The following is a 115,343-nucleotide window of genomic DNA, read 5'->3' as shown; positions in this document are numbered from 1 at the left end:
AGGGCTTTTTCGAATAATAGAATAGCCTCGTTAAAAGTGCCGCGGTAATAGGCTTGAACGCCCCGTCTGAATTCTTCTGAAGCAACCCTCTTATCCGACGAGGACGGCTTATCGGTAAAATTCTTATCCTGCGGAAAAATAGGAAGGACAAACAAAGCTAAAATTGCAAAAACAATTATACGAAATCTTATACCGACCTTCATCTTAAGCCTCCCTTGCACCAGAAGTTATCATGTCAAAGTGTTTGAGTATAATCTTATTATCGGGTAATTTTTCCTTTGCCCTAGTAATATAGGTTTTTGCTTCCGAGGCGAGATCCATCTTATGGTAGATTAGAGCCATAGAATCCAAATAAGCCGGATTTTCGGGCTGCTTTTCTACGGCTTTTTTGCAAAGAAGCAAGGAGCGGGTCAGATCCATATCCGTTTCGGCCAAAATATAGGCAAGGCCGTTCAGGGCTGTGCTGTTTTCGGGAGCGGCCTTTAAGGCTTTTTCGTAATAGCCGATAGCCTTTTCGGTTTCTTGGTGTTCATAATAAACATAGGCTAATGAAGAGTAAACCTGCACCGACTCATAGCCGGCTTCAATAAGTTTTGAAAGCTCAAATTCTGCCAGTCTGGTTCGGCCTGTATTTGCATAGATAAAGGCTAAAATCAATCTGCATTGATAAACCTTTGCAATATCCTTGCTTGCTGTAACAACCTGTTCAAGATATTCAAGAGCTTGTTCATACTCCGACAAGCGGGAATATATAAGGCCAATATAATAATTTATTTCGATTTTGATAAGAGCATCTTCCGTACTGACACTTAAAAAGAAAACTAAGGCTTCCTGATAGTCTTTTTTGTTATATAGATTTACACCCTCTTTTAATTCGGAATACATGAACCCCTCCCCTTTTTTCAAATTATACAGAAAAAAAACTTTTTACACAATAGCAGAGCAGCACACTTAAAAATTCCACTTTCTTAAATCCTTATCAAAAGGTTCTTGCGCAGCCTGTAGGCTTAGCCTTGTATATCAAAGGCTTAAATCCGAAAATTCTTTCATAGTCTCCAACTTTTTCTATATAAGCTTGTGCATCTTCATCTTTAAGAATTGTATAGGTACAGCCGCCGAAGCCCTTTCCTGTCATTCTTGAACAAACAAGGTTGGTTACCGAAGGCTCCATAAACTCAAGGGAGCGCTTTACCAGCCAATCCAATTCGGGACAAGAAATCTCAAAGCGGTCTCTGAGTCCGTCATGGGAACGGTTTAAGATTCGCGAAAGCATGATATTGTCTTTACGCCTGAGAGCATCCACAGCTTCATCTACACTTAAAGACTCTCTGATAATATAGGTAACCCTTCTACGCACCGATTCGGGTATATCGATCTCTTCAAGCATTTTTTCGGTTAGATGCATCATGTTTTTGGGCATATCCGGCTGTTTTTTTACCAGCTCATAGGCCTCCACACATTCATCCAATCGGGCTGTCAGTTCTTCGCGGGCAATTATACGCGGTACTCGGGAATCGGTCAATATGATTGAATGACCTTCGATAGGGAAGGGATAAATATCCGCAGTTTTTTTTCGGTGATCGGTCCGCACACAGTGATTGGATTTTGCAAAGAGAGCACATAAAATATCCGCTCTATGCGCATAGGTGTTTAGGTGCTGAACATTTGCATGTTCAAGAATATCGACCAAATCGCTTTTTGTTAGTTTGGGAGCAAACATCTTCCGTAAGATAAGAGCCGTAGCCGTTTTAAGAGCATTGGGGGTTCCCAAGCCCGCATCGGCAGGTATTTCTGACAAAATGGTAAAATTCAAACCTGATATTTGATATCCGAAATCATTAAATGCAGAAATAACGGCCTTAACTGCATTAGCCCATCGGTCTTCCCTCTTATACCTGAGACCGGAATAGGATATTTTTTTCCGCTCATTAAGCGAAATTGAAAACAGCCTAAAGTTATTATCGCTGCGTCTCGATGCACAAGCATACAAATAGTGGTTGATGCTCATAGAAAGAGTATTTCCTTGAGCAAACCATGTATGCTCACCTAGAAGATGAAAACGCCCCGGGGCGGCAGCACATACTTCAGGCTCATCTCCATATTCGTCAATATGAAATGTAACTATTTTTTGCATAATTATATAATACTCGTTATATTGAAATTTTTCAAGAAAAATGATTAAATAGATATATAAATATGCACTTTTTTTTATCTTTTTTAAGTATTTTTATATCTGCAGCCCTATTTTCTCTCGGAATTCCTAACGAAATCTTAAATTTCGGCTCTGCTCTTGCAGGTTTTTCAGGATTAGTATTGGTATATTACACCCTGCTAAATTGCGGTTCACATAAAAAAGCGGCCATCCTTTACGGTTTTTTTGCAGCCTTTTTACATTTAATGTCAGGCTTTTGGCTTGCATTTTTTGAAGATTTTGCGGTCTTTACCCTTGGAGCCAGCACTCTTACATATTTTTTTATGCCCATACCATTCGGTTTTTTGATGTATCACGCTCTTCAAAAAAACAAAAATTTAAGACCTTTTTACTTTGCAGGAATGTGGCTCCTCTGGGAATTTTCCAAATCTACAGGCTTTTTAGCCTATCCTTGGGGAACAACGCCTATGATATGCTTTAATCTAAAGCCCTTCATTCAGTTTGTAGACATAACGGGAGTTTGGGGCCTTTCGTTTCTTGTTCCGCTTATCGCAGGATGCTTGGGCGAGCTCTTACAACACTATGCAGTTTCGGCAAATTCAGCCGGATTTTTTAACGGCTTAAAAGAAATCAAAAAGCCCATGATTTTTACGGCTCTTTTAGTTTTAATTATCAATATTTACGGGATAAAAATTTTATCTACCGAAATGCAGCCTAAAACCTTTTTAAACACCGTAATAGTCCAGCAAAATGCAGACCCTTGGGATAACTCGCAGTTTGAAGAAAACATACAAACCTCTCAAACATTAAGCCGCAAGGCCGTCTTCAATGCAAACAAAAAACCGGATCTAATCGTCTGGAGCGAATCATCTTTGGTCGTGCCGTATAAGGATAACGAGGATTTTTACAGGTTTATTCCGTACAGCGGCCCCTTTACAAGGTTTTTAGCCGAGATCGGTACTCCAATAGTAGTAGGATCCCCATACATAGACGGAAAAAAACATTTTAACGCAGCCTATCTTTTATCTCCCAAGGGAGAAATTTTAGACATTTATTCTAAAATCAAACTAGTCCCCTTTGCAGAGTATATTCCCTTTGTCGACAATCCCCTTGTTGCCAGTTTTTTTGACAAGCTGGTAGGATTTTCTTCAGGCTGGAATCCGGGAACTGAGTATAAGATGTTTAGTATCAAAAATTCCGAAGGACATACGGTTAATTTTACCGTTCCTATATGTTTTGAAGATGCTTTTCCTTCAGTATGCCTTAATTTACACAATACCGGAAGCGAGGTTCTTATAAACATAACAAACGATTCTTGGTCTAAAACAAAGAGTGCAGAATACCAGCACTTCGTAATTGCCCATTTTAGAGCCATAGAGCTTAGAACAACTTTGGTGCGCTCAACCAACTCAGGCTACTCTGCGGTAGTAGGTCCTAAGGGACAAATCCTTGCAGATATGCCGCTTTTTGAAGCCGATTCCCTTTACACTGAAGTCCCCATTTATGAACACAAAAAAACATTTTATGCTTCTTATAAGGATTGGTTTCCTGTCAGTATCTTTTTAATATTGATTTTTAACATAATATTGGAATTTAAGGCATTAAAAAAGGAGGGCTAAAACAGCACTGTTTTAAATGCCGCCTTAGCCCAAAAAGGAGGTAAAATTATTTAAGAATGTCGTTATCTTTTAATCTTTGGGGTAACCAGATTGTGACCTTCTCTTATAAAGTCAAACCAAATTTCACCCTTTGTGCTTGAAAGCTCATCATAAAAGCTCAAAACATCTTTAACATCTTTTCCGTTGACCGTTACTATAATATCCCCGGGCTGCAAGCTCATAACGGCAGCAGGACTCTTAGGTTGTAAATTCGTTACCAAAACTCCGTTTTGACCTTTTTTAAGCTCTAATTGTTTTATAACCTCGTCCGTTAAAGGTGAAGGAACAAAGCCCGGCCACAGTTTGGAAGAATCGGCCACATTTTTTTCATCCCTTTCTTCGATTTTCACCGTAGCAGAAATTTCTTTTCCTTTTCTTAAAATCTTAAAAGAAGAAGATTCACCCGGTTTTAAGTCGGCAATAATACGCAAAATATCGTCAACATTTTTAACCTTTGTTGAATTGACCTCTGTAATATAATCTCCGGGTTTTATGCCGCCCTTATCGGCAGGCGAACCTAAAAATACCTGTCCTGCAAAGGCACCTTCGATATCCTTTAAGTTTAAGCTCTCCCTAAACTTATCGTTTATCTCAAGAAGCTGAACACCGAGCCAGCCGTATTTTATTTCACCGGAATTAATAAAATCGTCAATAGCTTTTTTAAGGTTATTTATGGGAATCGAAAAGGCAAGGCCTTGGGATCCGCCGCTTGATGAAACAATCCAGTTATTTATGCCTATAACCTCGCCGTAAATATTGACGAGGGGGCCGCCTGAGTTACCTTGATTTATTGCGGCATCCGTTTGGATAAAGTCGTTTATATTATTTCTGTTCGGTCCGCCTGAACGGCCTACGGCACTTACAATACCGCTTGTAACCGTCGATACATAGCCCATGGGAGCTCCGATTGCATATGTAAGATCTCCGACCTGTACGGTATTTGAATCTCCCAAAACGGCAACTCTTAAATCTTTATCATAATCAAAAGAAACAAGGGCAACATCCTTCCGTTGGTCTGAACCGACCAATTTACCCTGCACCTTATCTCCGTTATAGAGGATGACGGAAATTGTTTTAGCATTTCCCGTAACATGCTGATTTGTCAAAGCATAATAGGTTTTTCCGGTCTTTCTTACGATAACACCTGAACCCATTCCCTCTGCTTCATATTCTCTTTCTCCCTGCCCTTCTTTTTGATCTTGCGGGCGGTTAAAGAAAAACCAAGGAAAACCGTCTATATTGTTTTGTACCTTTCTTGTTTCGATAACATCAAGGGTGATTACGGAAGGTAAAATCATCGAAGAAAGCTCACGGTTAGCTCTTTGAAGGGCTTCAAGGGCGGAAACCGACTCTTTGCTCAACTCCGTTCTTAGACCGGAATCGGCATATACAGTTGCCGCATTTTCTGGATTGCTTGAACAGCGGGCGGAAAGAAGAAAAACCGAAAAAAGCATAATCAATAAAATTCCGGCCGTTGCTGAAAATGAATTTTTTAATTTACGCATACATCTAGCCTCACTTATAATTATGATAATAAAACAAGAGCTTTTAAGTCAAGTTACATAAAAAAAGTCTTGAAATTTTGCTTATTATCTTGATTTTTTTTATATTTGTGATAGAATGGATCTATGACAAAAAGTGACAACAAAAAAGTTGATTGTGCAGTAGCCCTCAGCTACGCTTTACAAACAAAGGCACCGATAATAACTGCATCGGGAAGAGGAGCTGCGGCAAAAAAAAATAAAAGAGGCGGCAGAAAAACACGGAATTAAAATTATAGAAAATGAAACCTTGACAAACATTCTTATTCATCAAGAGATCGGTTCATGTATTCCGGAATACACATATAAGGCTGTAGCCGCTATCTTTGCCTTTTTGCTGAAAAAGGATTAGCTTAAAAGGGGATTTAAATATGGTAAAAAAAATTAAAACTGCTGAATTAAAGATTGGAGCACGCTTTTCGGCACCGGTATTTTTTGATGACGGCCGAAATATGTTTCTTTTGAGAGGAATGCCGTTAAGTGAAAGTGAGTTAAATACTTTAAAACGATGGAAAATACAATATGTAGTTACAGCAGGAGATCCTGTACCTGAGGGAGAAACCTTAGACGACGAAGTAGAAGAACTTAATGAAGTAGAAGAACTTGAAGATTTGGATGATGAAGCCGAAGATGTTCAGGAAGAATACCCCATCAGCGGTACTAAACTCAAACGGACAGAAATTGGAGAAATTTCTGCGGACTGTATTTTAAAACTTACACAAGACCCTCGCTCCATGCAGCTTCATACAGAATACTTGGATATTATAAAGAGCCTTGAAAAAATATTTGAAAATTTCAAAGCCAGAAAGCCGGTAGATAATATGCCTGTAAACTATCACGCTACACAGTTGATAGAACTTGTCAGAAAAAACCCGCCTCTTTGCGTAGGCTTTATATTGGGAACCGAGCTTGAGGAAGATAATATTGCCCGCTCCTCCGTAAATACGGCTATATTAGCCATAATTTTAAGTGAGGCCCTTGAGCTTCCTAAAAACAGGATTAACGAAATAACGATTGCAGCCCTCCTGCATGATGTCGGAATGATGAAAATCCCTCAAAAAATTCTCAATAAAACCGAAACTCTTACGGATATTGAAAAACAAGCGGTTGCAGCCCACACTGCATACGGCTATAAAACAGCCATGAGCGAACTCATGTACACAAGAGAAATTGCCTTAAGTATCATGCAGCACCACGAAAGGTGGGACGGCAAAGGTCATCCCAACGGTCTATCCGGAACAGATATCGACATTGGTGCAAGGATCATAACCGTAGCCGATGCCTTTGTTGCGATGATAACACCTAAATCATACAGGGATCTAATGCTGGGTTACCAAGCCATGAAAAACCTTTTGGCCGATAATGCACGCATTTTCGATCCGGAAATAATAAAAGTCATGATCAGAAGCATAGGTATCTATCCTATAGGCTCCATAGTTTTAATGAACGATGCTTCTCTTGCAAGAGTAGTTAAAAGCTCGCCTGAAACGCCTATGAGACCCTTCGTCCGTATACTAATTGATTCAACCGGAGAGGTTTTGGATGAGAATTCGGAGCCTGTAGACTTAAAGAAAAATAAAAACCTTTTTATAGTTCGGGCAATTGATCCAAGGGCTTACAGAAATAAATAATGGATTCTCTTGGCTCAAAGGGAGAGCACAGTATAGCAAAATGGCTTACCGATAAGGGCTATCTTATCTTAGCAACAAACTGGAGAACCCGCACAGGAGAGATAGATATAATTGCTATCGATAAAACAGAGCAAAGCTCATCCGGCGGGGTCTTGGTTTTTGTCGAAGTAAAAACCTTATTAAATACGGAACTCTCAGACTTGGATCTTATTATCAACAAAAAAAAACAAGAACGGATTATAAAAACAGCTAAACATTTTCTTATAAACAATCGAAAATATAATAAGATGTATACAAGATTTGATGTGGTTGTGTTAAAGTCTAACCCTTTTTTGGAACAACCGCTTGAAATATTACATTTAAAAGATGCCTTTGGAGATTGCTATGACTAGTGTGAATTTATTTCCGCATAAAAAAAATACATCAACCCACAACACCGTATTAACGGATGCGGAAATTCATGCAATGGAATTAAAACTTGAAGATCCCGAATATATTAATGCCGCTATTTACCGATTGGCTTCAATCATAACGGAAAGAATCTTAAATGGGGGATGGGATTACGGAGATACTAATTTTAAAAAGAGGAGCAGAGTATGAGCAAAAGAAGATTTAAACCCGGCAGAAGCCAAAGAACCGAAAAAAGCGTAAGCGATCCAAGCTCCAAAAGGCCATTTGACGGCCAAATCAAAAAAAATAAAACATTTCAACCGCAAAACAGGGAACCGGCTTTAAAAAAAATAGAATACCCCGAATACAAGTGCACAAAATGCGGTGAAGTCATACAGGATTTAAGCTCTGCAATTGCCGATAAGGAAAGCGGTCTTCCCGTACACTTTGACTGCGTTATCGATTTTTTAAGAAAGGCAGAAAACCTCAAAGATGGGGAAGAAGTAATTTACATAGGAAACGGAAATTTTGCAGTTACATATTTCGAAAATCCTAAAGTACGCAAAAATTTTAAAATAATAAAACTTATAGAATGGGAAGACAAAAATAAGCTCTACCAATGGAAAAAGGATATTTCGGATCTTACATCAAGCACATAAAAAAAAGCCGGGACTTAAGTTCCGGCTTTTTTATTTCTATTAAAAAATTTTAGTTTAGCCTATCTTATCAAATCCGCAATAGGGCACAAGCACTGCAGGTATTTTAATAGAGCCGTCAGCCTGCTGATAGTTTTCTAAGATGGCTATCATCGCCCTGGACATGGCAATGGCTGTTCCGTTTAGGGTATGTAAGAATTTATTTTTGCCGTCATCATCCTTGTAGCGTATATTTAAACGGCGGGCCTGATAATCGGTACAGTTTGAAGTAGAAGTAACCTCGCCCCATTCGCCCCCGTTTCTTCCCGGCATCCATGCTTCCAAGTCCCACTTTCGATAGGCAGGAGCTCCAAGGTCGCCTGTACAGGTATCGACAACCCTAAAAGGAATTCCAAGTCCATTGAATATTTCTTCTTCGATTATTCGGAGCTCCTCATGGATGGCATCAGACTCTTCAGGTGTACAATAAACAAACATTTCCAATTTTGAAAACTGATGAACCCTATAAAGGCCCTTTGAAAATTGCCCCGCAGCTCCTGCTTCCCGTCTAAAACAATGAGAAATACCGCAATATTTTAAGGGCAGATCTTCTTTTTTGATTATCTCATCAGAGTGATAACCGCCCAGAGTAATCTCAGCTGTTGCAACCAAACAGGTTCCCTCACCTTCAAGAGAATAGACGTTTGATTCTTCTCCTCTCGGATTGAAACCTATGCCGTATAAAATTTCTTCTTTGGCGATGTCCGGAGTGATAAAGGGCTTAAAGCCGTGTTTTCTCAATACATTTAGTCCATACATGGTAAGGGCTTGTTCCAAAAATACGGCTTCATTTTTTAGAAAATAGAATTTAACGCCCGAAACCTTTGTGCCGGCTTCAAAGTCGATAAGATCCAAATCTTGACCTAATTGAACATGGTCTTTAGGTTCAAAATCAAACTTGGGCACTGTGCCGCAACGTTTAACTTCCAAATTTTCGGAGTCCTCTTTGCCGACAGGGGCTTCAGGATGGGCCATATTCGGAATCTTACTTACTTCTTCATGTAAGGCTTTTTCAGCTTCAGCCAAATCGGCTTCAACTTGGGCAATTTTTTCTTTTATAGACTTCCCTTGATCAACCAATTTTTGCCTTTCTTCAGGACTAAGTTTTTGTTTCATCGAGTGGGAATTATCGTTTCTCTCTTTTTGAAGGTTCTGCAAAGATGTTACAAGAGCAGTACGCTTATCATATAGTTCTACAGCCTTATCGGCATCCGCATTCATGTGCCGGTTTTTAATATTTTGTTTTACGGCTTCAACATTTTCTTTAATAAATTTGTAGTCTAACATGGCAAAATTGTACTTTTTATTTTGAATTCTGTCAAGACTCATTTAAAAAGCTTCAGAGTTTAAGTATAAAACTTGACACACATAGTTTTTTTTATGATATTATTAGGATATGATAGTCAACTATGACTAGTTACGGAGGAAATTTATGAACAAAAAAATATTTTTTGTTTTTGTTGGTTTAGTGATGATTTCAACGGCATCTCTATCAGCACGAGATTTAGGAATTGACCTTGATGTCGGAGGAGCTTACACAAGGCATTCACAGCACTATATAGGCTCATGCTGTGACGGAGCAGGTTTTTCAACAAATTCCAAAGCCAGTAAAAATTTAGGGGGAATCCATTTAGGAGTCAATTTTGGATTACCAAAAAACTGGTCGGTATTTGCAGACACGATGTTTACTTTTAATAAAACACTTGTAAACGATACCCAATTAGGTATAGGTTATAATTTTTTATTGGGTAAGGGTTTTAAACTATTTGTAGGAGGTGCTTTTTCTTTTGGAGGCTCAATATCAAAATATAACGACAAATATACAACAAGATATTTCGGTATTGGAGGCGGCCTGAATGTAACCGCATCATATATGTTCACAAGAAAATTTGGAATATATTTTGGTGTAGCCGATAACTATTACAAACCGGTATCAGGCGAAAAAAAAGAAGGAAATATTACAACAGAATTCAAAGATAATGATTTTAAAAACAAAATACACCAATCTATAAATGCAAAAGTAGGAATTAGAGTTAAACTGTAAATTATAAAAAACCTTGGCTCCTAGGTATTGACATTGATGCCCTTTTTGCGTATTATGATTACTCGCATCGGGATGTAGCCTAGGGGCTAAGGCGTCTGGTTTGGGACCAGAAGATCGGGGGTTCAAATCCCTCCATCCCGATCCTTACAGTCTTGGGATCGTAGCTCATCAGGATAGAGCAACTGCCTTCTAAGCAGTAGGTAGGGGGTTCGAGTCCCTCCGGTCCCGTTCAAGGCCGATTAAGAAGTTTTGTGTAGAAACAAAATTACTTAATCGGCTTTTTTTATTTAATGAAGGATTTAAAGTAAGGATATTTTAGTATTTCGCAGACAAAGTTTATATTTAAAATATAAAATTCATAGATTGTTACCTCGCTAAACTATATTAAAATTAAGTTATAGAAAAATTATAAAAATTTTGATATAGTATAAATTATGAGAGGTATCAATTGAACTGTATAGAGATTTGTGCAGGTGCTGGGGGGCAAGCATTAGGCTTGGAACAAGCAGGGTTTGAACACATTGCTTTAGTTGAATATGAGCATACCTATTGTGAGATATTACGGCAAAACCGTCCGAATTGGAACGTAATCTGCTCTGATGTGAAAGATTTTTCAGGATTTCAATATCGAGGAACAATTGATTTGTTTTCAGGGGGTGTACCCTGTCCCCCATTTTCAGTTGCAGGAAAACAATTAGGACATTCCGATACTCGTGATTTATTTCCTGAAGCATTGCGGCTTATTGAAGAGATACAACCCAAGACTGTGATGTTGGAAAATGTAAAAGGATTTTTAGATTCAAAATTCGATGAATATAGGTTATCAATTTTGAATAGAATAAAACTGCTGGGATATAATGTTCATATTAAATTATTAAATGCTTCTGATTATGGAGTCCCGCAGCTCAGACCGAGGGTTGTTATTATTGGTATCCGAACAGATATAAATGCTGCTTTTCAATATCCCTTACCTATAAATAAAAGAGCTCCAACTGTAGGTGAAACTCTTGCAGACTTAATGAAAGCAAATGGTTGGAAAAATGCAGATGATTGGATAAAAAATGCAAACACCATTGCCCCTACAATTGTAGGAGGTTCAAAAAAACATGGGGGACCGGATTTAGGTCCTGTACGGGCAAGAAAAGCATGGGCTGAGTTAGGCGTTGACGGATTAGGTGTTGCAAATGAAGCACCATGTGCAGATTTTATTGGAATGCCTAAACTTACGCCCCGCATGATTGCACGGCTTCAAGGATTCCCTGATGAGTGGACCTTTGGGACAAAAAAAACCGCCGCCTGTAGAATGATTGGAAATGCTTTTCCGCCGCCTGTAGCGAAAATTATTGGAGAACAAATAAGGGAGGTTTTAGAAAATGCAATCATTATTAGCAATCGAAAGAAAAAAGTATCATAAAGCTTTGCTTGAAAATGGCGTTCTTATAATTGATAGTCATGGAATTCCAAGTAATGCAGATAAGTCATCAAAATTATCAATTGCTATTGCTACAGGAATTACAAACACCCTTATGGCTGCAACTGCCGAAAAAGCCGTTGGACAAACGTCAGGAGCAAAATTTGAACTCATCAATATGGAATTTCTTGTAAATACCTTTCCTAAATTACAAGAGCTTAGACCGGGTGTATGGCATATTGTAAAATTAGGAAACCGTAATACGATAAAAACCAGTAGTTTTGCACAGTATGAGCATTTAGAATATTTAAGTCACTTAACAGAAAATGATGCAAAATTAGCTGCTAGTATGGGTAATGATTATATGGTTGCTCCTGATGTTGTCATATATCGGGAAACTGTTGAAGACTCTGAAATCAATAAATCCCAACTAATTGTAGATGATGACATTGCAAAGATGGCGTATATACGAAAAAAGAATGGAGGACTGCCGATCCTTCATGCTTCAATTTCAGCAAAATGGACAATGCGCAGTGATCGTGCACAAAATAGCCGTACAGAAGCACTAGGGCTAATCCGAAATAGAAAGGGCAACCTTCCTCATATAGCGGTTGTAACAGGAGAGCCTCTGCCAGGACGCTTAGCCTCACTGGCTTTAGGAACAGGAGATATTGATTGTATGTATCATTTTGCATTATATGAATTAATAGATGCAGTACAAGCAAGCGGTGCAGAAGATTCTATCGAACTATTAAATGTGTTGATACAAGGGAAAAGATTAAAAGATATCAGTGACTTACCATTGGATTTAGCCGTTTAAAATTTAAATTAATTATAATCGACCTTTTTTTATTTGATCAGGGATTTTTAAATCGATTTTTCTTAATACTTTATTCCGAGCTTTTTCATCTTGCTTTGGAGAGTTCCAGGTTTGAGATTTAAAAGAGCTGCGGCTCCGTCTTTGCCGTAAATTTTGCCGTTGGAGGCTGAAAGAGCTCTTTCGATAATTTCGATTTGGGCCTCATCAAAGGTTTTGATGTCTTCGGGCAAAACCTTATCTTCGGTTTTTGTATTGGCGGAGGTTGTTACCGGCTTTTTGTGCAGTCCGCTTAAAACATAGGACTCCCTTGTTCCCGGCACCAAGTGCTCTGCAGGAATTTCTCCGCCTTGGGAAAGAATGGCAGCACGCTCCACAACATTTTTAAGCTCGCGGACATTTCCGTGCCAAGGCATGGCCATAAGCTTTTCTATGGCATCCCTTGAAAGACTCGTATTTTCAAAACCTTTCCGCTTGCGTATGTCTGAAATAAAGTATTCGGCTAAAAGGGCGGTATCGTCGCCTCTCTCCCTTAATGGCGGAAGCCTCAAGGGGAAAACATCAAGCCTGTAAAGCAGGTCTTCACGGAAGCGGCCCATCGCAACAGCCTCGGCTAAGTCGACATTGGTTGCAGCTATTATCCGTACATCCACTGAAACGGGCTTTTCCCCGCCGACACGCTCGAATTTTCCGTCTTGCAGAACACGCAAAAGCTTAGGCTGTAAATCGAAGGGCAAGTCCCCTACCTCGTCCAAAAAGAGGGTTCCGCCGTCGGCAAGCTCGAACCTGCCCTTCCGCAAGGCCGCCGCCCCAGAAAAGGCCCCCTTCTCATGCCCGAAGATTTCGCTTTCGGCAAGACTCTGCACAAGGGCCGAACAGTTTACGGGAACAAAGGGCTTTTCCGCCCTGTTGGAAAGCCTGTGAATGGTGCGGGCAGCCTGCTCCTTTCCCGTTCCGGTTTCTCCCGAAATTAAAACCGGCACATCCGAGGCCGCAACCAGCTTTATCGAGTCCAAAACCGTAGTCCAAGCCCGGGAAGTTCCGACCATTTCCTTAAAAACATTTGTCGACGACCGGAGCAAAACATTTCTTTCAAGCAAGAGGCTTTCGGTTTTTTGAATGAGGGATTGGGAGGCATCGGTTTGCACAAGGGCAACCGAAATCAGCTTTGAAATTGTAGAAACAAAGCGGACAATTTCTGGCGTAAACTGGGAACACATTCTGTGATCCAAGGTCATCATCCCTATAGCCTTTTCCCCAATATAAAGGGGAGCGACCAAACAGGAATGGTTTTCGGGCAGCTCCATTATTTCGTCATATGTATCGACATGGGGACTAGTTTCATCAAAAAGATAAGCCTTTTTTTCAGATAGAATTTTGGCTATATCCTTTCTGGAATTTAAATTTATGGTAAAGTCCTCAAGGAGTTTAGACGAAAGAGGACCCAGAGCCTTCCTGACCTTTAAAATATTATTATCTTCAAAACGCATCACAACTGCGAGCTCGTAATTGACAAGTTCCCTAAGAGCTTCAAGAATGAGCTCCAATACTTGTTCGGCAGAGATGGGATTGGTTTTATTTAAAACGGGTATAGCCTTATTCATACCCTGCGATTATACCCCCATTATCAATCTTTGTCAAAAGGCTTTATCGGCATGATTGAATAAGAAGGAGAATTTGGGTAGAATATGGTTATGAAAGACGATATTAAAATAAATTTGGAAGAAGTACATAGAAGAATGGAAGCCGCTTGTAAGGCTTGCGGACGGGACCCGAAAGAGGTAAGGCTTCTTATGGCCACAAAGACTGTTACGCCTGAGCGTATTTTAAAGGCCTTTGAATACGGAGAACTTTTAATCGGAGAAAACAAGGTTCAGGAATTGTGCGAAAAATACGATGCCCTGTCATCGGTAAAGCATGAAACCCACTTTATAGGCCACCTCCAAACCAATAAGATAAAAGATGTTATAAAATATGCCGACTGCATCGAGTCCGTTGACAGACTCGACTTGGCCGAAAAGTTGAGCAAGAGACTTGAGGCTGAAGGAAAAAGCATAGATATTCTTATTCAGGTAAACACCTCCGAAGAAGAAAGTAAATTCGGGTGTAAGCCTGAAGAAGCGCTCGATCTTACCGAAAAAATTGCAAAACTTCCATGCTTAAATATAAAGGGTCTTATGACAATAGGACTTTTTTCCGATGATATGGATAAGGTAAGGCTTTGTTTTAAACTCCTGCAAAAAAATCCGCAAGGAGATTACCGAAAAGAAGATTCCGAATGTTTCTATGGATGTTGTTTCTATGGGCATGACCGGAGATCTCGAAGTTGCCATCGAAGAAGGCTCGACCCTGATTAGGGTTGGTACGGCAATTTTCGGTAAACGAAACTATCCCGATTCCTATTATTGGAACGAAAATGCAAAGGTTGAAGTGTAGACTTTTTTTTGTTTTATGTTTTTTTTCTCTTTTTTACGGCCCAGCCCTTTTTTCTCAAGATATTGAGAATTTAACGAGGGTTCAAAAGAGGGTTGTAAATATAGAAGCGGCCGTTTCTGAAGTAGATGTTTTTATAAGCAGCTACGACGGAGACACAATAGCCTATAAAACGGAGCTCAAAGCGGGCACAAAGCTTTCGATAGTTGAGCATAAAAAAAAGTTGAGGTTTACCGAGATAAGGCCGGCAACCGGAAAGCTCTTTATCTATGTTCCGAAAGATTTTTTACTTGAATCGTGCAGAGTTCTGGCATCTCATTCTTCCATAAAGATTGAAGGCATAAAGGCCGTTCATTTTTCGGTCTCAGGAAATTTTAATAAAGCTGAAATTACCGGCTCCCGTTTAAAAAACAGCCTGATTGCACTTTCAAACGGCAGCCTCATTTTTAATAACGGCATTGTAACTGCCGCCGATTTTTGCTTAAACTTTTCAAAGGCAAAAATTGAGATAGCCGAAGAAAAAGAACACTGCAACCTCTTTGTAACACAGCAAAAGTGCGAAAAGTTCATCTATGCAGGGGAGGCATATACCGATAGGATCTTGGCCATCTCACCTCCAAAACCTAAAAAATTTATCTCTATGAGCGCTTCTTTTTCGGACATAGACTTAGGCTTTTCGGCTCCCTTAAAAGAGCCGCGAGAAAAAATTCGATAAATACGGCGTCAGCGAGTTCGGCCCCAAACTTTCTCCCAATTTAGTAGACAATGAGGCAAATTTTTTACCGAAAACAAGCACAAGTTTACCCTGATAAATTTTGATTTACCGATTGACAAGTTTTAAACTTTTTGATATACTCAAAACTCTTTTAAGGGCCCATAGCTCAGTTGGTTAGAGCAGCGGACTCATAATCCGCGGGTCGCCGGTTCAAGTCCAGCTGGGCCCACTTTTTTAATCCTTATATTTTCATTGTATTTTCCTAGATTGACAAGCAGTCAAGCCTTATGCTAGACTATTAGCTATGATGGATTTTAGTAGAAAACTGCCTATAGGCGTACAGAGTTTTAAAGACTTGCGTGAAAAAGAATTCCTCTATGTAGATAAGACCGAATATATTTTTCGTCTTACCAATGCAAGTAAGGTCTACTTTTTAAGCCGTCCGCGCCGATTCGGTAAAAGTCTTTTTCTTTCAACATTGAAAGCCTATTTTTTAGGTCAAAAAGAATTGTTTAAGGGCTTGGCGATCGAAAAGTTTGAAGAAGCCGAAAAAGAAAAAAGAGAAATTTGGCAAGAATATCCCGTATTCTATTTTGATTTTAATGTAGGCAAGTATGCCGAGACGGAAGCTCTCAATGAAAGGTTAGATTTTTTACTTAAAGATATAGAAAAACAATATGAAATTATCCCCGGCAGTAGAGACAGTTTCGGTTCAAGATTTGAAAGAGCTATAAAAACAGCCTACGAAAAAACAGGCAAGCAGGTTGTCATCTTGGTAGACGAGTATGATAAACCTCTTCTTCAAACGATGGGAGTAAATGAAGAGTTAAACGCAGAGTACAAGGCTGTTTTAAGGGCTTTTTACTCCGTATTAAAAAGTACCGATCAATATCTCCGGTTTGCTTTTTTAACCGGAGTTACAAAATTCAGCAAGGTAAGCATTTTCAGCGATTTAAATAGCTTAAACGACATAAGTATAAATCCAGAGTTTTCGGCTATTTGCGGACTAACTCAAAAAGAATTAGAGGAAACCTTCCGCCCCGAAATAGAAACATTAGCCGGCCGAAACGAGTTAAGCTATGAAGATTGCCTTTCAGCCTTAAAGAAAAGATATGACGGTTATTGTTTTGCTTACGGAACCGAAACAATGTACAATCCCTTTAGCTTACTCAATGTATTTTTTTCAAAACAATTTGCAGATTATTGGTTTGCAACGGGAACACCTACTTTTTTGGTAAACGAATTAAAAAGAGAGGACTATAACATTCCCGAATTGGACGGAAATGTGGAAATGATTGAATCCTTTTTGTCGGATTATAGAGTAGGTGCGGACTCGGTTATACCGGTACTCTTTCAGTCCGGCTACTTAACGATTAAGGATTACGATAAAGAATACAGGATGTACAGGCTGGGCTTTCCGAACGAGGAAGTGCGTTACGGCTTTTTGTATAACCTCTTACCCGAATATTCAAATATAAGTTTTATAAAAACCTCTTTTAACGTGGTTCAGTTTACAAAAGATTTAAAGGCAGGGAAAGTAGACGGGTTTATGCAAAGGCTAAAATCGATAATGGCGAGTCTTCCCTACGATACCGTAAAAAAAGAAAGCGGTGAAAGCATCGCCTTGAGGGAGCATAATTTTCAAGTTTGTGTTTACTTGATTTTTGCCCTAATGGGACAGTTTGTAGAAGTTGAAACGCCCTCATCAATGGGTAGAACGGACTGCGTTGTAAAAACCGAAAAGACAATTTATATCTTTGAGTTTAAACTAAAAGAAAGTGCGGAAGCCGCCTTAAAACAAATCAAAGAAAAAAACTATGCCGAAAGGTACAAGGCCGAAAACAAAACGATAGTGCTTATCGGCGTCAGCTTTGATCCTGAAGAAGGTACCGTTGACGAGTGGTTAAGCGAAAAACTATAGACAATCTGTAAATAACTAAAAAATTTAAAGACTGTAATAAAGCGAAAAAAAGTGCATTATGCTCCCGGCCATCACAAAAAGATGCCAGATGCCGTGTGCCCATTTTACCTTCTTCATTGCGTAAAAAATACAGCCGGCAGTGTAAAGAACGCCTCCTATAAGTAAAAATTTAAAGCTTAAAAGAGGCAGCTGTTCTTTTAAGGGCCTTGCCGCAAAGATGATGAGCCAGCCCATTGGAATATAGGTAATAACCGATAGAACCCTCACCCGGCTTCCGAATATCGAGTATAAAACTATGCCTAGAACGGCCATTCCCCAGATAATACCGAAGATTGTCCAGCCAACAGCCCCGTGAAGGGCCGAAAGGCAATAGGCCGTGTAAGTTCCGGCTATCAAAATATAGATTGAACAGTGGTCGAAAATTCCGAATACTTTTTTTGCCTTTAAAGGGAGGGCGTGATAAAGTGTCGAAAAAAGGTAGAGGATTATCAGGGATGCCCCGAAAATCGTGAAGCCCACAATATAACCGGCCTTTAAATCCTGCGGAGCATAACGGGCTGCCCTTATAATTAAAAGCACGAGGGCAGCAACCGAAAGACCAGCCCCTATGCCGTGGGTTACGGCATTTGCAATTTCTTCACCTATGGAATATCTGCGTTTGATTTTTTCTTCTTTCATAATTGTTTAGACAACTTAAAAGTATTAAGGTTGCAGAGATAAAGAAAAGGTATAAGATAAAAAAAATTTAAAAAAAACAAAAAAGTACTTGACTTTTTTTTGTGTTTGTTATATACTACATAAAGCAGGCCGAAATGTTATGTTTTAATCTTGCTTTATACTCTGTTGTGCTCGTATTAGTGAAGCAAGCTGGCGGTGTATTATTTTATAACTTTTCTTATTAGAAAATCTTTTTAAATGGACTATTTTTTTCTCTTAAATAGCAACCTATGTAAGTGTAAATTTACTTAGGTGTTTTTTTGTATGCATTCAAACTATATATAATAATTTCTATAAGGCAATTTAATGTCTCCGCCATTTTTGTAAATACAAAATAGGTGCGGATAAAAAATATAAATTGAAAGGAGGTGAAAATAAAAGCATTATTACAATGCGGTTAGGGGCAAACAAAATTTAAATGTATTTGCCGTTCAATAAAAGCCTTATGAGTTTGTGCTTGAAAACAAACCAAAAATAAAAAATTGCATAAGGAGTAAAAATGAAAAAAATAATCATTGCAGTATTTTTATTTCCTCTTGTTTTCATTTCTTGCATAAAAAATAAAGGAGTGGAATCACCATGCTATGGACAAACTTTTTCGAAAGAAGTGGTAGTAAAAGAAAGAGGAAAAACTTATGGGACAAAATCCAAAAAAGAGATTGTCGAAAAAAAATTGGATGAACTTTGTTTATTGGATTATTGGGGCGAAAGTCATGTTACAGTAACAATCAAAGACAAAGAACATGATATGTGGTGTTACAATGTTGTACAAAATGCGGGTTATACCGATGCAGAAATTCAATATTTACCTGCTGAAAACGTATCGAATTTTTATGGAGCATATTACAACATTATTCGAGACTGGGCAGATTCTATGGGCTATAAATTAGACAACACGAAAAATACCGACATTCCCTCTAAGGATCTGCCTGAAGCCGTTTATGAGCATTTAAAACAGACCAAAAGTTTAATAGGGTGTATATATTTTCCCGAAGAAAATTGTGTTTGGATAACTACATATTATCCGTTTTTAATGAGTGCAGCATTCGATACTTATTCTGAGATGAGAATAAGACGTGTACCGTTTTTTAAAAAATAAAATAGGAGTTTTTTATTATGAAAAAAATAATTATTACAATGTTATGTATAAGTTTTATGGTAAATGCCTTTGCATTGAAACTGCCTAACGGCGACAATGTAAGAACTGAAGATGTGGTTATGGATGGTGACACCATAGTTGAAGTAAAACTAAAAGAAAATGCAAAGATAACCACGCCTCTTAAGGGACAGCAGCTAATTGCTAATAGCGAAGAAACGGTGAAATTCTATAAAAGCGGTGCGCTAAAATCTTTTAAAGTAATGGGAAGAGACTATGAATATCAGTCCATAAAAATAGAAGATCAAGAAGTACAGATATACGGGATCATCGAGTTTTATGAATCCGGAGCTTTAAAAAACATCAAAATATTATATGAAAAACCTCTTCAAATAAATATTGAAAACACTCCAACACCTATTTTTCATAATATCACATTTTATGACAGCGGGAGTTCCGATAAGTTTAAAGTATATATATGTTTTTTGAAAAACGATATAGCAATTAACCGTAATGATACTACATTTAATATAACCAGTCTTGAATGGGATAATTCAAAAGGAGGAGACATCAGCTCTTATCATGAACTTTATCTTTTTGATAATGGAAAAATACTCAGCGGAATACTAAAAAAAGATACAACAATTAAAACAGACATGGGAGAATTCTTTGCTGCAAAGGGCAGAATTAACTTTTGGGAAGACGGATCGGTAAAATTATTTATGAATGGTGATACTATCATCGATACAATTGCAGGTATGAAGGTAAGTATTCCAGCCGAAACCAAAATGTCGATTTACAAAAACGGTAAGATCAGGAGTTTCCGTGTAAACACCGAAATACGATTTAAAGTAGGTGCAAATACCTATACCACAATAAAAGACAATACTAATTTTCCATTTGTAATAAGCGAGGATGAAAAAATAATATCTACACCTTGGGTAAGCTGGGACAATAACAATGATAGAAATTTTTCACGAGGAATAGTAGTTGACTCATTTGATTCTAAGTTAGAACCTCGCATTATATATAACGGTCATACCGGCTATAAATATGCAATTTATAATCGGGAAACAAAGGCCGGTATTAGCCCTGAAAAATTATATATGGCTGATGATTCTTATCTGTATTATCAACCGGGCGATACGGGAGAAGATATATGGATGGTATATTTTGACGGTAAGGGTATTCCTTCTACATATTGCGTTTACGATAAAATCACCGGCGAAAGAAATACCGAAAAAAAGCAATTTATAAAAAGAAAGTAAGAGATAATATTTTACACTGCCGATTAAGTCTTAAAAAGCTTAATCGGCAAAAGGGTTTAAATCACAGAGCCCTTCTTGAATTCTATTTGAATATAGATTATTATTAAGTCAATATATAAAAATAAGGAGTATCTTCTATGGAAAAAATCGAGCATATTTCCAAAATGTTTAACAAAAGGACAATAAACAAGGACTATGAAAATTTTGTGGTTAATGCAATTTATGCAAGAATTAATAACCCTGAACTCTTGCCTGTAACACAGCAATATGTAAGGAATATAACCTCTAAAGAGTATTATCTTTTGGATCTGTATTTTCCCCAGCTTAATTACGGCATTGAAGTTGACGAATCGCACCATCTTCAAAAAGAACAAAAAGAAGCGGATAAAAAAGAGCAGAAGATATTAAAACAACCATAGAATGTGATGAAGGAAGAATATCTATTTTCAAAGATTCTGGTGAACTCCGTACATATGAAGATGTTAATAAGCAAATCGATAGGGAAGTCGAAAAAATAAAAAAGATGATCGCAGAAAAAGAAGCAAGAGGCGAAAAACTAATATGGAAAGACAATGATGAACTAAAAGCTGAAGTTATTGCAAGAGGGTCCTTTAGAATTGATGATCAGGTCGATTATAAAAATATTACCGAAATTTATAATATTACCGGCCACCCTGCTAAACGCTTATCGACATGCTTTATACGGCTCAACACAAAATATAAGCTATGGGTTCCGCATCTTACCATAACCATGGATGACGGAAGTATGAATACCGTCGATAACTGGGTAAATACCTTGAATGCCGACCGAACGGAAATAACAGAGGTTGATCGAAACGGAAACAGATATGATGTACCTGAAGGGCCTTCAAACGAAGGTTTTCGAAGAATTGTCTTTATGCATCTAAAAGACAAATTCGGGCTGCCATGTATCCGTTTTATCGGCGTATTTGAAGCATTTGATACTAGGTATGTTAATGACGGCTGCCTTAGACGCTATAGAAGAATTGCAACGGAAATCGACATTGCCGATTTAAAAAAAATACTAAGGAGAAAAATATGGAATCAAAAATGAAGTATTTAGCACATACTCTTAATGTAAGAACTGTAAGAAAAAGATATGAAAATTTTGTTGTAAATGCAATTTACAGCAAAATTGATAATCCGGAGCTGGTACCTGTAACACAAAAATGTGTCCGCATCCCCAATTCAAACAATCATTATCTTTTGGATCTATACTTTCCTCAATTAAACTATGCAATTGAAGTCGATGAATCCCATCACTTTACACCTGAACAAATGGAGGCAGACAGACTCCGTACAGAATTTGTTAAAAAAACTCTTGGATGTAATGTAAGCCGAATATTGATTTATAAAATTATTAATGAAAATGAAATAGTCCGTAGAACTTATGAAGATGTTAATAAGCAAATCGATAGGGAAGTCGAAAAAATAAAGAAGATGATAGCAGAAAAAGAAGCAAATGGAGCCCCTCTTTTGTGGTCGGATTCATACACGGTAAAAAATGAGTTGCCATCTAAGAAAAATGGAGTTAAAAGTACAAAAGAAAAAACTAATACCGATATTCCAAAATCTTCAAATAAAAACTCGATTGCAAAAATGCTCAACAGGCCTGTAGATCCGATGCATCAACCGGGTGATATTTCATTTGAAAATATAGCGGTTTCTAACTGGGAAGTTAAGGACTGGCTTAATTTTATAAAAAAACTTGAAACAAGGGTTAGATATACAGTTTCTGGCAGGCGCAACACTCATTTCTGGTTTATAATGTCGGTAATAAAGGGCTTTGGAGGAAACCCTCATACAGACATTGGTTTGGAAATAAATACAAAACAACTTGTTGTAAAGCTTTATGTTAATGATGATATTCAAGATCCGGACAAACAAAAAGACTTTCGAAAACAGCAAAGAGATTCGATAGAAAGATATTTAATCGGAATAATGAATGAATTTCAGGAGTATGACATAAAGTATAATAAAAGAACAGGAAAATCCGTTATAATTTTTGAGATTCTTGACTTTCCCATTACAAGAGACGGGCAAAAAATTGACATGGAAAAAACAATTGAGCTTATCGAAACAGTCCAAAGCAAATTTGAGACTGTTGTGCCAAAATGGTCAAATAAACTGATAGCAGATAGGAATAAAGGTTAATCAGTAAAAATTTAGATAAGGTTTACTAATTGTATGGGAAAGAATTATTTTAAAATAAAAGAAAATAGCAAAAAAAAAGAGGCAAAACAACGTTTACAAGATATCTCCCGAAAATAACCTCTGCACAGCGGTTTTACAAATCAATGTTCAGCCGCTGTGCCGTTCCTTTAAAAAATTTTTTGTGAACAATTTTTATTAGTAAATATATTTTGTGCTCAAATTCTATTTAAGCATAGAATTTATTATAAAAAATCCGGAGGTACTTATGAAAATACCCTTTGGTGCTTTATTTTGCTACTTAGCATTAACAAAAAAAAGAGTTTCCTTAGTCGAAGGAAAGGCCCTGTTTAAGCTGGGAGAAATCAGCGAATACGGAAGAGGCGAAACTCCAAAAGACGAAAAAAAAGCCTTGCAGTTTTACATAGCCTCGGCACAAAAAGGTTATACCGATGCCGAAACTGCCATAGGAAGATTCTATGAAGAAGGTAAAGGCGGTTTGCAAAAAAATGAAAAAGAAGCCCTAAAATGGTATAAAAAAGCTGCCCGAAAGGGAAATAAATCGGCACAGGAAAAACTAAATGGAAAAAACTAAGATGTATCCTTTTTGTCAAATTCTTTATAAGACAGACGATAGTCCGGGCTGGCTTTACGGCATAATTGCAGGAGACAAAAATACGGCCGAACAAAAATGCAAAAAAAATTTTACTTCATATCAAATTGTAGGCGAAAATAAGAGCACTAAAGAAGTAAAAGACCATTACCCTTACAAACTTAACTCGGCCGATGCTCATCTTACAACCGACTGGATTTACAATATAGAAACGGATAGATGGTTTTTGCCTGAAGAAACCATCCCCTGCCCCGCTTCTCCTTGTACGGATGCAAAAAAAATAAAAATCGGCTTCGATCTTTCAGACGGCAAACGGTCTGACGACAACTCTCTCAGAGAATTATTGGAATACTACACAGAAGAAAAAGACATATACTGTAACGACACCGTTTATATTACGGCCTGTATTGCCATCAAGGTTGATAAGAAAAAAAATTGGCTCTGTATTAACTACTCAGGCTATGTCTATGAAAATTTTATAAACTTCATTGAAGGCGTTAAAGCCGATAAATATTCGTATTTGATCATAGATGAGTTTAATTTTATAAAAATCATCTCATGGCCGCAAGGGGAAAAATGCAGGATAAAAATTCAATCCTATGAGGTTTTTATCGATCTAATCCATGACATTGCAGACTTTTCAATCGGCAAGGAAGTTTTTATATGTTCAATAAGCAAACTTATTGAATACCTCAATAATACATATAAGAGGTTGGACAAGGAAGTCCGAGCCGCCTACAAACTACAAAAAAAGAAGTTAAAATAAGGAGTGTACAAATGAATAAAAAAACGGAAATCAAATTATTGAAAGAAAAAGCTCAAAAGGGCAATGCGAAATCTATGTGTGAATTAGCTCTTTTATATGCGAATGGAGATAAGGGGCTTTCTAAAGATGAAAAGGCGGCATTAGAATTATTAAAAAAAGCAGCCGATAAAGGTTATACAAAGGGTATGACCGGTATAGGAGGCTTTTATTCCTTGGGGCTGGCAGGGCTTGAAAAAAATGTAGATAAGGCTTTAGAATGGTTTTTAAAAGCTGCCGATAAAGGCGATGCCTCAGCTATGTATCTTATAGCCAAGGCCTATGAAGACGGTCTTGAAGAATCGAAACAAGACAAAATGACGGCTTTTGAATGGTATAAAAAAGCTGCAAAAAAAGCTTCTCCCGTTAAAGGTGCCGCCATATACGAAATAGCCCGCTATTACGAAATAGGCCGTGGAGACATAAAGCAGAATCCCAAAAAAGCAATAGACTTATATAAAAAATCCTTTGAGGAAGGATATTCGGAAGCAGCATATATGCTTGCTAACCTATACTACATTTTAGATTTTCAAAAACCTCAATCTAAAGAATACAAAAAAGAAGCCGTTAACTGGTACTTAAAAGCCGCTAAAAAAAATCATAGAGATGCAATGTTTGAAACGGCCGAGTTTTATATGGAAGGAGCCGGAGATTTTTTTAAAAAAGATGTAAAAAAAGCCGTAAAATGGTATCTTAAAGCCGCAAATGCAGGACAAAAAAAAGCTATCTTTGTTATTGGAAGTTTTTATGACCAAGGTATAAACTCTCTAGCCCAAGACAAAAAAAAGGCTCTCGAATGGTTTAAAAAAACGGGAGAAGATGATCTTTTCTGCAAAATCGGAGACTTTTATAAAGACAGTGGGTACAGAACATACGGCTTCAATAATTCAAAAAAAATAGCCCTAAGCTATTATAAAAAGGCTGCAAAAAAAGGAAGCATAGATGCCATGTATAAAATAGGCGGGTTATACAGATCCGAACTTGACGATAAAGACAAAAATATAAAAACAGCCTCAGAATGGTACAAAAAAGCGGCTGATACAGGCGACAAAAAGTCAATGCACACATTGGGAGAATGCTACATAGAGGAAAAAGACGTTCAAAAAGCTTTAGAATGGTTTGAAAAAGCTTCCAAGGCAGGCAACATAGATTCTACACTTAAATTAGGGCTTTACTATGAATACGGCTATGAAGGCTTTGTAAAGGATGAAAAAAAGTCTCTTGAATACTATAAAAAAGCCTTAAAAGAAGATCCGTCACATGCAGAGGCCTTGTACGGTATGGGAAGATTCTGCGAGCACGGAAAAGGCGGCCTTCCTCAAGATGAAAATAAGGCCTTAGACTACTATGAAAAAGCCATAGACAATGAAAAAAACTCCTTAAAATATGCCTATCTAAAATTGTTATTCAGCGGACAAAATCAAAGCTCCTCTCGTGAGGAAGCAACAGACGCTCAAACAAATGATCAAGCTTCAGACAAAAAGAAAGATATAATGTACCAAATAGGCCGTAATTACCTCAATAAAGGAAGAACAAATTCCTTTCAGCGTGATGAAAAAAACGCATTAAAATGGTTTCAAAAAGCCTTTGAGGCAGGTGATGATGATGCAGCATATACTATAGGTTCTACCTATGAAGAACAAAAAGATGATCTTATGGCTTTAGAATGGTATAAAAAAGCTGCCGATAATGGGGACAACGATGCAATATACAAGATCGGCTGCTTATACATTTATACAAAAAACAATTCAATCAAAAATAATAGGGAAGGCATAAACTGGCTTCAAAAAGCGGCAGCCCTAGGCTATGACTCTGCTATCAGTGAATTAAAGTATCTATATAGCGACGGCAGCGATCCGTTCTGTAACGAAATTCTATCTGATGAAGAAATAACCGAAAGCGACATAGATTGGTACAAAAAAAATGCACTCAGTGAGGGAAATGAGCGAGATATGTACCTCATAGGAAGATTTTATGAAAAAGGGAGCCGTGGATATAAAAAAGATGAAGCCCAAGCCTTGGAATGGTACATAAAAGCTGCAGAAAAAGGATACACTCAAGCTATGGCGCTAGTTGCATATTTTTATGCTTACGGTCCAGGCGGCTTAAAAAAAGACGAAAAAGAAGCCCTAAAATGGTATAAAAAAATAGGTAAAAAGGATAATGGATGCAGTCTCTATAATGAAGCCCACTTCTATGAATCCGAATATACCAATCTGGTAGTGGATAAAAAAAGAGCTTTAAAACTATATAAACTCTCAGCCGAATTCGGATACACAGATGCACTTTATAACATAGGATGCCTCTATGAGGAAGGACCGGACGGCATAAAAAAAGACGAAAAAGAAGCCTTAAAATACTATCAAAAAGCCGTCGAAAACGGAAGCTGCATAGGTATGATAAAAATGGCCTATATTTATGACTATGGACTATGCGGATTAAAAAAAGATAAAAAAGAAGCCCTAAAATGGTATAAAAAAATAGGTAAAGAAGATAAGGGATACACTCTTTATATGCACGCCCGGTACTATGAATCCGGCTGTGACGATCAAGGACCGGATAAAAAAAGAGCTTTAAAACTATATAAACTCTCAGCCGAATTCGGATACACAGATGCACTTTGTAAAATAGGATACTTATATGAGGAGGGACCGGACGGATTAAAAAAAGACGAAAAAAAAGCCTTAGGATGGTTTAAAAGGGCAGCAGCTAAAGGAAGCGTCGAAGCAAAAAAAAGCCATGGAGGATTTATACTGTAAAATAAAAGAGGGAGAGGATAAATAAAAAAAGCTCTTATACCTCACCTTGCAATTTTTCATATTTTTTATTATACTTTTAATCGTAAAGAGTGAATAAACTTAGCTCTTATGCCGATAATCAGATCGAAAAAGTTTTGCAGGTTTAAATGAAAAAAAATCACTATTTGTTTGCAGGTATAATAGTTTTTCTCCTAGTACTCGGTACAGCCTATTTCGCGCTAAACGGGTTTAATGTTATTAGTTCACCTGAAACCGCATTGGATGACGGAATGGGAGGAGGAGACACAAGGCTGCCGACTTTTAGACCCGACAAGGAAATTTCGGATATAACACTTCCTCCGCTTGACTACATAGTGTATTCGGTAAAAAAAGGCGACATGGTAGGCGAAATAGCTTCCCGCTACGGGGTAAGTCAGGATGCAATTATAAGCGTAAACAAGCTTCGAAACACACGAACCCTTCAAATAGGACAACTCTTAAAGATTCCTTCAATGGACGGAATTGTTTATACGCCAAAAAAAGGCGACACACCTGAAAAATTAGCCGATACCTATAAAATTTCGCTGGAAAAACTTGCACTGGTAAATAATATTTCGGACAACAATGTTCTAAAAGCAGGTTCCGTTATCTTTTTGCCTGATGCAAAGCTGGATTGGGTTACCCTACAAGAAATTAACGGAGATCTTTTTAAGTCTCCTATACACGGAAGATACAGGGTAACCTCCCGCTACGGCTGGAGACGGGACCCTTTTACGGGGAAACGAAGCTTTCATAACGGAATAGACCTTGCAACATACTACGGAGCTCCAATTTACGCTGCCCTTCCCGGAACCGTGGCCGCAACCGGATACAGCAATGTGTACGGTAACTATGTGATAATCAGACATCACTCCGGCTATCAAACCCTTTACGGGCACATGCATACTATTTTAACTTCAAGAGGAAGATATGTTACACCTCAAAGTAAGATAGGAACAGTAGGAACTACAGGAAGAAGCACCGGCCCCCATGTCCACTTTACGGTCTATAAAAACGGAGCAACAATAAACCCTGTAGCCGTATGGAACTAGGCCATCTCTTTTTTTAAATCAAACTTTTTTACAAAAAAATCAAGATTCCGGTAAACAAAAAGAGCCGAATAAACGCTCACAAAGACTGAAAATACAAGGGCAAAGGGAATTACAAAACTAAGTTTAAAATTTTCGGCAGCCCATTTACCTATTTCTGTAAAAGGTATGTAGGCAAGACCGACAATCATCAATACGCCTACAACAGCCCAAGGCAGGATACTTACATTCGGCAGCCGGTATTTTTCGGCCTGCAAGCTAAAAAAATCCGGGACAGCGGCCTGAATTTTCAGCATCGTTTTTTCCGTCAGAACCTCGTCTGCCTTGGCGTGAAAAGAAGATGTATATAGATTTGATGCTTGAGTAAGAGCACGGACAAGGCTGCGGCACTTTTTACACCGCAAAAGGTGAAAGGTAACCGTAAAAGGAACCGCCTCATGCTTATCAAGCATCATATAGCGGTTAATAGCTTCATTACATGTCATAGGCCAAATTCAATTTAAATAAAACCGGATATTCAGGAATTTCCTCTTGTCCGTAAATTCCCTGATTTTCAAGCTCTGTCTTTAATATTTTTTTTGAACGGAAAATATGGGACTTAATCGTATTTACAGGGATTCCGGTAACGGACTCTATATCCGCATAGGGCATATCATAAAAAAAGTATAGGTCTATACAGATTTTATATTTTTCGGGAAGTTCATTGACAGCCTGCCTGATTGCGTTTTTTACACAATTTTGAATCTGCCTTTCTTCGGGTGTAAGGTCATTGGTTTTTATCTCAAAATCGTCAAAGGCGGAAACGAATTCTCTCTTACGCTTAACAGAGTTTATTGCCGCATTATAAGCAATTCTCATCATCCATGTAGAAAAAGAAGACTCTCCTCGGAATTTCGGCAGAGCCGAAAAAGTTTTAAGCATTATATCCTGCACAAAATCTTCCGAGTCATCATGATTTTTAAAAAAACTCATCCCCAAAGAGTAGACTCGCTTTTGATATTTTGAAGCGATTATGCTGAAAGCCTCGGTATTTCCTGCAAGGACGGCCTTACATAGGAGGCGGTCTTGCACGGCTTCGGGAGATTCTTTTCTGAGGAAGCCGGAAAATTTAATCATCTTTAACCTTTCCCTTTCCGGATTTTGACGAAATTATGTAATATACCAAAAGGCCTGTACCGCAGCTTAGAGGCACAAGGCCGCCCAAAAGAACATAGCTTACTCCGTCTATTACGGAAAAAAGGGCTGTCAAAACACTGCCGATCATAAATAAAAGAATGCCAGAAATAAGACAAAAACCCGACAAATTGAATTTTATCGGAACATAGGTTTTGGTTTGAATTTGACAGATTATCTGCTTGTTGCGCCAAAACAAATAGAAAAAAATTAAAACTCCGGCCATGACAATGCCGACTATAGGAACAACAGCTATAATAATTTGTGCAGCAGCAACAGGTTGTCCGCTCATTTTAATCCTCCAAAATTTTACCCTTAACAATTTTATTCCAAAATAACAAAGTCCTTAAAATATATCCGCTTTATACGCGATAAATTTAAGATAGAATTTATCTCGGCCAATACTTCTTTTTTGACCTCATTTTCAGGCATGGTATAAAGCTCATATACGGTTTTTTGCGAAAACCAATCGATAAGGCTTTTTCGGATAGCTTCCTTTTTTTGAACAAGCTCTTCTTCAAAGGCCTTATCTTCCGAATTATACTCCAAAACGGGAAAAACGACAAGGGTTCCGGGAGTCTTATCGGCCGTAGGAATTCTAAGCCTGCCTAAATCGGAATAAAGAGCTTTTTTTCCGCGTATCTCCGAAGGGCTTTCAGGTCTTACAACCTCATCAGTCTTTTTTCCCTTAAAAAGAGAAAAAACGGAACCTGCAATTATAATTACGATTAACGCAAAAAGGAGATATTTAAGAAAGATATACAATGTTAAGCCCTTCCGTTTATTTTTAACCATAAAAGCCCTCTATAACAGTAAGTTTTTAATTTTTTGCCAAAAAACCGCCTACAGGATATTGGAAGATTCTAAGGTCAAATTCGTGGACGGCCGCAAAAAGGTGGTCAAAAATATCGGCCTGAATTTTTTCATATTCGCTCCAGAGCGTAGTTGCCGTAAAAACATAAATCTCCAAGGGAATTCCGGTAGCTCCCGGTTCAAGCTGGCGTACTAAAAAGGTCAAATCCTTCCTCAAAGAATCAAGGCTTTGAAGATAGCGCGTAACATACATTCTAAAGGTTCCGATATTGGTAAGCCTTCTATCGTTTAAAGGATGCTCGGTATCGCTTCCGTATTGGGCACTTATGTCGGCACTCTCGACTTCGGCAAAATAGGACTTTAAAAGATCTATCTTCCCTACCCTGCGCCTAAGCTCTTCATCCATAAATTTGACCGAAGAAACATCCAAAAAGATTGAACGCTTGATACGCCTTCCGCCAGTTTCCTGCATGCCGCGCCAGTTTTTAAAACCGCTTTGCATAAGATCGCTTGTAGGTAAAACCGAAATCGTCTTATCCCAGTTTTGAATTTTTATTGTATGCAGGGCGACCTCGGTAACATCTCCGTCGGCATCGTACTTAGGAACGGAAATCCAATCTCCTCTTCTAACCAAATCGTATGAAGAAATTTGCAAGCTAGCCACAAAAGAAAGAATAGTTTCGCGGAAGACCAAAAGAAGAACAGCCGTCATCGCTCCTATTCCGCTTAAGAGGGTTAAGGGCGACTTGCCGCTGATTGTTCCAGCCGCAATTATAAAACCGGTAATGTAAACAATCAGGATAAAAACCTGAATATAGCTGCGGTACGGCTTTCCTTTAAACTGAGGGGCATTTTCGGTATAGGCAGTAAGCCCGTCCAAAAGGCCGTGCAGGAGCCTTATGATTATCCAGATTAAAATAATACTTGAAAGCTTTTGCATGACAGCGGCACCGAAGCTAAGCTTTAGAGACAAAAAATTAAAGGCAAATATGTAGATGATTAAAGAAATGCGTTCAACATGAAGCTTATCAAAAATATAATCATCCAACTTGCTCTTTGTCTTAGCCGTAAGGCGTGAAATAATCTTTCTTATTGCTCCCGTGGCTGTCCTTTTTAATATTTTATGAAGAATAAAAGAAACAGCCAAAACGTTAATCAGCCAAAAAATATCGCTTCGCACAGAATATTCCGAAAGCCACATTTGAAAATTATTCATAATATTTTGCATAAAATACACCGTCCATCTCTTTTAATTCTAATTAAAATGATGAAGTCTGTAAAGAGCTTTTGAAAATCTAAGTTCTTGATTCAGGCATACAAACTGTGTTATAGTAGCCATATGAGAATAGCGATTGTAGACGATGAAAAGCTCATATGCGAGGGATTAAAAATTATTTTTTCTACCTATCCTGATATTGAGGTTGTTGCAACAGGAAATAACGGAAATGAAGCTTTCAAAATATGTGAAGAGAAAAGGCCTGAACTCCTCCTCATGGATATAAGAATGCCCGAATGTAACGGCGTGGAAGCCGCAAAAAAAATAAAAAAAGATTTTCCCGATATAAAAATATTGATTCTTACCACCTTTAACGATACCGAATATATTCAAAAAGCCCTTCAATACGGAGCGTCCGGCTATCTTTTAAAAGACAGCTCTCCTGATGTAATCTATGACGGAATCAAGGCTGCAATTTCGGGGAACATCGTCATAAACCCCGAGGTCGCAAAAACCATGCTTTTTGAAAATCATGAAGAAACGGAAGAAAGAGTTTTAAAAACCTTGCAGGAAATTCAAGATGAGTACGGATTGAGCCAAAAAGAAGTAGAAATTATAAGGCTCGTTTCGGAAGGGCTTTCAAATAAACAGATTGCCTATAAGCAAGGCCTTTCTGAAGGCACAATCAAAAACAATATTTCGGTAATCTTTGATAAGACCTTTGTTTCGGATAGAACACAGCTCGCCGCCTTTGCCTTTAAAAACGGGATTGTGTAGGGTTTCGGCACAGGATAGAGAACAAAAAAAATCTCATCATACTCCTTCGTATAAAATCCATTTTTCTTCTTTTGAAGAATCATTGCAGTCATACAGATTCCAGCCTTTTGCATTTGCGTTTTTTACCTGCTCCCTTGTACATGAGTTTTCATTTTCGGACGAAGGCTTAGCACTGTTTTTGATTATAAGTGAACCTTTTTTATTGCTTAAAGAAAGATCGGGTAAACTAGAAATAAGAGCATCCATTTTGCCGCCCCTTATGCCGTTGGCATAGCAAAAAATACGATTTAAAAATTTATTATTTTTTATATTAAGATTATCAAGTCCCGTACCGCTGTAAGATAATTTCGTTAAAGACGGATTTTTACTTATATCCAGAGCTTTTAAAGGATTAAAACTACAAATGAGACTGGTCAAAAAAATATTTTTACTTATATCAATAAATTCAATCTTATTTTTGTTGCATTCTAAGATTTCTAATTTTTGGTTTTCATTCAAATTAAGTTCAGAAAGGCGATTTTCACCACAATACAATTCAGTTAATTCTTTATTTTTACTTATATCAATTTTAGATAACTGATTTTGACCAAAACTCAATTTTGTCAAACCTATATTTTTACTTACATCAAGTTTACTAAGTTGGTTACCCCAACAGACTAATTCAGTCAAAGCAATATTTTTATTTATAGCAAGTTCTATCAATTGATTTTGACTGCAATATAATTTTGTTAGAGCAGTATTGTTACTTACATCAAGTTCTGTCAAATAATTATCCCAACAAGCAATAATCAGCAAATCTATATTATTTGTTAGATCCAGTGATTTAAGTTGATTATCCCAACATCCCAAATGAATTAAATCCGTATTATTACAAATGATAAGCTCTTCTATTTTGTTGTCGCTACATAGTAATTCTTTTAACTTTTTATTTTCAGCCAAATCAAGGGATTTCAATAAATTATTCTCACACCAAAATTCAGTCAAAGAAACTAAATTTGTAGTATCTAAATTTTTTATTTTATTTTCACCACAACGTAAAATTTGTAAATCGATATTTTTGCTTACATCAAGTTCCGGCAGCTGATTATCCCAACAGGCTAATTCAGTCAATGCAGTATTTTTGCTTACATCAAGTGTAGTAAATTGATTTTGGCTACAATTCAATTTAAGCAAAGCAATATTCTTGCTTAGATCAAGTGAAATAAAACTATTTTCAGTACAAATCAATTCAGTCAAAGCAGTATTTTTGCTTACATCTAGTTCTGTAAGCCGGTTTTCGCTACAATCTAATTCAATCAAAAATGTATTTTTACTTACATCAAGCTTTTTAAGCGGATTACCCCAAGAGTATAACTCAGTTAAAGCTACATTCTTAGTTACATCAAGACTTTTCAGCTGATTTTGGCTGCAATATAATTTTGTTAGACTAGGATTGTTACTTACATCCAGTTCTGTAAGCTTATTTTCATCACAACCTAATTCGGTTAGTGCAGTGTTTTTGCTCAAATCAAGCTTTTTAAGCTTATTTGTTCTAAAACTTAACCGACACAGTTCTTTATTTTTACTTAAATCGATTGTTTCAAATTCGTTAAATTCCAAAAAAAGCGTAGTTAAAAGTAAATTCTTACTTAAATCAAGCTCTTTAAGTTTATTTTTATTACACTCCAAGATGCTTAAAGAAGCACAGCCTTGGGTATTTAGGGCTTGGATTTCATTATTTTCACAATAAAATTCGGTTATTTCGCCTGTAAATATGACTATATTTTTTTCGGGATGTAAAATGACTTCTTCATCGTTTGGTATTTCTTTTTCGGCACAGCCTTTTACCTGTATTTTACTTTTATCGGCTGTTATTGCCTTGATTTTTATTTCTTCCTTACCGAGCGGTAAGATAATAGAAATCCCGTTTTTAACTAAGGGAGCAGATAAGTTTTTCCCTTTACTTATAGTTTTGCTCATAGATACCTTCCCTTTAAAATAAACCTTCCGATAAATTCATCAAACGCAGATTGTATCAACAATCGAGGATTGATGAATTGCTGCCGTTTCGCAGTGAAACGAGAAACGGCATACAATAAAGCGACGTTTCGTCAAGCAGATAGTAAGGCCGAAACTCGCAGTATTTTTAAGCGGTGCTATTTGTACCGCTTAAAATAAATTTACTCTGCTATTGCAAGGCATGTTTACCGGTTGGAGAAGTCTTACATCTTTCTCCATAGCTTGTAATAAGTTTTCCTGCAATAGTTCTAGTTTTTTCTCCGCAATAAACACAGATAGAACCGTCCGGTAAGGCAACATGTTTTCCCGTTTGGTTTGCCTTACAAACGGCACCATAGGAACTAATTAATTTTTCTCCCGAAGATCGGATATCCTGTCCGCAAAATCTACATTTCATAAGTATAGTCTCCTTTAAGTTTTTTTTACAACAAATCTATCAATTCTTTTTTCTTTGCTTTGTACTCATCCTCATCTATTATACCGCTTTCAAAGAGTTCTTTTAGTTTTTTTAAGCGGGAGGGTACATCTCCGGAATCATTTGATTCATTTAAATCATTTTGATATTCTATTTGTAAATTATCTTCTTCACAGCCATCTTGGAATGCTTCTTCAGAAGTAAATTTATTGACTACAATAGAATTTATAGAATTGATAAAATCAAATGTTTCTATTATGCGATTCATGGAGGCTGTAAATTTAGCTTCAATTTCATCATACTCTGTATCATTACCAAAAAGACCTAAAACGCCTTCAGCTATACCATCAATCCAACCTGTTGAAGAATTTGAGGTTATCTTTTTTACCCCTGCAGATATACCCTTTACACTCCCTCTCAAAAATAACTCTATATCCGAACCAACACAGTCTTTAATAAAATTTTTTGCTGGTTCCTTTAATGCCTCTAAAGCAACTAAAACTTCATTTATATCATTTTGCAGAGCATCTTCAAGCCAATTTGCTTCTCTGTTAGTAAGCCACTTATCAAGACTTGAATCTTTTAATTCTAGTATTAATGCGTCTCTATATTTTTGCTCATACCATTCTTCAATAACTTTAAGTTTCTTAGAAATTTTTTTTATAAAACTTCCATCGGTAAAAATTTCTAAGGCAGCATAAGCTTTTACTGTATCCTTAGCAAACAAACTATCATTAAAAGTATTATAAGCATTAGACAATATATCAAAAATTTCATTCAGATGTGCATCTAATTCATTTTTCCATAGATCGCAGAATTCATCAAACTCACTATTCTTTTCAGCATTACCATTTTGCACTATTACGCATTTATTAGATAAGATATCTTTTACTCTATCAGCTATTGCAGGAATTGCATATCTCATGCTTGCAGCAGTATTACCGGTCTTCACTATTTGCATAAAATTATTAAATTCATCATACGATGGATTCACTTCATATAAACCGCCAATAGCAGGAATTTTCATTTTATAGGCTAGTTTTGAAATTTTTCCACAGGCTAGTCCATAGGACATACTATTAAAAGAAGGTCCGGCTATAAAAATATCAGGGTTTATATTAGTAAAAATATTTTCAACAAATTCCAAACACTCATTTTCATTTTTAGTAAAATAGTTATCTCCACAAATAATTGTTTTTATAATTTTGCCGGTATTACCGATAGCTGTTTGAATTCCGATGCCCGGACCTATAGCTCCATCAATAACCTCAATTTTATAATCAGTCATATCTTCCCCACCCTTACCGGCAAAAAATTGATTTACATAATGCACAATAATCTTACTCATCTTATGCTCCTCATATATAATTTTTATATATTTTATTCCGTACCGGAAGTTTTTTTATAGCCTTGAGATTTTAAAAGCTCTAAATAACTATGGTTCGGATAAAATTCGGTGAGCTCATCAAAAGCTTTTTGAAAATATATTTTACTTTCAGTATTTTCACCCAGTTTTGCTAAATCTATTGGAATCATAAATCTTCTCCATAAGATATTTTAGTAAATGAGATAAGTTTTTTACAGCAAATCTATCAATTCTTTTTTCTTTGCCTTATACTCCCCCTCGTCTATTATACCGCTTTCAAAAAGTTCTTTTAGTTTTTTTAAGCGAGAAGATATGTCATCATTCTTTTGCTCAGTATCGGTATCATCATTGTCATCTTCATGCTCATCATCGCTTTCAAAGTCATCGGCATCAATTTCATATTCTTTTTGAATATTTTCAAAATCACAATCATCATATTCACCACTTTCTTTTGCCTCTTTATACTGCTCTTTTGACTCTTCATATATTTTTTTTATATCGATATCTTTGGCAGCTTCTTTTGCCATACTCTTTAAGGTTTCAATGTCGACCTTTGTAGGGTCTTTATTCGCTTTAAAAATATTTGTAAGAATCTTAATATATACAATAGCGGAGGCTACCGTTAACGCATACCCTACTGTTCCTGAAATTGTCGCAGCAGCAATATTACCCGCTATCGGTATAAATGTTAGAACGGTATTAATTGCAAGAGTTGCAGCCAAATATCCTGCAAGGTTTGTTACAATACCTGTTGCAAGTGTTTTTAAAATATTTTTTGAAAAAGGACATCCTACAAGATTTCCTATGCGGATATACATTGACCATATAAATCCTGCTGAGGCTGTAGTCGCTATTACAGAACCGGCTCCCGGCAGCCAACCTGAAGCTACACTTGCCGTTGCAGCCCCTATAGCATGAAACTTTACTATATCTCTAATATCCTTATCGGTAAAAGCTCGATCAGTAGAATTAACAACAGCCATAAGCATTTTAATAGCACTATTTAGATCCATATTTATTCTCCTTTTATTAAAAGATATTTATTTTTTTAAATCATCTATAGTATCTTCTATTTTTTGTACACCGTCTTCTATTTTCTCCATTGCTTTATCAAGAAGTCTTTTTCCATTGTACCTTACTTGAGGGTTTCTAGCCAGAAAATCACCTACAGTTTTAGCTCCATTAACAACCGAGCTAAAAATTCTTTCAATATCAGCCATATTCATCTCCTTTCGGCAAGGTTCCTTACCTTGCACATTGTTTTATTTTTCTACTGCTTTGCACAAGCAACAATTTTATACTTTTTTGTACTTGTCGGAATATGGGTTGCTAAAAATTTTTGTTTAGCTTCCATTACGGAATTTGCACTTACAGTTGTATTTGCAGTTCCGACAATCTTTCCGTTTTGAATAGTTTGTACTACTAATCTGTATGAATTCATTGTTCAGCTCCTTTATAGCGTTCCATCTTTTGACGGTATCTATTTTCAAATTTTTTTGAGACAAGAGAGAATATATATTGTAGATATTAAAGGGGTTTATTGATTGATTGATTGATTGATTGATTGATTGATTGATTGATTGAGCAAAAAGCGTGCCAAGTAGATGAGCAAGGCGGCACAGGCATTTATAGAATTGTACAACGAGAAGCTATTACCATAAGACGCAGTCTGCACTTTCATAGAAAATATAATATCATAGTAATACAAAACAAACAAGTGCAGATTTGAATTTTTTGCATTTTTTTAACATTTTATCCTTAAAAAGATTTGTATAAATTCACATTTCCTCCCCCGCTTGAAAAAAAAGCCTTTGTTGGAATATAATCCGCCAATAAGATGTACTTTTATATAATGTACAGTTACTTTGGAGAGCTTAAGGTATGGAATCTAAATACTCTTTAAAAAAAAGAAATAGGGCTTGAAAACTTTATCTTTCTAGGATGTTTTTTTGCCTTCTTTTTCGGTGTCGGCTCGGTTATGGGCGGCGTAAATATGATTAAGACAATGATGGAAACAGGCTTTGATCTTCTTATCAATATCTGTTTGTATCTGATGGCAGTAGCCGTATTGGCCGGAGCCGTCTCAGGTCTTTTTTCGGAATTCGGAACGGTTGCCTTGATCAACAAAATCTTGTACAAATTGATGAAGCCCTTGTACGATTTACCCGGAGCCTCCTCCCTCGGCATCTTAAACTGTTTTTTATCGGACAACCCTGCAATTTTAACCCTTGCCGATGACGATAATTTTAGGCGCTATTTTAAGCAATACCAGCTTCCTGCCCTTACAAACCTGGGCACTGCCTTCGGAATGGGTTTGATTACCACAACAGCAATGATGGGCTTAAACGTAAAATCGGCAGTCCCGGCCGCCTTAATAGGAAACGCCGGAGCTATAGCGGGAAGTATAGTTTCTGTCCGCTTGATGATTTACTTTTCAAAAAAACGCTACGGAACAGAGGCCATGGTTTCTACAAAAAGAGTTGACCCCATCCCCGAAAAAATGCGTCCCGTAAGACCGGGCGGAGCCGGAGCAAGGTTTATTCAGGCTATGCTTGACGGCGGAAAATCGGGAGTCAGCATGGGTATGGCCATCATCCCCGGCGTAGTAATTATCTGTACGATAGTTATAATGCTTACAAACGGCCCGAGTGCAGACGGCACCTACACGGGAGCAGCACGAGAAGGAATCGCCCTCCTTCCATGGATAGGTCAAAAGCTGAGCTTTATCTTAAATCCCCTTTACGGTTTTAGTTCTCCTGAGGCTATTTCTGTCCCGATAACGGCCCTTGGTTCTACGGGAGCCGCCCTCGGCATTGTAAAGGAAATGTCTTTAATGGGAAAAATTACAGCCAACGATATCGCTGTCTTTACTGCAATCTGTATGTGCTGGAGCGGTTATATTTCTACCCATATTGCAATGATGGATGCCCTAGACACAAAGGAAATGACGGGCAAGGCTATTTTAAGCCACACCATAGGCGGCCTCTTTGCAGGCTTTGTCGCCCATCTTCTAGCCTTTGTGCTTTAAGATAACTTTAAGATAATGGCGAGCATAATGATTCAGGGGACAACCTCCTCAGCGGGCAAGTCCCTTTTTTGTACGGGCCTTTGCAGAATCTTTAAAAAGAGGGGCTTAAAGGTTGTTCCCTTTAAATCCCAAAATATGTCCTCGATTTTTTTTACTACAGCGGATGGGAAAAAAATAAGCAGTGCCCAAGCCCTTCAAGCCAAGGCCTCAGGCATTGAACCACGACCCGAAATGAACCCCATCCTCCTCATCCCGAAAACCGATGTGGGTTCTAAGGTGATAATTTTAGGCGAAGAAAAAAAAGGAGATGAAGGCACGGGAATATTTTGAATATAAAAAGACCTGCAAGCCTATGATTTTGGAGACCTTTCAAAAACTTGAAAAAGAAAATGATATTGTTGTTATCGAGGGAGCAGGAAGCCCTGCCGAAATAAACCTAAACCAAAACGATATCGTAAACATGGGCATGGCAGAAATGGCCGATGCTCCCGTTCTTTTGATTGCCGACATAGACAGGGGCGGTGTCTTTGCCCAGCTCTACGGAACCGTAATGCTCCTCCCCGAAAAGGACAGGAAGAGAATTAAGGGCATGATCATAAACAAATTCCGAGGAGACAAGAGCCTTTTAGACACCGGCATAAAAATGATTGAAGAGCTTGTAAAGATTCCCGTAATCGCTACAATCCCCTACATGCATTTGGAACTCGTCGATGAGGACAGCCTCATCGACGATGATAAAAAATGTAATACCCAAGGCCAAAGCGAGGCCGAGCTAGAAAAAGAACTTGACAAACTCGCTGCCCTCATCGAAGATAACAGCGATATGGATTTTATCTTCAAGACAGCAGGGATTTTAAAAGCTGAAAAATAAATAGAATCTCAGTTTAAGCCGTTTATATTATTGCTTTTTTTAAAACCAGAGCATTCAGGCCGGAAGGTCTTTTTAAAATCCAAACATCATTAGTTCCGGATTCATGTATAAGAATGAATTTAGATGCATGAGAATCATTCAAATTAAAATTTTTACCTTTGCAACTTCATTATAAGGTGTAGAAATAGAAACAATTTCAGACTCATTTGCCCAGTATGAAAAAGAATCATCAATACCATCAAAAAGCTGATTACATGAAACCAAGAAAAAAAACAAGAATACAGAAAAACAAAAAGTTAAAATTTCCAACCGGCCGAAATCGAAGGCTGAATAATATACTTGGGAAAATCTTTTTTAAATAAGAAAGTATGTTCCAAATTTATTTCAAGATATAACTTTTTATAAAGGTAAACTTGTAAGGCGGTTCCGGCATTCACTGAAGGACTCCAAAACCAATAAGGAGGGCTTTTTACATCCGTTCCCGAATATTCAAATTTTGCCTGAACCATAAATGCTCCGCCGCCTCCGGCATGTAAATCAAAATTAAGCCTATTCTTAATTATAGGAAATAAATATACAAAGTTAAACTGCGGTAAAATAAAGGAAGCTGTTAATTTATAATTAGGATCTTTATTTTTTAAATCAATAACAGACAGACCAAGGTCAAAACCGAAATGCCCATATCGTTTTTTTATAGGTAAAAATCCAAATCTTAAAATTCCGCCCAAATAAAAACTATTGCTTTGAAAATATTTATAAAGAGTTTCATTTTGTATAAACCGGCTGAATGTATAACCTAAAGACACAAAAAAATCGACAGGTTTTTGAAATTTGAAATTTACGGTTCTTGAATTGTCATATAAACCGCTTGGATCTGTAGCGGTAAGCACATAAACTCCTGCTGTTAATTTTGAAAAGTTAAGTTGAATTGTAACTTTTTTTCCGGATTTATCAAAATCTATAATATCGCATTGTATAGGAGTATCATTATTCCGGGTCAAGGTAAATACGGTTTCGGGAAATATATTCTTTCCCGAAATTATAATATAATCTGCAGCAGGTTCATCAAAATATATAGAGTCGATGGATATGTATGATACTTCCGGCTGGTATGCAATTTTTACATCAAAATTTCTGTAATCGCTGGCAAGTTCAACTTGATTAAGAAGATTAATAACGGCTACACTATAGCGGTATTTACCCGGCTTTAAAGAAACATTTATCGAGTTTTCTTCTACAATCTTTTTATCTATCTTAACCCACCTTCCGGAGCCGTCCTGTTTTTCAAGCACAAATTCATATGCCAATATATCTTCGATTGCCTCCCATGACAAGTGCTGATACAAAATTGCCCCTTCATTACCCTCTTCAATAAAATAACTTTTTTGTATCTTTGAATCATTGCTTTTTGAGCTTGCCGCCTCTTGAGAATATAAACAGACAAATCCGAAAAATAATAAAAAGCTGAATATAAGACAGTTTTTATTGACCATACATAACTCCGGTTTCGTCAGTAACAACTTTTTTTGATTGAGGTAATTCTATCTTAAATTTTACGGCAGAGGATTTTCCGTCCTGAACAATATTGCTGCCTTCAAATTTTCGTTGTGCTCTTACTTCGATAAAAAATAAATCGCGCGACAATAAATTCAATTTGGTAAAATTTAATTCGATATTACCTGTCGGGGTCTGAGGAACAAACTCGCTATAAATTGTTTTTGAGGAATTATATATTCTTACAAGATACCTGTTTGCTTCAGGAATCCTAGTCCAAACAAATTTTATGCTTCTATTGTTTTTAAAGAAAGCAACATCCAATATCGTGTCCTTCTTAGGAACAAGTATATCAGCGGCAGGCAATATGGGAATAGGTAAGATCTTAAACGAACCGTCTTTCCGGCTTGAAATGTCAAATCCCTTTCCGGTCTTCCCCTCTATCCTCCATACATATTCACCTGCAGAAAGAGGAGGTAATTGAAAATCATTTTCGGGATTGTTTATAGAAAGAACAGGATTTTTTTCTCCGGCCTTAATCAAAATTAACCTTGAATTTTCAGGAGCTTCAACAGATGACCATCTTAAAACACTGGGCCTTAAAGCGGCATCCAATCCTTTAATACTGACTCCGCCTATAGGCGATATAAGTTCTATCGGTTTAAAATGCATTAAATCGATTTTATGGTCAGCTGTATAGCCGTATCTTTTGCCGGATTGCTCTTTTAAAGATGAAAAACCTTGAACGCTTACTATGTAAGAACCGTTTTCAATTGATTTTATATCGGCCTCAATTTCAGTTCCGATAATATATAAGTTTTCGTATACAGCTTTTTGATTTACACCTTCAGGAGTAATCTTAAACTGATAATAATCGGCTTCGGGAACTTCAGTCCACTTAAATTGATTTTTTTCCTTAGGCAAAATAATCAATTTATTTCCCAAACCTATAAATTCGGGTTTAGCAAGAGGGGCTGCAACATTTATTTTTTTTACCTCGCTGGTAATGTCTCCGCTTTTATTCTTTGTCAAAACACGCCAATACCATTCGCCTTTTTCCAATGAAATACCTTCCGCCGAAGAGCCGCTTACAGGTTTATCGACTGCAAGTTTCTTAAAATCTTGAGATGAAGAAATCTGAAAATATACCTCATCTTTTGTATTTGTCTTCCATGTGAACTTTATATCGCTGCAATAAGAGTCAGCAATGATATAACCGTCCGGCGGAAAAATAGAGCGTACAAACATTTCTTCTCTGCCGATTTTTATTTTTTCGGGCTTACTTACAGCCAAAGGAATTTCATTTTTATCCAGAGCAGCGATATTCCAATAATAACCGGATTTGGGAAAGGCTTCATCAAATTTGCTTATCTCAAAATAGTTTGAAGTTACTATTTTTTCCAAAACTATGTTCGACATATTTTCATCAGTATAAACACGGAGGTTATATTTTTTTGCTTCAGGAACTGACGGCCAAGAAAAGAATGCCTTACTTCCTTCAGCAGTTTCGCTCATGTTTTGAGAAACCGCCAAAACAGCAGTCTCTTGATTTTTTGCTTGTTGAACATAAAAAATTCCGGTTTCTGATATTTGGGAAGGATAATCGCCGGCATTAATATAATTGGGAATAACTCGCCAAAACCATTTTCCGTTTTCAATGCCGCTAAGGTTTACCGAAGAAGCATTTATGAGCCGACTGACCTTAGGATTTTTAAAAGAGTCATTATCTGCAAGCTCAATCAAATAATTTGAGGCTACTGCATTTCCTTCCCATGAAAATCTTATTGCAGGCAAATCGTTTATATAAGAAAATTCCGCATTTAAACCGGGCTCCAGCAATTTGGGCGGAGGAGCATCGGTAACACTAAGTTTACCGTTTGCAGCCGAAACATCTTCAGGCCCTAAAGAAGAAGCATAAAGTCTCCAAAAAATATTACCTGATGAAATCTTTCTTTTTAATTCGGATGCACCCTTTATCTCAATTTTTTCGTTATCCTGATTAAAACTACGAGAAATAGAAGTTTCAAAGATAAGAGTCTCCGTTTCAGGAAAAGAACTTTGCCACCTAAACAAAACCTCGACGGGTTCACCGTCCTTATTGAAATTAAAAATCTTCTCGGATGAAGACGGACTAATCATTGTAATTGATGACTTACCGCCTTCAACTAAAACCGTTCCGGCTTTTAAAACTGAAGGTTCGGTAATGGAATCGGCAGGATTTGAGTCTTGAGGATTTTCAATTTTAGAGAAAGCCGCTTCTCCCTTTTCGACGGCAATCTTTATAGGATCATCACCTGATTTTGAAGTGTGAAGCACTGATTCTTTTTCGATAGAAACCGAAGCATTACCAGCCTTTACCGTCATTTTGGAATCTAGTGTCTTTACAGAAACATTACCTTCAGCTATTTGAACCGAGATATCTTTTTCAGCCTTAGGCTGAAAAATCTGGATCATGGTATTTTCGCCTACATTTACCGTGCTTTTATCCGAAAAATAAATAGTAGCTTCCGAATTTGAGGCTGTACGGATTGTGTCTCCGTCATAAACATGAGAATATTGGGCAGGCCTATCCCAAACAGCCCTATCTATAAATTTACGCTGAACACTTTTTTCTTTATAACTTATAATTGCAATTGAAGGCTTATCTCTATCAAGAGTTTTATTTAAATTCTTCCAAAACAGGAATATGGTAACACCGGCTATCACAAATGAAACAAGAACGACAAAGATATCGGCAAATTTACTGTCAAGCCTAGGATTGGATTTTGTATTTTTTTTCGTCTTCATTTACATTCACCTTTGAAAAATCGGGAGCAGGGATTCCCAATACTTTCCGTATTTGTGCTAAATTTTTAGGTCCTTTTAATCCTGCACCGGGAATATCTGTTTCATTCGGCATGTTGATTAAGGCGAAAACTCTCAATGGTTTTGATTTTCCCTTGACAGTAACCGAAGGCATCTCTTCTACAACAACATGGTCTTTTACCAAGTTGTAGGTATTTTCGGTAATAAGAATATCGGTACCCATAGGTTTATTTAAAGCTTCAATTCTTGATGCCGTATTTACCGTATCTCCTATAACAGTGTACTCCATTCTCTCATGCGAACCGATTTGTCCGGCAACGACCGCCCCGGAATTTATACCGCAGCCTATTCTGATTATGGGCTTTTTATCTCCTCCGCGGCTGCGGTTAAAAAATATAAGAGCAGCCCGCATTTTAAGTGCAGCACGAAGACAGTTTAAAGCATCTTTTTCGGGATTGCCCGTAGATGTAGGAGCTCCCCAAATCGCCATTATGGCATCGCCTATAAATTTATCTACAACACCATTTGTTTTATTTACACAATCCACCATCAAGGTCATGTATTCATTTAAAAATTCTACAACCTCGGCCGGTTCCATCTTTTCGGAAATCGCAGTAAAAGAACGGATATCAGAAAAGAAAACCGTTGTTTCCTTTGTTTCACCGCCAAGGGCTAACTCACCCCTCATAGCAAGCTCGGCTATTTCCTTATTTATAAAGCGGCCGAAAGAATCCTTAAGTCTTTCTCTTTCGGCAAGACCCTTCCCCATCTCAACAAAGCTTGCAGTTAAAAGCCCAAGTTCATCCTTGGTCTTAGCTTTTAGATCTATTTCGTATTTGCCCTGCTTTATTTCGTCAGCAGCAATGGCCAGTCTTTTTACGGGACGGCTTATAGATTTAGAAAAGAACCATACAAAGACTACAGAAAAAGACAAAACAATTATACTTAAATAAATATTCCGTCTTGTAGTATTTTCTACCGGTTCCAAAAGAACATCAGCCGATGCATTTGTTAAAACGGCAAGATCGCCCAATGAAAGTCTGCTGTAAGATCCGAAATATTCTTTTCCGTCTTCATCTTTTACAAGAACCTGCCTGTCATTATCGCCGTTTTCCCTCATCTGTATAAACAAAGGAAAATTGCTTACATTCGCCTTGTTTTTAACAAGATTAAAGTCAGGATGAATAAGAACATCGCCTTCATTATTTACAAGATAGGTTGTCTGCATGGTACCGGCACCAAAACTCTCGGATAGTTTTTCGGCGGAAAAGAAAACGATCAAACCTTGATTTAAACCTTTTTCGGTATAAGGGTAGAAAAAAGCCAGCATGGGCAAATCAAATAACCATGCCGCATTTAAAACCTGAGTTATTCCCTTCTCGGCTTGAAGCATGTAATCCTTTGACTGCATTAAAAATTCATCGACTAAGTCAGAATCAATATCATTCGTAGAAAAAAAATGAGAGCTTAAAAGTTTGGCTGCGATTCCGCTTTCTCTCTTGGAATCGGTAACCAATATTGCAGCTACATAAGGATTTTTTTCAAAATATAACGAAGAAGCCCGATTTGAAAAAGCACCGGCTTTTTCGTTCGTATTAATTATATCCAAAAGCAAGGAAGCATTTGCTCTTAATGTTGTCAAATCTTTTTCCGTTGAGGATGCAGCTTGTTTGTTTACGGTACGGTTGTTTTCTTCAGCCGTCAGCTGAACATCCAAGCGCCCAAACAATGTAACTAAAGCCGTAATTCCGCCCAAGGATAGGATAATCAAAATAGATATAATTGTAACCAGCTTTGCACCAATCGAAAATCTTACCTTAGTTTGCCCATTTTCTTGTCTACCCATTATGGCTAACTCCTAATTCTATAGTAATTACGAACTTTAAATATATATCTAAAATTATATGCTATCATAATTTATACTTTTCTTCAAGTATCTCTAAAATTACGCATTAAATTTTATCTTTAACTAAGAATCATTTTAGCTTACTTCTTTTTAAACATAAGACCCTCCTCTCCTCTGTCAACAAGAATAGTGCTTCCTTCGGGGAATTTACCTTCAAGGACTTCGCGGGCGAGCTTATTCTCAAGCTCGGCCTGTATGGCACGCTTTAAGGGGCGGGCACCGAACATCGGGTCATAGCCTATGTCTGCAAGCAAATCCTTCGCCTTATCCGAAACCTTTAAGCCAAGACGGCGGGCTGCCAATCGTTCCGCAACGGACTTAAGCTGAATATCGACAATCTTTCGGATATGCTCTTTTTCGAGCCTGTTAAATGTAAGGATTTCGTCGATGCGGTTTAGGAATTCGGGCCTGAAATTATCGCGCAAGATTTGGGTTATCTCTTCTTTTATGCTTCCCATATCCTTTGCGGTCAATATGTACTCGGAACCTATATTGCTGGTCATAATTATGATGGTATTCTTAAAATCGACAACGCGGCCCTGTCCGTCGGTAAGGCGGCCGTCATCCAAAATCTGTAAAAAGACGTTAAACACATCTTGGTGGGCTTTTTCGATTTCGTCAAAGAGGATTACGCTGTAGGGCCTCCGTCTTACGGCCTCGGTAAGCTGACCGCCCTCGTCATAGCCTACATAGCCGGGGGGCGCTCCGATGAGGCGGCTCACGGAATGTTTTTCCATGTACTCGCTCATGTCGATTCGAGTGAGGGCCTTTTCGTCATTAAATAAAAAGTCGGCTAAGGTGCGGGCCAATTCCGTCTTGCCGACACCTGTGGGACCGATACATAAAAAACTTCCCAAGGGGCGGTTCATGTCCGAAAGGCCGGCCTTGTTTCTCCTGATTGCATCGGAGACTACCCTTACGGCCTCATCTTGCCCTACAACCCTCGTTTGAAGGACCTTTTCAAGTTCCAAGAATTTTTGCATCTCGCTTGCAAGCATTTTGGCAACGGGGATGCCTGTCCACATTGAAACGATGCGGGCTATGTCTTCTTCGCAAACTTCTTCGCGTAAAAGCTGACCCTGCCCTCCAGCCTTTTTTTCAAGCTCGGCCGTAACGGCGGCTATCTTTTTTTCGAGTTCGGGGATTTTTCCGTATTTAAGCTCGGCGGCCTTGTTTAAGTTTCCTTCGCGGCTGTACTTGGTCTCTTCGATACGGAGCTGTTCAAGCTCTTCCTTGTATTTACGGGATTCGTTAATGCGCGACTTTTCGTTTTGCCATTGGGCCTGCATTGCATTCCGCTTGGAAGAAAGCTCTGCCAATTCTTCTTCAAGTTTTAAAAGCCTTTCCTTTGAAGCCGTATCGTTTTCTTTTCCTATAGAAACTTTTTCGATATTGAGCTGTAAGATTTTGCGTTCAACCTGATCCAGCTCAACGGGCTGGCTTTCTATTTCCATTTTAAGGCGGCTTGCAGCCTCGTCTACAAGGTCGATTGCCTTGTCGGGCAAAAAAGCGGCTTGTGATATAGCGGTTGGAAAGGACGGCCGCAGCAATGAGAGCCTCGTCCCTTATCCGAACCCCGTGGTGAACCTCGTACTTTTCCTGTAAGCCGCGCAAGATGGCTATAGTGTCTTCGACCGTGGGTTCGGGGCAGTAGACCTGTTGAAAGCGGCGTTCAAGGGCTGCATCTTTTTCGATGTATTTTTGGTACTCGTTTAAGGTGGTAGCTCCTATCGCCCTGAGCTCTCCGCGGGCAAGGGCCGGCTTTAATAGGTTTGAAGCGTCCATCGAGCCCTCGCTTGCTCCGGCACCTACAAGGGTGTGAAGCTCGTCGATAAAGAGGATTACCCTTCCTTCTGATTTTTGCACTTCGGAAATTACGGCCTTTAACCTTTCTTCAAATTCGCCGCGGAATTTGGCTCCTGCAACAAGGGCGCCGAGGTCAAGGGATAAAAGCCTCTTTCCTTTTAAGCTGTCGGGCACATCGCCTGAAACTATACGCCTTGCAAGGCCTTCGACTATGGCGGTTTTTCCGACTCCGGGTTCTCCGATTAAAACCGGATTGTTTTTTGTCCTGCGGGAAAGCACCTGCATTACCCGCCTTATTTCTTCATCCCGGCCGATTACCGGATCTATCTTTTCGTTTTTGGCCAGCTGAGTTAGGTCGCGGCAGAATTTTTCCAAACTTCTGAATGTAGATTCAGGCGTTTCGCTTGTTACCCTGTTGTTTCCTCGAACCTCTTTTAAGGCTGAAAGAAGATTTTTTAAGTTAATGCCCCGTGAGCGTAAGAGCTCTCCCGTTTCGTCCTTAGACTCACTTAGAGCGAGTAAAAGGTGCTCGGTAGAAACATACTCGTCCTTTAACTTATCTGCATAGCCTTCTGCATGGGCAAAGACCTTTGCAAGCAGGGGCGAAATATAGGTTTGAGCGGACTGCCCTGTAACACGGGGCTTTCTGTCAAGCATTTTGTCGAGTTCATCCAAAAGACTTTCGGGATTGACACCGATTTTTTCTACCAAGGGAGGAACAATTCCGTCTTCTTGTTCTAAAAGAACATATAAAAGATGTTCGCTTTCAACCTGACTGTGATCGTCTCTTTGGGCAAGCGATGAAGCTTCTTGAACGGCTTCCGATGCCTTAACCGTATACTTATCTATATTCATGTATAAAAAATAATAAAAATCGATAAAAAAATCAATAAAAAATCAATTATACGCAAAAATAATGCTAAAATATTAGCTGAATTCGTCAAGGCCGACTTGTCATATTTTCAATCATAATATATAATGCTGCCGCTGCCTATGTTGTCGTGGGCAAGTAACATTTCTAGGAGTTCTTATGGATAAAAAAAAGAACAAGGAAGTTTCAGGCTTCCTCAAAGGAGTTGAAAGGATCGGAAATAAATTGCCGCATCCTGCTATGATTTTCTTAATTTTAAGTATCATTGTAATCATTGTCTCTGCTCTTGCAGAAGCATTCGGAACCCCTGTTACATACTTTGATGCCCGAAAGGGAAAAGAAGTTACTATCGGAGCCGTATCGCTTTTAAACCTTGACGGTCTTCGCTACATTTTAAACAGTGCAACAAAGAATTTTACAGGCTTTGCACCCTTGGGAACCGTTTTGGTTGCTATGCTCGGTGTAGGTGTTGCAGAGTGGACAGGACTTATCAATACCTCTCTTAAAAAGCTTCTTTCAGGTGTTCATCCGAGGCTTTTGACTGTTGTTGTCGTTTTTGCAGGTATTATGAGCAATATCGCTTCCGACGCAGGATATGTTGTAGTTATTCCGCTAGGAGCTATCGTATTTGCCAACGCAGGCCGCCACCCCATGGCTGGTCTTGCAGCTGCCTTTGCCGGTGTTTCGGGAGGCTTTTCTGCAAACCTTATTCTAGGTACAATCGATCCGCTTTTGACAGGTATCACAACAGAGGCTTTAAACAATGCCGGAATGGATATTGCAATTGACCCGACTTGTAACTGGTTCTTTATGATTGCTTCTACTTTTATCCTTACGATTGTCGGAACCTTTGTTACGGAAAGAATCGTAGAAAAAAACTTAGGTACATATAGCGGCTCATACAAGCCGGATAATATGCCTATTTCCGACGTTGAAAACAAGGGATTAAAACTTGCCGGTATTTCTATTTTGATTATGGCCATTATTTTAATTATCGGCTTATTCGGTCTTCCCAAACTTCCAGGACTTGCAGTTTTAAGGGAAATCGATCCTAAAACAGGTCAGAGTTCAATTTCAAACTTTATGCACGGCGGTCTTTTACCGGTAATTCTTTTGATGTTCTTAATACCCGGTCTTATTTACGGTAAAAAAACCGGAAAGATTCATAATTCCCATGACCTTATCAAGGGAATGACTGAGGCCATGCGCTCGATGGGCGGTTACCTCGTATTGAGCTTTTTCGCAGCACAGTTTGTAAACTACTTCGGAAAGACAAACCTCGGAACAATCATCTCGGTAAACGGTGCCAACTTCTTAAAGAGCATCGGATTTACAGGTTTGCCGCTTATAATCTCATTCGTTATTATTTCGGCCTTCCTTAACCTTTTCATGGGCTCGGCTTCTGCAAAGTGGGCTATTATGGCTCCTATCTTTGTTCCCATGATGGTAAACTTAGGTCTTTCACCTGCCTTAACACAGGTTGCCTACCGAATCGGAGATTCAAGCACAAACCTCATCACACCTTTGATGAGCTACTTTGCAATGATCGTTGTATTTATGAAAAAATACGATGAAGATTCCGGTCTTGGAACATTGATTTCAACCATGCTGCCCTATTCGATTTTCTTCCTGCTTTCATGGATAGGTCTCATGATCGTATGGTACATCTTCGGTCTCCCCCTAGGCCCCGGAGCATTTATCCACATTTAATCCGTTTTTCGGATTAGCTTAAAACAAAACCGCCCTGCCGTCCTTTGGACAGCAGGGCGGTTTTTTATAATTTAAAAATCCCATGTTTCTTTTGCATTTCCTGTTATCGGTATTTTTTTACCAAGAAATGCAGGTTGCACATCAAACATTACTAAAAAGAAGGTCTTTACCCTTGCCAAGGCCTCTCTTATTTCCCAGCTTACGCGGGTTTCCCTACTGTAACGCAAAACTTCAGGAGCTTCATAGGCTACAACATCAAGGCCTAATTTTCTTCCTATATAAACGGCTCTTGCAGTATGGAAGGCCTGTGTTACTATGACTGCATTTTCAACGCAAAATATTTCCCGGGCGCGATACATGGTTTCATAAGTTGAAAAACCGGCATGATCCATAAAAATTAAGCTTTCGTCTGTACCGTAAACATCTTTCATAAAAATACGCATCCGGTTGACCTCATCATAGCCCTTACGTCCGTGATCTCCCGAGATTAAAACTCTTTCAGCCTTTTTATTTTTTAAACAATTAACGGCAGCTTCAATCCTATCTCTAACAACGTGAGAAACCGTGCTTTTATAAACCTTTGCACCGGGAATAATTACAACATATTTTTCTGGCAGGTCGGAAATATTTTTATAAATATAAGACTTCGAATAATTCAACATATAAATATTTATACCTGCAATTCCAATTAAAATTAAAATAAAAAGGAAAATAAGGCATAAGAATATCTTTTTTAAACGCTTAGATTTCATGCAATATGGAGACTCCTGTAAATGATATTATACAATAAATAGAAGGTTTATTGTAAGCGGTGCAAATAGTACCTCTTACAAACACAGGCGGATTTGCCTTGCGGCAAACACCGAAAGATTGTATGAGGGGGCCTCGATTGTCAGTTTTTAAAATTAAGCTGCAGTATCCTAATCGAAAAGCATCCCCTTATACGGTTTATAACGCCTTCCTATCTCGCATCGCTTTTATCAACTCTTATCGTATAAGTTATCTCACCGGCTTCCTTAAACTCGGGCATAACTTTGACAAATATCGGATGGTAATAAGGGTAGCTTGTAATGACGGGAATATCCGTATCCATACCTTCAATTCGATATGAAGCCGTACTGCTTGTAGGAAGAGCTTTTACGTGTATACGCTTTACATCCGGGGCAATTTGAATGTCGTAGAGGTATGAAGATTCGGCTGAAGGCTCCAGTACCTTTTCTTCCCCATTAACGGTTACCCTTACCGATTTCAAACTTGCGTCCTTACTTTTGGTTGTTTCTTTACGCTTCATTGTAAGGGTATACCGGTTTACGGTAACACCGTCTTCCGCCGTTACCGTGATTGCAAGCGTATTTAAACCTGCTTTAAGATGATAAGTTCCTTCACCGGTAACACGGGCGGCAGGATCGATTGTTTCCGCCGATACTTTTACAGGATTTTCTTCATAGGCGACCGATACCGAATATGCACTTTTATCCTCGGTTACATCAATAGATTTATTACCGACGCTAATGCGTTTTAGTGCCGCAATGCTGCCTTTTATTCCCGAATTTTCCCGTATTTTTATTTTTTGCGAACTGCCGATATAATTCGAAGCTATTGCATATAAATCGGCATCTCCTGCCTCAACGGTATCGGGAATGGGCAGCACCGCCTTACCGTCTTCGTTTGCATAACCTGCCGCGATGATTTTTATTCCCTCCGCTGTTTTTCGTGTAACAGCGATTTGCGCTTGGGGGGCGGTTTGCACTACAAAATTGCGTCCCTTCATAATGCCCTTATCATTTTCAAACGTAAATGTGAGTGCTTTCGGTTTTTGTGTATAGGGCATATAAGTGGGATCGCCTAAAAGATTGTATATTTCTATAGAATATTTTGTTTTATCGCCTACACTGTTGGAAGCGGAGCCGTGACCGAAACGGTACATTGCACGGTGCCCTGCCTGTAAGGCTTTTCCGATGGTACGAGAGCGATATGCTTTATCCGTGTCTGCACCGTAATAAAGAGAGCCTACTATTCCCGGCTTCTCCGTATTGAAGCTGTCTTTATTTCCGCACGTCATTACTATGTTATAGTCGGCATAGGATTCCGCCGAAGCTCCGATATAGGCAACGGCTCCGCCGCTCCCGTTATTCATAAAAGCTTCGCCGAGTGAATAGTATTGATATGAACCTGAAAGGCAGGTAGAAGCAATAACGATAGGATAGACTTTATTGGTTAAATTGCCTGCATGAGCGGTTGTAAACTTACCCAGCCAGCTGTCCGGTAAGCCGTGTCCCGTGTACACAACAAAACCTGCACCTTCGTTAATGCGTGCACTTACCTGATTCGGGGAATAAATCGACACCGGCTCTACCGTTAATTCGGGATAGGAAGATAAGTAGTTTCCGATAGTTCCTGTTTGAACTCCGTTTACATTATCGGAAGTGCGGATAACACGTGTAACCGACGCTTCTCCTTCCCTTATTTTTTCTTCCATGTACATTGTTTTATCTATACATGCTTGAAGCTCTTTGAGAGTCGATACGCAAAACCTCCCGACCGGAGCTTCTTGAAGCCATGCGTCGTTATACTCACCTGTTTTGCCGTCATAGCTGCCGTAGTTTCCGTCGTATTCACCGTAATAGTAATCGGTAGGGTGCGGCTTTTTATACACAGTGCTTTCAAATGCCGGCACATACCCCGCAGTACCGGAGGTATGGGATGAAACATGGTCTCCTACCAGTAATACCGCCATCATCTTTCCGTTAAGCGTTTTGTAAAAGGTCTTTAATTCTTGCCGGATTGCTTCCGCACTCTTTCCCTCGGCGGCTATAAGAGTTACTTCATGGCCTTGCTTTATTTTATGCTCTCTGTATGTTTTTAAAGCAGCCGATTCCGTAAAAAGCGGGGCAGATACAATAACAAGGTGCGGAATCCCTTGCGTTACATCATTGGGCTTTATAGGGTTCACCGTATCGGGTACCGTATCTTCTTTACCCTGCGGCTGCGGAGTTTCCTGCAGTTCTTTGGAGCCGGGCTTATTTTCGGCAGTGTTGCCTGTAGAAGGCTTAACCGGTATTACAGGGTTGTTGCAGCTAAAAAGTAAGGCTGCCGATAGAACGAAAATCGAAAATCTTAATGTATTCATACATATAATCCTTGCGGTCTTTGTTACATTCAAAGAACATGAACTATAAACGATCTTTTAGTTTCAAAAACCGACCCAGTATCCATATATTTATACTTTTGTCAAGCAGGTATTTTGTAATATGCTGAAAATATGGCAATTTTAACGAGCGGCATAAAGCATTGTGGAAGACGGGCTAATTCTTAATCACTCATACCCTCTTTATTTTTTGTGAAAAACAGCTATAATGTAGAAGTTAGATATTTTATAAGGATTAAACATATAGAAGCATGATTACAAAATCTAATCTTCGGAACGTATTAAAAGCACTCGGGTTTTCTCAAGCGGATTCAAGTTTTACAAAGCATTTTGAAAAACATAATTGAGAAATTCGAGTTGATTGTTCCGGCGAAACACATACACCGTTTTATCCTACCGATCACTGCGGCGTTTTACGGCTTCTTACTGTGCAAGCCGCTCCTATTGAAGAGCAGATACTTGCACTACAGAAAATCGAAACCTACGAAGCCGCCATCACCGCCGCAAAATCGGTACTGTCCGTTTGTGCGGATAAGAAAAAAATGATATTGGAGAAGTGGTTGTAGGGGGGAGGAGAATATGGAAAAAGACTTACAGATAAATATTTTAACTCTTAAAAATTCAGATTTTAGATTTCATCTATATTCTAAAAGTTATAAACAATATGAGAAAAACTCATCTTTATACTTTACAAGAATAAATAATGAAATATTTGGAGTCTCGTATAATGAATATACAGATTTTGAAAAGAAAGAATATATTTCATTTGATAATACAGAATTGACGAAATGGTATTTATTCAATTTAATTAAAGATAATTGTAGAAAGCATAATATTAGATTTTATGCTTTTGAAAAATTTAATTATCATGTTGATATAGAATTATGTAGGAATGATGAATTAGGGCAGGAAGTAATTACAGTAGCACCAACTTATTTAAATTCTAAAAAAAAGTTTGGATTTATTTTAAATTACAGGTTTATTAAAAATAAAGGAGTTGGATTTTCTAAAGAAGTTCAAATAAAAAGTCTATCTTTAGACATTAACGGTAACGAAAATAAAAACTATTATATTGATAAGTATCAAAAAATAAATAATTTTATCAAGAAAAATTTTTCTTCAATATTTTCTTTTAATGATATTTTAGTTGAAAACACTTTCGAAACTATTGTATCTAATACTTTACAAACAAAACAATATCAATTTAGAAATTCACAGATAGAAAATTCTCAGTTTCAAGGAATTAAAAAATTCGGGCCATATATACCTATTGATATAATACAACCATCTCCTAAAATTTGTTTTATCTACATAAGTAATGAAAAAAATTATGCTCATAAATTATATTTTGCATTGGAAGGTAAGACATTCTCTACATTTTCAGGAATGGAGAAAATGTTTCATTTTCCATTAAATGAAAATACAGTTACCGGAAAATCGATTGAAAATTACTCTGTCGAATCTATAAAAGAAATCATAAAAAAAATAAAAGAAGAACATCCGCTTAATTTCATAGTACCTATTTTGATAGTACCGTGGTCTAAAGAAAATGCATCAGAAGAACAGAAAGAATTATATTATAAATTAAAACACCTTTTTCTAACAAATAAAATGCCAAGTCAATTTATTAGTATTAATAAAATTACTAATGATAATATATTAAAATGGGCTATATCCAGTTTAGCAATTCAGATATTTTCAAAACTTGGTGGAAGTCCGTGGGTGGTAACCCCTAAAACTTCAAATTGCTTGATTATAGGGATCGGTCAGACATACCAAAGAGATCAAAATTCTAATATTCAAAAATTTTTCTCATATTCGATTTTAACAGATACAACTGGATTATTCAAAGGAATAAAAATATTGGCAAATACGAACAATAAAGATGATTATGCTGATAACTTATCAAAATCATTAAAAGACATAGTTAATAATTATACAAATGAATATAATACTTTTGTTATTCATACATCCTTCAGAATGAACAACAAAGATATAAAAACAATTAAAAAAACACTTGATGAAATCAAACATCAAAGAGATATAACATTAGCCATTTTACGATTTGATGATAATCATAATTATTTATGCTTTGATAAATCCTTTAATAGTTTAGTTCCTCTTGAAAGTTCAGAAGTCAGTTTGTCATATTCAAAATATCTTATTTGGTTTGAAGGTCAACAGTATGGTCAATATACCATTCGTCATAGAATAGGTGCTCCTGTAAAAATCAGTGTTGATTATCCAAGTGATATAAATTCAGAAAAAATTAATAATTATTTACAAGATGCTATAAATTTATCCGGAGCAAACTGGAGAGGGTTTAATGCAAAGTCAATACCTATCTCTTTGTTATATGCTGAGTTAATTAGTCACTTTATTTCAGCTTTTGACAAATATAATTTAGCGCAAATAAATATTGAAAACCTAACTCCTTGGTTTTTATAAGAGGCATATATGTTGCAATCTGATAGTTTTATTTTTTTATTGGGGGCTGGAGCTAGTTATGATGCAAAAATACCCGTTTCTTCAAAAATGATTGAATGTGTTGAAGAGTTACTAGTAAATAACGAATCATGGAAACAATATAAAGATTTGTACTATTGTATAAAAAGCGGAATAATTAATGCAGCAGGAATAACAGGAAATTTTTCATCAAATGTAGTTAATATAGAAACACTTGTAAATACAATGGATGAATTACTGAAAAGCTATGAACATCCCTTATATCCTTTTATTGGCTCATGGATTCCACGATTAAATGAAGTTTGCGGTAATAAATTCGATATTATAAAAAAATTTAAATTTCATATACTTGAAAAACTTTGTACTGATTGGACAAAGTGTGAACATGCAGAAGACTATGTTTATTACAAAAATTTCTACAGATTACAACAAGAATATAATTATCCTATTTCTATTTTTTCATTAAATTATGATTTATGTCTTGAAAATGCTATCGATAAATCAAATGTCCAACGAGGTTTTGGATCAGGTCATTTATGGAATTGGGAAAATTTAGACGCTGAAAAAAATATTGAAGAACCGATTAGGTTGTATAAATTACATGGTTCTATTGATTGGAAAAAAACGAATACAGGTGAAGTAGAAGAATCTGGAAAAATTTTACCTGAAGAAACTGCAATAATTTTTGGCACTGCTTATAAGTTGCAATATTTAGATCCTTTTTTATTTTTGGTTAATGTATTTAGAAAAAAGACATTAGACAATAACACAAAAACTATATTTTGTATTGGATATAGCTTTAATGACGAGCATATTAATGGTATTATAGCACAAGCTCTAAAAAAAGATAAAAACAAACGGATTATTTCTATTTCGCCCGTAAAGGATGAAGAATCAGAAAAAAAAAGAATAGAAAAAAGAAATAAAGATATAGCAGGACGAATAACCTTTATTCCCGAAACTGCAAAAAGTTGGTTAGAGTCTATAACATGTCAAGAAATAGAAACCCATGTAAAATCAGATGATGTTCCATTTTAATTAAAATATGTTCAAAATACTGCCTTTTGAAAAGATATATTTGTACAAAATACTGCATAATGCTTATTACAAAGCGAAAAAGGTATCAATATTAAAAAACTGGATAAGGGCTGTATTATTTTTTAACAAGGAACGGGAAACAGGTTATGTGGTTGCGGTAGTAGATAATGCCGGAAAAGGAGTTGAAACCCGTTATTGGATTGATGATTTTTTGCATATCCGCCGCCGGAAAAATGCGTATACCAATACACAAAACCTTATGACCTTAACAAAAAACTTTATTACACAAGAAATGCCTAAAGAATTTGAGGTTTCAAAAGCCGACCAAATTGAGCTTTTAAATAAATCTTTGTCTTTTTTCAAAGACAAAGATGAGTTTGATATCAACGATTTTACCAACGAAGTTATGAGTGAGCCTGAGACAATCGAAAAATTTCGGCAGTATAAAAAACGCAGCGAAGATGAAAGCGGTATTTCAGTAGACAATCAATTTCAGGTTTCAGAAGCGGCTCGAAAGAAGCAGCAAAGGTCATTCAAACGGGTTATTCAACTCGATAAAAAAATTCAAATCGTTATTTCAGGTAACCGCCAAAACGTTGAACAAGGTACGGATAAAAAAGGTAAGTTTTATAAGGTGTATTACAGCGAAGAAGAGTAAGCTGCCTAAATTACAGCTATAATTGCCGGGACATGATAAACTCCTCATTATCCTAAAACTATTTTGAAAAAACAGGAATTATTATTTCGGTCAGCCGTAAAACATCGGTTTTGTTTATGTCTTTGGCTGCCATGCCGAAAATAGGAATTGATAGAAGTAGATGAATGGGGATGTTAATGAAGATAGAACGCTTAACTGAAAATAATGTTGATTTATACCTTGAATATCTAAAAAAAGCTATGTCTCTTGAACCGAATTTGATGGTTGCGGAATACATAGATGAAATAGGAATTCGAAATAGAGTTCGCGATGATTTTTACATGAATACTACATCGTTACTTGCTATAGTTGATAATAGTGTAGTAGGCAGAATTGAATATCATTTTTATGGATGTATGCAAGATGGTTACCGGATGGCATATGTAGATTGGATTTATGTGTTACCTGAGTTCAGACATCAAGGCATAGCACGGCAGTTGTTCGAGGAATTTGAAAAAGATTGTATAAAGAATAGGATAAATCAGTTTTATTTGATAAGAGCAACTAACAGCAATGCAGATAAGTTTTATTGCAGTTTTGAAGGCGTCTCTTTCAGCGAAGCCCCCTTGTTGCGAAAAGATTTATAGACTTGCACAGTTTGTGCCTCAACAGCTCTGTCTTGATAACTAATTCTGATTCACATATCATAAAGGAAGCTGCTTTGATACCGCAACCCAATTAAGCATATAATCAACAACCCCGACACAGAGCGTCGGGGTTGTTGATTCAGCGCACCTCTTTTCAGAATGTTCCGTATAAGGACGGGCTAATCGGTTTTGACTTTACGTCCGCTAACTTAGGTCAAATCTTCAAACTTATAGGTTTCTTCAGCTGTGCTAAAATAATAATTATAGGTTTTAAAATTTTCAACACTTATTTCCTGCTTGGACGGACCGTAAGTGGTGGTAACGCGCCTATACAATATACCGGGGCGTGTTTTTGAAAAACTCGACTCTACAATATGAGTGCCGGGCGTAACATAAAAGCCTCTATTTAGTTTTTCCGTAAAGAACAAGGGATAATCCCCATCGACGGAAATGATTGTAAGAGAATGAAAAGCCGCAGCAGCCATTTTAACTGTCGAGTTTGTTTTATTTATATAAACTTTTACCGCATTGGGGTTTTCTTTTAACCATGTGCTTACGCGGTTTTTTTGCCCTTTCATTTTTAACAGTATAAAAACCATGTACACAATAAATAATATCGGTATGACAAAAAAATACCACGCTGTACCCGCCGAGCCGAGAGTTTTTATAGTTTCTTCCATTTTTTTCTCCTAGTTTGATTTATCCTGTTCTTTTTCTATTTTGGTAACCGAATCGCCAATATTTAAATCTTCAAGCATTTTTTCAAATTGGTAGCGGCCTAAAAGTTCACAGTCCACCTTTTTTTCCTGCCCGCCGTTTTGCGTGATGTACAAAAAACAGGATGTGCTTATCGCCATCCCCCCGCTTCGGGGAACTTGCGTTATAATTTCGGCTCTAAGAGAAATTTCATCGCGGTTAAACGTAGTACTTGTTTTGCCCTGCTTTACAGTCAGTGTACTGTCGCTTACTTCGATAGAAATAATATTTCCTATAATTACAAGCCATGCATAGGCTGCAAGCACAGCAAGGAAAACAACGGCAGCAAGCAGAGTATTTTTTAATACAAACTCCGTTATCAGCGCAATAAAAAATGCAGCCGCCAAACCATAAAGACAATTTAGTAAAATTCGATGTAACTTTGTTTTATATATGTTGTTCATGGAAAGATTATAGTATGTTTTATTTATGCTGTCAAGATATTTTATCTTAACCATAAAAAGAACTCCATATCTTTCCCTTGTACAATCCATAAAAACGTGCTACAATGCAAAACCTGAAAAAAATTTGTTTAGCTAAAAGGTTTTTGATTTTTGGGAGGATTGTTTTGGCTCAACCGGATTATTTAAACATTCTAAATGAAGAACAGCTTGAGGCTGTTAAGCATCAGGGTTCGCCCCTTTTGATTCTTGCGGGGGCGGGTTCAGGAAAGACCCGGGTTATAACCACAAAGATTGCATATCTTATTGCCGAACACAATATCGAGCCTGAACGTATCCTCGCCGTAACATTTACAAATAAGGCAGCCAAAGAAATGTCCGAAAGAGCTTCTCATCTTGATAAGAGGGCGGAAAGAGCAATGCTCCGCACCTTTCATTCCTTCGGAGCGTGGATCTTACGCATGTATGCGGAATGGGCAGGGCTTTCACATAATTTTACAATCTATGATGACGATGATGCCCTTTCTCTTTTGGTACAAGCCTCCCCTGGTCTTACAAAAAATGCGGCCCGAGGCATCATCAAAAAAATTTCGCGGGCAAAGGATTATTGCCTTCTCCCCGATGATCCGCTCTTGCAGGAAATTGATCCTAACCCTGAGTTTGCAAAAATCTACGGCGAATATCAAAAGAGATTAAAAGAAACAGGAAATGTAGACTTCGGGGATCTTATCATGATTCCCGTTATGCTCTTAAAAGAAAACCCGCAAATCAGAGCCTCTCTTCAAAACCGTTTTTCTGTAATCATGGTCGATGAATATCAGGACTCGAACATTGCCCAATTCGAATTCTTAAAAGTTCTCACGGGAGAAAACACTTACATCTGCGTAGTGGGAGATGACGACCAATCGATCTACCGTTTCCGCGGAGCCGAGGTTCAAAACATATTGACATTTGCCGATACCTTTAAAAACACGAAGATAATAAGGCTTGAAAAAAACTACCGTTCATACTCGGAAATTCTTGCAGTCGCAGATTCCGTCGTAAAAAAGAATACGGGCCGTCTCGGTAAAACCCTCGTCGCCGAAAGAGGCAAGGGGGAAAAGCCTCACATTTATTTTTTACCCAATCAGGAAACCGAAGCGGAACTTTGTGCCCGTCTCATATCGAAGGATGTTGAAAACGGAGGGGCCTATTCCGACTGGGCTGTCTTGTACAGGACTAACGCCCAATCCTTAAATTTTGAAACGGATTTTTTACACAAAAAAATTCCATATCAGGTTATAGGAACCTTAAAATTTTATGAGCGTGAAGAAATAAAGGATGCCCTCGCAGTCCTTGCCATTATCTCAAACGGAAGGGATGAGGTAGCCCTGAGGCGCATAATAAATAAGCCCGCCCGCGGCGTGGGAGAAATCACCCAAAAAAAACTCATCGATCTTTCAAGAGAACTTATGTTTTCTAAAAAACGCGATGAACTCGGACTTGAATCCAAGGACGACTATATATCGGCCATGTCCGCCCTTTTGGATTCGGCCTCCCTCACAAAAAAAGCCAAGGAGGGCTTAAAAAATTTTTTAAACACCATAAAAGAATTACGCACCATAATAGAAGCAGGCGACATCTTTTTTAAAAAAGAAGAACCTAAGGGTGAAGGCTTGGCACCTTTTATATATGAGATTTTAAAACAATCGGGCTTTGCCGAATACTACGAATCGGTTGACTCGGCTTCAGGCACCCAAAAGACTGCAAACTTAAACGAACTTGCAAACACGGCCTCTCTTTACGATTTTTCGGTAAAGGGCCTAAACGAATTTTTAGAGCACATCGAACTGGATAGAAGCCTTGCCGACAGCGATGAGCAAAAAGATTCCGTCAACCTCATCACCATTCATAACACAAAGGGTTTGGAATTTAAAAACGTAATTATCACGGGGCTTGAAACGGGAGTCTTCCCCCGCGATAACGGAAACTTTGATGAGCTTGAAGAAGAAAGAAGACTCATGTACGTAGCCTGCACACGTGCAAAGGATGCCCTCTACATGACAAGCTGCGCCTCGCGCCGCCTTTACGGAAGCCTCACCTTTACCCAGCCCAGCCGCTTTATCTTCGAAATAGATCAAAGCCTTGTAAACATCTCCGAATCCTCATCTTCTTATTCAAGTTTTTCAGGTTCATCTTTTTCAAACGGCTTCGGAAAACAAATCAATCCTGAAAATTTCGGCACAAAAAAAGAAGATCATCCCCTCCTTTCCGTATGGAAGAAGGGAGAAAAAATTTACCATGACGATTACGGCTACGGGGTAATAGTAAAGGCCGATGCTTCAAGCGGAGAACTCGTAGTAAATGTCCAATTTGAAACCGGCCTTATAAAACGCTTTATGCCCGAATATCAGGCAAACGATATGACAATAATAAAAGATTAATTTTATTTACTTTTTTTTATATTTATGTTAAAGTACCCAATGTACAACTATTCATTGGAGGACTTTATGGATTTTAAACGCAATATCGAAAAATATGTTGAGCTTATTTTAAAGGTCGGCCTTAATATACAAAAGGGCGACGGAATTTTTGTGCTTGTAAACGAACACTCAATCGGCATGGTTCGGGAAGTTACAAGGCAGGCTTATAAAATGGGAGCTAAAGATGTCATCTATGATTTTTCGGATGATGAGATGACCCTTGCCCGCTATGCCTACGGCGACGAAGGCATTTTTAAGGAAATGCCCAAATTTAAAATAGACTACATGGAGGCAGCCTACAAAAATAACTATCACCGCCTTGCCATAGTAGCCGACAATCCTGAGCTCTTAAAAAATGCCGATGCAAAAAAAAGTTTCGGAATGGAATAAGACAAGGGCAATAGCCTCAAAACCCATAATGAAATACACAATGGAAAACCATGTAAAGTGGTGCGTTGCTGCCCACCCTACTCCGGCCTGGGCAAAATCGGTCTTTCCCGAATTACCTGAAGATCAAGCCCTTGTCAAACTTTGGGAAAAGGTTTTCGATGCAACAAGGGTCAGCATGGACGATCCTGTTGCCGCATGGAAAGAGCACGATGCAGCCTTAAAAAAGCATCAAAACTTTTTAAACGAAATAGCCTTTGAAAAGCTTTTATACAAGGGCCCGGGAACAGACTTGGAAGTCTATCTCACCGAAGGCCACCTCTGGGTAGGAGGCTCAGGCAAGAGCACCCGAGGCGATGTCTTTATGGCCAATATCCCAACCGAGGAAGTCTTTTCAATGCCTCATGCCTTTAAGGTAAACGGAACCCTCAAAGCCACAAAGCCCTTGGCCGCCAGAGGAAGAATTATCGACGATTTTCATTTTACATTTAAGGACGGAAAGGTTGTAGACTTCGATGCCAAGGAAGGGAAGGATGTACTTCAATCCCTCTTAGATTCAGATGAGGGCGCAAGCCGATTAGGTGAGGCCGCTCTGGTCGCAGATGATTCCCCCATCAGCAACACGGGAGTTCTTTTTAAAAACACCCTCTTTGACGAAAATGCCTCCTGCCATTTTGCAATAGGAAATGCCTACAGCGAAAACATAAAAGGCGGGGCAGACTTTTCGGATGAAGACAAGAAAAAAATAGGAATGAACAATTCTATAATTCATGTAGACTTCATGGTAGGAGGACCAGAGCTTTCGGTTATAGGCGTTAAAAAAGATGGAACCCAGGTTCAAATCCTAAAAAACGGAAACTGGGCTATATAATTGGAAATCTACCTTGCTCCTGAAAGTTCCAGATAGATTTGATCGGCTAGGCCGAAGCCGGCGTTTTTGGTCATGCTTCGGCCGAGTTCATCATACATCATATCTTGGTACATCTTTCCTGCAAAGGATTCGTCCCCTGCAAGGGTTTTACCCGACAAGGTGCTGCGCATTGAGTCGAGCATTATTTTTACAAAGTAGGATTCAAATTCAAGGGCCTGCTCATAAAGCTTACTGGTTCTGTCAATCGAGTATTTTGAGTGAACCTTTTCGCCCGATTTTCCAAAAGAAGAGGCCATGCCTTGAACCTCCCTGTGAGTATCGGCCGGAACGGGATTTTCTATCTTCATGGATTTTAAAATATCGCCGGGAAGGCGGGTATCAAAGAGAGCTGTTTTTTCATGTGCAGACTCTCCGCTGCTTTTTAAGTTTGAAAAATCCGAAAGTCCCGTTTTTAGGCCTGAGACGGAAGAAGATGTTTCTCCCTGGATATTCGAAATAATGGAAGAAGCTCTTTCGGTTCCTCTTAAGGCCTCAAGCATTTCAGTAAAATTTTGTTGAGATTTTCCCGATGCATGGATTTTATTTATCGAAGAATTTTTTATTTTCTCCATTCCCGCTTGATTTATTTGTATTTTGTTTACTTCCATCTTCTGCCCTCCCAAGTCTTAGCTAAAATTTATCTTTAAGCTTCAATATAAACTTATCGTTTTAAGCTTACCGCAGTACCGAGCATATTGTCGCTTGTCTGAATGGCTTTAGAGTTAAACTCATAAGCTCTTTGAGCTACAATCATGTTTACCATTTCGCTTACGGTTGAAACATTTGACATTTCCAAAAACTTGTGCTCGGTTTTTCCGAAACCGCTAAAGCCGGGGCGGCCGGGAATAGCAGCACCTGAGGCAGGAGTCTGCCTAAAAAGGTTTGACCCCTCGGCTGAAAGGCCTGCATTATTTTGGAAGCGGTAAAGCTCTATCTGTCCTACCTCGATAGGATCGTCTATGTCGCCGACCTTAACGGTAACACGTCCGTCCCTGCTGACAGTAATCGTATTCTCACGATAACCTTCAGGAAAGATGATTTCGGGCAAGACACGCAAACCGTTTGAGGTTACAAGCTGGCGGTCTCTATCAATCTTAAAAGAACCGTCCCTTGTGTAAGCATAGGTTCCGTCATATTGAAGAACTCTAAAAAAGCCTTCACCCTGAATGGCTATATCGCTTGTTACTCCCGTATTTTGTAAAGAGCCTTGTTCAAATATTCTTTGGGTAGCGGCAAGCCTTGCACCATGCCCCATCTGCACTCCTACCGGGGTGATTGTGTCTTCTGTAGCAGGAGTTCCTGCAGTCTTTACCGTCTGATATATGAGGTCTTCAAATTCAGCCCTCTGCTTTTTAAAACCGCTTGTATTTACGTTTGCCAAGTTGTTTGCAACTGTGTCGATATTTGCCTGCTGCGTGTTCATGCCTGTTGCGGCTGTCCATAAACTTCTAACCATAATTTACCTCCCATCTACCTTTTAACTGCTTCGTTCCATAGCTTGGCCATCATTGTATCTTCGGCCTGAATGGATTTTTGATTAGCCTCATAGGCCCTGTTTACTTCTATCATTCTAACCATTTCGTTTACTACATTTACATTTGATGCCTCTATAAAGCCCTGAATTACAACCGGACGGGACGGGCCCTCGGCAGCAATGGCCTTACCGGAAAGAGGTGTATCCAAGTAAAAGCTTGAGCCGTTTTTACTCAAATATCTGTCGTTTTCAAATTCAACAATTTTTAAGCGGTCCAAATAAACGGAATCGCTTTCTGGTTGGGTGATGGGGCGAACATAGATTTGTCCGTCTTGATTAATCTTATATTCCATGTCCTGTAAAAAGAGGCGGCCGTTTTCTCCCATAACAGGATAGCCTTCCTTGGTCATAAGATAGCCTTCAACTCCGACCATGAAATTTCCGTTGCGGGTATATTTTTCGCCGTAAGGTGTTTCAATAGCAAAAAAGCCCCGCCCTTCCAATGCCAAGTCGGCGGGCGAGCTTGTCTGTTTTAAAGAGCCTTGTTCAAACTCGGTAAAAATCTCGTTAGTTTCAACGCCTAGCCCCAGTTTTCCTATAATAGGAGCTATGTCTGATGAGCCGAAGGGATTTTTTATAACTCCGTCATCGTTCAATCTTCTTAAAAGTAATTCGGGAAAAGACTTTTGAACGGAAACATCCCTTTTAAAACTAGTCGTGTCCAAGTTAGCCAAATTGTTTGAAATAACATCCAGCTGACGCTGCTGTGCAAGCATTCCGCTCGCCGCAGTATACCAACCTCTTACCATATAACCACCTCTTGTTTATCATACCTTTTACTATATGATTTTCGGCATACTAAGATTTTCTTTTAGAAAAAAATAATGTAAAATTCCTTTATAAAATTTTCAACTTTTTTCTTAAGTCTTTTTTTAGTTCTCCGATAAATGAACTAAGCACAGCTTAAATTTTAATGTGCTTCCGTCTTCTGCGGAACGACAGAGGATCCAGAAATGACATATCGGCAGGGATGCCGCGGGAATTAATAATTGCCGAAAATCACCAAAGGAGTAGGAATATGATCATTAATCACAACATGAGCGCTATGTTTTCACAAAGAACATTGGGTCACACCCATGTAATGAACCAAAAAAACATAGAAAAACTTTCTTCAGGTTTACGTATTAACCGAGCGGGCGATGATGCATCCGGTTTGGCAGTATCAGAAAAAATGAGAAGCCAGATTCGCGGTTTGAACCAAGCAAGTGCCAACGCACAGAACGGCATTTCTTTTATTCAAGTTGCGGAAGCCTTCCTTCAGGAAACTACAGATGTTATCCAGAGAATCCGCGAGCTCAGCGTTCAGTCTTCCAACGGTATTTACTCGGCAGAAGACAGATTGTATGTTCAGGTTGAAGTATCTCAGCTTATCGCTGAAATCGACCGAATTGCAAGCCACGCACAGTTCAATGGTATGAATATGCTTACCGGAAGATTTGCTCAAGAGACCGGAGAAAATACCGTAACTGCTTCTATGTGGTTCCATATCGGTGCCAACATGGATCAGAGAACAAGAGCTTACATTGGAACAATGACAGCTAAGGCTCTCGGCGTTCGCAATGTCGGGGATGAATCGATTATGAGCATCGAAACCCCCGAAACAGCTAACCGTGCTATCGGTACCCTTGATGAAGCTATCAAGAAGATCAACAAGCAAAGAGCTGACCTTGGTGCATACCAGAACAGACTCGAGCTCACTGTTGTAGGTATCAATATCGCAGCAGAAAACCTCCAAGCCTCCGAATCACGAATCCGTGATGTAGACATGGCTAAGGAGATGGTAGACTATACCAAAAACCAGATTCTCACACAGTCCGGTACAGCAATGCTTGCACAGGCAAATCAGGCAACTCAGAGTGTCATGACACTGTTAAGGTAAGCTGTAAACAGTTTGACGGAAAAGCGGTTCTAACAAGAACCGCTTTTTTTTATTTATCCGTCCTTATTTGAATTTGGTGTTAAGATAATAAAAATATTTTTTAAACTTTGGGAAAGCCGTGTTTTTCTCCCCAAGCGAAGGGATCAAGCCTCCACTCGGCCAAGCTCTTTTTATTTTCTCCGCTTATATAATTTTGCTTTACGGCCTCATCCAGCATAATATCGTAGTTTAAAATAGTAACCGGAATACACGGAGGATTCAGCTCTTCAAAGGCTTTTTCGGCTTCTGTCAATCCGTAAGAAAAAATAGCAAAACAAAAGGGCACCTTTCCGTTTGCATTACGCACGGCCTCAACGGCTTTTATGGAGCTTCCCCCTGTCGAAATTAAATCTTCAACAACAAGAACTCCAGCACCTTTATAATCGGGATCGGCACCCAAGCCCTCGATTTGATTTTTTAAGCCGTGATCCTTTCCGCCTGAGCGCACATAGGAAACGCTTTTTTGCAGGAGGTCGCCTAAGCTTACGGAATGAGGGATGCCGGCAGTGGCAGTTCCTGCAAGCCATTCGGGATCGAAGTCAACTGCCTTTAAAAGTTCCGCAAAGGCCTCGGCTATAGCACGGCGCATTTCCGGCTTGGCCAAAAAGCGGCGGTTGTCGTTATAAATGGGCATACGGTAGCCTGATGCCCAAGTAAAGGGGGCATTGGGGGACAGCTTTAAGGCACCAAGCTCAAAAGCTGATTTAGCAAGAATGGGTCCGTATTTTTTTTGAACCTCTTTGATTTTTTGTTCATCTTTGTGCATAAAATTTTCCTTTAAATGGTTTTATAGTATTCGTAGATGGCCTGCGTCCCTTTTTCGGCATAGCCTTCTTCATTCATCTTGTTAAAGAAATTTTGTGCAAGTTCCAAAACCGGAATATGCAATTTTAGTTCTTTTGCAACATTTAAGGTTATGTTTAAATCCTTTAAAAAGTGTTTAATGTAAAAGCCGGGAGCAAAGTCCTTTTGAAGCATCTTAGGCCCGTTGTTTAAAATCTGCCAACTTCCCGCAGCTCCGCCTCCGATGGCGGAAAGCATTTTTTGTGGATCAAGACCCGCGGCCTCCGCATAGCAGACGGCTTCGACCGTACCGAAAAGGTTTGCAGCTACAGCTATTTGGTTCGCCATCTTGGTATGCTGCCCTGCTCCTGCCCCTCCCTGCAAGGCCCAAGTTTTTCCCATGCAGGCAAAAAATGGTTCAAGCTCTTTAAAGGCAGATTCATCTCCTCCGGCCATAATCGAAAGGGTTCCGTTTTTAGCCCCTATGTCTCCGCCCGAAACGGGAGCATCAACCGAAAAACATTCTTTTTTCTTTGCCTCATCGTAAATCTTTTTTGCCAAGATCGGACTTGAAGTCGTCATATCTACAAAGATTGTTCCGGGCTTTGCAGTTTTTAATAAACCCTTTTCTCCGAAATATGTTTGTTCAACATCTTGCGGATAGCCGACAATGGTAAAGATGATTTTACAGTTGGGTGCAAGACTTGCAGGGTCATCATACCAACGTGCACCCTTTGAAAGAATCTCTTCGGCAGATTTTTTTGTGCGCGTAAAAACGTGCATCTTGGCACCGGCAGCCCTTAATCTTTCGGCCATGCTTTTTCCCATAACACCCAGGCCTATAAAGCCTACATCACAATTTTCTACTTTCATATTAAATTCCTTAATTTATAAAAATTATTTTTTCTTATAGCAAATCCAATAAAAAGTTCCGACAAAAAAGGCTCCGCCTATTATGTTACCGAGAGTAACGGGAATCAAATTGTTTACAAAAAAGGCAGCCCAATTTATATTTGCAAGAGCCTCGGCAGAAAGACCGGAGGCAGCTGCATAGGCCGGAACGCTTTTCGCTAAAATGCCTGCGGGGATATAGTACATGTTTGCAACACTGTGCTCAAAGCCCGAAGTTATAAAAAGCCAAATCGGAAAAAAAGCGGCAAGCAGCTTTCCTGTCATATCCTTAGCCCCGTAACAAAGCCAAACGGCAAGACAAACAAGCCAGTTACACATAATGCCTAAAAAAACAGCCTGTACAAAAGAAAGCGAAACCTTCCCGTAAGCGATTTTTACCGTCATCCCGCCCAAAAGGTTTCCGCCGCTTGAAAGCTGTCCGCTTTTTACGATTAAAAAAGCAAGAAAAACGGAACCGATAAAATTCCCAATATAAACTGCAAGCCAGTTTTTCAGCATTGCAGAAACTTTTACCTTTTTTTCTAAAACGCCTGCAATTATCAAGTTGTTTCCCGTAAAGAGCTCGGCCCCTGCAAGGAGGACAAGCATAAGCCCTACAGGAAAGATAAGGCCTGCAACAAATTTTCCAAGCCCGTAAGTTTCAGGCTTGGCAAAGAGCCCGAAGGCGGCCATATTAGAGCCTTCCGAAGCAAAGGCTATAAACGCTCCAGCCAAAAAACCTAATAAAAGCAGCTTCCACACAGGAGTCGAAGCCTTTGCAATACCCTTTTGCACCGTAACTTCCAAGATCTCGGCCGGATCACAATACATTTTTTCAGACATACACTCACCTCCAACGAATCGATTATATCATAGAATATAGTATTTTTCAATTGACAATATCGATTTTGGTATCTTGACATATTTTTTATAAAAGTATACAATTAGTTTAAATAACGGTTTCGGTCTTGGTGCCCCTTTTAGCTAAGGGGTGAAAAGGGAATCAGGTGAAAGTCCTGAGCAGTCCGGCTGACGTAAGTGAGAGAGTTGTTTTTCAAGTATGCCACTGGTTTATTCCGGGAAGGCGAAAATCAATGATGACCTCCGAGCCGTAAGACCTGCCAAAGACTGTAAGGGTAAGATGTAAGTTTTACCCATGCTGTACTCTGCTTGGACTCATGAGCTGCAGCAAAATTTATCGTGTTAATCATATTTATGTCCTCTATTGCTCCTTGGGCTTTTGAAGATTTTGTCAAGTTTTCTTCGTTTTAGCCTTGAGTACATCTGATTGATACCCTTGGATGTACATTTTGAGGATACCGGATATCCCTTGCGGACCGAAATCGTTTTTCTTTTTTTAAGTTAAAAATTTAAATTTCCCCTGTTAATAACTTTCACAAGAAAACATTTTAATGTATAATTCCTCATAAACTGTTTTAAATTAGAGGAAATTTATGGCAAGTACATACGAAAAACTTTTAAGCACGGTCAAGGAAGCCGCACATACGGCTAATCTTGCAGAAAATGATTACATATCCCTTTTAAGCCCTGAGCGAGAAATGCATATTTCTATACCGGTAAAAATGGATAACGGAAAAATCAAGGTTTTTAAGGGATACAGGGTTCAGCATTCTACATTGCGAGGTCCTGCAAAGGGAGGCATCAGATTCCATCAAGATGTAAATATCGATGAGGTTCGCTCCCTTGCCGCGTGGATGACATTTAAATGTGCTGTTGTCGATATTCCATACGGAGGAGGAAAAGGCGGAATCTGCGTAACACCTTCTCATCTTTCCGAAACTGAGCTTGAAAAGCTGACAAGGGGTTACACAAGGCGTATTGCATCTTTTATAGGGCCCAAGACGGATATTCCGGCCCCGGATGTCGGAACAAATGCAAGGGTAATGGCATGGATAGCGGATACCTACAGTACTTATGCCGGAGAATTCAGTCCCGCAGTAGTTACGGGAAAACCGCTTCCACTCGGAGGCTCTAAGGGAAGAGTAGAAGCCACAGGCCGCGGAGTGCTTTTTGCAACAAGAGAAATTTTAAAAAAACTTAATAAGAGCTTAAAAGATCAAAGCATAGCCATTCAAGGTCTTGGAAATGTAGGCGGAACAGCAGCAGATCTTTTTTATAAGAACGGAGCAAAAATAATAGCTGTAAGCGATGCAAGCGGAGGCATATACAGTGAAAAAGGCTTAGACATTCCTCAAATTCTTAAACACAAAAAGACGGGAAAAAAACTCGATTCTTTTGAAGGAGATTTTAAAAGAATAACCAATCAAGAATTATTGGAGCTAAAAACCGATATTTTAATCCCATCGGCCTTAGAGAATCAAATTACCGAAAAAAATGCAGCCAATATTAAAGCATCGATAATAGTCGAAGCCGCAAACGGCCCTGTAACTACTGAAGCCGATAGAATTCTAGAAAAAAATAACATTATCTGCGTGCCTGATGTCCTTGCCAATTCGGGAGGTGTAATCGTCTCATATTTTGAATGGGTACAAAACCTTCAAGGCCTTTATTGGACCGAAGAAGAAGTAAACAACCGCCTTGAAAATAAAATGATTGAAGCCTTTAGACTGGTATGGGATGTAAAAGAAACTTATAACGTGAGCATGAGAAAGGCAGCCTATATTAAGGCCTTAAAAGAGCTTGTAGAAACTCAAAAGGCCTTGAATATAATTTAAAGCTTATCTATCAGCATTGAACATTTGCCTGACGGAATCGGAAGAGTCTTTTTCTTTTCGTTTAAGATATTTATGGTAAAGTAATAGAGCTTTTCGCTTTCCATATGGATTTCCCATCCCCTCTGACTTTTGGATGAAAGAATGGTGATCAGGTTCCGTTTAAGGCTTAAATTTTCTATACCCATGACTTCAAGATTAGGTACAGTCCAGTTTACAGTCTTACGCGGAAGACTTATCGAAAGGCCGATAACATTTTCGATCATCAGGCTGATTGTAGAAAGACCGACGCTGACCAGATACTGCTTACGCGGAAAAGCAGGTTTTCCCTTCCATTGGGCGGGGCCTTCCTTTACAGGAGAATAAGCCTCCCATAAAAAGCCTTGTTTTTTGGAATTTCCTGCAGGAGAAAGGGTTTCAAGCACATAGTAAAGGTGCCTTATAACACATTCTCGTGCTATCTCCCAGCGGTTATACTTTTCCAAGCCCTTTACTACAACAAAGTTCAAAATTGGGAAGACGCTGCCGCAGGCACCGTTTCCGTTTTCATCATATTCAGGCTCATCGGCAGCAAGACTTGGAAATGGATGGTCCACACCGAAGGTTTTAGGGTTGGATAGGTGTTCCACCAAATGAGCGGCCTTATCCTCATTGGGAATTTCGGCAAGCATGGGCCAAAAACCGGCAAGGGTCTTTTTCTTTATCTGATTGCCTTCAGCATCAAGATCATAATAAAAACCGTCTTCATCATTCCACATCATGGAATTGATTCTGGTTTTTATGGTAAAATACATCCTTTTATACTGAAAATCTATTTCCTTGTCGTTAAGGATATCGCCCAAGGCAGACATATAAAGGGCGTTTACGGCAAGAGCCGAGTTAAAATCCGTTAAAAAAACGGCCTCTTTTCGCGGAGTATTAGGCATATTGACTGTTTCAAGAGGACTTTTGTACAAGCCGTTATGCGACTTAAACATTTTGTCGATCCAGTTCATGTACTTGATCAAAACAGGCATAATATCTTTTACACGCTTTTTGTTTCCTGTTTTATGATAAATATTGTACTCGGCCCATGCAAATAAGGGCATTCCAAGACCTTCGGGATTGTCCCTTTTTAAAACCGGTTCCTTTGAATCAAAATCATATCTATTGCGTATAGCTCCGTTTTCTTCCTGCCGATCATAAAAAAAATCAAGAGCAGAATTCGGCGTATAATTTTTATTAGAATAAACAAAGAAAAAAGAAGAAAATATAGTTTCATATTGATTTAAAAAATTGCCTTCTGCCTCCGGATAGATAAAAAAACCCTCGGTACCCTGTTTACCGTCGCCTGCTGAATGCCAAAAATCATGAACCAAAGCCCATGTTCTATCATAAATGTCCACGAAATCTTGATCGTAAAAATGAACACGCGGAAAATCTCTTTTATTCACCTTAACTCCTTAATTTTTTTGCAAGACAGTATATATTATACCACATTTTAGCAAAAAAGGATAGTTTTTTATCAATATTTATAAAAAAAGTTTTAAACCGGCAAAAAGAATAAGATTTTATTCGTTATCCGTATTGGATGAATCAGTTTTTGCTTCTGCCGAACCCGAATTTTCAGCAGGATTGCCGCTTGCAGCCCTATTTTCTCCGGCAGTACCCTCTTGAACAGCAGGGGAAGCAGGAGCCGGTTCAGGCGGACGGCCTAAGAAGAGCACTATATCCTCATCATCTTTTTTATGCTTCATTTTTAACAAAAGAGTACGGGTTCTTTCATCATAAACATAGCCGGAAGAATTATAAATTTCAAATCTGGGATCTGTTCTAAAATCGAGACCATGAATTTGTATCCTGTAAAAGGGTCTGATTCCTCTTATAATCAGGTAATGAGTATTGCCGGTCTTAGACGAAATTCTAAAGCTGAATATTTTTGCATCATTTTTAAGCACATTTATTTCTTGAGCCGATGTCCAAGCCCAAATACCGGGTTCGGACTTTAATGCCAAAGATTCTGCATGGGGATAATAAGGATTATCCCGAATAGCAGCCGGATACAGTTTTTCTGCATAAAGAATAAGAGCATCGTTAGCCATAAGCCCTAATTTTTTTGCCTTGTCTCCTTGAATATCAAAAGAAGACGGTAAAGCGGGAGAGCCTCCGCCAAGTGAAAATATTGAAGAATACAGGGCTTGTCCGACAGCCTTCCATGCTACCTTATCGGGATAGGAGCTTCCGTAACGGATTAAAACTGATGCGGCTTGCAGAGTTTTTTCCGTATCGATAGCCTTTTTATCGGCAGATATATAAATTCCTTCATCGATCGAAATTAAAGATTCTTTTAAAACAGTTTCGCATTTTTCGGAATTTTCCATAAAAATATTCTGTTTATTAGGAAAATAAAGAGCAAAATCCATTGCAGCTTCCAATAAACCTACGGCAAAAAAAGAATTTAAGGCCTCTTGCTTTGAGTTAGCAGCCAGTTTTTCCAAGGCAGGAATTAAAGCAGCCCTTGAGTTATTTATCAAAAATGGAATAAGGGCTTCCATATCAAAAACCGCAAGTTCTCCCTTGGTTATTCCTGATTCAATACCTGATAGCTTTTTTCTGTAATTTGCAGCAAGCATTTTATCGTTTTGAACAAGGTTATCATAAAATGTACTCGATATATAGGTGCGCTTTTCCTTAGGCAAAAGCGAGGCCGATGCCGAAGCAAGAGCCTTTGCATACTCGCCCCTATATGCTTTTTCGGCTATATATGCGGTCAAAAGTTCTTCATTATAATTTTTTGCCGAAATTACACTCGAAAAATGCTCCAACGCATTTTCTCTAAATAATTGCTTGGTTTTATTATATTCTTCTTCGCTTGCAATCGGAATGCGTTGAATGGCATCAAAATCAAGACTTTCAGATTGAACATAGGTTTCATAAAAGGCGGTTTTCTTTGAACTTGAAAGAATAAGATGAGGAAACTCGGTTGAATCATCGGAATTTCCAAAACCGTAGCCGCCCCTAAAAACAAACCTGTCTTTTCCGTATCGTAAAAATATTTGCTCATCCTGCCTCTCCAAGCGGGCCGATTGAGTCAGTTTCCAGGGAAAATAGACTGTTTCTATTACTGACGGCATAGAAACGGAAATCTTCACGGAATCAATTGTTTCCGAAAGGTATGAAGTAAAATCTATTAAAACATCATTAGAACAAATAACACTAAAAGAATTATCGGTTTTTTTGTAGTCTAAAACTTTGAGGGTGAGATCTTCATTGCCGGTTGTCTTTGCAAGAATCGGAGTTTGATCCGTAATATAAAAGTCCAAACCGTTTGAAACTATATGCAGGGGTAAAAGAGGAATTCTTTTGCCGTTTTCATCAACCTCATCCCTTCCCGAAACGGTCATAGCTCCTATTGTATAATAAAAAGTCTTCCCTATGGTAAACTGAATAACAAATATGCCGAAAATAATTAGTATATACAATATAGTTAGTGAAATTATCCTACTTGATTTGTGTTTCATAATGTTATAGTTTATATAAACTAAGGAATAATTGCAATACTTATAAGGAGTTATTATGAAAATAACCAAGCGAATTTTTGTGTGTTTTAGTTTTTTGATTGCTGCAGCCGTCGTTTTTTCGTGTAAGACAACCCAAGAGGCTGCCAAACCGCCCATAGTCGAAGAAGAAAAAAAGAATGAACCTAAAAAGGCTGAAACTAAAACAATCAAGCCGATAGTAATAAAGCCTTCCGCAGCGGAGCCTAAAAAAATTCAACCTAAAAAATCGGCAAAAAAAGAAAACAAAAATTCCCGAGAAGAATTTAATGATAAACTTACAGCTCTTTCAAATAATAAAGACTTTGACGGTATTTTAAAATTGATAGATGAATCGGATCCTGAACTGACCAAGGATTTTAAGATACAATATCTAAAACTTTCCATCCTCATTTCGATGAGAAAAAATCAAGAAGCCGAAACTTTTGCAGCCGAACTTTCTAAGACCTATCCGAATAATACAGACATTCTTTATGCACAAGTTATGATGGCCCAATCCGAAAACAATCTTAAAAAGAAAAATCAATACTTGGAAAAAATTTTGGCCATCAATCCCAAAGATTCACGGGCGTTAACCGAACAGGGCTTGGACTTATATTCAGGCAAAAGATATAGTGATGCCAGAAGAAAATTTATACAAGCCTATAAGGTAGATCCTAAGTGCACCGAAGCCCTCATAGGCCTCGGCCGTATAAACTACCTTGACGGAAAACTCGATCAGGCAGAATCAAATTTAACCGCAGCCTTGGAACTTGAACCGAATAACAGCATAGCCCTTGCAGAACTTGCACGCATAAAATCAGAAACAAACAGAATGTATCAGGCCCTGCAGGATATAAATAAGGCTGCCGAACTTGAACCGAACAATCCAAGTCATTGGAACGATATCGGTTCTTACAATCTTACAATAGGCCGAAAAGAGGAAGCAAAAAAAGCTTACAGCAAGGTTATAGAGCTTACTCCAGATTCATACATAGCCTATATTTACAGGGCAGGCATAAACGATGATCTAGGCTACAAGGAAGAAGCTCTGGATGATTACATAAAAGTATGCAATCTCTATCCGCCCTATTATTTTGCATTGGAAGGAGCCGGTATCTTATTTTGGGAAAAAGGCGATTGGCTCAACGCAGGTACGGCATTTTTAAAAGCCTTAAACAAGTCTCCGGCATCTTATCAATATGCAATATTATACGCAATAAGTCTTTATAGGCAAAATAAAAAATTGGATGCCAAAAAATTTATGCAAAACTATCTAAAAACAATTAACCGTACAGAAAAAGAAAACGAATACTTTTTATGCCGCCTTTTTATAGATTTTGCAGGCGACAGTGAACTCATAAACAGGGCAACGGCCGAAACAGACAAGATAAAAAAAGGAAGAATGTTTTTTTATCTTGGAGAATTTTATAATCTGACCAAAAAATATACTCTGGCCGAAAAATGCTATGTTCAGGTAACTTCAATAGAAAATCCGGCTTTTTTTGAATACCGTTTTGCAAAAAAAAGCCATGGATGAATTTAATTTAAGCACAGGAAAATAGGTAAAAATGCTTAAAGAAGAAAAGGCACAGGTGCGAAAACTCATAAAAGAGTATTTTAAAAGCCCTGAAGGAAAGGCCCTCATAAAAAACACCGAGGAGCAGCAAAACAGCAAAGAATATTGTAGGGTCTTTTTAAATAAAATACCTCAATACGGAAAAGCCAAAACCGTTTTTGCTTATCATCCCATAAACGAGGAATTTCCCACATTGGGGCTTTTAAAGCAGGCAGCGGAGGACAAAAAGACTATCGCCCTGCCCCTCGTTTTAGATAAGGATTTGGTATTCAAAAAAATGGAATTTAAAGACGGCAAAATTGAACCTGTGCAAAGCGGAGCCTTCGGCATCATGGAACCTTCCAAGGAAGCCTTAACACTCTTCCCTCAAAATCAAGAAGAAAAAAAGACTTGTCCTTTGGAACTCCCTCTTTTAATTTTGGTTCCCGGCAGGGCTTTTTCAAAAAAAGGAGAGAGGATGGGCAGGGGCGGCGGTTTTTATGACAGATTTTTTGAAAAACTCTTTAAAAGCGTAAAAAAAGAAGATGTCTGCCTTGCAGGGCTTTGTTTTTCGGGGCAAATTTTGGACAGTATTCCGATGGGAGAATTTGACTATCCTGTAGACCTTGTGGTAACCGAATCCGGAATTTTGACAAAATCAAAACGGTAAGTTGTACAACAAAAAAACACAAAAAAATTTGCTATTTTCTATTGACATTTTATAAGAAATAGTGTAATATCCTAAAACTTCCTAGTTGGAAGCATTCCCCTGTAGCTCAGTAGGCAGAGCAAGTGGCTGTTAACCACTGGGTCCGTGGTTCGAACCCGCGCGGGGGAGCTATTCGAATGACGGCTGACCTTTCTAGGTCAGCTGATTTTTTAAAGGTAGGTGCGATATGTCAAGAGTATGTGAAATTTGCGGAAAAGGCTCATTATCAGGTAACTCGGTAAGTAAGTCCAAAATTCACACAAAAAGAGTTTGGAAGCCCAATCTAGTGAATGTAAAAACAGAAATCGGCGGCAGAACTCTAACCATTAAAATGTGTTCTCGATGCTTAAAAAGCGATTACGTTACAAAAAAAGTTTAGTTTTTTCTTAATTTACTCCTTTTTATTTACATTTCGAGTTCGCTGAAAAGTGAACTCGATTTTTTTTGCCTTTTTTTCTTCTAAAAATTTACTTGTACCTCTCACTCAAAAAATAAGCCCGCATTTGTAAAAGCTTATTTTCATCCTTAGCTTTTATACACTCAGCTTCAATATCGCCGTCAAACCACATATAACCGAACATAGGGTCATCAAGATATTTTTGATGCTTCATATTGAGCCAAGAGGGAAAGCAAATCCACTTCCAAGCCATAACATCAATTGTATCTTTGTAGAATGACGGAATCATAAGAGCAGCTTCATCTACACGCTTTTCTATCTCACGGTTTACGGCCGCTTTTTCAAGATAGGTTAAAGAAGTATTCTCATATTTTTCTAAAAGCCTATCCAGTTCAGGGTCTGAATAACCGAAAAAATTATTAAAACTTTTTGATTCGGCAAATGAAGAATGAAAAAGGCTGTAGTTATCGGGGAGGCGGTAAGAATTAAGACTGCCCCACCAAGCCTGATAGTCCCTGTTTGAAACCTTATCAAAAAGTTTTCCGCCGATTTGCCTAAACTCAATTTTTAAGCCGGCAATCAAGGCCTGAGCATATAAAAAGCCGAAAGCTTCATACAATAAAGGATCGTTATATAGAATAACAAAACTCAATTCCCTTCCTTCAGAATTTATCAAAATCCCGGAAGAATTTACCCTATCGTATCCGGCCTTAGCAAAAAGCTCTCTGGCTTTTTTAGGGTCAAAGGACGGCTTTTTTATACCGGAATTATTAAATTCGGCACTTCCCCAAGTTTGGCCTGAACCGATTGTGTGCAACCTAACTCTTTTATCCGAATAAATTCTGTTTATCATACCGTCTATATCGACGGCATAATAAAGTCCTTTACGGACAAAAAGATTGTCGAGAGGAGCGGCCTGACTGTTAAAAAATAAACCGGCAGGACCTTGTACCGGAACATGACGGCCTCTCCAAAGATTGATAAAACCGTTTTGAACATCGGCAGAAGCCTCGGCCCTCACCCATTCCCCCTGATCGTCTATATGAATTACATCAAAAAGACCTCTGGCAAATTTTGTAAAAGCCGGCCGTTTATCTCCGGTAATTATCCTATAAAAAATCTCGTCAAAATTAGCAATAGCCTTAAAATGAGGATAGTTATGAGCCCACCAGTTTTCAACCTTATTAAAATGAAGACCGTTATTATAGTCATATTTTTTTAGAGTATAAGGTCCTGTAGTAGGTTCAACGGTACGGTTGTATTTTGCGATCCAGTCATCGGGAACAGCCCCATCGTAAAAATGTTTTGCAATAGGTTTAAAATTGGTTATATCCAAAAGTTCTTGCTCAGTATATTTTTGACTGCCAAGCACATGTACCGACAAACAAAAGTCATTTATTTTTTTTACTTCAAGATTATTATGTTCTCTGTTTTTTATCGGGTCAACAATTTTTTTCGACTTACAGAATTCGTTGGCAAAAACCCAGTCCTCAGCCGTACAAGGTTGTCCGTCAGACCATAAAATTGTTTCGTTTAATTTGTAGTAAACGGTTTTAGAATCAGCATCTACAGCCCAATACACAGCCGAACACGGCAAGAATTCAAATGTCTCCAATGATGTCCACAAAAGAGGCATTTGGGTATTAAAAAGCTTTACACAAAGCTCATCGGCACCCGGCCCCATATATCGGAAAGTATTGGGTATATCGCCCAAAAAGCCGTAGAAGATGCCGCCTTTTTTTAAGGCCTTAGAAGAAAGATCCTTGGGATAAGATGTATACCACTTTAAGCCGGCAGGAGTTCCGTCAAGGCGGAAACCATCAACCAAGACGGGAGGAGCCGAAAAATCAGGAGGGTTTTCTATTTCTTCCTTTAAAATTTTATCGTAAGCATCTGAAGCCGGCTGATCAAGATAAGATACGGTTTTAGAACCGCATGAAACAAAAAAAAGAGTGCATAAAGCAAAAAGAAAAAAAAATTTAGTTTTCAATTTTTATTACCAAAAATTAAAGGTGCCGTAAAAGCGGCACCTCTTTATAATTCTTATACCAAATGGCAGGCACACATATGCCCTTCTGCAACTTCCCGAAGCACAGGTTTTTCAACCGAGCACTTATCGATTTTCTTTGTGCAGTTTAAATGGAAGGGACAGCCTGTAGGAAGATGAATAGGTGAAGGAATTTCACCGGTAAAGGGAATTCTTCTGCGCCTGTTATCGGGATCGGTGTCGGGAATGGCTGCAATCAAGGCCTGAGTATAAGGATGCAAAGGATCCTTGTATATCTCCAACGAAGGAGCCATCTCCATTATAGAGCCCAAATACATAACAGCAACTCTATCGGACATATGCTTAACTACATTTAAACCGTGCGAAATAAACAACAGGGTTAAGTTTCTTTCTTTTTGCATATCCAAAAGAAGGTTTAAAACCTGCGATTGAACGGAAACGTCAAGAGCACTTACAGGTTCATCACATACAACAACTTCGGGATCCAAAACGAGAGCTCGGGCTATAGCAATACGCTGACGCTGACCGCCTGAAAATTCGTGGGGGTATCGGTAATAAGCATCTTCCGGAAGACCTACATATTTTAAAAGCCCCATTACCTTTTCTTTTCTTTCGTTTGGAGTCATCTTTGTCTGGATAAGAAGGGGCTCCTCGATGATGTAACCGACATTCATTCGGGAGTTCATGGAGTCTGCAGGATCTTGGAAAATCATCTGAACATTCCGGCGGACATCTCTTAGCTTCCGCTCAGGCAGGCTTTCAATGCTTCTGCCCTTATAAAGAACTTTTCCGGACGTAGGTTTGTAAAGGCGCATCATTGCACGGCAAAGGGTACTTTTGCCGCAGCCGGTCTCGCCTACAAGACCAAGGGTTTCACCGGGGTATACTTTTATGTTTACACCATTTAAGGCATGAACAACATTTTTAGTATATTTTCCTTGAGAAAATTCTTGAACTAAATCAACTGCTTCAAAAATAGGTTGTCTTTCGGCCATTAGTCTAACTCCTTTGCTCTAAAGCATCTGATAAAATGCCCCGGTTCAAATTCCTCAAGCTTGGGCGTATTTGAACGGCAGTAATCGGTTGCATAAGAACATCGCTCTGCAAAACGGCAGGTGGCTGGATAAGCCCTCGGAGAGGGTACGGCACCTTTTATATATGGTAGATGCGTCTTAGGCTCAGAGTTCATCTTGGGCATGGACGCAATTAATCCTCTTGTGTAAGGATGGCGCGGGTTTTTAAAAATAGTATTAACATCGGCGGTTTCCACAATTTGTCCCGCATACATAACCGCAACATCATCACTGACTTCTGCAACAACACCCATATCATGTGTGATGTACAGAACACTCATATTGTTTTTTTCTTGTAAGGCCTTTATTAGGGCCAAAATTTGGGCTTGAACGGTAACGTCCAAGGCCGTTGTCGGTTCATCTGCAATAAGCAGTTTAGGATGGCCGGCCAAGGCCATAGCAATCATAACACGCTGCCGCATTCCGCCTGAAAGCTGAAAGGGATAGTTTTTTAACCTCTGTTCGGCAGACGGCATTTCTACATCTTTTAAAACCTTCAAAACGTGTTGCTGTCTATCGTCCTTTGTTATTTCGGGACGGTGAAGTTCAAAGACTTCTCCAATCTGCTTTTCAACAATGTGCACAGGGTTTAAAGCCGTCATAGGCTCTTGGAAGATCATCGCAATCTCTGCACCGCGCTTTTTATACATCTCTTCAATGGGCAGATCCAAAATGTTTTGACCCTCAAAAAGTATTTTTCCGTTGGTAACAATTCCGTACGGCTGAGGCAAAATACGCATAACAGAAGAAGCTGTTACACTTTTTCCGCATCCCGACTCCCCTACAAGGGATAAAGTCTTTCCTCGTTCCAATTTTAACGATACTCTGTCTATTACCTCTACAGGATCCCCTGCACCGCTTTTAAAAGAAACGGAAAGATCCTCAATCGTGAGAAGGTTTTCTCCACTCATAAATACAACTCCGAATTGGGTGCAGGGCAGCTCCCTGCACCTCTAAGATTAATTTTGATTTGGAGGCTCTAAGCTGAACATCAGACGGCTCTGAAGCCTCCAAACCTTATTGATTTTTATAAGCCCAGGCCTAAAAAAGGCTTAAGTCTATAAAACTTAAAAAATTAGTCCGCAATATAACGGGTTGAAGGAGTCCAAACACGAGGTTCAAAGGTTTTGCCTTCGGACTTGGCCTTAAGAACTTCCTGACGGATATCTTCATCAATCCACATATAACCGTCATATTTAAAATAATCATCGGTTATATTGAATTTTCGGTTACCCCACCAAGGAAGTTTTACCCACTTCCATGTACCGCATCGATAGAAGTCGATGTAGGTACCGGGAACAATTAAGGCTTCATCATGAACGATTTGTTCAATCTTTCTGTTATTTTCTGCCTTTTCTGCAAGAGTAGGTCCGCTGCGGTCAACATCCAAAAGTTTTTCCATCTCAGGGCTCCACCAGCCGAATGTATTATTTGTACTTACTTTATCGGCATTGGCTTTAGCAAAGAACTGCCAGGGTGAAGGCCATGTTCTGGGAGCATAACCGCCCCAATAGGCTTGGTGTTTTTTATTTATAAATGCGTTAAAAGCACCGCTTTCCATAAGCTTAAGTTCAATTTCAACTCCGGCTTTTTTAGCCTGTTCTTTAAGAACAGACAAGCGTTCTGTATGGCCTGCAAAACCGTAAAGGAGCTCAAATGAGAGTCTTTCACCCTTTGCATTTTTTAAGATACCGTCGCTTCCAACCTGGGAATAGCCGGCTTCTGCAAACATTTTGCGTGCAGTTTCAGGATTAAAATCAGGCTTTCTGATTGTGTGATCATTAAAATCGGTTCCGTAAGCTACCTGACCATTACACATATTATGCATTCTCTTATAGTCGCCATATAGAGCTTGATCGATCATTCCCTGAATATCGATAGCATAGTACATAGCTTGTCGAACTTTTTTATTGCTGAACAACGGATATTTTGTGTTAAAGAACATCCCGGACATACTTGAAGTAGGCAAATAATTACATACCCAGCGGTCTACATAACCTTTGGTAACATTATCATTTGTAGCACCTCTTCTCCAAACGTGAGGGAAATTCATATTTAACATATCGATTTCGCCGTTCCAGAAATAGTTTTCAATAATATCCAATCCGCCTGTAATAACCTTGTATTCAATTTTTTGAATATTAGCTTGGTTTTTTAAATGAGGATAAGAATGTCCCCACCAGTCGGCAACCTTTTCGACAACAATCATTTCGCCTTGAACACATTCGGATTCTTTTACGATGTAAGCTCCGTTTGTAGGTTCAATCTTCCAGTTATATTCAATGTACCAATCTTTTTTTAATTCGCCATTGAAGAAATGTTTGGGCCGGGGTTTAAAATCGGTTTCACCGATAAGAACGATTTTTTCCAATTTGTCGGATTCCAAATATTTAACCGAAACACAATAGTCGTTAATCTTTTTAACTTCGCGTTTACTGTAGTAGTCATTATACCAAGGGTCATTTAAGTTGGGTGAACACATTACTTCCCAAGCAAAAACCCAGTCATCTGCCGTACAAGGAACGCCATCCGACCACTTCATGTTTTCATTGAGCTTGTAATAAACTGTTTGATTGTCTGCACCGAAAGCCCAGTGTGTGGCAGAAAGAGGTGTAATCTCTTGGGTTTCATTATTTTCTCCAACGAAACCGACATGGGGCCACATAAGATCTCTTGTACCTAAATTTGATTCAGGGCCTGTGTACCTGAAAGTTGTGGGGTACTCCGCAGTGTATGTATGAAATGTACCTCCCTTCTTTGTGTTTTTTGACGATAAGTCTTTCGGATAACTTGTTATCCAAACTACTTCCTCAGGCATTCCCTCCACTTTGAGATTCTTGTCCTCAACGGGCGGCGAATTAAAATCGGGTAAGCCGGCAGCCATTTCTTCAGCCATGCTTGATTCAGCCATGGCGACGGCACCGCTACTCTTCATACCGGTGTTCTGATTTGATCCATTGCAAGAAATAATAAGCATCAAGACCGCCGACGACAAAATAAGTAACATAGTTAACTTCTTCAATAACGTCATAAAATTCCCTCCTAATAAAGAATTTATTCTTAGTTTTTATATAATTAACCGAATGCGGCTATTTATATACCGTAAATCTGCGCGGGTCAAAAGCGTCCCGCAAGCCTTCACCTATAAAGGTAATCATTACTAAAACCAACACAAAGCATGTAACTACCGACAATAAAATCCACGGAGCTTCAGCATAGGTTGATGTACCGATGCTCAAAAGTTCACCCCAGCTCGGTGTAGGCGGCTGTAACCCATATCCAAGATAATCAAGAGCCGTCAGCGAGCTTATACCGCCAGAAATAACAAACGGTAAAGAAGTTACTATCAAAACGATTACATTGGGCAATATATGCACCGTAATTATTCTCCAAGTACTGGCTCCCATAGATCGGGCTGCTAAAATATAATCGCGTTCACGCTCTCGATATGACATAGCCCTCATACTCCATGTTTTACCTGTCCAGTTAAAAGCAATGTTGATTAGAACGAACATGGTAAAAGTAGGCTTGAATATTGATGCCAAAATCATAATCATATACAGATACGGAACTCGTTCCCATATTTCGATAATTCTTTGGAAAATTATATCGAAGGTTCCGCCGAAGTATCCCATTGCTATACCTATAATTGTACCGATAAAATAAGTTACTGCAGCAACAAGAAGAGCATAGGACATTGCAATTCTAAATCCATATACAAGACGGGCAAAAATATCACGCCCGATTCTGTCGGTTCCCAAAATATGACCTGTCTTAAATGACGGAGGAAGAGGATGGAACATTTGCCCCTTATCGCCCTTTGCAAATCTTACCGTCAAAATTTGATCTCGTCCAATATCTATTCTATTATCGTTTGAACCTATCTTATGCCATATATAATCGGCTGGATTCATAGACTCGGAAGATGAGGATTTATTTACAGCTACTCCTATCCAGTTTTTGGAATTTGAGAAAAAGTCCGATATCGGCTGTTTCGAATCTGCAGAATCTGCAAATTTTATCCAAACATATTGCTTGTCTCCAGTCTTAACTCCGTTTATATCGCTTAAAGGAATCCACATATAGTCTGCGGGATTATCCATGGGAAGAGCATCTTTCGACGATACTGAAATTCCCATAATAGGAGCACCGCGAAATGTTAAAGCTAAAGGAACCGAAGAAGAATCGGTTTCAAAAGGATTATATGGAACAAAGGGCATTAATATCCAACCGCGTTTTTGCTCTTTAATGTGTTTTTTAAATTCGCGGTAATTAACTTCAAGCTCATCACCAACCCTAAAGTTAAAATCGTCAGCCAAAAGCACTTTACCGTAAGTGGGAAAATACAATTTTCCATCAACATACATAGCTAAAGGTCTGTTTGACACAAACAATTCTGCAATAAGGGATAAAAGAAAAAAAACACCTATAAGAACAAAGGAGAATTTTGCTTTTTTTATCTCTGCAAAACGGTCAAGACGTTTTTTCATCAAGGGGTCAATTCTGAATTTATCTCTAAAAGAGCCCCAATATTCTTTGACTTTACTTAAAAAAAGATTTTCATTTGTAGTATTTTGCTCTGTCATACTATTCTCCTAACCTTATTCGAGGGTCAATCAGTGAAAGTATAAGATCGCTCAGAATATTTCCAAGTAAACTTAATAACGCAGTCATTACAAGAGAGCCCAAAACAATAGGATAATCTCTGTCAACAATTGCCCTAAAACCTAAAAGACCTATACCGTTGATATTGAATATTTTTTCGATAAGAAATGAGCCTGAAAAGAATACCGTAATTAAGCCGCCCAAACCTGCAGCGATAGGAATGATACTGTTTCTAAATGCATGTTTCCACATAGCATCTTTAAAAGTTCTTCCTTTCGCAACAGCCGTCTTTATATAATCTGCAGCCATGTTTTCCATAAGGTTATTTTTCATGTACATGGTTGTAACGGCGAAAGAGCCGATTGTATAGGCTATCATTGGCAAAAACATATGCCATACATTATCTGCAATTTTTTGGAAAAAGTTCATATCCATGTAATTTCGCGAAAATGCTCCTCCTGAAGGAAACCATGGTAATGTAAATGCAAATATCTGTAATAAGATTATAGCAACGATATAACTTGGAAGGGCATAACCGACAAATATAACAATTGACGTTACATTATCAAATGTACCTCTATGTTTTAAAGCTTTTTTTATTCCTAAAGGAATACATATCGCATAAACTAAGACAACAGAGGTTATTCCAAACCGCAAGGAAATAGGAAATCGGCTCACTATCATCTCAAAAACAGGATCATTATATTTAGTGGAACGGCCTAAATCTCCCCGAAGCAAATTTCCGGCCCATTCAGCATAAGCTATAGGCCAGGGCTTATCAAAGCCGTAAAAAGCTGCCAGTGCAGCCATGGCTTCTTCATTTAAAGGTTGAGAATCCTGCCTACTGGCAGCAGTATCTTTATTCTCATTTGCCATCATCCTCTGCATAATTGCCCTTTCAACGGGGCCGCCGGGAACAAACCTGGTTACAGCAAAGACTACCAAGGTTATACCTATAAAAGTAGGAATAATCAAAAGCAATCTTCGTACGAAATAGTTATTCATTATAAAGCTCCATAAAACCAAGATACTAATATGACACAGCCTAGCCGAATTATACATGCTTGATTATGTTAGTAAAAGGAAAGGAGTGTTCATACTTAGACATACGTCAGTCTATCATAATGAAAAAAAAAAGTCCATAGTTAAAGCAGCATTTTAACCTTGTATTTCTAACTGTTTCTTAATAAAAATCATCAATTTGATCAAGGCTGACAAATGTTCCTTTTTTACAGGTCAAGATATTACCGCAAGAACATTCTCCGCAAATGCCGACACCGCACATTGTGTTCATTTCAAGCGACATAAATATTTGATTTTTACGAACACCCATTTTTAAAAGGATTTCGGAAGCCCTTCTCATAAAAATCATAGGCCCGACCAGATAGGCAGAAAAAAACTCTATTTTACCCATGCTTTCGGTTTTTCCTTCTATAGACAAGCCCGTATTCCCTTCAATATTGTCCTTTTGGAATTGATTAAGCACCCTGCCTACTACGCCCTTGTCTGCTACTTTTTTATAAGTACCGCATTCAATAAGAATTTTTTCGATACTGTTCGGCTCTTTTCTTTGAGTATCTTCAGAGGTTCCTACATAGGAAGAAACTGCCGTACCCTGCTTTTTTAGGCGTTTTGCCAAGGCGGGAAGAACGGCAATTCCTGTTCCGCCTGCAATTAAAAGGGCATTTTCGCTTTTGGGAGGCCTTATTCCCTTGCCGTAAAGCCCACGCATATAGATTGTGTCTCCCTCTTTCAGCTCAAAAAGAGCCTCGGTAAAAGGGCCGCGTTTTTTTATGATAAGGCTGATAGGATCGGCTTCAGCAAGGGAAAAGGGTTTTTCTCCGGCCCCGGGAATCCATAAAAAGACAAACTGCCCTGCTTCAAATTTACATTTTCCGTTTAAGGTGATGATTATAATGTCTTCGCTTTCTTTTTCGATCTTTAAGATGGTCTTAGCTTCGTACTCCATGGCCTTATTTTTACGCAAAAATGAGGAAGTTTTATCGGTTTCTTTGCCCCGTATGCAGTTTAGAGCATCGGAGGCTAAGGCCTTAAAAAAAGGTTTTAAATCGTCCTGTTCAAGCATACCGCAGGCAGACCCGATTCCGACTACATCGGCTCCGGCCCTGACGAGCTCGGCCGCCTGAGCCCCCGTCATAACGCCGCCCATTCCGATTATAGGAATTTCATCCCCAACAGCCTTCCTTATTTCTTTAATACATTCGAGAGCCCTTGGGTACACCCATGAGCCGCTCATGCCGCCCTTTCCGCCGAGCTTGTTTTGCAGGATGGGCTTTCCCGAATGGGGTTCGATATAAACCGTAGGGCCGACGGTGTTGATGGCCGTTATGCCGTCCGCTCCCGCCTCGATTACGGAAGCTGCTATTGCTCCTATATCCTCGACATTGGGGGTTAGTTTTACAAAAATAGGGACATGACAATCAGGCAAAGCCTTTTTTAAGGCCCTTACGTATCCGCTAGCAATCTCAGGGTCGCAGCCTATGGAGGCTCCGAAACCGGCTGAAGCATGAGGGCAAGAAAAGTTAAGTTCAAAGGTGTCGGCTAATTCTTCAAAGCCTTTGGCAAGGCTGATAAAATCTTCAGGATTCGATGCCGAAAGGGAAACATTTAAAATTGCATTAGTCTTCCAAGAGGAGCGGAGTTCTTTAAGCTCTTTTACAGCTTGTTCCATTCCGCAGTTGCGCAAACCTACGGAATTGCCGAAGGAGCCTAATTCGGGCTCACAGAGTATAGGCTCCCTATTTCCGGGATTGGGCAGTACTTGAAAGCTCTTTGTGGTAACAAGACCGAATCCCAGCTCGTCGGCACAGTACCTTATAAGGTGAGGCTTTGTAGATAAAACGCCCGAAACTGTAGCAAGCAAGGGTTCAGCCCTTCCCTCTCTCGCCGCCGTACCCGCATTCTTAATTTTTTGTATGATTTCGCCCTTTTTCATTGCATACTCCCCTTTAATTTTACTCCATCAGATTTTTTATCTCTTAATATTCATATAAAAGACAATACCGACTTGGTAAAACTTTACATAAGTTTTTTTATCGGTATCGAGAATCCTTGTTTGATAAAAATCATACTTGGTTCCGCTTTTATAAACCGGATAAGTATACCATTGGGCTAAAAGCATTATATTATAGTCCTTTTTAATGTTAAAATTAATAATCGGGCCGAAGGTTGTAAGAAGCAGATCTTCACCCCATTTTTTACTGTCACGGCCTTCAGGCGGAGTAAACAGTTTTTTTTCTACATCTATTTTCATTCCGATTAAATCTAAAAATAAAGGCATTTGATAGCCTATTATGTAAGAACTCATGTATCTCCATCCGTTACGGTTTTCCCCTGAATCCGCTTGATAAAGCCACGAAGTTTCAGGATTAACCCCTGTCATGGCCTTGTAAAGAGCATATTGATCGGTTTTAAATACCACATGGCTCCAATCATGGGGTATGACGGCCCCAAGGTCAAACTGAAAGGCCCCGCCCAATGCAAATGAATATACAGCCTTACTAAAATTCAATGGAACAAGGTTTTGCTTTCCGCCCTTATTTTCATTGACGGCAAGTCCAAGTAAGTCTTCTTGAAGTTTAAGTTTCCAGCCTGAACCTATTTTTGATTCCGCATATAATTCCAAAAAGGCCAGAGGAGTCCAAGTAATGTTAAATTTACCCTCAAATGTAATCGGTGTAATTTCCGCTCCGATTTTAAAATCAATATTGTTATCCTTCATTAAAGGATTATCAAACTGCATAAACGGAATTTTAAAACTTTGAGTTACCCCTGCCAAGGCTTGAATCGGATATGTAACAATGGCATTTATCGTTGTAGTATATGCAACCTTCTTTTTGCTTTGCTCTGATGTGGTCTGTTCATCGTTTTTTTCTTGAGAAATCAAAGGTAAAAAGAAAGATAAACACAACAATGCACCAATAAAAAGTTTTTTCATAAATTAATCTCCTAAGTTTTTGATATGATTCGTTTATATAAACTCGCACTAATTCTATCATATTAGAAAAGGGCGGTCAAGATATTTTATAAAGACTTTTATTGCTTGACAGAATCGGAATTTACCATATAATATACTCTATTATGATACATTTAATTAAAGATATTTTAACCTCAGAACCAAAAGGCCAAGCTATCGATGTTTACGGCTGGGTTCGCACAAAGCGGGAAACCAAGAATTTGGTTTTTATCGAGATCAATGACGGCTCTTGTTTTGCCTCCATTCAGGCAGCATTTGACAGGGATAAGGGACTCGATAATAATACGGAAGCTCTCTTAAAGAAAGCCGGCACCGGAGTTTCGGTAAAGGTTTCAGGTAATCTTGTTCCCTCACCGGCTGCGGGACAAAGTGTTGAGCTTCAGGCTAATAATATCCATATTTTCGGTGATGCCGATCAGGAAAAATATCCTTTACAAAAGAAACATCATACTATGGAATTTTTACGGGAGAAAGCTCATTTAAGAGCCCGCACCAATACCTTCGGGGCAGTCGCCCGAATGAGAAGCCAGATGGCCTATGCAATTCACACCTTTTTTCAGGAAAGAGGTTTTCAATATGTGCATACGCCCATTATTACAGGCTCGGATTGCGAGGGTGCAGGCGAAATGTTTCATGTTACCACCTTCGATATAGAAGAAACGGTAAAAAAAGCTCTAAAAGAGAAAAAAGATCCCGATTCCTTTAAAATAGATTATTCTCAAGACTTTTTCGGCAAGCAGACCAACCTGACCGTTTCGGGACAGTTGGAGGGGGAAACCTATGCGACGGCCCTTTCGCGCATTTACACATTCGGCCCGACCTTTAGGGCAGAAAACTCGAACACAAGCCGCCACCTTGCAGAGTTCTGGATGGTAGAGCCTGAAATGTCCTTCTTTACGATAAAGGAGAATATGGAGTTGGCGGAAGACTTTATCGTCTACCTTTTAAAATGGGCCTTGGAAAAGTGCAGGGAGGATTTGGAATTCTTCGATTCAAGAATCAAAAAAGGGCTTATCGAAATGCTTAAAAATGTCGTAAACACGCCCTTTACCCGTCTTACCTATACCGAAGCTATAGCAGAACTTGAAAAGCATGCTGACCGCTTTGAGTTTAAACCCTACTGGGGCTGCGATCTCCAAAGCGAACATGAAAGGTTTTTAACCGAAGAAGTATATAAGGGACCCGTAATCGTTACCGACTATCCCAAGGAGATTAAGTCCTTTTATATGAAGTTAAACGAGGACGGAAAAACGGTAAGAGGCATGGATGTGCTTGTTCCGGGCTTGGGCGAAATCATCGGGGGCTCCGAAAGGGAAGAAAACCTCGATATTTTGCAAGGCAGAATTAAGGAACTGGGATTGAGAGAAGAAGACTATTGGTGGTACCTTGATCTCCGCCGATACGGAACCGTTCCTCATTCGGGATTCGGCCTCGGCTTTGAAAGGCTCCTCCTCTATGTTACGGGTATGGGAAACATAAGGGACGTTATCCCCTTCCCCCGAGCACCGAAATTGGCAGAGTTTTAATTATTTTAATACAAATTAAGCTTTAAAATGAAGCACAGCTCAAAAAGAATTTTAAAATGTATTTTTATCCTCTTTGCGGCTGTGCTTTTTTGTGTCCTAGGATTTGCAGGCTTCGTTTTTTTCCATGTCTCGGCCTTAAAAAAGGCCGAGCCTCTTCCGGTTTCTTCCGAACAGGTTGAAAAAGCTCTTGGGGCTTTTTATAAGGAACGCAAATTCAATGCCGACTTTCCGCCCCTTAATTCCATCAAAAATTTTTTACCCGTTCAAAAATCGCCTTCTGCGGCTCAGGCGGAATCGGTAAATCTCGAATTGCCTCAAATCGATGCCGAATCCTACATTCTTATTCATGCAAAAACGGGAACAATTTTAGCGGAACACAATGCAGAAAAACAAATTCCTCCGGCATCCCTTACAAAACTTGTAACGATTTATACAATGCTTCAAAATCCCGAATTTAAAAATTTGGGAAAAAAAGTTATTCCTCCGAAAGAGACTTGGGCCGTTTTTTTACCGCGAGGGGCTGCATGGATGGGCTTGGGAGGAAATCAGATTTTAAGCATCGAAGAGCTTATAAGAGGAATGGCTGTTTGCTCAGGAAATGATGCAGCCCTTGCAGCAGCCCTCCTCACGGAAGGAAGCCTTGAAAAATTTACGCTTAAAATGAACGAAGCCGTAAAAAAGATAGGACTAAACTCTACATACTTTGAGGACTCTTCGGGCCTAAGCGAAAAAAATCAAACCACTGCCAAGGACTTTGCCCTATTTTCTCTTCATTATTTAAAAAAATACCCGGAAAACCTAAAAAAATTCCATTCGGTAAATGAGATAAGCTATCCCCAAGAACACAACATCCTTATCAAAAAAAATTCCTCAGGCTTAAAACAGTTTCAAATTACAAAGCCTGCTACCAATACTCTTTTAAAAAAACTGGAAGGCTGTGACGGCTTAAAAACAGGCTTTATTTACGAGTCTGGTTTTAATATTTCGCTTACGGCCCTTCTGCGGCTCAGGCGGAATCGGTAAATCTCGAATTGCCTCAAATCGATGCCGAATCCTACATTCTTATTCATGCAAAAACGGGAACAATTTTAGCGGAACACAATGCAGAAAAACAAATTCCTCCGGCATCCCTTACAAAACTTGTAACGATTTATACAATGCTTCAAAATCCTGATGTACTTGGGAAAAAGTTATTCCTCCGAAAGAGACTTGGGCCGTTTTTTTACCGCGAGGGGCTGCATGGATGGGCTTGGGAGGAAATCAGATTTTAAGCATCGAAGAGCTTATAAGAGGAATGGCTGTTTGCTCAGGAAATGATGCAGCCCTTGCAGCAGCCCTCCTCACGGAAGGAAGCCTTGAAAAATTTACGCTTAAAATGAACGAAGCCGTAAAAAAGATAGGACTAAACTCTACATACTTTGAGGACTCTTCGGGCCTAAGCGAAAAAAATCAAACCACTGCCAAGGACTTTGCCCTATTTTCTCTTCATTATTTAAAAAAATACCCGGAAAACCTAAAAAAATTCCATTCGGTAAATGAGATAAGCTATCCCCAAGAACACAACATCCTTATCAAAAAAAATTCCTCAGGCTTAAAACAGTTTCAAATTACAAAGCCTGCTACCAATACTCTTTTAAAAAAACTGGAAGGCTGTGACGGCTTAAAAACAGGCTTTATTTACGAGTCTGGTTTTAATATTTCGCTTACGGCCCAAAAAAACGGAGAACGTTTTATTGCGGTTATCTTGGGCAGCCATTGGAAAAACTTCGCAGACGGAATTTTTAAGAGAGAACAAAATTCGATTAAGCTTATGAACTTTGCATTCGATAATTTTACAAGCTTCGATGTAAGGGAACACAGCAAAATCGAAAAAACCGTAAAGGTACTTGGCTCAAACCTAAGCGTAAAAACTTCTGCAATTATTCCCGTCCCTGCAAATTTGGATTTTTCGCAAGACTATATCACCGTGTTAAAAAAGGATGAAAGGCATATAGAAAGAGTTATCAATTTACCCGCAACAATAAAAGCACCGCTTCCTGCAGGCAGGCAAATCGGTTCTATAGAATACCGTATAAAAGATTCGGAGCTTGTACTAAAAACCATTCCCCTTATCTGCCCGATAGACATAAAAGAAGGTTCTGCTTTTAGAAAATTTATCGACGGTTTTTTTAGATAATTTTTGTAAAAGAATAGTAAATATTTCAAATAATACATACAACATAATTGATGATAGGCTATAAAAATTTATCCGCTATGGAAAAACCCGATATGAGGGAAAGGCTTTTGGAGTACGGGCCTCAGAATTTAAGCGACTCTGATTTGGTGGCCATTCTTTTACGCACAGGCATTAAGGATAAACCCGTAAAAGAATTGGCCGAGGACATTATTCTCCACATCGACAGGGCAAGGCCCGAAAAAATTGAAGGCTATCTGCGTTCTATCCGAGGGATGGGAGATTCAAAGATTTCAACGGTTCTTGCTGCCATGGAATTGGGAAGGAGGTATTACGACAATAAGAACCGAACGATTTCGCACCCGACCGATGTTGTGCCTATCTTGCAGCACTACGCAGACCGTGATAGGGAACACTTTATCTGCGTTTCCTTAAACGGAGCAAACGAAATTATTGCAACCCGTGTTGTAAGTGTTGGTACAATCAACAGAACAATTGTGCATCCTCGTGAAGTTTATTCAGATCCGCTAAAGGACAGGGCAGCTTCAATAATTGCAGCCCATAATCATCCTTCGGGAAATTTGGAACCCTCAAATGAGGATATAGAATTGACACGCCGCATATACGAGGCAGGAAAAATTTTGGGCATCAAGCTTTTGGATCACATAATCTTGGTGCCCAACGGCAATTTTTTCAGCTTTGTGCAAAGCGGCACAAGGTTTGACATTTAACTCTAATCGAAAAAGAGGCAGAGGCCGATTACTTCTTTGCAGCCGGCCTCTTTTAAGGCTGCAGCACAAAAGTTAAGGGTTGCTCCCGTGGTCATAACATCATCCAAGATGATGAGCTTTTCGGGCAAGGCGGTTTTTAAATTCTTCGATTTTAAAAAACGCCTTTTTTGTTTGAGCAAAATTTTCCCTTTTAAATTGCCGGCTCTCTTTTCACGGGAAAGACTTTTTTGGGAAGCCCCGTCCTTCCGCTTTAAGCAGCGGAGAATAGGAAAATTATACAAATGCTCCAAACAGACGGAGAGATCTTCTATTTGATCCCAGCCCTTGTTTTTAATCTTTTTAGGACGGGGCGGAACCGGCACCATCGGAATGTTTTGAAGCTCAAGACTCCCTTCAATAAAAGACGCAAGGGCAGAAGCATAAATTTCAGCAAAGCCTCTCATATTTTGATTTTTCCACAAGCGTAAAAGCTCGCCTCCCCTGCCCTTATAAGGATAAAGAGTATAAACCCTTTTTACAAAATCGGATTGAAGAGGTTTTGTACTCCCCTCTCGTTTTTCATATTTCTGCTCATCCGTTTTTTCTCCTGCCCCGCCTTCATTTTTTTCCCGTAATTTAGCCCTGCAATTTGTGCAAAGTTCCTTTTCGGAAATTAAAATTTTTCCGCAGGACGAACAAAACTTTTCCGGGTGTTTAAGCCGGAACAAAACAGGCTCGGTAATTTCTTTTTGCAAACACTTAACGCAAAGCGGAATACCCGTTCCCGTTTCTTCCCCGCAAAACACACAAACCTGAGGACAAATTATCCTGGCATAAATATTCCGCAAGCAGATCAATGCCCTTAATTTAAATCTTTTTATCATAGATAATACCTCTCTTTCCTATAAGTATTATCTTAATTTTACGAGTCTTTTAGTATATTTTAAAAATTCTTAAAAAAAATTAAATGTAATGTTTAATTTTTACGGAATGTCTACATTACTTCCATAAAGGGAATGAGCACGAGGTTCATCGCATTTTGAAGAACTATCTTGGTTGCCCTTGCCAGTTCCATTCTTGTATAAGAAAGATCTGCACTATCTCCTGAAAGAATCGGGCAATCGCGGTAGAAGCGGCTGAAGGCTTTTGAAAGTTCGTAAAGATATGAAGTAAGAGCCGTCGGATCCTTTTTTAAGGCCGCCCGTTCAACCTGTTCGGGAAAGGCCTCCAATGTTTTTAGCAGTTCCCACTCCGATTCGTGGGTCAAAAGAGAAGCGGCCAGTTTTCCGTTCTTTAATCTTTCCTTGCCTTCATCGGTTTCTGCCTTCCGCAAAATGGAAGAAATTCGGGCTCCCATGTATTGAAGATAGGGGCCTGTGTTTCCGGTAAAGGAAAGAGACTCCTTTGGATTAAAGAGCATATCCTTTTTGGGACTTACCTGTAAGAGAAAATAATGCAAGGCACCTACTGCAATCTTTTCGGCAGCTGCTGAAGCATCTCCTACTTCCTTTTCTCTTCCGTTTTCTTCTATTTTTTTTAGAGCCTCATCTTGAAGAGAATTGATAAGGTCATCGGCATCCACTACCGTGCCCTCTCGGCTTTTCATCTTTCCCTCAGGTAAGTTTACCATTCCGTAAGAAAGATGATAGAGGTCGCGGGCCCATTCAAAACCAAGTTGTTTTAAAACATAAAAAAGAACCTGAAAATGATACTCCTGCTCGTTTCCTACAACATATATCATTTGGTTAAATGGCCAATCCTTGTGGCGGGAAATTGCTGTTCCTATATCCTGTGTCATGTAAAGAGAAGTGCCGTCGCTCCTCAGCAAGACTTTTTTGTCGAGCTTGATGGGAGCAAGGTCAACCCAAACGGAACCATCCTCTTCCTTATAAAAAACTCCATCTTCCAAGCCTTTTAAAATCTGATCCTTTCCTTTTAGGTAAGTTTCGCTTTCATAATAAAGTTTATCGAAGGAGATACCGGTTCTCTTATAGGTTTCCTGAATGCCGCCTATTGCCCAGCCGTTCATCATCTTCCAAAGATTAATGAGTTCGGTGTTTTTTCCGGCCTCCCAATCCAAAAGCATCTGCTTTGCCTCGGCCTCGGCCTTTTCAGGATTTTGTTCACTGTATTTATGGAAGGCAACATACATATCCCCGACAAAGCGGTCTGACTTTATATTTTCACTTTCGGGAGTTTTTCCTTCGCCGAATTTTTGATAGGCTATCATGGACTTACAGATATGAACACCCCGATCGTTTATAATGTTTACCTTAAAAACATCGGCCCCGCAAAATTTTAAAATACGAGAAATACTTTCACCCAGAGCATCGTTACGCAGGTGCCCTAAGTGGAGGGGCTTATTTGTGTTCGGGCTTGAAAACTCAATCATAATTCTCTTGCCTAAAAGAGAAGAGGTTTTCCCGTAGTTTTCTTTTTGACTTAGAACCTTATCCAAAACATTCGAAGCCACGTCTCCCTTGGCAAAAAAGACGTTTAAATATGGGCCTAGAGCCTTAGGCGTTCCGTATTTTTTTATTGTCTCGTTTTCCAAAAGACGGGCACAGACATCTGAAGCAATCTTAGCCGGAGCCGTTTTAAAACTCTTTGCAAAGGTAAAAAGAGGAAAGGCCGCATCCCCCATCTCAGGATTGGGCGGCGTTGTTATATTTATATTTTCGGGTAAAATCTTATCACAATTTTCGGGAGCTATTCCGTTTAGAGTATCGGCAATGATTTTTTGCCATGTAGTTTTAATATCTTCCATAATAAACGGATTATACCGTATTTTTTGAAAGTTTTCAATCGGGTTCTGCTTGCATAAAAATGCCAAAAATGCTAGAATAACCCACAATTTTTAATGAGGTGAAATATGATTAGAGGTGGAGATATAGCTAAGGGCACGGTTTTGCTCAATAAGGGTACTCCCTATTTGGTTGTTGAACGGGAATTTGTAAACCCCGGAAAGGGAGCGGCCTTTGCCCGTGTTAAAATGAAGAATTTAAGAGACGGCTCTGTTTTGATGCAGACAATCAAAACGGCAGACACAGTTGAAGATGCAGTAGTAGATACCCACAAATGTCAGTATCAGTACAAGGACGGAGATCTGTTTATGTTCATGGATACGGAAAGTTTTGAATCAATTTCCGTACCGGCCGAAACAGTAGGCGACAAGGAGCATTATCTAAGAGAGGGCGATGAGTACGATATTCTTATATGGGAAAATGAGCCTATCGATGTAAGGATTCCTACAAAGATGATCTTCATTGTTGAGCAAAGCGAAAACTACATAAAAGGAGATACGGTTTCGGGTGCAACAAAGCCCATAGTTACTGAAACAGGACTAGTGGTAAGAGTTCCTCTCTTTATTAAGCAGGGCGAAAAAATTCTGGTAAATACCGAAACAAACGAATATCAGGAAAGAGTTAACAACTAACCTTTATTCAAAGGACTGTAATTAAGGGGATACCCCCTTAATTACTTATTAATTAAGTTAAGCTACTACGGAAGCTGATTCTGAAAGCTCGTGAATGTAGCCGGTGCGGACGCACATATCAAAAAGATCTTTTTCTATAAAATCTTCACTAACCTTTTGATAGCCTTCTTTATCCATACAAATACGCAGGATGTATCCGGCATCAGTTTCTTGCAAAATAGAACAATATGAGGCATCGCCTTGAGTAGTTTTTATCGAATATAATTTCATACTTTCCCTCCGTATAATATTATTTTCGGTATACAAAATAATACCTTTAGGATATAATACCTCTCATGTACACAGATGCCCATGTCCATATTTTGGACACAATAGAAGAATTGACTTCTCAGAACATAGAAAACCCGATTTTAAACACTTTTGATAAGGAAATATTTTTTTGTGCTTCTTCAAATGAAGCAGGCCGTTTTGAGGTTCAAGAAAAAATATGCAGGGAAAATTCCGAGAATTTTATTCTTTCTTTCGGAATACACCCTCAATGCCCTATAGACAACGAAATCACTTATTTAGAAAAACTTATCATCGAAAAGAAAATATCGGCAATAGGGGAATGCGGTTTTGATCTATTCGATGAACATTACAAAAGTACATTGGAAGAACAAAAAAAAGTATGGAAAATACAGTTGGAGCTTGCAGTAAAATCTGGACTCCCAATAGTGGTACACTGCCGAAAAGGTTTACACCTCATATTCAATGATGTAAAAACTTTAAAAAAAATAAATGCAGTTATCTTTCACGGATGGGCAGGTTCTGTAAACGAAGCAATATCTCTTTTAAAAAAAGGAGTAAATGCTTATTTTTGTATCGGCAAGGGCCTGCTCCGCGGTCAAAAAGCTCAAATTGAAACGGCCGCAAATTTAGAAAAGAAAAGAATTTTAACGGAAACGGATGCCCCATATATGAGTTTAAAAGAAGAAAAATTTTCACTCCCTACAGATATAAAAAAAGTATTTTCCGTGTTTGCAGAAATATGGGCTGAATCGGCAGGGCTTGTAAACTATGATGAGCAAAACTACAAAAATTATACGGAAGAATTAAAATATTCCCTCTTTGAAAATTTTAAAAAAGCATATAGTATTAACTTTAAAGGCAATTGATTTTTTTTTTATCTTATTTTAAAATAAGCCATATGAAACAATTTATAAAAATTTTTATGGGCGGTGATGTTTGCGGGAATTTAGGTCTTGAAACCTTGCAAAAACATTTGCCCTCTATAATAGAAAAAGAAAAAATAGATTTTTGCGTGGTAAACGGAGAAAACACGGCACACGGTGTAGGAATAAAAGATGATCAAACGGAGGCTTTTTTTAATGCAGGTGTCGATGTTATAACCGGCGGAAATCATACGCTGGAAAGATTTGAAATACGCATGAACTTCGGAAAAGATAAACGAGTTTTGCGTCCGCACAACTTTCCTCTGGCTCAAGGTTCCGGGCTTGCCATTATCGAAAAGAACGGAATCAAATACAGCGTTATAAATCTTCAAGGCAGGGAAAATATGAGAGCCATCGACTGCCCCTTTCAAACTATCGATTCTCTTTTTTCATCTCAAAGCCGGGATGACTTATCCGAATCGGTAAATATTATAGACTTTCATGCAGAATCCACAATGGAAAAAGAAGCTCTTGCATTCTATGTCGACGGACGCGTCTCGCTTTTTGCAGGAACACATACGCACACCCAAACAGCTGATGAAAGAATCTTACCGAACGGTACAGCCTATATTACCGACCTTGGAATGATAGGTGCAAAAGAATCCGTTATCGGAGGCAGTCCATTTACGGCTATAACAAGAACAAAGAGTCAGGTTCCTCAGCGTGTAGAAGTTTTGGAAGACGGAGTTGCAATATTTTGCGGTTTAGTTGCCGAGATAGATCTCGAAACAAAAAAAGCTGTTTTAGTAAAAAGAATTCAAATCAGCTCTTAGAAAATTATAAATGATTAAACAAATATCATTTTTTTAAAAATCTACCTTGCCTGAAATTCCGGCATTTATGTTAAGCAAAAAAGAATTTGATAAAGCGGATGAACCTTCAAATTCTGCAAATATCTTGATTTCTCCATGCGAACCTATTTTTGTTGATTGCGAATGTTTAAATGAAAATTTATAATTAAGTTTTTGGAAGCTATTATTTTGTGAAAACTCTATAGAAAGTTTTTCTTCCCTGCTGTCGGACAAAGGTATTTTTGAAAAACTTTCTATTATTAATCGGGGAAGAGAACCGCCGCCCCTATAAGAAAATAGTGCACTGAATTTTTCTTTCCATTCATCGGTTGAAAGTTTTGAGTTTCCTATTTTTGAAGCCGCATATAAAAATTCATTTTCAAACCCGAGCTTATTATTTGAATTAAAGAAAAAATATAGGCTATGATTTGAAGTAAAATTAAATTTAAAAAAGCTGTTTCCAAACGAAAAACCGAATTTATAAAATCTGTTTAATTCATCTTGATCATAAAAGTTAAACCAATCAAAATAACCGTATTTACCCGAAATATTTAAGGCCGTGTACTTAAATGAAAAATCAATTCCGTATATATTGTTTTGTCCGGAATTTGTTTGAGAAGATTGTACTAGTCTTGATACGGATGTTCCAAATTCCAGAGGAGTATATAAATCATCGATAGTTCCATTTATAAGTCTTGAAATGTTAAAGCCGTAAGAATTAAAAAAGCTATAATAAATTTCATTATTACCGCTTTGAATTTCTTTGAGGATTTTTTGGTCAAACATGTCATACAAAAAAGGTTTAGAAAAAAGCCAATATTGACTACCCATACCTGTAAATAAAAATCTTAGATCAGCAGCATAGGTATTTTGATTTTCAGCCTTACTGCCAATCTTTTCTTTTGTAATCTTTCTTTTAATAATCGGAGAGAAAAATATTTTTTTTGTATTAAAGGGTACGGAAATTTCAAAACAGGTTTCATCAAGAACTTTCTTTTTTCCTGTATTTTGAAAAAACGTTTTTGAAAACGCATCGAAGTTAAAGCCTGATAATTGAATACCCTCTTTATTTTTTTCATTAGGGAAATAGTTAAATAAAAAGGTTATCCCGCAGTTTCGATCTTCAGCATTTTTTTCACCCTGAGAATACATATCAATCAGGCTCTTTGTCCACGCAAAATTGTAAGAACTTAATGCAGGATTTAACAGAGTCTTATATTTTTGACCTACAAAAAAATTGATTTGACTATATATTGTTCCAAAATCGGCTTTTGGAATGATAGGCGATAGGGTTGTAATTATTTTTTGAGAAGTATAATCTTTATTATAATCAACTGATGTTGTATAATTAATGTTTATATACTTTTCAAAATTAATTTTATTTTCCCTTCTTAATATATTATCATGTATATTTACAAAAAAATCTTCGGATAAGTAAATAAAATAAATAGGCATGATGACCGAATGGCCGTAACTTTCAATCATCTTTGAATTATCAGAGAAAAAATTATTTTTTAAAGATAAAAATCCGGCAAATTTAATTTTCCATATATCGATAGCTGCATTTGTTTTGGTATGAGCATAGCCTAGTTTTTTATCAAGTTTTATATTCTCTTCAAAATAAAATTTCGGATTTGAAAAAACAGGCACAGAATTTTTTGAATAAAGAGTTCCGTCAAAACTATAATTAAAATAAGATTTATTTTGAAAAGCGTAGTATTGTTCTTTTGTTTTCAGTTTGCGGTCTGCACCTGCTTCAAATCCGAAAACGGTTCCTGTTTTTATGGTCTGATTTTTATAATCTAAACCGCTAGAAAGTTTATATGTGTCTATCGGATTAGTTTTTTGTTTTGTAATTTCCCAATCTCCTGAACCGGCAAAAAACATATCCAGCCCGGAAATCGGACTCCAATGGACACCTCCTGCAAAGCGTACAAGCCCTGAGTCGGAATAAGTTAACCCCTCCTTCCACTGTATTTCGATAATATCGTTTGAAAGCACAGGCTCATTTATAGTTAAATTATGATTTGATTCATTATAATCAAAATCGAACATCCGTATTTTATTTTTAAAAACACGTATGCTTCCAGGAATTGCCGTATCGGGTAAAATAAAACCGGGAGACGGAAGATAGTTTTTGAACACTATCTGTACAGGGAAAATATATTCTGTAGAAGTATTCGAAATATATGCTTTATAATCTAAATTTAGAAAAGGAAACATTTGTTTAACTTCACTAAAATCATAATTTTTAGAAGCATCCACAACTTGAATGAATTGTATTTTTTGAAAATCGCCTAAAAAACTTCCGCCTGATTCAAAAGATGCTTTAAAGTTTAAATCTTCATTTTGTGTATGTGTATCAACAATAATCAAAGAAGAGGTTGAAGATTCTGAAGCCTCATAGCGGGAAGCAATCTCAAAAGGAGAAAAATGATTTTTCTTTAATACCAATAAGTCTTTTCCAAAAACATTTTCTTTATAGGAATTTATTGTCTGATGTGTATTAATAAAATTAACTATTTCGTTCACTTCCGGAATAGTCCCCAAAGCTGAAAAATAATTTTTAATATTGACCAAATGCTTATTTGCAAGATTATTCCTATCATTAGGATTGCTCTCCAAATCAAAATAATTTACGGCGACTCCATCAGGATAAGATTTTTTTAAAGATAAAGTTTTTAAGCGGGGATCGACAACAAATTCATCGGGACTTAACGGTCTCCACTGTGCTCCTGCAAAATCCTTTACAAAGACAAATACAGGTTTTCCATATAGGTTATCTACAGGTATATAAAAATGTCTCGCTTTTTGCCAAGAGTTAATTGAAATTTTATTTTCTATAATTTCCGTACTGCCGTAATATGTTTTTGAATTATATTCGGAGCTTTCATATCTGAGCATCGTATCGGCATTCCAATTTTTTCCGGCAAATGTTCCCATTATACCCGGACTGATGAACTTACCGCCTCCGGTATCTATGTATCCATAGTTAAGAGGAAACTTTATATTATTATTTGCTGCACGTATATGTTTAATCGGAGAGTCTTCTTTTCCAAAATAACCGAAAGCCAAAGAACTTTTTTTATAGTCATCCTTATAAAGCGTCTCAAAATAAAAAAGCCTGATTCAGTAATAACGATAAAGATAAATTTGCCTTTTGTTTAAACACTCCCTGAAAAGAATTTACCTTTGCGTAACCGGCAAAAAATTCAAAAGAGGAAAGACCCAAAAATTCCAGATCCCAAAATCCGTCCAAAAAAAGAATAATATTTTCCTTACCGAAATTTTTAAAATATTGTCCGGCCTTATTTTCTCCAGTTCTATTTTTAATCAAATCAATACCGAAGTCTACATTAGAATTTTCATCAGTATCAAAACCATAAGCAAGACTTGAAAAAAAAACACAGAATAAAATTAAAATCAAAGCTTTTTTTTTCATTCAATACCATCCTTATCTTTTTTTAAAAGACGAGCAGGTTTTAAAATATTCTTTCCCTCTTTTTTTGTAAGAGCATACATAGTTTCCTCAATCTTTCTTTTTTTTATGTTTTTCTCGCTGTAGAATAATTCTGTTTGTGCTTCAGGCACATCAGACTCTACATTCATAATGCATAAGCCTAACAATCTTATGGGCGTTTTATTATCAAACTTTTTATAAAAAAGCTCTTTTGCTCTTTCAAATAAATCCTGAGTATCGTTGACAACCGAACCGGAAGATTGAACTGAAACTGTTGTAAAATCATTATAGCGTATTTTTACAGAAACGGTTTTACCTTTTACTTTTTCATCAAATATCCTGTACATAAGCTCGGATGCAAGATAAAACATAACATCATCTATCTCTGCATGAGAAAATAAATCGTGCTCAAATGTCCTTTCAGTACTTATTGAATGAGATTTAACATCATCATTAAAAATTTCATAAAGCTCGCCGCGTACAGCCCTGTATAAAAAACTGCCGGATGCATTTCCCAAAATACTTTGTAAAAGATGCTCGCTTGAATTAAATATTTGAGCTACGCTATTCAATCCTGCAGCAATAAGCCTTTCTCTTGTCTTTCCGCCCACTCCCCATACATCTTTTAATGGAAGACTTTTCATAAAATCTATCTCTTCTCCGGCAGGCACAATAAAAAGTCCGTCAGGTTTTGAACGCCCCGAAGCTATCTTTGCAATATATTTATTTTGAGCACAGCCTACCGAAACCGTTAAACCAGTCTTTTCTTTTATAGTTTTTTTTAATAAGAGAGCGGAATTTTTAGGAGCTCCGAATATTTTTTCCATTCCGGTCATATTTAAAAAAGCTTCATCAACGGAAATTTGTTTTACTTCAGGAGTAAACTCTTTAAATATCGTCATCACTTCTTTTGATTTTTCATGATACCGATTCATTCGGCCTCTTAAAAATATACCGCCCGGACAAAGTTTTTTAGCCTGTAAAATAGGCATCGCAGAATGTACACCGAATTTTCTTGCTTCATAAGAGCAAGTCGAAACAACACCTCTTTCAGATTGACCGCCGACAATAACAGGTTTACCTCGATATTCAGCATTATCAAGCTGTTCAACAGAAGCAAAAAAAGCATCTATATCAACATGGAAAAAAACTTTTTCTGCCGCCATATTAAGACTCCGCTTTAGGTATCAAATCGAATTCTTTGATAACATGAAAAATCATTGTTTTGTTTTTTAAATTATCATTCAAAAATTCAAAATCAGGATTTATAGGATTATCATAAAACCATGCAAGTATCTTTATATGTAAAACCGAATTTTTTTCTCCCGAAAATTTTATTGAAAAAGCATCCATTAAATTAATAGGCGACACAAATTCGGCATTTTTTCCCTCATTCGATTTTTTAAAATCTATATTTGCTTCATAAATAGGGAAACCGTCAGTGCGGCTTATAACCACCTGTATAAGAGCCGCCCTGATGAGAGGAGTTATATTCACTTCACCTATAACCCGCTCAAGATAGTTTTGTGTGCCGGCCTGTACCTTTATAAAATCATCTTCATCTATACCGGATAAACGATACAATTCATTATCATCATTTATTATTTCAAGTTTATTTTTTATATCAGAAATAAGAGATATATATTTTTTTCTATTTTCAATATTATAGAAAATAAATTCATTTTTATTTTTAGGATGAAAAAATGAAGGGTAAATTAAGACAAGAATAATAATAACTGCTGCAAGGAAGGCTGCAGCTCCGGTGATCTTTATTTGAATAAACTTTGCTTTTGGTAACTCTTTTTTTAACTGCATAAAAAATCTTAAAAGCATCAATATATATGGAAGAATAAACATTGCAGTTAATGCATTGTTAGCATAAAATAAAATTTCAATAATATTATCTTTAATAAAAAACACATCATAAAAATAATAAAGCAACAATAAGATATTTAAAATCAAAAAGAATACTTGTGCATACAATCTTTGAAAATGATACGAAAAAAAAGATAAAATATAAATTTCCAAAAATATAATCGATAAAGATAAATTGACTCTGGAAAAAATAAATATATTTAAAAAGCAAACAATGCCTGCCAAGTACCCATAAATAAATATATTATTTGGCAGTTTTGAATATCTGTTCAAATATGCAAATAAAGAAATAATTATCGTAGAAAATAATAGCTTCAATGAAATCGCCGTTATAGGTAAAAATTTAATAGAACCTTGAAAACTGAATCTAATTGAAAATAAAATAGTTGTAAGATATTCTCCAATATACAAAGCAAACAGAGTAATTACAAAAAATAAAATAGGAACCCGCCATAAAAGCAAAAGGTCTCTTATGTTCTTTTCTCTTTTTCGTCCGAACAAAAAACTGAATATAAAAATATAAAAAAGAGCAAACAAAGTAACACCTATTACTAAAAACACCAATGTTTTTTCACCTATAATTGTAGGGCCAAAAATATTTTTTACATTATAATGTTTATCCCATTCGGATGAAATACCATGAGTGTAAATATTTATCAAAGATAATAATGCAGGACGCATATCCGCCCCATAAGATATTTTGATTGCAGGAATATCCTCTTTAAAATACTCTGCCAGCATCTTATCTTCTATAAGCCCAAGACGATAAAGTATAATATCATTATATTTAAAATTCACCGGAATATTTTGATTTTGTAATATTTCATGTAAATCTTTTAACATCCATGGAGGAGAAGTTTTTTTTACGGCACCGGCACTTAATACGGCTCTATCGGATGGCCCATCAGATAAAATAAATACAAGACTTGACTTACTTTCATTTATTTTTGAAATAAGCTTTTTTGTATTTTGAGATTCTATCATATTAATACTTTCAGGTAAAGCCGGAAAATCATTATCGGTAATTGCAATTATAACACGAGTTTGAAAAAGCACATCTTTTAAGTCTTTTGCAAAAGCTTCTAAAAGTTCCGTCGAAAATGTTGATTCATTATTTTGATTTCTTGAAGCAGTAAAAACAATAACATGTTCGCTTTTAGGTCCCAGTTCATAAATAGTGTTTTCTGCATAGGCTTCCGCGAATAAAAAAAATAATAAAATTAAAACAAGAATCCTTTTCAATTTATAATCCTTTATGAGTTTAAGTCTTTTTCAGATAAAATATTTCCTGTCTTAAACCATGTTTCTATTTTACGGTAAGAATTATTTATACGCCGTATTATAACATTGGCCTCGGCTTGTTTTACAGGTGAGTCTTGAAAATCAGGGTGATGTTTTTTTATCAAACGCTTCCAAGATTTTTTACACTCATCAAGGGGAACTCCGGATAAAACATTTAAAACGGCAAAATCTTCTACAAGTTCAGGCGGAACAGGAACCCTTAAGGAATCCTTATCTATCTTAGGCGGCGGCCGTCTTTCCATCCGTCCGCCTATCGTTCGATAACGGCCGCTTGACCTTTGTGCAGCAGCAAAAGGATCTTCATCGGAGGTAAGAGCATCCCGCAAAATATTTCCCATATCGTTATAATAATTATTACTCATATATTATTCCCTTGTAAGAAAATCTTCCATCAATAATCCGTCACCTGCGGAAACGGCTCTTTGTAAAACGGCACCGATAAACCGGTCAAACATTTCAGGAGCTTCCCCCACCGATAAAATTTTTTCGGTTCGCAAAACAGCAATATCATTATCCCTTATCACATGACCTTTTTTTAAATCGTGCAGATAGTGAATTGATCTGTTTGTACGGCCGTAGTTTTTACTTTCAGCCATACTCAATTTTTTTTCTCCTGAACCTATAACTTCATTTATCAGATCAGCGGAATAATTCAATTTTATTAAATGTTCTATAATTTCATCATAAGTTTTTTTAGAACACAAATCCAAGGCACTGCACATTTTTTTAAACATATCGGGTTCTAAAGCAACAGGATCGTCCAAGCCTTTTTCTTTTCGGGAAAGACAGATATGTTTTTCGATTATAAAACCGCCCGATGCGAGCGTAAGGATAGGCACTAAAATCGGATCCAAAGAGTGATCGCTGACGCCGCATGGTATACCGAAAACACCGCTCAAATTTTTCATCACTGAAAGATTATATTCTTTTTCGGGTGCAGGATAAGATGTAATGCAATGAAGCAGAGCAAGACTCAAATCTTTATTTTCAGAGCGTAAAAAACCGACAGCATTTTCAATATCTTTTAAAAGAGAAACCCCGCTCGATAAAATCATTGGAATGTTAAAACAGGCACAACATTTTAGAAGTTGTATATAATTAAGCTCAGGCGAAGCTATCTTTATAAAATCGGGTTTTAACTCGGCAAGCTCTGCAGCAGACCTAAAGCCGAAGGGACTGGCTGAAAACAAAAGATGCTTTGATCGGCTGTATTCGGCAAGCTCTTTATAAAAATTTATAGGAACTTCCAAACTTTTAAAGCGTTCATACAAAGGAATTCTTCCTGTAGGTAAGTCTACATAGCCGGTATTCGGATGCAGAATTTCATCTGCATAAACAATTTGAAATTTTACGGCCCTTACTCCGGCCTCTTTAGCAGCATCTATCAATTTGACGGCTGTTTCAATAGAACCGTTATGACTTGTTCCTATTTCGGCAATCGTAAGAGGATTTTCTACTGAAAAAATTTCCGAACCGAGTTTAAAGACTTCATATTTTGTGCACATAATACTTAAAAATCTTACATCAAATATTAAAAAAAAACAAGAGAGCCGGCTTTTACAAATCTTATAGCCGGCTTTTACACAAATTAATGCAGTTTATTTTTTTTCGACAGATAAAAAAACCTTATTCGGAAGACAGGCATTCCAATCACCGTGATTTTTTAATTTCGGAGCCGATATACAGGTTTTATTTGAACAAGTTGAACTGACAACAAAGGCCTCATTTTTTTCGATCTTAATACTTACAGGTCCGGCTTCTCCATCCACAACAAAATCCATATCAATATTCATCGGATATATCCAATCTCCACTAGGTGTTCTAACCGATAGATAAAGGGTAGAGTTATCCGAGGAATATATAAAAAGGGAGGTCAATGTTATAAATGAAACAATAACCGCAAGTGTGATAACATCAAGAATCTTAATTTTATTAAAAAACTTTTTCATGTTTTAGCCTTCGAGCAATTTTTTTGCTCATGCGTCTGCGGTTCACAATGCCCGGAAAACCTTTTTGGAAAAAATCAAGGAGTTCTTTTTTATGATTCATAGTTACGGAATAGCCCATTTGAATTTGAGAAAGCGGATCCGAAAAAATCATGCGGAGCCATACCTGTATCAATATCAAGGATATGTGTTGGAGTATTCGCTATGGTATAATCAGAACGGATTGAGGCGACCTCCATACATCTAGTCAAAACCGAAATAGAAGAATCCAAATCTTCACTCGTTATAATCTTAAAAGTTCCGAGAGTAACAGCCAAGATATTTTTAAAACCTTTTGCTTTGGCAATCCAAACAGGCGTATTATTTTTTACGCAACCGTCAACAAAAATTCTTCCGTTATGATGAAACGGAGTAAAGAAGCCCGGATATGATGATGAAGCTCTCATCGCATCCGCTACCCTCCCCTTATCAAAGACTATTTCATTTCCATCACACAAGTCAACGGCATTACAATAGAAAGGAATTTTAAGCTGATCAAATGTTTGATAACATGAAAGTTTTTTAAAAAGGGTTAAACTCTTTTCTCCTGAATCTGCTCCTTGATGGGAAATTAAATTGTTTAAACTTGCCCCTATTTGCAAAAGCTTTGTCAGCTTAGTCAGCCCAAAACCTAAATGGGAAACATCCAGATAGTCGGTTAATTCAAAATCATTTGAAAAGAAAGAAATCATTTCATCTACAGTCATACCTGAAGCATAAAGACCGCCGATAATTGCACCCATAGAACATCCGACAATACAATCAGGACGCGGATATTCCAATTCTTCAAGAGCTTTAAACATTCCTATGTAGGCAAGGCCTTTTGCACCTCCGCCTGATAAAACCAATGACCAGTCCATACTACAATTATATCTGTATTTTTAATTTTTTACTAGAGGAAACTTTACAATAAATCGGCAATCTTATCGGGATAGTCAGTTATAATTGAGTCTAAACCGGTAATTAAAACTTGAGAATAATCTGTTTGAATAGAACCGAACCAAGCGTTGACCTTAAAGCCTTCATTATGCAGCTCATCAACAAATTCCTTTGTAAGCCTATATGCAGGAGGATGATAACATTCTACGCCGTATTTTTTTTAAATAGGCAGCCGGATGCAAATCCCAAGAATCAACCAAAAAACCGCACACAAGTGAAGAGTTTATTTTTTTCATTCTCAAAATACTTTCATGATTAAAGGATGAAATAATACATTTGTCTTGCAGATTATATTTTTTTAAAAGGGCATATACTTTTTCCTCTATCCCCGGGTATTCAAAGACTCCCGTTTTTAATTCAATGTTTGAAATAATATCCTTGTTCTTTATAAAATCAAAATAGTCTTCAAGCGAAGGAATCTTTTCATTTAAAGGTACGGTTCCGTTCAAAGCTTCTGCACTTTTAAACTTTGCTGCAGCATTTATTTTTTTTAATTCGTCAAAAGAAAAATCTTTTACAAGACCTGAAGCACTGCTTGTTCTATCCAAGGTTTCATCATGAATTATTACCGGAACGCCGTCAGAAGAAAGATGAACATCGAACTCTATACCGTCAACACCTAAGTCCGCTGCTTTAGAAAAAGCAAGCATAGTATTTTCGGGATACCTGCTTCGAAAACCCCTGTGGGCAAAATTAAGGGTCCTATTCATACTACCAACCTCCTGAGGCTCCTCCGCCGCCAAATCTTCCGCCTCCTCCTGAAAAGCCGCCGCCAGAAAAACCTCGGCCTGACGATCTTCCTATCGAGCTTCCGAAAACCGAACCGCTTGATCTTCCGTTAAAAGAGCGGCCTGCCCTACTGCTTTGAGAAAGCAAGTAGAATATCCAAAAAAGTCCGCCCGGCGAAAATCTTGAAATCATAATATAGGCGAAAATTAAAAACAATAAAACTTGAGGGAATCCGCCTTCATCATCTTCATCCGCAGTCTTAATTTCTTTTAAAAGAGTTTCATCTTGCAAAGCATAAGCCGCCATAGCTTTGAGCCCGTCATAGATTCCCTGCCCGTAATCACCTGAACGGAATTGAGGAGCGATAAAGTTGCGGATAATTTGTCCGCTCCTTGAATCCGTAAGATTTTCTTCCAATCCGTAGCCTACTTCAATGCGAAGTTTTTTATCCTTAACTGAAACCAGTAAAAGGGCACCGCTATCTTTTTCTTTAGAACCAAGTTTCCATTTTTCGGCAACCTGCATAGAATAATCTTCAATAGATTCTCCTTCTAAAGACGGAATGATCAAAACTGCAATTTGTACTTGAGATCTGTTATTTAAGTCCAAAAGAAAATTTTCTATTTTTTTAAATTCGTTTTTCGAAAGAATTCCGGCCTTGTCAACTACAGGGCCGGAAAGAGAAGGCACGGCTAAGCCGAAAGAATTAAAATTATAAAAGACGACAAAAAATAAAACAAATATCTTTTTTAAAATTTTATCTTTTTGCATAATTTTTAGAAGTTTACCTTAGGTGCGGCTGCTGCCTGATCATCAGCCTTAAAATAAGCCTTCTCCCTAAAGCCGTTCATATTGGCAATAATCGAACGAGGGAATTGTCTTATATAAACATTGTATGATTGGACAGCTTCGTTATATCTTTTGCGTTCAACTGCAATACGGTTTTCCGTTCCTTCAAGCTGGGTCTGTAAGTCCATAAAATTTTGATTTGCTTTTAATTCAGGATAGTTTTCGGTAATAACCAATAAACGCTGTAAGGCTGACCCAAGCTCGCTTTGTGCTTGTTGAAATTTTGCAAAGGATTCGGGATTATTTAAAACCTCATCGGAAACCTTCATAACGCCGCCGGCCTTTGATCTTGCTTCTGCAATATCGGTAAAAACCTTAGACTCATGTGCAGCATAACCTTTTACCGTATTCACCAAGTTGGGAATTAAATCAAAACGCCTTTGATAAACATTTTCTACCTGACTCCACGCAGACTTTACATTTTCTTCTGCAAGAATAATAGAATTATATGTTCCTACAAAAAATCTATATAAGCCGAAAGCCAAAACAAAAACAACAGCCAAAATAATCAATCCGATTTTTAAACCCTTACTCATAATGCCTCCATAGAGTATTAAAATTAAGATGCATTTAATTTAACAAATTACAAATAAAAAAACAAGAGCTTATTTTTTTCTAACGGAAGGTGCTGCAATAAAAAAGATAAGAGCTACAATGTAAGGAAAGGATAATAAAATACCTGACGGAATTTTTACGGCACCCTGCATTATGTTCACGGCATATTCAGCCGCAGAAAAAAGTAAGACGGCGAGAGTGCATAAAAGAGGATTTTTATTTCCCAAAAAGATTGCAGCCAAGGCTGTCCAGCCTCTTCCCGCACTTATATTGGGAGTGTAGGCGGCAAGACGGAACACAAGGGTTGATCCGGCGCAAGCTGCAAAAAAACCTGCAAGCGTCCATGAAAATATTTTATACTTATCGGGATTTATTCCGCGGGCAATTAAAACGTCGGGGGCATCTCCTGAATATTTTAAGCTGATTCCCTTGGAACTGTATTTTAAGAATAAAAAAATTACAACAGCTAAAATTAAACCCGCAAAAAACGGATTAAGATTATTTACGGGACTAAGATGGGAGGACATTTCAAAATCTTCAAAGGAAAGAACTCCGCCTTTTTTTAAAAAAAGTTCGGAAGCCCAAGGAACAAAGCCTGCGGCAAATAGGTTTAAAGAAAGCCCTGTCAAAAAAGAATTTGCCCTTGTTTTAACGGTAAACAAGGCAAGTAAATACAGAATAAGAGAAGTTAAAATAATAGAAGCTATAAAACCTAAAAAGGGATTACCGCTTATTATGGTTATAAGAGCGCAAAAAAAAGCCGAGAGAATAACGGCTCCTTCCATAAAAACTGCAAGAGAGCCTGCATATTCTGTAAGGAGGGCTCCTAAACTTAAGAACAAAAGAGGAGCCGATATTTTTAAGATAACCAAGACGGCTTCAATCATATTCCTTTCCTTTTTAAAATAAGCATCTTAATGCGTGAAATATTTTTACTCAATCTTGAAGTCAAGCGCAGGCTTAGCAGGTTTGCAGAAATAAAAAGAAAAACTACAGCCTGTAAAAACACGGCCGTATCAAAAACCAAGGAGCCTGACATTACGGCAGCATCGGAAGCGCTTTGTATCCAAGAGTATAAGAAGGCAGCCGGGATAAGGACAAAAAAACTATTCTTTGCTATAAGGGCAACTGCAAGGGCCGACCATCCCATCCCCGAAGAAAAAGAGAGATGACAGATATACCAAGTTCCCGTAATTGCAAAAAATCCGGTTAAGCCGTGAAGCCCTGCAGAGATTCCCATTCCTGCAAGAGGCGGAGCATAAACGGAAAAACCTGCAAACTTTGAAAACTCAGGCGCCGTTCCTGAAAGGCGCAAACGGTAACCCCACCTTGTTTTTGCAAAAAAAAGAATAAAAAACAAAACCAAAATAACCGAAAACACAAAAGAAATATTCAATGAAGAAGGAGGTAAAAAAGTTTTAAGCTGAAAAGTTTCTTCTATGGGAGGCAAAGCCAGCAAATTACCCGATGTATCCCGCAAGGGATTGCCTATAAGATAATCTACAACGGGCAGGATGGCCGCAGAAATTAAAAAAGAAGTTAAAAGCTCATCCGCATTAAATTTAATTTTTAAAAATCCCGAAAGAAGACCGATTAAACCGCAAGCAGCAAAAACGGTCAAGCCTGTAAGAACAAGCTGCACGAACGGCTCTGCCCAAGTATACTGCAAAAGTATTCCGGTCAAAAGACCTGCAAAATATATTTGACCTTCACCGCCCAAATTAAAACAACCGCACTTAAAAGCAAATAAGGAACCGGAGGCCGCAAACAGCAAAAGAGAGGTTTTGTTCAGCATATTTCCAAAATGCCAAACGGAAGAAAATGGCTTAAAAAAAAATTCCGACAATGCTTCTTTAGGATTTTGCGAGCCCATGGAGATAAAGATAATTATTACCAAGGTACCGAGAAAAAACGCAGCTCCCGAACTTAAAAACTTATACCTTCTCAATTTTCTTTTCCTAAAAAATAAACGGCATCAAAAGCATTTTTATAAGAAGCCGTATCGAATTCTTTTGTTAATATTACAATGGTTCGGCCTTGCTCTGCAAGAGCTCTAAATTTATTCATAAGGAGCTCCGTGCTCAAAAGATCCAAACCCCATGCAGGTTCTGCGGCTATTATAATTTCGGGATTTTCGGCAAGACAGCGCGCCAATATCAGACGCTGGAGCTGTCCGCCTGACAGAGAACCCGCCGGACGGTTTTTATCGGCGTTTATATTTTCAGCTTTCAATAAGGATAAAATAAACTCATCGGAATTCTTTTTATCGAAAAAATTATTTTTAAAACGGTAGCAATTTAAAACTTCTTCAATTGTAAGATTTGCATCGGCCCCGCGCAAATTTCTATCCGAGGGAATAAAGCCTATTTTATTTTTTAGAAGAATGGAGGGCGTAATTTTTTCGCAGCTAAAAACTTTTTTTTCCTTTCCCGTATTTTCAATTACAATGCTGCCTGTATGATGCCTTTTATTTATATCGGCATTCTTAAGCATCCCTGAAAGAATATCCTCCAAGTATTCGATACCGCTGTTAGGGAAGCCTACAATCCCCGTAATTCTCCCGCATTCGGCCTCAACTTGAAAATTTTTTATTTCGGAACCGAAGCCGGAATTAAAAGAAATACAAAAACCGAAACCGCAGTTTTTTTCTTCAATATTTTTATCGTGATGTTTTTGCAGTTCTTTTTCAGATTTTAAAAATTTATCGCCTGAAAATATTTGCTTTTTTATAAAAAGTTCGGCTTCATCATTATTCCCCAAATCTTCCGTCAAAAAGGAGCCTTGCATTTTTCCGTTTTTTAAAACCGAAATCCTATCGGCAAAATTTAAAGCTTCTTCAACCTTATGAGTAATCAGCACAGTACCTATTTTTTCTTCGATACACATTTTTTTTAATACCGAAAAAAAATCATACCGCTCCTTATTCGTAAAAACGGAAGCCGGTTCATCTAAAATTAAAAACTGAGGATTAGTATAAAGGGCAGAAAACATTGCAGTGTAAAATCTTTTATCTGCAGAAAGATTTTTTATCTTAGCATTTAAATCCAAGTCAACATTCCATTTTGACTTTAAACTTTCTATTTTTTGTTTTTCGGCATTAAGGTTTATAAGCGATAAAAAGCTCCTCTGTTTTGTGCCTATCAATATGTTTTCAAAAACACTTGCATTTGCAGCAAGGCGGGGCCTCTGATGAACAATTGCAACCCCCGCATTTAAAGCATCGTTAGGGGAGTTAAAATTAAACACCTTATTCGCTATTTTGATAGAGCCGCTCGTCGGAGAAAGAAGGCCCGAAAAAATATTTACTAATGTAGATTTTCCGGCTCCATTTTCTCCGAGTAGGGCGTGAATTTCGGAAGTGTAAAATTCTATATTCACATTACTTAAAGCAGCACTTTTATAGACCTCACCGGTTTGATTGTTTTCCGTTTCATAGATCTTATAAATACCGCTTAACTCGGCCGTTGTCTTTTTCACTTCACAAAACTCGATTTTAAAAATTTATTTTACCGACAAATCCAAAGAACCGTCAGCTATTTTCTTCAGCATTTCATCTTGTTTTTTTCTGATTTCTTCGGGAACTGTTTGCATATAAATTTCATCATCGGAAATAAAATTTACATAACCTTCTTTGATACCCAAGGTGGAAGGACTTCCTTCTTTTAGCTTTCCGTCGATGAAGTTTAAAATCTGCTCGTAGGCAAGTTTTTGCTGCTTCATTTCGGAACTTGAAATTACATAACCCTTTGCTTTTGCATAGCCGTTATTATCAAACCAAGAAACATAGAAACCTAATTCTTTTGCCGCGGCAAGAACTCCTTGATTTGCACCGCCTGAAATAGGCATTATTACATCAGCTCCGTTTTTATACATTGCACGGGCAAGCTCGGCACCCTTTGCCGCATCATACCAGTTTCCTACAATTTTAAAATCAACGGTAAATTCGGGATCGGCAGCTTTGGCTCCTTCAAGGAAGGCAGGCAAAATTATATTCATCATTGCAGGATATTCTTGCCCCGCTATGAGCCCTATTTTCTTTTTGGGATTTGCAAATTCCATCTTGCTCAAACTTACCAGGGCAGAAATATAGCCTGCTATATAAGCCTGTTCTCTTTGATTGTATCTAAAGGTAGTAATCATGGGGTTCCCTTCGGCATATGCATCCAAAAGCAAAAACTTTTGATTGGGAAATTGCTTTGAAACAGGAGCGATGATGCCGGGCATAGCAGGATTGGAAGAAACAATCAAATCATATTTTCCATCCACAGCTAGGGAAGTAAGCTTCGTACCCCATTCCGCCTGATTGGTGCCGGCTTCCAAAATCTTCAAAGTTACTTTTTTCCCTTTTTCAGCAGAAAAGGCAACAGCTTCTTCTACACCTGCAGCCAACATATCGTAAACAGGACTTTCGGCCCTGACACCGGGAACAAAAACCGCTATACCGATTTCTTTTTCTTTTTGTACATTTTCAGTTTTTGCACATGAAAAAACTATTAAAAGAAAAGAAGCAAACAAAATAAAATTAAGAATCTTTCTCATGGTTGACAATATAACAAAAAAGAGAAGATAGTGCAAGATAGGAAGAGTATTTTTGTAGTTAGAATTTTAAATCTGCATTCATTCCGGTATCCTCCGTACTATCTTATGAATAAATACAGCAACAGCATATGATATTATAAATATAATTATGCCATTGAAGAGAAAAACAGAATAAAAAATAGTACCTAAACTTTCCACCACAAAAAAATATCCTACATCAATAAAAAAAACAATTAAACAGCCAAAAAAATGAGATATAATAAATATTATTAATGAAGTTAAAAAAAAGTATAATCCATTTTTTTGTATATTTAAAAATATAAATAAAACAACCATTATTGGAACAAATACAACTTGCAAAAAATATTTATTATCCCCAACCGAGGTGATAATATAAAAAATCATTAGAACAAGCATAAAAGCCGTTTTACTGCGTATAAAATTCACTACTAAATATCTCCAACCTTATTTTTAATTTTCCAAATTGTCTCTTTTTCTTCCTATAAAAATATAATAATTAGTCCAAAAGAAAATTCATGATATTAATTAGTAATAAATAGTTTTGTTTTCATAACC

General features: G+C 38.1%; 99 protein-coding genes, 4 tRNA genes, 7 pseudogenes and 1 riboswitch (1 of these 111 running past the window's edge). Of the genes and pseudogenes, 49 read left to right on the top strand and 61 right to left on the bottom strand.

Annotated features, from left to right (window positions below):
* The 3 genes from E4O00_RS02115 to E4O00_RS02105 all read right to left on the bottom strand — a co-directional run.
* On the bottom strand, positions 1 to 203 hold the start of the coding sequence (locus E4O00_RS02115) for a hypothetical protein (protein ID WP_253678365.1). 1,852 nt of this gene lie to the left of the window's left edge; 203 of the gene's 2,055 nt are visible here — the first part of the coding sequence; its start codon is at positions 201 to 203; its stop codon lies beyond the left edge, outside the window.
* Position 204: 1 nt separating this feature from the next.
* Positions 205 to 885: a tetratricopeptide repeat protein gene (locus E4O00_RS02110; RefSeq protein WP_253678364.1), complete on the bottom strand. Its 681-nt coding sequence runs from the start codon at positions 883 to 885 to the stop codon at positions 205 to 207.
* 94 nt (positions 886 to 979) lie between these two features.
* Positions 980 to 2,134 (bottom strand): galactokinase, encoded by a 1,155-nt coding sequence (locus E4O00_RS02105; protein WP_253678363.1) that lies wholly within the window; start codon positions 2,132 to 2,134, stop codon positions 980 to 982.
* Between the two features lie 62 nt (positions 2,135 to 2,196).
* Between E4O00_RS02105 and lnt the strand changes: the two genes are divergently transcribed.
* Complete coding sequence (lnt, locus tag E4O00_RS02100) at positions 2,197 to 3,771, top strand: apolipoprotein N-acyltransferase (protein ID WP_371922703.1); 1,575 nt, start codon at positions 2,197 to 2,199, stop codon at positions 3,769 to 3,771.
* Positions 3,772 to 3,833: 62 nt separating this feature from the next.
* Here lnt and E4O00_RS02095 read toward each other — a convergent pair whose 3' ends face one another.
* A complete protein-coding gene (locus E4O00_RS02095) occupies positions 3,834 to 5,315 on the bottom strand; it encodes a Do family serine endopeptidase (RefSeq protein WP_253678362.1) in 1,482 nt (493 codons plus the stop codon).
* A 123-nt stretch (positions 5,316 to 5,438) separates the two neighbouring features.
* On the opposite strand from E4O00_RS02095, the gene E4O00_RS02090 reads away from it, so the two are divergent.
* Genes E4O00_RS02090 through E4O00_RS02065 form a run of 6 tightly spaced genes read left to right on the top strand, consistent with a single transcriptional unit; the run spans position 5,439 to position 8,031 of the window.
* Complete coding sequence (locus E4O00_RS02090) at positions 5,439 to 5,582, top strand: hypothetical protein (RefSeq protein ID WP_253678361.1); 144 nt, start codon at positions 5,439 to 5,441, stop codon at positions 5,580 to 5,582.
* A 19-nt stretch (positions 5,583 to 5,601) separates the two neighbouring features.
* On the top strand, positions 5,602 to 5,703 hold the full coding sequence (locus E4O00_RS02085; protein ID WP_253678360.1) for a hypothetical protein: 102 nt from the start codon (positions 5,602 to 5,604) through the stop codon (positions 5,701 to 5,703).
* A gap of 19 nt (positions 5,704 to 5,722) precedes the next feature.
* On the top strand, positions 5,723 to 6,982 hold the full coding sequence (locus E4O00_RS02080) for a cyclic di-GMP phosphodiesterase (RefSeq protein WP_253678359.1): 1,260 nt from the start codon (positions 5,723 to 5,725) through the stop codon (positions 6,980 to 6,982).
* A complete protein-coding gene (locus E4O00_RS02075; RefSeq protein WP_253678358.1) occupies positions 6,982 to 7,374 on the top strand; it encodes a YraN family protein in 393 nt (130 codons plus the stop codon). The genes E4O00_RS02080 and E4O00_RS02075 overlap by 1 nt, the downstream gene beginning before the upstream one ends.
* On the top strand, positions 7,367 to 7,582 hold the full coding sequence (locus E4O00_RS02070; RefSeq protein WP_253678357.1) for a hypothetical protein: 216 nt from the start codon (positions 7,367 to 7,369) through the stop codon (positions 7,580 to 7,582). Before E4O00_RS02075 ends, E4O00_RS02070 begins: the two co-directional genes overlap by 8 nt.
* Positions 7,579 to 8,031 carry a hypothetical protein gene (locus E4O00_RS02065; protein ID WP_253678356.1) on the top strand — a complete coding sequence of 151 codons (453 nt, stop codon included), beginning with the start codon at positions 7,579 to 7,581 and terminating at the stop codon, positions 8,029 to 8,031. Before E4O00_RS02070 ends, E4O00_RS02065 begins: the two co-directional genes overlap by 4 nt.
* A gap of 54 nt (positions 8,032 to 8,085) precedes the next feature.
* On the opposite strand, the gene serS is transcribed toward E4O00_RS02065, so the two are convergent.
* On the bottom strand, positions 8,086 to 9,354 hold the full coding sequence (gene serS, locus E4O00_RS02060; RefSeq protein WP_253679606.1) for a serine--tRNA ligase: 1,269 nt from the start codon (positions 9,352 to 9,354) through the stop codon (positions 8,086 to 8,088).
* 145 nt (positions 9,355 to 9,499) lie between these two features.
* Between serS and E4O00_RS02055 the strand changes: the two genes are divergently transcribed.
* The 5 genes from E4O00_RS02055 (at position 9,500) to E4O00_RS02035 (ending at position 12,342) form a co-directional block, all read left to right on the top strand.
* A complete protein-coding gene (locus E4O00_RS02055; protein ID WP_253678355.1) occupies positions 9,500 to 10,111 on the top strand; it encodes a DUF2715 domain-containing protein in 612 nt (203 codons plus the stop codon).
* Positions 10,112 to 10,179: 68 nt separating this feature from the next.
* Positions 10,180 to 10,252 (top strand) — tRNA-Pro (locus tag E4O00_RS02050).
* 13 nt (positions 10,253 to 10,265) lie between these two features.
* Positions 10,266 to 10,339, top strand: a tRNA-Arg gene (locus E4O00_RS02045).
* Between the two features lie 220 nt (positions 10,340 to 10,559).
* Complete coding sequence (locus E4O00_RS02040; RefSeq protein ID WP_253678354.1) at positions 10,560 to 11,525, top strand: DNA cytosine methyltransferase; 966 nt, start codon at positions 10,560 to 10,562, stop codon at positions 11,523 to 11,525.
* Positions 11,485 to 12,342 (top strand): NgoMIV family type II restriction endonuclease, encoded by an 858-nt coding sequence (locus E4O00_RS02035; RefSeq protein ID WP_253678352.1) that lies wholly within the window; start codon positions 11,485 to 11,487, stop codon positions 12,340 to 12,342. Before E4O00_RS02040 ends, E4O00_RS02035 begins: the two co-directional genes overlap by 41 nt.
* A gap of 62 nt (positions 12,343 to 12,404) precedes the next feature.
* Here E4O00_RS02035 and E4O00_RS02030 read toward each other — a convergent pair whose 3' ends face one another.
* Positions 12,405 to 13,943, bottom strand: coding sequence for a sigma-54-dependent Fis family transcriptional regulator (locus tag E4O00_RS02030; protein ID WP_253678351.1), 1,539 nt, complete (start codon positions 13,941 to 13,943; stop codon positions 12,405 to 12,407).
* 90 nt (positions 13,944 to 14,033) lie between these two features.
* On the opposite strand from E4O00_RS02030, the pseudogene E4O00_RS02025 reads away from it, so the two are divergent.
* The 4 genes and pseudogenes from E4O00_RS02025 to E4O00_RS02010 all read left to right on the top strand — a co-directional run bounded on the left by E4O00_RS02025 (position 14,034) and on the right by E4O00_RS02010 (position 17,408).
* Positions 14,034 to 14,775: pseudogene (locus E4O00_RS02025) on the top strand (YggS family pyridoxal phosphate-dependent enzyme).
* Positions 14,756 to 15,581 (top strand): annotated as a pseudogene (locus tag E4O00_RS02020) (hypothetical protein). Before E4O00_RS02025 ends, E4O00_RS02020 begins: the two co-directional pseudogenes overlap by 20 nt.
* A gap of 61 nt (positions 15,582 to 15,642) precedes the next feature.
* Positions 15,643 to 15,716, top strand: a tRNA-Ile gene (locus tag E4O00_RS02015).
* Positions 15,717 to 15,794: 78 nt separating this feature from the next.
* The gene (locus tag E4O00_RS02010) at positions 15,795 to 17,408 is read left to right on the top strand and encodes an ATP-binding protein (protein ID WP_253679604.1); all 1,614 of its coding nucleotides are present in this window, start codon (positions 15,795 to 15,797) and stop codon (positions 17,406 to 17,408) included.
* Between the two features lie 24 nt (positions 17,409 to 17,432).
* Here the strand turns inward: E4O00_RS02010 and E4O00_RS02005 are convergent, their stop codons facing one another.
* Positions 17,433 to 18,086 carry a PAQR family membrane homeostasis protein TrhA gene (locus E4O00_RS02005; RefSeq protein WP_253678347.1) on the bottom strand — a complete coding sequence of 218 codons (654 nt, stop codon included), beginning with the start codon at positions 18,084 to 18,086 and terminating at the stop codon, positions 17,433 to 17,435.
* A 538-nt stretch (positions 18,087 to 18,624) separates the two neighbouring features.
* Between E4O00_RS02005 and E4O00_RS02000 the strand changes: the two genes are divergently transcribed.
* The 9 genes from E4O00_RS02000 to E4O00_RS01960 all read left to right on the top strand — a co-directional run bounded on the left by E4O00_RS02000 (position 18,625) and on the right by E4O00_RS01960 (position 27,905).
* A complete protein-coding gene (locus E4O00_RS02000) occupies positions 18,625 to 19,224 on the top strand; it encodes a hypothetical protein (RefSeq protein WP_253678346.1) in 600 nt (199 codons plus the stop codon).
* A 17-nt stretch (positions 19,225 to 19,241) separates the two neighbouring features.
* On the top strand, positions 19,242 to 20,489 hold the full coding sequence (locus tag E4O00_RS01995) for a hypothetical protein (protein ID WP_253678345.1): 1,248 nt from the start codon (positions 19,242 to 19,244) through the stop codon (positions 20,487 to 20,489).
* Positions 20,490 to 20,626: 137 nt separating this feature from the next.
* Entirely contained in the window at positions 20,627 to 20,908 is a 282-nt protein-coding gene (locus E4O00_RS01990; RefSeq protein ID WP_253678344.1) for an AbaSI family restriction endonuclease, read from the top strand.
* 104 nt (positions 20,909 to 21,012) lie between these two features.
* The gene (locus E4O00_RS01985; protein ID WP_253678343.1) at positions 21,013 to 21,564 is read left to right on the top strand and encodes a hypothetical protein; all 552 of its coding nucleotides are present in this window, start codon (positions 21,013 to 21,015) and stop codon (positions 21,562 to 21,564) included.
* Entirely contained in the window at positions 21,549 to 22,664 is a 1,116-nt protein-coding gene (locus E4O00_RS01980; RefSeq protein ID WP_253678342.1) for an endonuclease domain-containing protein, read from the top strand. The genes E4O00_RS01985 and E4O00_RS01980 overlap by 16 nt, the downstream gene beginning before the upstream one ends.
* Before the next feature lie 265 nt (positions 22,665 to 22,929).
* Positions 22,930 to 23,256 carry a tetratricopeptide repeat protein gene (locus E4O00_RS01975; protein WP_253678341.1) on the top strand — a complete coding sequence of 109 codons (327 nt, stop codon included), beginning with the start codon at positions 22,930 to 22,932 and terminating at the stop codon, positions 23,254 to 23,256.
* Entirely contained in the window at positions 23,243 to 24,040 is a 798-nt protein-coding gene (locus E4O00_RS01970; RefSeq protein ID WP_253678340.1) for a hypothetical protein, read from the top strand. The genes E4O00_RS01975 and E4O00_RS01970 overlap by 14 nt, the downstream gene beginning before the upstream one ends.
* A gap of 11 nt (positions 24,041 to 24,051) precedes the next feature.
* A complete protein-coding gene (locus E4O00_RS01965) occupies positions 24,052 to 26,835 on the top strand; it encodes an SEL1-like repeat protein (RefSeq protein ID WP_253678339.1) in 2,784 nt (927 codons plus the stop codon).
* A 146-nt stretch (positions 26,836 to 26,981) separates the two neighbouring features.
* Positions 26,982 to 27,905 carry a M23 family metallopeptidase gene (locus E4O00_RS01960; protein ID WP_253678338.1) on the top strand — a complete coding sequence of 308 codons (924 nt, stop codon included), beginning with the start codon at positions 26,982 to 26,984 and terminating at the stop codon, positions 27,903 to 27,905.
* Here the strand turns inward: E4O00_RS01960 and E4O00_RS01955 are convergent.
* Genes E4O00_RS01955 through E4O00_RS01935 form a run of 5 tightly spaced genes read right to left on the bottom strand, consistent with a single transcriptional unit; the run spans position 27,902 to position 31,104 of the window.
* A complete protein-coding gene (locus E4O00_RS01955) occupies positions 27,902 to 28,387 on the bottom strand; it encodes a hypothetical protein (RefSeq protein WP_253678337.1) in 486 nt (161 codons plus the stop codon). The two genes, E4O00_RS01960 and E4O00_RS01955, sit on opposite strands and share 4 nt — an antisense overlap.
* On the bottom strand, positions 28,377 to 29,018 hold the full coding sequence (locus E4O00_RS01950; RefSeq protein ID WP_253678336.1) for an RNA polymerase sigma factor: 642 nt from the start codon (positions 29,016 to 29,018) through the stop codon (positions 28,377 to 28,379). The genes E4O00_RS01955 and E4O00_RS01950 overlap by 11 nt, the downstream gene beginning before the upstream one ends.
* Positions 29,011 to 29,367, bottom strand: coding sequence for a hypothetical protein (locus tag E4O00_RS01945; RefSeq protein ID WP_253678335.1), 357 nt, complete (start codon positions 29,365 to 29,367; stop codon positions 29,011 to 29,013). Before E4O00_RS01945 ends, E4O00_RS01950 begins: the two co-directional genes overlap by 8 nt.
* A 32-nt stretch (positions 29,368 to 29,399) precedes the next feature.
* Positions 29,400 to 29,870, bottom strand: a complete 471-nt coding sequence (locus tag E4O00_RS01940; protein WP_253678334.1) for a flagellar basal body-associated FliL family protein — start codon at positions 29,868 to 29,870, stop codon at positions 29,400 to 29,402.
* 25 nt (positions 29,871 to 29,895) lie between these two features.
* Entirely contained in the window at positions 29,896 to 31,104 is a 1,209-nt protein-coding gene (locus E4O00_RS01935; protein ID WP_253678333.1) for a mechanosensitive ion channel family protein, read from the bottom strand.
* Positions 31,105 to 31,227: 123 nt separating this feature from the next.
* Here E4O00_RS01935 and E4O00_RS01930 point away from each other — a divergent pair, with 123 nt between their 5' ends.
* Complete coding sequence (locus tag E4O00_RS01930; RefSeq protein WP_253678332.1) at positions 31,228 to 31,881, top strand: response regulator transcription factor; 654 nt, start codon at positions 31,228 to 31,230, stop codon at positions 31,879 to 31,881.
* Between the two features lie 36 nt (positions 31,882 to 31,917).
* On the opposite strand, the gene E4O00_RS01925 is transcribed toward E4O00_RS01930, so the two are convergent.
* The 7 genes from E4O00_RS01925 to E4O00_RS01895 all read right to left on the bottom strand — a co-directional run bounded on the left by E4O00_RS01925 (position 31,918) and on the right by E4O00_RS01895 (position 37,101).
* Entirely contained in the window at positions 31,918 to 33,840 is a 1,923-nt protein-coding gene (locus E4O00_RS01925) for a leucine-rich repeat domain-containing protein (RefSeq protein WP_253678331.1), read from the bottom strand.
* Between the two features lie 208 nt (positions 33,841 to 34,048).
* On the bottom strand, positions 34,049 to 34,276 hold the full coding sequence (locus E4O00_RS01920) for a hypothetical protein (protein ID WP_253678330.1): 228 nt from the start codon (positions 34,274 to 34,276) through the stop codon (positions 34,049 to 34,051).
* 25 nt (positions 34,277 to 34,301) lie between these two features.
* Entirely contained in the window at positions 34,302 to 35,642 is a 1,341-nt protein-coding gene (locus E4O00_RS01915; RefSeq protein WP_253678329.1) for a glycine/betaine/sarcosine/D-proline family reductase selenoprotein B, read from the bottom strand.
* Positions 35,643 to 35,674: 32 nt separating this feature from the next.
* Positions 35,675 to 35,830, bottom strand: coding sequence for a hypothetical protein (locus E4O00_RS01910; RefSeq protein WP_253678328.1), 156 nt, complete (start codon positions 35,828 to 35,830; stop codon positions 35,675 to 35,677).
* Positions 35,831 to 35,872: 42 nt separating this feature from the next.
* Entirely contained in the window at positions 35,873 to 36,673 is an 801-nt protein-coding gene (locus E4O00_RS01905; RefSeq protein ID WP_253678327.1) for an SHOCT domain-containing protein, read from the bottom strand.
* A gap of 27 nt (positions 36,674 to 36,700) precedes the next feature.
* A complete protein-coding gene (locus tag E4O00_RS01900; protein ID WP_253678326.1) occupies positions 36,701 to 36,880 on the bottom strand; it encodes a hypothetical protein in 180 nt (59 codons plus the stop codon).
* Positions 36,881 to 36,930: 50 nt separating this feature from the next.
* The gene (locus E4O00_RS01895) at positions 36,931 to 37,101 is read right to left on the bottom strand and encodes a hypothetical protein (RefSeq protein WP_253678325.1); all 171 of its coding nucleotides are present in this window, start codon (positions 37,099 to 37,101) and stop codon (positions 36,931 to 36,933) included.
* A gap of 552 nt (positions 37,102 to 37,653) precedes the next feature.
* Here E4O00_RS01895 and E4O00_RS01890 point away from each other — a divergent pair.
* Positions 37,654 to 38,688 carry a CD0519/CD1768 family membrane protein gene (locus tag E4O00_RS01890; RefSeq protein WP_253678324.1) on the top strand — a complete coding sequence of 345 codons (1,035 nt, stop codon included), beginning with the start codon at positions 37,654 to 37,656 and terminating at the stop codon, positions 38,686 to 38,688.
* A gap of 15 nt (positions 38,689 to 38,703) precedes the next feature.
* Positions 38,704 to 39,559, top strand: a pseudogene (locus tag E4O00_RS01880) (cobyric acid synthase).
* 296 nt (positions 39,560 to 39,855) lie between these two features.
* On the opposite strand, the gene E4O00_RS01875 reads toward E4O00_RS01880, so the two are convergent.
* From E4O00_RS01875 to clpB, 4 genes and pseudogenes are all read right to left on the bottom strand, one after another.
* Positions 39,856 to 41,052, bottom strand: a complete 1,197-nt coding sequence (locus tag E4O00_RS01875; protein ID WP_253678321.1) for a hypothetical protein — start codon at positions 41,050 to 41,052, stop codon at positions 39,856 to 39,858.
* Complete coding sequence (locus E4O00_RS01870) at positions 41,042 to 43,840, bottom strand: FecR family protein (protein ID WP_253678320.1); 2,799 nt, start codon at positions 43,838 to 43,840, stop codon at positions 41,042 to 41,044. The genes E4O00_RS01875 and E4O00_RS01870 overlap by 11 nt, the downstream gene beginning before the upstream one ends.
* Positions 43,806 to 45,704, bottom strand: a complete 1,899-nt coding sequence (locus E4O00_RS01865) for an adenylate/guanylate cyclase domain-containing protein (RefSeq protein ID WP_253678319.1) — start codon at positions 45,702 to 45,704, stop codon at positions 43,806 to 43,808. The genes E4O00_RS01870 and E4O00_RS01865 overlap by 35 nt, the downstream gene beginning before the upstream one ends.
* 140 nt (positions 45,705 to 45,844) lie before the next feature.
* Positions 45,845 to 48,425, bottom strand: a pseudogene (gene clpB / locus E4O00_RS01860) (ATP-dependent chaperone ClpB).
* A 175-nt stretch (positions 48,426 to 48,600) separates the two neighbouring features.
* Here clpB and E4O00_RS01855 point away from each other — a divergent pair.
* Positions 48,601 to 50,151, top strand: coding sequence for an AbgT family transporter (locus tag E4O00_RS01855; RefSeq protein ID WP_253678318.1), 1,551 nt, complete (start codon positions 48,601 to 48,603; stop codon positions 50,149 to 50,151).
* Positions 50,152 to 50,222: 71 nt separating this feature from the next.
* Here the strand turns inward: E4O00_RS01855 and E4O00_RS01850 are convergent, their stop codons facing one another.
* A complete protein-coding gene (locus E4O00_RS01850; protein ID WP_371922702.1) occupies positions 50,223 to 50,903 on the bottom strand; it encodes a SanA/YdcF family protein in 681 nt (226 codons plus the stop codon).
* Positions 50,904 to 51,112: 209 nt separating this feature from the next.
* Complete coding sequence (locus tag E4O00_RS01845; RefSeq protein WP_253678316.1) at positions 51,113 to 53,281, bottom strand: C25 family cysteine peptidase; 2,169 nt, start codon at positions 53,279 to 53,281, stop codon at positions 51,113 to 51,115.
* A gap of 597 nt (positions 53,282 to 53,878) precedes the next feature.
* Between E4O00_RS01845 and E4O00_RS01840 the strand changes: the two genes are divergently transcribed.
* From E4O00_RS01840 to E4O00_RS01825, 4 genes are all read left to right on the top strand, one after another.
* Entirely contained in the window at positions 53,879 to 55,747 is a 1,869-nt protein-coding gene (locus tag E4O00_RS01840; protein ID WP_253678315.1) for a Piwi domain-containing protein, read from the top strand.
* Positions 55,748 to 55,756: 9 nt separating this feature from the next.
* Positions 55,757 to 56,803: an SIR2 family protein gene (locus E4O00_RS01835; protein ID WP_253678314.1), complete on the top strand. Its 1,047-nt coding sequence runs from the start codon at positions 55,757 to 55,759 to the stop codon at positions 56,801 to 56,803.
* Positions 56,804 to 56,843: 40 nt separating this feature from the next.
* Positions 56,844 to 57,461, top strand: a complete 618-nt coding sequence (locus E4O00_RS01830; protein WP_253678313.1) for a nucleoid-associated protein — start codon at positions 56,844 to 56,846, stop codon at positions 57,459 to 57,461.
* A gap of 176 nt (positions 57,462 to 57,637) precedes the next feature.
* Entirely contained in the window at positions 57,638 to 58,087 is a 450-nt protein-coding gene (locus E4O00_RS01825) for a GNAT family N-acetyltransferase (RefSeq protein ID WP_253678312.1), read from the top strand.
* A 209-nt stretch (positions 58,088 to 58,296) separates the two neighbouring features.
* Here the strand turns inward: E4O00_RS01825 and E4O00_RS01820 are convergent, their stop codons facing one another.
* Both E4O00_RS01820 and E4O00_RS01815 read right to left on the bottom strand, forming a co-directional pair.
* Positions 58,297 to 58,767, bottom strand: coding sequence for a hypothetical protein (locus E4O00_RS01820; RefSeq protein ID WP_253678311.1), 471 nt, complete (start codon positions 58,765 to 58,767; stop codon positions 58,297 to 58,299).
* 9 nt (positions 58,768 to 58,776) lie between these two features.
* On the bottom strand, positions 58,777 to 59,301 hold the full coding sequence (locus E4O00_RS01815) for a hypothetical protein (protein WP_253678310.1): 525 nt from the start codon (positions 59,299 to 59,301) through the stop codon (positions 58,777 to 58,779).
* A gap of 110 nt (positions 59,302 to 59,411) precedes the next feature.
* Here E4O00_RS01815 and E4O00_RS01810 point away from each other — a divergent pair, with 110 nt between their 5' ends.
* Complete coding sequence (locus tag E4O00_RS01810; protein ID WP_253678309.1) at positions 59,412 to 61,667, top strand: ATP-dependent helicase; 2,256 nt, start codon at positions 59,412 to 59,414, stop codon at positions 61,665 to 61,667.
* A 66-nt stretch (positions 61,668 to 61,733) separates the two neighbouring features.
* Positions 61,734 to 62,964, top strand: a pseudogene (locus E4O00_RS01800) (aminopeptidase).
* A gap of 8 nt (positions 62,965 to 62,972) precedes the next feature.
* Here the strand turns inward: E4O00_RS01800 and E4O00_RS01795 are convergent.
* The 3 genes from E4O00_RS01795 to flgF are packed head-to-tail and all read right to left on the bottom strand — an operon-like array spanning position 62,973 to position 65,286.
* Positions 62,973 to 63,611, bottom strand: coding sequence for a rod-binding protein (locus E4O00_RS01795; protein ID WP_253678306.1), 639 nt, complete (start codon positions 63,609 to 63,611; stop codon positions 62,973 to 62,975).
* A 53-nt stretch (positions 63,612 to 63,664) separates the two neighbouring features.
* Positions 63,665 to 64,459 (bottom strand): flagellar basal-body rod protein FlgG, encoded by a 795-nt coding sequence (gene flgG / locus E4O00_RS01790; protein WP_253678305.1) that lies wholly within the window; start codon positions 64,457 to 64,459, stop codon positions 63,665 to 63,667.
* Positions 64,460 to 64,473: 14 nt separating this feature from the next.
* Entirely contained in the window at positions 64,474 to 65,286 is an 813-nt protein-coding gene (gene flgF / locus E4O00_RS01785) for a flagellar basal-body rod protein FlgF (RefSeq protein ID WP_253678304.1), read from the bottom strand.
* 269 nt (positions 65,287 to 65,555) lie between these two features.
* Between flgF and E4O00_RS01780 the strand changes: the two genes are divergently transcribed.
* Positions 65,556 to 66,416, top strand: coding sequence for a flagellin N-terminal helical domain-containing protein (locus tag E4O00_RS01780; RefSeq protein WP_253678303.1), 861 nt, complete (start codon positions 65,556 to 65,558; stop codon positions 66,414 to 66,416).
* A 100-nt stretch (positions 66,417 to 66,516) separates the two neighbouring features.
* On the opposite strand, the gene E4O00_RS01775 is transcribed toward E4O00_RS01780, so the two are convergent.
* Genes E4O00_RS01775 through E4O00_RS01765 form a run of 3 tightly spaced genes read right to left on the bottom strand, consistent with a single transcriptional unit; the run spans position 66,517 to position 68,972 of the window.
* Entirely contained in the window at positions 66,517 to 67,221 is a 705-nt protein-coding gene (locus E4O00_RS01775) for an orotate phosphoribosyltransferase (RefSeq protein ID WP_253678302.1), read from the bottom strand.
* A gap of 11 nt (positions 67,222 to 67,232) precedes the next feature.
* Positions 67,233 to 68,111 carry an NAD(P)-dependent oxidoreductase gene (locus E4O00_RS01770; RefSeq protein ID WP_253678301.1) on the bottom strand — a complete coding sequence of 293 codons (879 nt, stop codon included), beginning with the start codon at positions 68,109 to 68,111 and terminating at the stop codon, positions 67,233 to 67,235.
* A 24-nt stretch (positions 68,112 to 68,135) separates the two neighbouring features.
* Positions 68,136 to 68,972: a formate/nitrite transporter family protein gene (locus E4O00_RS01765; RefSeq protein ID WP_253678300.1), complete on the bottom strand. Its 837-nt coding sequence runs from the start codon at positions 68,970 to 68,972 to the stop codon at positions 68,136 to 68,138.
* A gap of 109 nt (positions 68,973 to 69,081) precedes the next feature.
* A riboswitch (cobalamin riboswitch) is annotated at positions 69,082 to 69,270 on the top strand.
* A 313-nt stretch (positions 69,271 to 69,583) separates the two neighbouring features.
* On the opposite strand from E4O00_RS01765, the gene E4O00_RS01760 reads away from it, so the two are divergent.
* Positions 69,584 to 70,825, top strand: a complete 1,242-nt coding sequence (locus E4O00_RS01760) for a Glu/Leu/Phe/Val family dehydrogenase (RefSeq protein WP_253678299.1) — start codon at positions 69,584 to 69,586, stop codon at positions 70,823 to 70,825.
* Here E4O00_RS01760 and E4O00_RS01755 read toward each other — a convergent pair.
* Both E4O00_RS01755 and E4O00_RS01750 read right to left on the bottom strand, forming a co-directional pair.
* Positions 70,822 to 72,255, bottom strand: coding sequence for an MGH1-like glycoside hydrolase domain-containing protein (locus E4O00_RS01755; RefSeq protein ID WP_253678298.1), 1,434 nt, complete (start codon positions 72,253 to 72,255; stop codon positions 70,822 to 70,824). The two genes, E4O00_RS01760 and E4O00_RS01755, sit on opposite strands and share 4 nt — an antisense overlap.
* Positions 72,256 to 72,372: 117 nt before the next feature.
* Positions 72,373 to 74,322, bottom strand: coding sequence for a hypothetical protein (locus tag E4O00_RS01750; RefSeq protein ID WP_253678297.1), 1,950 nt, complete (start codon positions 74,320 to 74,322; stop codon positions 72,373 to 72,375).
* 55 nt (positions 74,323 to 74,377) lie between these two features.
* Between E4O00_RS01750 and E4O00_RS01745 the strand changes: the two are divergent.
* The 4 genes and pseudogenes from E4O00_RS01745 to rpmB all read left to right on the top strand — a co-directional run bounded on the left by E4O00_RS01745 (position 74,378) and on the right by rpmB (position 76,983).
* Positions 74,378 to 75,902: pseudogene (locus E4O00_RS01745) on the top strand (tetratricopeptide repeat protein).
* Positions 75,903 to 75,908: 6 nt separating this feature from the next.
* On the top strand, positions 75,909 to 76,565 hold the full coding sequence (locus tag E4O00_RS01740) for a 5-formyltetrahydrofolate cyclo-ligase (protein WP_253678295.1): 657 nt from the start codon (positions 75,909 to 75,911) through the stop codon (positions 76,563 to 76,565).
* 95 nt (positions 76,566 to 76,660) lie between these two features.
* Positions 76,661 to 76,733, top strand: a tRNA-Asn gene (locus E4O00_RS01735).
* Positions 76,734 to 76,791: 58 nt separating this feature from the next.
* Positions 76,792 to 76,983, top strand: a complete 192-nt coding sequence (gene rpmB / locus E4O00_RS01730; protein WP_002670427.1) for a 50S ribosomal protein L28 — start codon at positions 76,792 to 76,794, stop codon at positions 76,981 to 76,983.
* A gap of 88 nt (positions 76,984 to 77,071) precedes the next feature.
* Here the strand turns inward: rpmB and E4O00_RS01725 are convergent, their stop codons facing one another.
* The 8 genes from E4O00_RS01725 to E4O00_RS01690 form a co-directional block, all read right to left on the bottom strand.
* Complete coding sequence (locus E4O00_RS01725) at positions 77,072 to 78,991, bottom strand: ABC transporter substrate-binding protein (protein WP_253678294.1); 1,920 nt, start codon at positions 78,989 to 78,991, stop codon at positions 77,072 to 77,074.
* A gap of 53 nt (positions 78,992 to 79,044) precedes the next feature.
* Positions 79,045 to 80,004 carry an ABC transporter ATP-binding protein gene (locus E4O00_RS01720; RefSeq protein WP_253678293.1) on the bottom strand — a complete coding sequence of 320 codons (960 nt, stop codon included), beginning with the start codon at positions 80,002 to 80,004 and terminating at the stop codon, positions 79,045 to 79,047.
* Positions 80,004 to 80,993, bottom strand: a complete 990-nt coding sequence (locus tag E4O00_RS01715; RefSeq protein WP_253678292.1) for an ABC transporter ATP-binding protein — start codon at positions 80,991 to 80,993, stop codon at positions 80,004 to 80,006. The genes E4O00_RS01720 and E4O00_RS01715 overlap by 1 nt, the downstream gene beginning before the upstream one ends.
* A 164-nt stretch (positions 80,994 to 81,157) precedes the next feature.
* The gene (locus E4O00_RS01710) at positions 81,158 to 83,113 is read right to left on the bottom strand and encodes an ABC transporter substrate-binding protein (protein WP_253678291.1); all 1,956 of its coding nucleotides are present in this window, start codon (positions 83,111 to 83,113) and stop codon (positions 81,158 to 81,160) included.
* Positions 83,114 to 83,171: 58 nt separating this feature from the next.
* Positions 83,172 to 84,668 (bottom strand): ABC transporter permease subunit, encoded by a 1,497-nt coding sequence (locus tag E4O00_RS01705; protein WP_253678290.1) that lies wholly within the window; start codon positions 84,666 to 84,668, stop codon positions 83,172 to 83,174.
* 1 nt (position 84,669) lies between these two features.
* Positions 84,670 to 85,692 carry an ABC transporter permease subunit gene (locus E4O00_RS01700; RefSeq protein WP_253678289.1) on the bottom strand — a complete coding sequence of 341 codons (1,023 nt, stop codon included), beginning with the start codon at positions 85,690 to 85,692 and terminating at the stop codon, positions 84,670 to 84,672.
* 178 nt (positions 85,693 to 85,870) lie between these two features.
* Complete coding sequence (locus E4O00_RS01695; RefSeq protein WP_253678288.1) at positions 85,871 to 87,643, bottom strand: dihydroorotate dehydrogenase; 1,773 nt, start codon at positions 87,641 to 87,643, stop codon at positions 85,871 to 85,873.
* 36 nt (positions 87,644 to 87,679) lie between these two features.
* Positions 87,680 to 88,645 (bottom strand): hypothetical protein, encoded by a 966-nt coding sequence (locus E4O00_RS01690; protein WP_253678287.1) that lies wholly within the window; start codon positions 88,643 to 88,645, stop codon positions 87,680 to 87,682.
* 143 nt (positions 88,646 to 88,788) lie between these two features.
* Here E4O00_RS01690 and asnS point away from each other — a divergent pair, with 143 nt between their 5' ends.
* From asnS to radC, 5 genes are read left to right on the top strand one after another with little or no spacing between them, the layout of a single operon-like run.
* Positions 88,789 to 90,210, top strand: coding sequence for an asparagine--tRNA ligase (gene asnS / locus E4O00_RS01685; RefSeq protein ID WP_253678279.1), 1,422 nt, complete (start codon positions 88,789 to 88,791; stop codon positions 90,208 to 90,210).
* Between the two features lie 27 nt (positions 90,211 to 90,237).
* A complete protein-coding gene (locus tag E4O00_RS01680; RefSeq protein WP_253678275.1) occupies positions 90,238 to 91,233 on the top strand; it encodes a D-alanyl-D-alanine carboxypeptidase family protein in 996 nt (331 codons plus the stop codon).
* An 8-nt stretch (positions 91,234 to 91,241) separates the two neighbouring features.
* On the top strand, positions 91,242 to 91,481 hold the full coding sequence (locus E4O00_RS01675) for a hypothetical protein (RefSeq protein WP_253678274.1): 240 nt from the start codon (positions 91,242 to 91,244) through the stop codon (positions 91,479 to 91,481).
* Positions 91,454 to 92,386 carry a D-alanyl-D-alanine carboxypeptidase family protein gene (locus E4O00_RS01670; RefSeq protein WP_253678273.1) on the top strand — a complete coding sequence of 311 codons (933 nt, stop codon included), beginning with the start codon at positions 91,454 to 91,456 and terminating at the stop codon, positions 92,384 to 92,386. The genes E4O00_RS01675 and E4O00_RS01670 overlap by 28 nt, the downstream gene beginning before the upstream one ends.
* Before the next feature lie 50 nt (positions 92,387 to 92,436).
* Positions 92,437 to 93,114, top strand: a complete 678-nt coding sequence (radC, locus tag E4O00_RS01665) for a RadC family protein (RefSeq protein ID WP_253678272.1) — start codon at positions 92,437 to 92,439, stop codon at positions 93,112 to 93,114.
* A 2-nt stretch (positions 93,115 to 93,116) separates the two neighbouring features.
* On the opposite strand, the gene E4O00_RS01660 is transcribed toward radC, so the two are convergent.
* Both E4O00_RS01660 and argS read right to left on the bottom strand, forming a co-directional pair.
* Positions 93,117 to 93,977 carry a ComFC family protein gene (locus E4O00_RS01660; RefSeq protein ID WP_253678271.1) on the bottom strand — a complete coding sequence of 287 codons (861 nt, stop codon included), beginning with the start codon at positions 93,975 to 93,977 and terminating at the stop codon, positions 93,117 to 93,119.
* A 110-nt stretch (positions 93,978 to 94,087) separates the two neighbouring features.
* On the bottom strand, positions 94,088 to 95,860 hold the full coding sequence (gene argS / locus E4O00_RS01655) for an arginine--tRNA ligase (RefSeq protein WP_253678270.1): 1,773 nt from the start codon (positions 95,858 to 95,860) through the stop codon (positions 94,088 to 94,090).
* Positions 95,861 to 95,965: 105 nt separating this feature from the next.
* On the opposite strand from argS, the gene efp reads away from it, so the two are divergent.
* Positions 95,966 to 96,529 carry an elongation factor P gene (efp, locus tag E4O00_RS01650; protein WP_253678269.1) on the top strand — a complete coding sequence of 188 codons (564 nt, stop codon included), beginning with the start codon at positions 95,966 to 95,968 and terminating at the stop codon, positions 96,527 to 96,529.
* Between the two features lie 57 nt (positions 96,530 to 96,586).
* Here the strand turns inward: efp and E4O00_RS01645 are convergent, their stop codons facing one another.
* Positions 96,587 to 96,799, bottom strand: a complete 213-nt coding sequence (locus E4O00_RS01645; protein WP_253678268.1) for a hypothetical protein — start codon at positions 96,797 to 96,799, stop codon at positions 96,587 to 96,589.
* Between the two features lie 65 nt (positions 96,800 to 96,864).
* On the opposite strand from E4O00_RS01645, the gene E4O00_RS01640 reads away from it, so the two are divergent.
* Together E4O00_RS01640 and E4O00_RS01635 are read left to right on the top strand one after the other, a co-directional pair.
* Positions 96,865 to 97,686 carry a TatD family hydrolase gene (locus E4O00_RS01640; protein ID WP_253678267.1) on the top strand — a complete coding sequence of 274 codons (822 nt, stop codon included), beginning with the start codon at positions 96,865 to 96,867 and terminating at the stop codon, positions 97,684 to 97,686.
* A 32-nt stretch (positions 97,687 to 97,718) separates the two neighbouring features.
* A complete protein-coding gene (locus E4O00_RS01635; protein ID WP_253678266.1) occupies positions 97,719 to 98,516 on the top strand; it encodes a TIGR00282 family metallophosphoesterase in 798 nt (265 codons plus the stop codon).
* Between the two features lie 33 nt (positions 98,517 to 98,549).
* On the opposite strand, the gene E4O00_RS01630 is transcribed toward E4O00_RS01635, so the two are convergent.
* The 15 genes and pseudogenes from E4O00_RS01630 to E4O00_RS01560 form a co-directional block, all read right to left on the bottom strand.
* On the bottom strand, positions 98,550 to 101,609 hold the full coding sequence (locus E4O00_RS01630) for a hypothetical protein (RefSeq protein WP_253678265.1): 3,060 nt from the start codon (positions 101,607 to 101,609) through the stop codon (positions 98,550 to 98,552).
* Between the two features lie 34 nt (positions 101,610 to 101,643).
* A complete protein-coding gene (locus E4O00_RS01625) occupies positions 101,644 to 101,976 on the bottom strand; it encodes a hypothetical protein (RefSeq protein ID WP_253678264.1) in 333 nt (110 codons plus the stop codon).
* Entirely contained in the window at positions 101,973 to 103,160 is a 1,188-nt protein-coding gene (gene dinB / locus E4O00_RS01620) for a DNA polymerase IV (protein ID WP_253678263.1), read from the bottom strand. The genes E4O00_RS01625 and dinB overlap by 4 nt, the downstream gene beginning before the upstream one ends.
* 1 nt (position 103,161) lies before the next feature.
* The gene (locus E4O00_RS01615) at positions 103,162 to 105,111 is read right to left on the bottom strand and encodes a hypothetical protein (RefSeq protein ID WP_253678262.1); all 1,950 of its coding nucleotides are present in this window, start codon (positions 105,109 to 105,111) and stop codon (positions 103,162 to 103,164) included.
* A gap of 11 nt (positions 105,112 to 105,122) precedes the next feature.
* Positions 105,123 to 105,533: a J domain-containing protein gene (locus E4O00_RS01610; RefSeq protein WP_253678261.1), complete on the bottom strand. Its 411-nt coding sequence runs from the start codon at positions 105,531 to 105,533 to the stop codon at positions 105,123 to 105,125.
* Positions 105,534 to 105,536: 3 nt separating this feature from the next.
* Positions 105,537 to 106,676 (bottom strand): N-acetylneuraminate synthase family protein, encoded by a 1,140-nt coding sequence (locus tag E4O00_RS01605; RefSeq protein WP_253678260.1) that lies wholly within the window; start codon positions 106,674 to 106,676, stop codon positions 105,537 to 105,539.
* 93 nt (positions 106,677 to 106,769) lie between these two features.
* Positions 106,770 to 107,120 carry a NusG domain II-containing protein gene (locus E4O00_RS01600; RefSeq protein ID WP_253678259.1) on the bottom strand — a complete coding sequence of 117 codons (351 nt, stop codon included), beginning with the start codon at positions 107,118 to 107,120 and terminating at the stop codon, positions 106,770 to 106,772.
* 89 nt (positions 107,121 to 107,209) lie between these two features.
* Entirely contained in the window at positions 107,210 to 108,016 is an 807-nt protein-coding gene (locus E4O00_RS01595; protein WP_253678258.1) for a patatin-like phospholipase family protein, read from the bottom strand.
* 44 nt (positions 108,017 to 108,060) lie between these two features.
* Positions 108,061 to 108,805 (bottom strand): annotated as a pseudogene (locus E4O00_RS01590) (glycerophosphodiester phosphodiesterase).
* A 1-nt stretch (position 108,806) separates the two neighbouring features.
* Positions 108,807 to 109,595: a TPM domain-containing protein gene (locus E4O00_RS01585; RefSeq protein ID WP_253678256.1), complete on the bottom strand. Its 789-nt coding sequence runs from the start codon at positions 109,593 to 109,595 to the stop codon at positions 108,807 to 108,809.
* 5 nt (positions 109,596 to 109,600) lie between these two features.
* The gene (locus E4O00_RS01580) at positions 109,601 to 110,209 is read right to left on the bottom strand and encodes a LemA family protein (protein WP_253678255.1); all 609 of its coding nucleotides are present in this window, start codon (positions 110,207 to 110,209) and stop codon (positions 109,601 to 109,603) included.
* Between the two features lie 69 nt (positions 110,210 to 110,278).
* Positions 110,279 to 111,115, bottom strand: a complete 837-nt coding sequence (locus tag E4O00_RS01575) for an ABC transporter permease (protein WP_253678254.1) — start codon at positions 111,113 to 111,115, stop codon at positions 110,279 to 110,281.
* A complete protein-coding gene (locus tag E4O00_RS01570; RefSeq protein ID WP_253678253.1) occupies positions 111,112 to 112,176 on the bottom strand; it encodes an ABC transporter permease in 1,065 nt (354 codons plus the stop codon). The genes E4O00_RS01575 and E4O00_RS01570 overlap by 4 nt, the downstream gene beginning before the upstream one ends.
* Positions 112,173 to 113,705 carry an ATP-binding cassette domain-containing protein gene (locus E4O00_RS01565; protein ID WP_253678252.1) on the bottom strand — a complete coding sequence of 511 codons (1,533 nt, stop codon included), beginning with the start codon at positions 113,703 to 113,705 and terminating at the stop codon, positions 112,173 to 112,175. The genes E4O00_RS01570 and E4O00_RS01565 overlap by 4 nt, the downstream gene beginning before the upstream one ends.
* A 24-nt stretch (positions 113,706 to 113,729) precedes the next feature.
* Entirely contained in the window at positions 113,730 to 114,767 is a 1,038-nt protein-coding gene (locus tag E4O00_RS01560) for a BMP family ABC transporter substrate-binding protein (RefSeq protein WP_253678251.1), read from the bottom strand.
* Between the last annotated feature and the right edge of the window lie 576 nt (positions 114,768 to 115,343).

It is taken from the genome of Treponema sp. OMZ 788 (assembly GCF_024181245.1).
GTDB lineage: Bacteria > Spirochaetota > Spirochaetia > Treponematales > Treponemataceae > Treponema_B.
This window is presented reverse-complemented; position numbering and strand designations above follow the sequence as displayed.

What these genes read in the sequence shown, in the direction of transcription:
- E4O00_RS02110 (WP_253678364.1), bottom strand. Translation starts at nt 885, where the DNA reads ATGTATTCCGAATTAAAAGAGGGTGTAAATCTATATAACAAAAAAGAC.
- E4O00_RS02105 (WP_253678363.1), bottom strand. Translation starts at nt 2,134, where the DNA reads ATGCAAAAAATAGTTACATTTCATATTGACGAATATGGAGATGAGCCT.
- lnt (WP_371922703.1), top strand. Translation starts at nt 2,197, where the DNA reads ATGCACTTTTTTTTATCTTTTTTAAGTATTTTTATATCTGCAGCCCTA.
- E4O00_RS02095 (WP_253678362.1), bottom strand. Translation starts at nt 5,315, where the DNA reads ATGCGTAAATTAAAAAATTCATTTTCAGCAACGGCCGGAATTTTATTG.
- E4O00_RS02090 (WP_253678361.1), top strand. Translation starts at nt 5,439, where the DNA reads ATGACAAAAAGTGACAACAAAAAAGTTGATTGTGCAGTAGCCCTCAGC.
- E4O00_RS02080 (WP_253678359.1), top strand. Translation starts at nt 5,723, where the DNA reads ATGGTAAAAAAAATTAAAACTGCTGAATTAAAGATTGGAGCACGCTTT.
- E4O00_RS02075 (WP_253678358.1), top strand. Translation starts at nt 6,982, where the DNA reads ATGGATTCTCTTGGCTCAAAGGGAGAGCACAGTATAGCAAAATGGCTT.
- E4O00_RS02070 (WP_253678357.1), top strand. Translation starts at nt 7,367, where the DNA reads ATGACTAGTGTGAATTTATTTCCGCATAAAAAAAATACATCAACCCAC.
- E4O00_RS02065 (WP_253678356.1), top strand. Translation starts at nt 7,579, where the DNA reads ATGAGCAAAAGAAGATTTAAACCCGGCAGAAGCCAAAGAACCGAAAAA.
- serS (WP_253679606.1), bottom strand. Translation starts at nt 9,354, where the DNA reads ATGTTAGACTACAAATTTATTAAAGAAAATGTTGAAGCCGTAAAACAA.
- E4O00_RS02055 (WP_253678355.1), top strand. Translation starts at nt 9,500, where the DNA reads ATGAACAAAAAAATATTTTTTGTTTTTGTTGGTTTAGTGATGATTTCA.
- E4O00_RS02035 (WP_253678352.1), top strand. Translation starts at nt 11,485, where the DNA reads ATGCAATCATTATTAGCAATCGAAAGAAAAAAGTATCATAAAGCTTTG.
- E4O00_RS02030 (WP_253678351.1), bottom strand. Translation starts at nt 13,943, where the DNA reads ATGAATAAGGCTATACCCGTTTTAAATAAAACCAATCCCATCTCTGCC.
- E4O00_RS02010 (WP_253679604.1), top strand. Translation starts at nt 15,795, where the DNA reads ATGGATTTTAGTAGAAAACTGCCTATAGGCGTACAGAGTTTTAAAGAC.
- E4O00_RS02005 (WP_253678347.1), bottom strand. Translation starts at nt 18,086, where the DNA reads ATGAAAGAAGAAAAAATCAAACGCAGATATTCCATAGGTGAAGAAATT.
- E4O00_RS02000 (WP_253678346.1), top strand. Translation starts at nt 18,625, where the DNA reads ATGAAAAAAATAATCATTGCAGTATTTTTATTTCCTCTTGTTTTCATT.
- E4O00_RS01995 (WP_253678345.1), top strand. Translation starts at nt 19,242, where the DNA reads ATGAAAAAAATAATTATTACAATGTTATGTATAAGTTTTATGGTAAAT.
- E4O00_RS01990 (WP_253678344.1), top strand. Translation starts at nt 20,627, where the DNA reads ATGGAAAAAATCGAGCATATTTCCAAAATGTTTAACAAAAGGACAATA.
- E4O00_RS01985 (WP_253678343.1), top strand. Translation starts at nt 21,013, where the DNA reads ATGATCGCAGAAAAAGAAGCAAGAGGCGAAAAACTAATATGGAAAGAC.
- E4O00_RS01980 (WP_253678342.1), top strand. Translation starts at nt 21,549, where the DNA reads ATGGAATCAAAAATGAAGTATTTAGCACATACTCTTAATGTAAGAACT.
- E4O00_RS01975 (WP_253678341.1), top strand. Translation starts at nt 22,930, where the DNA reads ATGAAAATACCCTTTGGTGCTTTATTTTGCTACTTAGCATTAACAAAA.
- E4O00_RS01970 (WP_253678340.1), top strand. Translation starts at nt 23,243, where the DNA reads ATGGAAAAAACTAAGATGTATCCTTTTTGTCAAATTCTTTATAAGACA.
- E4O00_RS01965 (WP_253678339.1), top strand. Translation starts at nt 24,052, where the DNA reads ATGAATAAAAAAACGGAAATCAAATTATTGAAAGAAAAAGCTCAAAAG.
- E4O00_RS01960 (WP_253678338.1), top strand. Translation starts at nt 26,982, where the DNA reads ATGAAAAAAAATCACTATTTGTTTGCAGGTATAATAGTTTTTCTCCTA.
- E4O00_RS01955 (WP_253678337.1), bottom strand. Translation starts at nt 28,387, where the DNA reads ATGACATGTAATGAAGCTATTAACCGCTATATGATGCTTGATAAGCAT.
- E4O00_RS01950 (WP_253678336.1), bottom strand. Translation starts at nt 29,018, where the DNA reads ATGATTAAATTTTCCGGCTTCCTCAGAAAAGAATCTCCCGAAGCCGTG.
- E4O00_RS01945 (WP_253678335.1), bottom strand. Translation starts at nt 29,367, where the DNA reads ATGAGCGGACAACCTGTTGCTGCTGCACAAATTATTATAGCTGTTGTT.
- E4O00_RS01940 (WP_253678334.1), bottom strand. Translation starts at nt 29,870, where the DNA reads ATGGTTAAAAATAAACGGAAGGGCTTAACATTGTATATCTTTCTTAAA.
- E4O00_RS01935 (WP_253678333.1), bottom strand. Translation starts at nt 31,104, where the DNA reads ATGAATAATTTTCAAATGTGGCTTTCGGAATATTCTGTGCGAAGCGAT.
- E4O00_RS01930 (WP_253678332.1), top strand. Translation starts at nt 31,228, where the DNA reads ATGAGAATAGCGATTGTAGACGATGAAAAGCTCATATGCGAGGGATTA.
- E4O00_RS01925 (WP_253678331.1), bottom strand. Translation starts at nt 33,840, where the DNA reads ATGAGCAAAACTATAAGTAAAGGGAAAAACTTATCTGCTCCCTTAGTT.
- E4O00_RS01920 (WP_253678330.1), bottom strand. Translation starts at nt 34,276, where the DNA reads ATGAAATGTAGATTTTGCGGACAGGATATCCGATCTTCGGGAGAAAAA.
- E4O00_RS01915 (WP_253678329.1), bottom strand. Translation starts at nt 35,642, where the DNA reads ATGAGTAAGATTATTGTGCATTATGTAAATCAATTTTTTGCCGGTAAG.
- E4O00_RS01910 (WP_253678328.1), bottom strand. Translation starts at nt 35,830, where the DNA reads ATGATTCCAATAGATTTAGCAAAACTGGGTGAAAATACTGAAAGTAAA.
- E4O00_RS01905 (WP_253678327.1), bottom strand. Translation starts at nt 36,673, where the DNA reads ATGGATCTAAATAGTGCTATTAAAATGCTTATGGCTGTTGTTAATTCT.
- E4O00_RS01900 (WP_253678326.1), bottom strand. Translation starts at nt 36,880, where the DNA reads ATGGCTGATATTGAAAGAATTTTTAGCTCGGTTGTTAATGGAGCTAAA.
- E4O00_RS01895 (WP_253678325.1), bottom strand. Translation starts at nt 37,101, where the DNA reads ATGAATTCATACAGATTAGTAGTACAAACTATTCAAAACGGAAAGATT.
- E4O00_RS01890 (WP_253678324.1), top strand. Translation starts at nt 37,654, where the DNA reads ATGATTAAGACAATGATGGAAACAGGCTTTGATCTTCTTATCAATATC.
- E4O00_RS01875 (WP_253678321.1), bottom strand. Translation starts at nt 41,052, where the DNA reads ATGGTCAATAAAAACTGTCTTATATTCAGCTTTTTATTATTTTTCGGA.
- E4O00_RS01870 (WP_253678320.1), bottom strand. Translation starts at nt 43,840, where the DNA reads ATGAAGACGAAAAAAAATACAAAATCCAATCCTAGGCTTGACAGTAAA.
- E4O00_RS01865 (WP_253678319.1), bottom strand. Translation starts at nt 45,704, where the DNA reads ATGGGTAGACAAGAAAATGGGCAAACTAAGGTAAGATTTTCGATTGGT.
- E4O00_RS01855 (WP_253678318.1), top strand. Translation starts at nt 48,601, where the DNA reads ATGGATAAAAAAAAGAACAAGGAAGTTTCAGGCTTCCTCAAAGGAGTT.
- E4O00_RS01850 (WP_371922702.1), bottom strand. Translation starts at nt 50,903, where the DNA reads ATGAAATCTAAGCGTTTAAAAAAGATATTCTTATGCCTTATTTTCCTT.
- E4O00_RS01845 (WP_253678316.1), bottom strand. Translation starts at nt 53,281, where the DNA reads ATGAATACATTAAGATTTTCGATTTTCGTTCTATCGGCAGCCTTACTT.
- E4O00_RS01840 (WP_253678315.1), top strand. Translation starts at nt 53,879, where the DNA reads ATGGAAAAAGACTTACAGATAAATATTTTAACTCTTAAAAATTCAGAT.
- E4O00_RS01835 (WP_253678314.1), top strand. Translation starts at nt 55,757, where the DNA reads ATGTTGCAATCTGATAGTTTTATTTTTTTATTGGGGGCTGGAGCTAGT.
- E4O00_RS01825 (WP_253678312.1), top strand. Translation starts at nt 57,638, where the DNA reads ATGAAGATAGAACGCTTAACTGAAAATAATGTTGATTTATACCTTGAA.
- E4O00_RS01820 (WP_253678311.1), bottom strand. Translation starts at nt 58,767, where the DNA reads ATGGAAGAAACTATAAAAACTCTCGGCTCGGCGGGTACAGCGTGGTAT.
- E4O00_RS01815 (WP_253678310.1), bottom strand. Translation starts at nt 59,301, where the DNA reads ATGGTTAAGATAAAATATCTTGACAGCATAAATAAAACATACTATAAT.
- E4O00_RS01795 (WP_253678306.1), bottom strand. Translation starts at nt 63,611, where the DNA reads ATGGAAGTAAACAAAATACAAATAAATCAAGCGGGAATGGAGAAAATA.
- flgG (WP_253678305.1), bottom strand. Translation starts at nt 64,459, where the DNA reads ATGGTTAGAAGTTTATGGACAGCCGCAACAGGCATGAACACGCAGCAG.
- flgF (WP_253678304.1), bottom strand. Translation starts at nt 65,286, where the DNA reads ATGGTAAGAGGTTGGTATACTGCGGCGAGCGGAATGCTTGCACAGCAG.
- E4O00_RS01780 (WP_253678303.1), top strand. Translation starts at nt 65,556, where the DNA reads ATGATCATTAATCACAACATGAGCGCTATGTTTTCACAAAGAACATTG.
- E4O00_RS01775 (WP_253678302.1), bottom strand. Translation starts at nt 67,221, where the DNA reads ATGCACAAAGATGAACAAAAAATCAAAGAGGTTCAAAAAAAATACGGA.
- E4O00_RS01770 (WP_253678301.1), bottom strand. Translation starts at nt 68,111, where the DNA reads ATGAAAGTAGAAAATTGTGATGTAGGCTTTATAGGCCTGGGTGTTATG.
- E4O00_RS01765 (WP_253678300.1), bottom strand. Translation starts at nt 68,972, where the DNA reads ATGTCTGAAAAAATGTATTGTGATCCGGCCGAGATCTTGGAAGTTACG.
- E4O00_RS01760 (WP_253678299.1), top strand. Translation starts at nt 69,584, where the DNA reads ATGGCAAGTACATACGAAAAACTTTTAAGCACGGTCAAGGAAGCCGCA.
- E4O00_RS01750 (WP_253678297.1), bottom strand. Translation starts at nt 74,322, where the DNA reads ATGAAACACAAATCAAGTAGGATAATTTCACTAACTATATTGTATATA.
- E4O00_RS01740 (WP_253678295.1), top strand. Translation starts at nt 75,909, where the DNA reads ATGCTTAAAGAAGAAAAGGCACAGGTGCGAAAACTCATAAAAGAGTAT.
- rpmB (WP_002670427.1), top strand. Translation starts at nt 76,792, where the DNA reads ATGTCAAGAGTATGTGAAATTTGCGGAAAAGGCTCATTATCAGGTAAC.
- E4O00_RS01720 (WP_253678293.1), bottom strand. Translation starts at nt 80,004, where the DNA reads ATGGCCGAAAGACAACCTATTTTTGAAGCAGTTGATTTAGTTCAAGAA.
- E4O00_RS01715 (WP_253678292.1), bottom strand. Translation starts at nt 80,993, where the DNA reads ATGAGTGGAGAAAACCTTCTCACGATTGAGGATCTTTCCGTTTCTTTT.
- E4O00_RS01710 (WP_253678291.1), bottom strand. Translation starts at nt 83,113, where the DNA reads ATGACGTTATTGAAGAAGTTAACTATGTTACTTATTTTGTCGTCGGCG.
- E4O00_RS01705 (WP_253678290.1), bottom strand. Translation starts at nt 84,668, where the DNA reads ATGACAGAGCAAAATACTACAAATGAAAATCTTTTTTTAAGTAAAGTC.
- E4O00_RS01700 (WP_253678289.1), bottom strand. Translation starts at nt 85,692, where the DNA reads ATGAATAACTATTTCGTACGAAGATTGCTTTTGATTATTCCTACTTTT.
- E4O00_RS01695 (WP_253678288.1), bottom strand. Translation starts at nt 87,643, where the DNA reads ATGAAAAAGGGCGAAATCATACAAAAAATTAAGAATGCGGGTACGGCG.
- E4O00_RS01690 (WP_253678287.1), bottom strand. Translation starts at nt 88,645, where the DNA reads ATGAAAAAACTTTTTATTGGTGCATTGTTGTGTTTATCTTTCTTTTTA.
- asnS (WP_253678279.1), top strand. Translation starts at nt 88,789, where the DNA reads ATGATACATTTAATTAAAGATATTTTAACCTCAGAACCAAAAGGCCAA.
- E4O00_RS01680 (WP_253678275.1), top strand. Translation starts at nt 90,238, where the DNA reads ATGAAGCACAGCTCAAAAAGAATTTTAAAATGTATTTTTATCCTCTTT.
- E4O00_RS01670 (WP_253678273.1), top strand. Translation starts at nt 91,454, where the DNA reads ATGGGCTTGGGAGGAAATCAGATTTTAAGCATCGAAGAGCTTATAAGA.
- radC (WP_253678272.1), top strand. Translation starts at nt 92,437, where the DNA reads ATGATAGGCTATAAAAATTTATCCGCTATGGAAAAACCCGATATGAGG.
- E4O00_RS01660 (WP_253678271.1), bottom strand. Translation starts at nt 93,977, where the DNA reads ATGATAAAAAGATTTAAATTAAGGGCATTGATCTGCTTGCGGAATATT.
- argS (WP_253678270.1), bottom strand. Translation starts at nt 95,860, where the DNA reads ATGGAAGATATTAAAACTACATGGCAAAAAATCATTGCCGATACTCTA.
- efp (WP_253678269.1), top strand. Translation starts at nt 95,966, where the DNA reads ATGATTAGAGGTGGAGATATAGCTAAGGGCACGGTTTTGCTCAATAAG.
- E4O00_RS01645 (WP_253678268.1), bottom strand. Translation starts at nt 96,799, where the DNA reads ATGAAATTATATTCGATAAAAACTACTCAAGGCGATGCCTCATATTGT.
- E4O00_RS01640 (WP_253678267.1), top strand. Translation starts at nt 96,865, where the DNA reads ATGTACACAGATGCCCATGTCCATATTTTGGACACAATAGAAGAATTG.
- E4O00_RS01635 (WP_253678266.1), top strand. Translation starts at nt 97,719, where the DNA reads ATGAAACAATTTATAAAAATTTTTATGGGCGGTGATGTTTGCGGGAAT.
- E4O00_RS01625 (WP_253678264.1), bottom strand. Translation starts at nt 101,976, where the DNA reads ATGAAAAAAAAAGCTTTGATTTTAATTTTATTCTGTGTTTTTTTTTCA.
- dinB (WP_253678263.1), bottom strand. Translation starts at nt 103,160, where the DNA reads ATGGCGGCAGAAAAAGTTTTTTTCCATGTTGATATAGATGCTTTTTTT.
- E4O00_RS01610 (WP_253678261.1), bottom strand. Translation starts at nt 105,533, where the DNA reads ATGAGTAATAATTATTATAACGATATGGGAAATATTTTGCGGGATGCT.
- E4O00_RS01605 (WP_253678260.1), bottom strand. Translation starts at nt 106,676, where the DNA reads ATGTGCACAAAATATGAAGTCTTTAAACTCGGTTCGGAAATTTTTTCA.
- E4O00_RS01600 (WP_253678259.1), bottom strand. Translation starts at nt 107,120, where the DNA reads ATGAAAAAGTTTTTTAATAAAATTAAGATTCTTGATGTTATCACACTT.
- E4O00_RS01595 (WP_253678258.1), bottom strand. Translation starts at nt 108,016, where the DNA reads ATGGACTGGTCATTGGTTTTATCAGGCGGAGGTGCAAAAGGCCTTGCC.
- E4O00_RS01585 (WP_253678256.1), bottom strand. Translation starts at nt 109,595, where the DNA reads ATGCAAAAAGATAAAATTTTAAAAAAGATATTTGTTTTATTTTTTGTC.
- E4O00_RS01580 (WP_253678255.1), bottom strand. Translation starts at nt 110,209, where the DNA reads ATGAGTAAGGGTTTAAAAATCGGATTGATTATTTTGGCTGTTGTTTTT.
- E4O00_RS01575 (WP_253678254.1), bottom strand. Translation starts at nt 111,115, where the DNA reads ATGATTGAAGCCGTCTTGGTTATCTTAAAAATATCGGCTCCTCTTTTG.
- E4O00_RS01560 (WP_253678251.1), bottom strand. Translation starts at nt 114,767, where the DNA reads ATGAGAAAGATTCTTAATTTTATTTTGTTTGCTTCTTTTCTTTTAATA.